This window comes from Streptomyces diastatochromogenes (assembly GCF_002242805.1).
Taxonomy (GTDB): domain Bacteria; phylum Actinomycetota; class Actinomycetes; order Streptomycetales; family Streptomycetaceae; genus Streptomyces; species Streptomyces diastatochromogenes.
In genome coordinates this window covers 170,038-283,110 of the sequence record NZ_MCGQ01000020.1, presented here as the reverse complement: position 1 = coordinate 283,110, position 113,073 = coordinate 170,038, and the positions used below count along the sequence as shown (strand labels likewise).

99 protein-coding genes, 4 tRNA genes and 4 pseudogenes (2 of these 107 cut by a window edge) are annotated in these 113,073 nt (G+C 70.4%); 49 read left to right on the top strand and 58 right to left on the bottom strand.

The genetic code is table 11. The features are described from left to right. Together BEK98_RS24305 and BEK98_RS24300 are read left to right on the top strand one after the other, a co-directional pair. Positions 1 to 591: the 3' portion of an RNA polymerase sigma factor SigF gene (locus BEK98_RS24305; protein ID WP_094218762.1), read on the top strand. Its footprint begins 336 nt before the window's first position; only the last 591 of its 927 coding nucleotides appear in the window; its start codon lies beyond the left edge, outside the window; it ends in the stop codon at positions 589 to 591. Between the two features lie 38 nt (positions 592 to 629). Then, positions 630 to 1,382, top strand: coding sequence for a RodZ family helix-turn-helix domain-containing protein (locus BEK98_RS24300; RefSeq protein WP_094218761.1), 753 nt, complete (start codon positions 630 to 632; stop codon positions 1,380 to 1,382). Between the two features lie 9 nt (positions 1,383 to 1,391). On the opposite strand, the gene BEK98_RS24295 is transcribed toward BEK98_RS24300, so the two are convergent. Further along, on the bottom strand, positions 1,392 to 1,595 hold the full coding sequence (locus tag BEK98_RS24295; RefSeq protein ID WP_167444247.1) for a hypothetical protein: 204 nt from the start codon (positions 1,593 to 1,595) through the stop codon (positions 1,392 to 1,394). A gap of 204 nt (positions 1,596 to 1,799) precedes the next feature. On the opposite strand from BEK98_RS24295, the gene BEK98_RS24290 reads away from it, so the two are divergent. The 4 genes from BEK98_RS24290 (at position 1,800) to BEK98_RS24275 (ending at position 6,323) form a co-directional block, all read left to right on the top strand. Then, positions 1,800 to 2,294: a MarR family winged helix-turn-helix transcriptional regulator gene (locus BEK98_RS24290; RefSeq protein ID WP_094218759.1), complete on the top strand. Its 495-nt coding sequence runs from the start codon at positions 1,800 to 1,802 to the stop codon at positions 2,292 to 2,294. Between the two features lie 88 nt (positions 2,295 to 2,382). After that, a complete protein-coding gene (locus BEK98_RS24285) occupies positions 2,383 to 4,860 on the top strand; it encodes an MFS transporter (RefSeq protein WP_167444258.1) in 2,478 nt (825 codons plus the stop codon). 105 nt (positions 4,861 to 4,965) lie between these two features. Next, positions 4,966 to 5,787 (top strand): YceI family protein, encoded by an 822-nt coding sequence (locus BEK98_RS24280; protein WP_094218757.1) that lies wholly within the window; start codon positions 4,966 to 4,968, stop codon positions 5,785 to 5,787. A gap of 68 nt (positions 5,788 to 5,855) precedes the next feature. Next, the gene (locus BEK98_RS24275) at positions 5,856 to 6,323 is read left to right on the top strand and encodes a PPOX class F420-dependent oxidoreductase (RefSeq protein WP_094218756.1); all 468 of its coding nucleotides are present in this window, start codon (positions 5,856 to 5,858) and stop codon (positions 6,321 to 6,323) included. Here the strand turns inward: BEK98_RS24275 and BEK98_RS24270 are convergent, their stop codons facing one another. From BEK98_RS24270 to BEK98_RS24230, 9 genes are all read right to left on the bottom strand, one after another. Further along, on the bottom strand, positions 6,324 to 7,079 hold the full coding sequence (locus BEK98_RS24270; protein ID WP_208643209.1) for a TetR/AcrR family transcriptional regulator: 756 nt from the start codon (positions 7,077 to 7,079) through the stop codon (positions 6,324 to 6,326). 153 nt (positions 7,080 to 7,232) lie between these two features. Next, the gene (locus BEK98_RS24265) at positions 7,233 to 8,651 is read right to left on the bottom strand and encodes an MFS transporter (RefSeq protein ID WP_208643208.1); all 1,419 of its coding nucleotides are present in this window, start codon (positions 8,649 to 8,651) and stop codon (positions 7,233 to 7,235) included. 71 nt (positions 8,652 to 8,722) lie between these two features. Further along, on the bottom strand, positions 8,723 to 10,975 hold the full coding sequence (locus tag BEK98_RS24260) for an ArnT family glycosyltransferase (RefSeq protein ID WP_094218754.1): 2,253 nt from the start codon (positions 10,973 to 10,975) through the stop codon (positions 8,723 to 8,725). Continuing rightward, complete coding sequence (locus BEK98_RS24255) at positions 10,972 to 12,438, bottom strand: bifunctional glycosyltransferase family 2/GtrA family protein (protein WP_094218753.1); 1,467 nt, start codon at positions 12,436 to 12,438, stop codon at positions 10,972 to 10,974. Before BEK98_RS24255 ends, BEK98_RS24260 begins: the two co-directional genes overlap by 4 nt. A 14-nt stretch (positions 12,439 to 12,452) precedes the next feature. Next, the gene (locus BEK98_RS24250) at positions 12,453 to 14,090 is read right to left on the bottom strand and encodes a sensor histidine kinase (RefSeq protein ID WP_094218752.1); all 1,638 of its coding nucleotides are present in this window, start codon (positions 14,088 to 14,090) and stop codon (positions 12,453 to 12,455) included. Then, positions 14,087 to 14,827 carry a response regulator transcription factor gene (locus tag BEK98_RS24245; protein ID WP_165955629.1) on the bottom strand — a complete coding sequence of 247 codons (741 nt, stop codon included), beginning with the start codon at positions 14,825 to 14,827 and terminating at the stop codon, positions 14,087 to 14,089. The genes BEK98_RS24250 and BEK98_RS24245 overlap by 4 nt, the downstream gene beginning before the upstream one ends. 100 nt (positions 14,828 to 14,927) lie before the next feature. Next, positions 14,928 to 15,284 (bottom strand): antibiotic biosynthesis monooxygenase family protein, encoded by a 357-nt coding sequence (locus BEK98_RS24240; protein WP_094218904.1) that lies wholly within the window; start codon positions 15,282 to 15,284, stop codon positions 14,928 to 14,930. Between the two features lie 88 nt (positions 15,285 to 15,372). Next, complete coding sequence (locus BEK98_RS24235) at positions 15,373 to 16,245, bottom strand: DUF2797 domain-containing protein (protein WP_094218750.1); 873 nt, start codon at positions 16,243 to 16,245, stop codon at positions 15,373 to 15,375. A gap of 66 nt (positions 16,246 to 16,311) precedes the next feature. Continuing rightward, positions 16,312 to 16,680, bottom strand: coding sequence for an HGxxPAAW family protein (locus tag BEK98_RS24230; protein ID WP_094218749.1), 369 nt, complete (start codon positions 16,678 to 16,680; stop codon positions 16,312 to 16,314). Positions 16,681 to 16,763: 83 nt separating this feature from the next. Between BEK98_RS24230 and BEK98_RS24225 the strand changes: the two genes are divergently transcribed. Together BEK98_RS24225 and BEK98_RS24220 are read left to right on the top strand one after the other, a co-directional pair. Next, on the top strand, positions 16,764 to 17,255 hold the full coding sequence (locus BEK98_RS24225) for a MarR family winged helix-turn-helix transcriptional regulator (RefSeq protein WP_094218748.1): 492 nt from the start codon (positions 16,764 to 16,766) through the stop codon (positions 17,253 to 17,255). A gap of 100 nt (positions 17,256 to 17,355) precedes the next feature. Next, positions 17,356 to 17,937 (top strand): hypothetical protein, encoded by a 582-nt coding sequence (locus BEK98_RS24220; RefSeq protein WP_208643207.1) that lies wholly within the window; start codon positions 17,356 to 17,358, stop codon positions 17,935 to 17,937. Between the two features lie 39 nt (positions 17,938 to 17,976). Here the strand turns inward: BEK98_RS24220 and BEK98_RS24215 are convergent, their stop codons facing one another. The 3 genes from BEK98_RS24215 to BEK98_RS24205 form a co-directional block, all read right to left on the bottom strand. Next, positions 17,977 to 18,303 (bottom strand): peptidoglycan-binding domain-containing protein, encoded by a 327-nt coding sequence (locus tag BEK98_RS24215; RefSeq protein ID WP_094218747.1) that lies wholly within the window; start codon positions 18,301 to 18,303, stop codon positions 17,977 to 17,979. 70 nt (positions 18,304 to 18,373) lie between these two features. After that, positions 18,374 to 18,446, bottom strand: a tRNA-Arg gene (locus tag BEK98_RS24210). A 209-nt stretch (positions 18,447 to 18,655) separates the two neighbouring features. Next, positions 18,656 to 18,746, bottom strand: a tRNA-Ser gene (locus BEK98_RS24205). 195 nt (positions 18,747 to 18,941) lie between these two features. Between BEK98_RS24205 and BEK98_RS24200 the strand changes: the two genes are divergently transcribed. Both BEK98_RS24200 and BEK98_RS24195 read left to right on the top strand, forming a co-directional pair. Continuing rightward, positions 18,942 to 19,496, top strand: a complete 555-nt coding sequence (locus BEK98_RS24200) for an SSI family serine proteinase inhibitor (RefSeq protein ID WP_094218746.1) — start codon at positions 18,942 to 18,944, stop codon at positions 19,494 to 19,496. A 264-nt stretch (positions 19,497 to 19,760) separates the two neighbouring features. Further along, a complete protein-coding gene (locus tag BEK98_RS24195) occupies positions 19,761 to 24,152 on the top strand; it encodes a hybrid sensor histidine kinase/response regulator (RefSeq protein ID WP_094218745.1) in 4,392 nt (1,463 codons plus the stop codon). Here the strand turns inward: BEK98_RS24195 and BEK98_RS24190 are convergent. Continuing rightward, complete coding sequence (locus tag BEK98_RS24190) at positions 24,149 to 24,742, bottom strand: TetR/AcrR family transcriptional regulator (RefSeq protein ID WP_094218744.1); 594 nt, start codon at positions 24,740 to 24,742, stop codon at positions 24,149 to 24,151. The genes BEK98_RS24195 and BEK98_RS24190 overlap by 4 nt on opposite strands. Positions 24,743 to 24,868: 126 nt before the next feature. Between BEK98_RS24190 and BEK98_RS24185 the strand changes: the two genes are divergently transcribed. Next, a complete protein-coding gene (locus BEK98_RS24185) occupies positions 24,869 to 26,083 on the top strand; it encodes an MFS transporter (RefSeq protein ID WP_094218743.1) in 1,215 nt (404 codons plus the stop codon). 84 nt (positions 26,084 to 26,167) lie between these two features. Here the strand turns inward: BEK98_RS24185 and BEK98_RS24180 are convergent, their stop codons facing one another. The 8 genes from BEK98_RS24180 to BEK98_RS24145 all read right to left on the bottom strand — a co-directional run bounded on the left by BEK98_RS24180 (position 26,168) and on the right by BEK98_RS24145 (position 33,872). Further along, positions 26,168 to 27,823 carry a long-chain fatty acid--CoA ligase gene (locus BEK98_RS24180; RefSeq protein ID WP_094218902.1) on the bottom strand — a complete coding sequence of 552 codons (1,656 nt, stop codon included), beginning with the start codon at positions 27,821 to 27,823 and terminating at the stop codon, positions 26,168 to 26,170. A 99-nt stretch (positions 27,824 to 27,922) separates the two neighbouring features. Then, on the bottom strand, positions 27,923 to 28,480 hold the full coding sequence (locus BEK98_RS24175; protein WP_094218742.1) for a SigE family RNA polymerase sigma factor: 558 nt from the start codon (positions 28,478 to 28,480) through the stop codon (positions 27,923 to 27,925). Between the two features lie 147 nt (positions 28,481 to 28,627). Next, the gene (locus BEK98_RS24170) at positions 28,628 to 29,794 is read right to left on the bottom strand and encodes a lipid-transfer protein (protein WP_094218741.1); all 1,167 of its coding nucleotides are present in this window, start codon (positions 29,792 to 29,794) and stop codon (positions 28,628 to 28,630) included. Then, positions 29,791 to 30,234, bottom strand: a complete 444-nt coding sequence (locus BEK98_RS24165; RefSeq protein ID WP_094218740.1) for a MaoC family dehydratase — start codon at positions 30,232 to 30,234, stop codon at positions 29,791 to 29,793. Before BEK98_RS24165 ends, BEK98_RS24170 begins: the two co-directional genes overlap by 4 nt. Then, on the bottom strand, positions 30,224 to 31,273 hold the full coding sequence (locus tag BEK98_RS24160; RefSeq protein WP_094218739.1) for an acyl-CoA dehydrogenase family protein: 1,050 nt from the start codon (positions 31,271 to 31,273) through the stop codon (positions 30,224 to 30,226). Before BEK98_RS24160 ends, BEK98_RS24165 begins: the two co-directional genes overlap by 11 nt. A gap of 1 nt (position 31,274) precedes the next feature. Beyond that, on the bottom strand, positions 31,275 to 32,210 hold the full coding sequence (locus BEK98_RS24155) for a bifunctional MaoC family dehydratase N-terminal/OB-fold nucleic acid binding domain-containing protein (protein ID WP_244201951.1): 936 nt from the start codon (positions 32,208 to 32,210) through the stop codon (positions 31,275 to 31,277). Then, positions 32,207 to 33,358 (bottom strand): acyl-CoA dehydrogenase family protein, encoded by a 1,152-nt coding sequence (locus BEK98_RS24150; RefSeq protein WP_094218738.1) that lies wholly within the window; start codon positions 33,356 to 33,358, stop codon positions 32,207 to 32,209. Before BEK98_RS24150 ends, BEK98_RS24155 begins: the two co-directional genes overlap by 4 nt. 202 nt (positions 33,359 to 33,560) lie before the next feature. Beyond that, positions 33,561 to 33,872 (bottom strand): hypothetical protein, encoded by a 312-nt coding sequence (locus tag BEK98_RS24145; RefSeq protein ID WP_094218737.1) that lies wholly within the window; start codon positions 33,870 to 33,872, stop codon positions 33,561 to 33,563. A gap of 368 nt (positions 33,873 to 34,240) precedes the next feature. On the opposite strand from BEK98_RS24145, the gene BEK98_RS24140 reads away from it, so the two are divergent. After that, entirely contained in the window at positions 34,241 to 35,143 is a 903-nt protein-coding gene (locus tag BEK98_RS24140; RefSeq protein ID WP_094218736.1) for a bifunctional DNA primase/polymerase, read from the top strand. Here the strand turns inward: BEK98_RS24140 and BEK98_RS49095 are convergent. Continuing rightward, positions 35,131 to 35,802: a hypothetical protein gene (locus tag BEK98_RS49095; protein ID WP_094218735.1), complete on the bottom strand. Its 672-nt coding sequence runs from the start codon at positions 35,800 to 35,802 to the stop codon at positions 35,131 to 35,133. The genes BEK98_RS24140 and BEK98_RS49095 overlap by 13 nt on opposite strands. A 1,476-nt stretch (positions 35,803 to 37,278) precedes the next feature. On the opposite strand from BEK98_RS49095, the gene BEK98_RS24130 reads away from it, so the two are divergent. After that, positions 37,279 to 37,977: a pentapeptide repeat-containing protein gene (locus BEK98_RS24130; protein WP_208643206.1), complete on the top strand. Its 699-nt coding sequence runs from the start codon at positions 37,279 to 37,281 to the stop codon at positions 37,975 to 37,977. A gap of 118 nt (positions 37,978 to 38,095) precedes the next feature. On the opposite strand, the pseudogene BEK98_RS24125 reads toward BEK98_RS24130, so the two are convergent. Both BEK98_RS24125 and BEK98_RS24120 read right to left on the bottom strand, forming a co-directional pair. Next, positions 38,096 to 38,681 (bottom strand): annotated as a pseudogene (locus BEK98_RS24125) (YdcF family protein). 71 nt (positions 38,682 to 38,752) lie between these two features. Continuing rightward, positions 38,753 to 39,445 (bottom strand): annotated as a pseudogene (locus BEK98_RS24120) (GntR family transcriptional regulator); the annotation flags it as partial. Here BEK98_RS24120 and BEK98_RS24115 point away from each other — a divergent pair. Next, a pseudogene (locus BEK98_RS24115) lies at positions 39,422 to 39,622 on the top strand (site-specific integrase); the annotation flags it as partial. The pseudogenes BEK98_RS24120 and BEK98_RS24115 overlap by 24 nt on opposite strands. A 145-nt stretch (positions 39,623 to 39,767) precedes the next feature. Here BEK98_RS24115 and BEK98_RS24110 read toward each other — a convergent pair. Further along, positions 39,768 to 39,852: transfer RNA gene (locus BEK98_RS24110), tRNA-Ser, on the bottom strand. A gap of 72 nt (positions 39,853 to 39,924) precedes the next feature. Further along, the gene (locus BEK98_RS24105; protein WP_094218732.1) at positions 39,925 to 41,433 is read right to left on the bottom strand and encodes a S1C family serine protease; all 1,509 of its coding nucleotides are present in this window, start codon (positions 41,431 to 41,433) and stop codon (positions 39,925 to 39,927) included. Between the two features lie 295 nt (positions 41,434 to 41,728). Here BEK98_RS24105 and BEK98_RS24095 point away from each other — a divergent pair, with 295 nt between their 5' ends. The 3 genes from BEK98_RS24095 (at position 41,729) to BEK98_RS24085 (ending at position 44,542) form a co-directional block, all read left to right on the top strand. After that, complete coding sequence (locus BEK98_RS24095; protein WP_094218731.1) at positions 41,729 to 42,556, top strand: glycerophosphodiester phosphodiesterase; 828 nt, start codon at positions 41,729 to 41,731, stop codon at positions 42,554 to 42,556. A gap of 173 nt (positions 42,557 to 42,729) precedes the next feature. After that, a complete protein-coding gene (locus BEK98_RS24090) occupies positions 42,730 to 43,368 on the top strand; it encodes an ATP-binding protein (RefSeq protein ID WP_094218900.1) in 639 nt (212 codons plus the stop codon). Between the two features lie 211 nt (positions 43,369 to 43,579). Beyond that, entirely contained in the window at positions 43,580 to 44,542 is a 963-nt protein-coding gene (locus BEK98_RS24085) for a DUF5926 family protein (protein ID WP_094218730.1), read from the top strand. A gap of 242 nt (positions 44,543 to 44,784) precedes the next feature. On the opposite strand, the gene BEK98_RS24080 is transcribed toward BEK98_RS24085, so the two are convergent. Next, positions 44,785 to 45,411: a hypothetical protein gene (locus BEK98_RS24080; protein ID WP_244201949.1), complete on the bottom strand. Its 627-nt coding sequence runs from the start codon at positions 45,409 to 45,411 to the stop codon at positions 44,785 to 44,787. Between the two features lie 56 nt (positions 45,412 to 45,467). Next, a complete protein-coding gene (locus BEK98_RS24075) occupies positions 45,468 to 46,133 on the bottom strand; it encodes a bifunctional DNA primase/polymerase (protein ID WP_094218729.1) in 666 nt (221 codons plus the stop codon). Positions 46,134 to 46,739: 606 nt separating this feature from the next. Between BEK98_RS24075 and BEK98_RS24070 the strand changes: the two genes are divergently transcribed. From BEK98_RS24070 to pdxR, 3 genes are all read left to right on the top strand, one after another. Continuing rightward, a complete protein-coding gene (locus BEK98_RS24070; protein ID WP_094218728.1) occupies positions 46,740 to 48,176 on the top strand; it encodes a PP2C family protein-serine/threonine phosphatase in 1,437 nt (478 codons plus the stop codon). A gap of 159 nt (positions 48,177 to 48,335) precedes the next feature. Then, the gene (locus BEK98_RS24065) at positions 48,336 to 49,796 is read left to right on the top strand and encodes an aminopeptidase P family protein (protein ID WP_094218727.1); all 1,461 of its coding nucleotides are present in this window, start codon (positions 48,336 to 48,338) and stop codon (positions 49,794 to 49,796) included. A 93-nt stretch (positions 49,797 to 49,889) separates the two neighbouring features. After that, a complete protein-coding gene (gene pdxR, locus BEK98_RS24060) occupies positions 49,890 to 51,254 on the top strand; it encodes a MocR-like pyridoxine biosynthesis transcription factor PdxR (protein ID WP_094218726.1) in 1,365 nt (454 codons plus the stop codon). Between the two features lie 22 nt (positions 51,255 to 51,276). On the opposite strand, the gene BEK98_RS24055 is transcribed toward pdxR, so the two are convergent. The 4 genes from BEK98_RS24055 to BEK98_RS24040 form a co-directional block, all read right to left on the bottom strand. Beyond that, positions 51,277 to 52,152, bottom strand: coding sequence for a triphosphoribosyl-dephospho-CoA synthase (locus BEK98_RS24055; protein ID WP_094218725.1), 876 nt, complete (start codon positions 52,150 to 52,152; stop codon positions 51,277 to 51,279). Positions 52,153 to 52,161: 9 nt separating this feature from the next. After that, complete coding sequence (locus BEK98_RS24050) at positions 52,162 to 53,091, bottom strand: intradiol ring-cleavage dioxygenase (RefSeq protein ID WP_094218724.1); 930 nt, start codon at positions 53,089 to 53,091, stop codon at positions 52,162 to 52,164. A gap of 118 nt (positions 53,092 to 53,209) precedes the next feature. Further along, the gene (locus tag BEK98_RS24045; RefSeq protein WP_094218723.1) at positions 53,210 to 53,773 is read right to left on the bottom strand and encodes a GNAT family N-acetyltransferase; all 564 of its coding nucleotides are present in this window, start codon (positions 53,771 to 53,773) and stop codon (positions 53,210 to 53,212) included. 53 nt (positions 53,774 to 53,826) lie between these two features. After that, the gene (locus tag BEK98_RS24040) at positions 53,827 to 54,273 is read right to left on the bottom strand and encodes an ATP-binding protein (protein ID WP_094218722.1); all 447 of its coding nucleotides are present in this window, start codon (positions 54,271 to 54,273) and stop codon (positions 53,827 to 53,829) included. 253 nt (positions 54,274 to 54,526) lie between these two features. Between BEK98_RS24040 and BEK98_RS24035 the strand changes: the two genes are divergently transcribed. The 9 genes from BEK98_RS24035 to BEK98_RS23995 all read left to right on the top strand — a co-directional run bounded on the left by BEK98_RS24035 (position 54,527) and on the right by BEK98_RS23995 (position 64,325). Continuing rightward, on the top strand, positions 54,527 to 55,354 hold the full coding sequence (locus tag BEK98_RS24035; protein ID WP_167444245.1) for a hypothetical protein: 828 nt from the start codon (positions 54,527 to 54,529) through the stop codon (positions 55,352 to 55,354). Positions 55,355 to 55,530: 176 nt separating this feature from the next. After that, positions 55,531 to 56,265, top strand: coding sequence for a YcnI family copper-binding membrane protein (locus BEK98_RS24030; protein WP_094218721.1), 735 nt, complete (start codon positions 55,531 to 55,533; stop codon positions 56,263 to 56,265). A 90-nt stretch (positions 56,266 to 56,355) separates the two neighbouring features. Continuing rightward, a complete protein-coding gene (locus tag BEK98_RS24025) occupies positions 56,356 to 57,009 on the top strand; it encodes an SCO family protein (protein WP_094218720.1) in 654 nt (217 codons plus the stop codon). Continuing rightward, a complete protein-coding gene (locus tag BEK98_RS24020; RefSeq protein WP_094218719.1) occupies positions 57,006 to 57,461 on the top strand; it encodes a copper chaperone PCu(A)C in 456 nt (151 codons plus the stop codon). Before BEK98_RS24025 ends, BEK98_RS24020 begins: the two co-directional genes overlap by 4 nt. Positions 57,462 to 57,474: 13 nt before the next feature. Beyond that, the gene (locus BEK98_RS24015; protein ID WP_094218718.1) at positions 57,475 to 59,388 is read left to right on the top strand and encodes a copper resistance CopC/CopD family protein; all 1,914 of its coding nucleotides are present in this window, start codon (positions 57,475 to 57,477) and stop codon (positions 59,386 to 59,388) included. 8 nt (positions 59,389 to 59,396) lie between these two features. Further along, entirely contained in the window at positions 59,397 to 60,680 is a 1,284-nt protein-coding gene (gene efeB / locus BEK98_RS24010) for an iron uptake transporter deferrochelatase/peroxidase subunit (RefSeq protein WP_094218717.1), read from the top strand. An 81-nt stretch (positions 60,681 to 60,761) separates the two neighbouring features. Next, complete coding sequence (gene pheA, locus BEK98_RS24005; RefSeq protein WP_094218716.1) at positions 60,762 to 61,694, top strand: prephenate dehydratase; 933 nt, start codon at positions 60,762 to 60,764, stop codon at positions 61,692 to 61,694. A gap of 553 nt (positions 61,695 to 62,247) precedes the next feature. Further along, complete coding sequence (serS, locus tag BEK98_RS24000) at positions 62,248 to 63,525, top strand: serine--tRNA ligase (RefSeq protein WP_094218715.1); 1,278 nt, start codon at positions 62,248 to 62,250, stop codon at positions 63,523 to 63,525. Continuing rightward, positions 63,522 to 64,325: an HAD family hydrolase gene (locus BEK98_RS23995; RefSeq protein WP_094218714.1), complete on the top strand. Its 804-nt coding sequence runs from the start codon at positions 63,522 to 63,524 to the stop codon at positions 64,323 to 64,325. The genes serS and BEK98_RS23995 overlap by 4 nt, the downstream gene beginning before the upstream one ends. A gap of 40 nt (positions 64,326 to 64,365) precedes the next feature. Here the strand turns inward: BEK98_RS23995 and BEK98_RS23990 are convergent. The 6 genes from BEK98_RS23990 to BEK98_RS23965 all read right to left on the bottom strand — a co-directional run bounded on the left by BEK98_RS23990 (position 64,366) and on the right by BEK98_RS23965 (position 68,520). Next, positions 64,366 to 64,450, bottom strand: a tRNA-Ser gene (locus BEK98_RS23990). Between the two features lie 241 nt (positions 64,451 to 64,691). Beyond that, positions 64,692 to 64,934, bottom strand: a complete 243-nt coding sequence (locus BEK98_RS23985) for an SGM_3592 family protein (protein WP_094218713.1) — start codon at positions 64,932 to 64,934, stop codon at positions 64,692 to 64,694. 78 nt (positions 64,935 to 65,012) lie between these two features. Next, positions 65,013 to 65,732 carry an ABC transporter permease subunit gene (locus BEK98_RS23980; RefSeq protein ID WP_094218712.1) on the bottom strand — a complete coding sequence of 240 codons (720 nt, stop codon included), beginning with the start codon at positions 65,730 to 65,732 and terminating at the stop codon, positions 65,013 to 65,015. A 10-nt stretch (positions 65,733 to 65,742) separates the two neighbouring features. Further along, on the bottom strand, positions 65,743 to 66,654 hold the full coding sequence (locus BEK98_RS23975) for an ABC transporter ATP-binding protein (RefSeq protein ID WP_094218711.1): 912 nt from the start codon (positions 66,652 to 66,654) through the stop codon (positions 65,743 to 65,745). Next, positions 66,651 to 67,568 (bottom strand): hypothetical protein, encoded by a 918-nt coding sequence (locus BEK98_RS23970; RefSeq protein ID WP_094218710.1) that lies wholly within the window; start codon positions 67,566 to 67,568, stop codon positions 66,651 to 66,653. Before BEK98_RS23970 ends, BEK98_RS23975 begins: the two co-directional genes overlap by 4 nt. Then, positions 67,558 to 68,520, bottom strand: a complete 963-nt coding sequence (locus BEK98_RS23965; RefSeq protein WP_094218897.1) for an ABC transporter ATP-binding protein — start codon at positions 68,518 to 68,520, stop codon at positions 67,558 to 67,560. Before BEK98_RS23965 ends, BEK98_RS23970 begins: the two co-directional genes overlap by 11 nt. A gap of 249 nt (positions 68,521 to 68,769) precedes the next feature. Here BEK98_RS23965 and BEK98_RS23960 point away from each other — a divergent pair, with 249 nt between their 5' ends. The 6 genes from BEK98_RS23960 (at position 68,770) to BEK98_RS23930 (ending at position 75,059) form a co-directional block, all read left to right on the top strand. After that, on the top strand, positions 68,770 to 69,612 hold the full coding sequence (locus BEK98_RS23960) for a M24 family metallopeptidase (protein WP_094218709.1): 843 nt from the start codon (positions 68,770 to 68,772) through the stop codon (positions 69,610 to 69,612). Between the two features lie 11 nt (positions 69,613 to 69,623). Further along, on the top strand, positions 69,624 to 71,375 hold the full coding sequence (locus BEK98_RS23955; protein ID WP_094218708.1) for an SDR family oxidoreductase: 1,752 nt from the start codon (positions 69,624 to 69,626) through the stop codon (positions 71,373 to 71,375). Between the two features lie 157 nt (positions 71,376 to 71,532). Next, the gene (locus BEK98_RS23945; protein WP_094218707.1) at positions 71,533 to 72,480 is read left to right on the top strand and encodes a MerR family transcriptional regulator; all 948 of its coding nucleotides are present in this window, start codon (positions 71,533 to 71,535) and stop codon (positions 72,478 to 72,480) included. 121 nt (positions 72,481 to 72,601) lie between these two features. Then, positions 72,602 to 73,141, top strand: a complete 540-nt coding sequence (locus BEK98_RS23940) for an RNA 2'-phosphotransferase (protein WP_094218706.1) — start codon at positions 72,602 to 72,604, stop codon at positions 73,139 to 73,141. A 43-nt stretch (positions 73,142 to 73,184) separates the two neighbouring features. Further along, positions 73,185 to 74,087 (top strand): LLM class flavin-dependent oxidoreductase, encoded by a 903-nt coding sequence (locus tag BEK98_RS23935; RefSeq protein WP_094218705.1) that lies wholly within the window; start codon positions 73,185 to 73,187, stop codon positions 74,085 to 74,087. A gap of 84 nt (positions 74,088 to 74,171) precedes the next feature. Further along, positions 74,172 to 75,059, top strand: coding sequence for an HAD hydrolase family protein (locus BEK98_RS23930; RefSeq protein WP_208643205.1), 888 nt, complete (start codon positions 74,172 to 74,174; stop codon positions 75,057 to 75,059). An 81-nt stretch (positions 75,060 to 75,140) separates the two neighbouring features. On the opposite strand, the gene cydD is transcribed toward BEK98_RS23930, so the two are convergent. The 3 genes from cydD to BEK98_RS23915 are packed head-to-tail and all read right to left on the bottom strand — an operon-like array spanning position 75,141 to position 81,238. After that, the gene (gene cydD, locus BEK98_RS23925) at positions 75,141 to 78,644 is read right to left on the bottom strand and encodes a thiol reductant ABC exporter subunit CydD (protein WP_094218896.1); all 3,504 of its coding nucleotides are present in this window, start codon (positions 78,642 to 78,644) and stop codon (positions 75,141 to 75,143) included. Between the two features lie 59 nt (positions 78,645 to 78,703). Then, entirely contained in the window at positions 78,704 to 79,714 is a 1,011-nt protein-coding gene (gene cydB / locus BEK98_RS23920; RefSeq protein ID WP_094218703.1) for a cytochrome d ubiquinol oxidase subunit II, read from the bottom strand. A gap of 15 nt (positions 79,715 to 79,729) precedes the next feature. Then, a complete protein-coding gene (locus BEK98_RS23915; RefSeq protein ID WP_094218702.1) occupies positions 79,730 to 81,238 on the bottom strand; it encodes a cytochrome ubiquinol oxidase subunit I in 1,509 nt (502 codons plus the stop codon). Between the two features lie 206 nt (positions 81,239 to 81,444). Between BEK98_RS23915 and BEK98_RS23910 the strand changes: the two genes are divergently transcribed. Further along, complete coding sequence (locus tag BEK98_RS23910) at positions 81,445 to 81,837, top strand: cyclophilin-like fold protein (protein WP_094218701.1); 393 nt, start codon at positions 81,445 to 81,447, stop codon at positions 81,835 to 81,837. A gap of 56 nt (positions 81,838 to 81,893) precedes the next feature. On the opposite strand, the gene hisC is transcribed toward BEK98_RS23910, so the two are convergent. Then, positions 81,894 to 82,973, bottom strand: coding sequence for a histidinol-phosphate transaminase (gene hisC / locus BEK98_RS23905; protein WP_094218700.1), 1,080 nt, complete (start codon positions 82,971 to 82,973; stop codon positions 81,894 to 81,896). A 429-nt stretch (positions 82,974 to 83,402) separates the two neighbouring features. On the opposite strand from hisC, the gene BEK98_RS23900 reads away from it, so the two are divergent. The 3 genes from BEK98_RS23900 (at position 83,403) to BEK98_RS23890 (ending at position 86,994) form a co-directional block, all read left to right on the top strand. Beyond that, positions 83,403 to 84,515, top strand: coding sequence for a LacI family DNA-binding transcriptional regulator (locus BEK98_RS23900; protein WP_094218699.1), 1,113 nt, complete (start codon positions 83,403 to 83,405; stop codon positions 84,513 to 84,515). A 356-nt stretch (positions 84,516 to 84,871) separates the two neighbouring features. Then, on the top strand, positions 84,872 to 85,948 hold the full coding sequence (locus tag BEK98_RS23895; protein WP_094218698.1) for a metallophosphoesterase: 1,077 nt from the start codon (positions 84,872 to 84,874) through the stop codon (positions 85,946 to 85,948). Positions 85,949 to 86,130: 182 nt separating this feature from the next. Further along, positions 86,131 to 86,994: a hypothetical protein gene (locus tag BEK98_RS23890; protein WP_094218697.1), complete on the top strand. Its 864-nt coding sequence runs from the start codon at positions 86,131 to 86,133 to the stop codon at positions 86,992 to 86,994. A gap of 89 nt (positions 86,995 to 87,083) precedes the next feature. On the opposite strand, the gene thiC is transcribed toward BEK98_RS23890, so the two are convergent. Next, positions 87,084 to 88,868, bottom strand: a complete 1,785-nt coding sequence (gene thiC, locus BEK98_RS23885; RefSeq protein ID WP_094218696.1) for a phosphomethylpyrimidine synthase ThiC — start codon at positions 88,866 to 88,868, stop codon at positions 87,084 to 87,086. 246 nt (positions 88,869 to 89,114) lie between these two features. Here thiC and BEK98_RS23880 point away from each other — a divergent pair, with 246 nt between their 5' ends. After that, positions 89,115 to 90,536, top strand: a complete 1,422-nt coding sequence (locus BEK98_RS23880) for a YibE/F family protein (protein ID WP_094218895.1) — start codon at positions 89,115 to 89,117, stop codon at positions 90,534 to 90,536. A gap of 97 nt (positions 90,537 to 90,633) precedes the next feature. Here BEK98_RS23880 and BEK98_RS23875 read toward each other — a convergent pair whose 3' ends face one another. The 4 genes from BEK98_RS23875 to BEK98_RS23860 all read right to left on the bottom strand — a co-directional run bounded on the left by BEK98_RS23875 (position 90,634) and on the right by BEK98_RS23860 (position 92,983). Then, positions 90,634 to 91,071 (bottom strand): SsgA family sporulation/cell division regulator, encoded by a 438-nt coding sequence (locus tag BEK98_RS23875; RefSeq protein WP_094218695.1) that lies wholly within the window; start codon positions 91,069 to 91,071, stop codon positions 90,634 to 90,636. 99 nt (positions 91,072 to 91,170) lie between these two features. After that, positions 91,171 to 92,085 carry an IclR family transcriptional regulator gene (locus BEK98_RS23870; RefSeq protein WP_244201948.1) on the bottom strand — a complete coding sequence of 305 codons (915 nt, stop codon included), beginning with the start codon at positions 92,083 to 92,085 and terminating at the stop codon, positions 91,171 to 91,173. 201 nt (positions 92,086 to 92,286) lie between these two features. Continuing rightward, positions 92,287 to 92,499, bottom strand: coding sequence for a DUF5326 family protein (locus tag BEK98_RS23865; RefSeq protein ID WP_094218693.1), 213 nt, complete (start codon positions 92,497 to 92,499; stop codon positions 92,287 to 92,289). Between the two features lie 166 nt (positions 92,500 to 92,665). Next, on the bottom strand, positions 92,666 to 92,983 hold the full coding sequence (locus BEK98_RS23860) for a cupin domain-containing protein (protein ID WP_094218692.1): 318 nt from the start codon (positions 92,981 to 92,983) through the stop codon (positions 92,666 to 92,668). Positions 92,984 to 93,043: 60 nt separating this feature from the next. On the opposite strand from BEK98_RS23860, the gene BEK98_RS23855 reads away from it, so the two are divergent. The 5 genes from BEK98_RS23855 to BEK98_RS23835 all read left to right on the top strand — a co-directional run bounded on the left by BEK98_RS23855 (position 93,044) and on the right by BEK98_RS23835 (position 96,758). Beyond that, positions 93,044 to 93,421 (top strand): phage holin family protein, encoded by a 378-nt coding sequence (locus BEK98_RS23855; RefSeq protein WP_094218691.1) that lies wholly within the window; start codon positions 93,044 to 93,046, stop codon positions 93,419 to 93,421. A gap of 7 nt (positions 93,422 to 93,428) precedes the next feature. Then, positions 93,429 to 93,920, top strand: coding sequence for a low molecular weight protein-tyrosine-phosphatase (locus tag BEK98_RS23850; protein ID WP_094218690.1), 492 nt, complete (start codon positions 93,429 to 93,431; stop codon positions 93,918 to 93,920). Next, positions 93,917 to 95,065, top strand: a complete 1,149-nt coding sequence (locus BEK98_RS23845; protein ID WP_094218689.1) for a cystathionine gamma-lyase — start codon at positions 93,917 to 93,919, stop codon at positions 95,063 to 95,065. The genes BEK98_RS23850 and BEK98_RS23845 overlap by 4 nt, the downstream gene beginning before the upstream one ends. 217 nt (positions 95,066 to 95,282) lie before the next feature. Continuing rightward, positions 95,283 to 96,188, top strand: coding sequence for a LysR family transcriptional regulator (locus tag BEK98_RS23840; protein ID WP_094218688.1), 906 nt, complete (start codon positions 95,283 to 95,285; stop codon positions 96,186 to 96,188). Between the two features lie 87 nt (positions 96,189 to 96,275). Continuing rightward, the gene (locus BEK98_RS23835; protein ID WP_094218687.1) at positions 96,276 to 96,758 is read left to right on the top strand and encodes an NUDIX domain-containing protein; all 483 of its coding nucleotides are present in this window, start codon (positions 96,276 to 96,278) and stop codon (positions 96,756 to 96,758) included. Positions 96,759 to 96,770: 12 nt separating this feature from the next. Here BEK98_RS23835 and BEK98_RS23830 read toward each other — a convergent pair whose 3' ends face one another. Further along, positions 96,771 to 98,261 (bottom strand): globin domain-containing protein, encoded by a 1,491-nt coding sequence (locus BEK98_RS23830; protein ID WP_094218686.1) that lies wholly within the window; start codon positions 98,259 to 98,261, stop codon positions 96,771 to 96,773. A 319-nt stretch (positions 98,262 to 98,580) separates the two neighbouring features. After that, positions 98,581 to 98,724 (bottom strand): annotated as a pseudogene (locus BEK98_RS50105) (hydrolase); the annotation flags it as partial. Between the two features lie 145 nt (positions 98,725 to 98,869). Here BEK98_RS50105 and BEK98_RS23820 point away from each other — a divergent pair. Continuing rightward, a complete protein-coding gene (locus tag BEK98_RS23820; protein WP_094218685.1) occupies positions 98,870 to 99,736 on the top strand; it encodes a GNAT family N-acetyltransferase in 867 nt (288 codons plus the stop codon). 78 nt (positions 99,737 to 99,814) lie between these two features. On the opposite strand, the gene BEK98_RS23815 is transcribed toward BEK98_RS23820, so the two are convergent. Next, positions 99,815 to 100,234 (bottom strand): GlcG/HbpS family heme-binding protein, encoded by a 420-nt coding sequence (locus BEK98_RS23815; RefSeq protein ID WP_094218684.1) that lies wholly within the window; start codon positions 100,232 to 100,234, stop codon positions 99,815 to 99,817. 125 nt (positions 100,235 to 100,359) lie between these two features. Then, on the bottom strand, positions 100,360 to 101,568 hold the full coding sequence (locus BEK98_RS23810; RefSeq protein WP_094218683.1) for an MFS transporter: 1,209 nt from the start codon (positions 101,566 to 101,568) through the stop codon (positions 100,360 to 100,362). A 143-nt stretch (positions 101,569 to 101,711) separates the two neighbouring features. Here BEK98_RS23810 and BEK98_RS23805 point away from each other — a divergent pair, with 143 nt between their 5' ends. Both BEK98_RS23805 and BEK98_RS23800 read left to right on the top strand, forming a co-directional pair. Continuing rightward, positions 101,712 to 102,170, top strand: coding sequence for a MarR family winged helix-turn-helix transcriptional regulator (locus tag BEK98_RS23805; RefSeq protein WP_094218682.1), 459 nt, complete (start codon positions 101,712 to 101,714; stop codon positions 102,168 to 102,170). 9 nt (positions 102,171 to 102,179) lie between these two features. Further along, entirely contained in the window at positions 102,180 to 102,632 is a 453-nt protein-coding gene (locus tag BEK98_RS23800) for a GNAT family N-acetyltransferase (protein WP_094218681.1), read from the top strand. A 55-nt stretch (positions 102,633 to 102,687) separates the two neighbouring features. Here BEK98_RS23800 and BEK98_RS23795 read toward each other — a convergent pair whose 3' ends face one another. After that, positions 102,688 to 104,076, bottom strand: a complete 1,389-nt coding sequence (locus tag BEK98_RS23795; protein WP_094218680.1) for a serine hydrolase domain-containing protein — start codon at positions 104,074 to 104,076, stop codon at positions 102,688 to 102,690. A gap of 633 nt (positions 104,077 to 104,709) precedes the next feature. On the opposite strand from BEK98_RS23795, the gene BEK98_RS48625 reads away from it, so the two are divergent. Then, positions 104,710 to 105,351, top strand: coding sequence for a hypothetical protein (locus tag BEK98_RS48625; RefSeq protein WP_167444243.1), 642 nt, complete (start codon positions 104,710 to 104,712; stop codon positions 105,349 to 105,351). Positions 105,352 to 105,553: 202 nt separating this feature from the next. On the opposite strand, the gene BEK98_RS23785 is transcribed toward BEK98_RS48625, so the two are convergent. The 5 genes from BEK98_RS23785 to dnaB form a co-directional block, all read right to left on the bottom strand. Beyond that, positions 105,554 to 108,217, bottom strand: coding sequence for a TniQ family protein (locus tag BEK98_RS23785; RefSeq protein WP_244201969.1), 2,664 nt, complete (start codon positions 108,215 to 108,217; stop codon positions 105,554 to 105,556). 2 nt (positions 108,218 to 108,219) lie between these two features. Further along, positions 108,220 to 109,347 carry an ATP-binding protein gene (locus BEK98_RS23780; protein ID WP_094218677.1) on the bottom strand — a complete coding sequence of 376 codons (1,128 nt, stop codon included), beginning with the start codon at positions 109,345 to 109,347 and terminating at the stop codon, positions 108,220 to 108,222. Then, positions 109,340 to 111,484 (bottom strand): helix-turn-helix domain-containing protein, encoded by a 2,145-nt coding sequence (locus BEK98_RS23775; protein ID WP_094218676.1) that lies wholly within the window; start codon positions 111,482 to 111,484, stop codon positions 109,340 to 109,342. Before BEK98_RS23775 ends, BEK98_RS23780 begins: the two co-directional genes overlap by 8 nt. Beyond that, positions 111,481 to 112,209 (bottom strand): TnsA-like heteromeric transposase endonuclease subunit, encoded by a 729-nt coding sequence (locus BEK98_RS23770; protein WP_244201947.1) that lies wholly within the window; start codon positions 112,207 to 112,209, stop codon positions 111,481 to 111,483. Before BEK98_RS23770 ends, BEK98_RS23775 begins: the two co-directional genes overlap by 4 nt. A 224-nt stretch (positions 112,210 to 112,433) precedes the next feature. Continuing rightward, positions 112,434 to 113,073, bottom strand: partial view of a replicative DNA helicase gene (gene dnaB / locus BEK98_RS23765; protein WP_094218675.1) — the final stretch only. It continues 839 nt past the right edge of the window; the window shows 640 of its 1,479 coding nt (coding positions 840-1,479); its start codon lies off the right edge, out of view; its stop codon occupies positions 112,434 to 112,436.

Here is a 113,073-nt window from a genome sequence, read left to right as displayed (position 1 = left end):
GTCCAGGTCGGCACCATCGGCCTGATCAAGGCGATCGACCGCTTCGACTGCGAACGGGGCGTGGAGTTCCCGACGTTCGCGATGCCGACGGTCGTGGGCGAGATCAAGCGCTTCTTCCGCGACACCTCGTGGTCGGTGCGCGTGCCACGCCGGCTCCAGGAGCTGCGGCTGGCCCTCACCAAGGCCAGCGACGAGCTGTCCCAGAAGCTGGACCGCTCCCCGACGGTGACCGAACTGGCCGCGGTGCTCGGCGTCTCCGAGGAGGACGTGGTCGACGGCCTCGCGGTCGGCAACGCCTACACCGCCTCCTCGCTCGACTCCCCGGCCCCCGAGGACGACGGCGGCGAGGGCTCCCTGGCCGACCGGCTCGGCTACGAGGACACGGCCCTGGAGGGCGTGGAGTACCGCGAGTCCCTCAAGCCGCTGCTGGCCAAACTGCCGCCCCGGGAGCGCCGGATCATCATGCTGCGCTTCTTCGCCAACATGACCCAGTCCCAGATCGGCGAGGAGGTCGGCATCTCCCAGATGCACGTCTCCCGCCTGCTGACCCGGACCCTGGCCCAGCTGCGCGAGGGGCTCATCTCCGACTGAGGCTTCCCATCTGACGGAGCGTCAGCCACCATGGCCGGATGCTTCGTACCCGGACGCTTCGTACCCGGACATCTCGTACGACGACACGGACACAGGGCCGCCGAGGCGCCGTCACGGCAGCGTCGGCGGCCGTCGTGTGTCTGGGCGTGACCCTGGCCGGGTGCGGGAGCGGCGGCCGGGACGGGTACGCGGCGGTGGGCGGCGTGCCGAGCCCGGAGGGTTCGGCGGGGGCGCCGACAGGAGCGGTACGGATGGTCCCGCTGGACGGGCCGGCTTCCGACTCCAACTCACCGTCGGGCAGGACGCCTTCGGACACGCCTTCCGAAACGCCCCCGTCAGGGACCCCGTCGGCCGGCGCGAGCACCACACCCGGCAGCGCCGCACCCGACCCTGCGGACACCTCACCGAGCCCCACCGGCGCGGGCACGACCGCCCCGGAGCAGCCGTCGCCCACCCCGACTCCCAGCCGCACCAAGCCCCCCGCCCCCGCCGACCTCAGCTGGGGCGATCCGGCGCGCCAGGGCACGGACAAGCGCTGGTGCGAGAAGGTGACCGTCGGCTTTCACAACTCCGGCGGTACGACGGTGCGTTCGGGCACGGTGACGTTCGGGACGCACATCATCGGCGCGCTCGGCATCGACTGGGGAACGGTCGAGTCGACCGCGGACCTCCCGGTGCCGATCGGTCCCGGCGCGCGCACGGACCACACCTGGACGGTGTGCGTGGACGCCTGGCGCGTCCCGCTGGGCATGCACATCGAGACGCGGGACGTGTCCGTCCGGTGGAAGTAGCCGTACGCCTTACTTGAGCGCCAGCCAGGCCACCGCCGCGACGACGGCCACGGCGACGACGACGCCGATGATCAGGCCGATGCGCGGACCCGAGGAGGAGGCGGCGGCCGCCTGCTGCCGGCCCCCCTGGGGAGCCTCGTCGACGAACGCGCGGAACATCTGGGTGCTGCCGGCGGGGTCGTAGTTGCCCTGGGGGCCCTGGGTGTTAGCCATGGCCCGAGACACTAGCGAATCCAGGTGGCCGACCCAAGTGCGGGGCCACCGGGACAGAGGGGGGCAGGCCACCCGCCCCCACCTGCGTGTTTACGGTCGCAATACTTGCCTTTGCCAAGTTTTTGCGCCAGCCGCCCCCAATTTGTTTGCCTGCAGCAACCAACAGATCTATGGTTGCCCCAAGCAACGAATACGGGAGGTGTGATGGCCGGGCAGGCGCAGTACGAAGAGCTGGCGCGTCAGCTCAGTGCCGTCGGAGCCGTGAAACGGGACATGGGGCGGATCCTGCCGCCCGAGTGCCCGGCCGGCTCGGCCGCCGTGCTGACCCTGCTCGGTCGCCACGGCGACATGCGCATGAGCAAGCTCGCCGAGCTGCTCGCCGTGGACATGTCGGTCACCAGCCGGCATGTCGCGCACGTCGCCGCACGCGGCTGGATCGAGCGGTCACCGGACCCCGCGGACAAGCGCTCGCGCATCCTGCGCCTGACGCCCGCGGGCCTGGAGCAGCTCGACGAGCTGTCCCGGCGGACCACCCATCTGCTCGCCGACCGGCTGAGCGACTGGACCGACGACGAGGTCGGCCAGCTCATCCGGCTGATGACGCGCCTGCGCGACAGTTTCGGCGACTGCCGGTCCGCCCCGCCACGGCCGCCCGCACCCGTACTCGAAGAGACCACCCGTACACCCGCAAGCACGTAAGCAAAGGAAGCCCATGGCAACGACCACACCAGCCGGTGTGCGGGCTCACGCCAAGCACGGGGGAGGTTCCTCGGCGGACCACGCCCCGATGACGCACCGGCAGATCATGGAGGCCCTGTCCGGGCTGCTGCTCGGCATGTTCGTGGCGATCCTGTCGTCCACGATCGTCTCCAACGCCCTGCCGCACATCATCGGTGACCTCGGCGGCGGTCAGTCCGCCTACACCTGGGTGGTCACCGCCGCCCTGCTGTCGATGACCGCGGCCACCCCCCTGTGGGGCAAGCTCTCCGACCTGTACAGCAAGAAGGCGCTCGTCCAGATAGCGCTGATCATCTATGTCGTCGCCTCGATGGCGGCCGGCCTGTCGCAGAACCCCGGCATGCTCATCACCTTCCGGGTGTTCCAGGGCATCGGTGTCGGCGGTCTGTCCGCGCTGGCGCAGATCGTCATGGCCGCGATGATCTCCCCGCGTGAACGCGGCCGGTACTCCGGCTACCTGGGCGCCACCTTCGCCGTCGCCACCGTCGGCGGCCCGCTGCTCGGCGGTGTCATCACCGACACCTCCTGGCTGGGCTGGCGCTGGTGCTTCTACGTCGGCGTCCCCTTCGCGATCATCGCGCTGATCGTGCTGCAGAAGACTCTGCACCTGCCCGTGGTCAAGCGGGAGGTCAAGGTCGACTGGGGCGGCGCGTTCGTCATCTCCGCCGCCGTGTCGCTGCTGCTGATCTGGGTCACCTTCGCCGGTGACAAGTACGACTGGATCTCGTGGCAGACGTACGCGATGGTCGGCGGCTCGATCGTCCTCGGCGCGCTGTTCGTGCTGGTGGAGTCCAAGGCGAGCGAGCCGATCATCCCGCTGCGCCTGTTCCGCAACCGCACGATCACGCTGGCCTCGCTCGCCTCGCTGTTCGTCGGTGTCGCGATGTTCACCGGCACGGTGTTCTTCAGCCAGTACTTCCAGCTGGCCCGCGACAAGTCCCCGACGATGTCCGGCGTCATGACGATCCCGATGATCGGCGGTCTGTTCATCTCCTCGACCGTCTCGGGTCAGTTCATCACCCGCACCGGCCGCTGGAAGGCCTGGCTGGTCAGCGGCGGCGTGCTGGTGACGGCCGGCCTGCTGATGCTCGGCAGCATCCGCTACGACACCGAGTACTGGAAGATGGCCATCTGGATGGCCCTGCTGGGCCTCGGCATCGGCATGATGATGCAGAACCTGGTCCTCGCCACGCAGAACCAGGTGGCGCCCTCCGACCTCGGCTCGGCCAGCTCCACGGTCACCTTCTTCCGTTCCCTCGGCGGTGCGGTCGGCGTGTCCGCGCTCGGCGCGGTGATGTCCCACCGGATCACCGACTACGTCAAGGACGGCATCGCCGCCCTCTCCCCGAAGTACCAGGCCGCACTCGCCGGTTCGAGCTCCACCGACAGCATCCCGGACATGGACAAGCTGCCGGCCCCGCTGCGCACGCTCATGGAGAGTGCCTACGGCCACGGCATCGCCGACGTCTTCTTCATCGCCGGCTGCCTCGCCGCCGTCGCCTTCCTGATCACGCTGTTCATCAAGGAGGTCCCGCTGAAGACGCAGGGCGCGCTCGCCCAGGCCGCCGACGCCAAGGCCCCGGCCGCCGCCCCCGTCGAGAACACCGTGGAGCAGCCCGTGCAGGAACCCGCCCAGGAGAACGTGCCCAGCTGGGCCCAGCCGGTCGTCCCGGCGGACCGCTTCCCCGAGGCGCCGGCCACCGCCACCGCCGTCGAGCAGCTCACCGCCGTCGCCACGGTGGCCGGGCCCGGCACCGGCGGCCACGGCGGCACCCCGGTCCACGGCTTCGTCCGCGGCGCCGAGAGCGCCCCGGTCCCGCAGGCCGCGGTCACCCTGATCTCCCTCGGCGGCCGCCAGCTGGGCCGCTCGGTCGCCCAGGCCGACGGCTCCTACGGGCTGGCCGCGCCGGGCACGGGCTCGTACGTGCTGATCGCCTCCGCCGACGGCTACCAGCCGCAGGCCTCCACGATCGTGGTGGGCGAGGAACCGCTGTCGTACGACATCCTGCTCAGCGGCACCAGCGGGCTGAGCGGTGTGGTCCGGGCGGCCGGGAGCGCGCTGCCGGTCAAGGACGCGATGGTGATCGTCACCGATGTGCGCGGGGACCTGCTGGCCACCGCGGCCAGTGGGGAGCAGGGCGAGTTCGCCTTCACCGAGCTGGTGCCGGGCGTGGTGACCGTCGCGGTGAACGCGGCCGGGTACCGTCCGCGCGCCCTGCCGGTCGAGATCGGCGCCACCGGCGTCACCCGGATCGAGGTCGCCCTCGACGCCGGCGCCCAGCTGCTGGGTGTCGTACGGGCCCCGCACGGCCCGCTGGCCGACGCCCGCGTGACCCTCGTGGACGCGGCGGGCAACGTGGTCGGCACGGCCACCACCGGGACGGACGGGGCGTACGCCTTCGCCGACCTGGACAACGGCGAGTACACCGTCATCGCGACGGGCTACCCGCCGGCGGCCACCGCCCTGACCCTCTCCGGCACCGGAGTCGACGGCCACGACATCGAACTCGCCCACCCCGGCGAGTAGTTCACACCCCGGCCCGTGGTGCGCGCACCGCCATGCGCGCGCCACGGGCCGGTCTCATACGACCAATTTGTAAGCCTTTGTAATTCCTTGCAGGGAGAAAACGGGATGGGACTGACCGCGAGGATCCGTACCCGGGACGGATGGGCCGTGTCGCACGCGGTCGTCACGGTGACGGACATGACCGGTACGCAGGTGCTGCGGGCCGAGGCGGACGCCGAGGGTGCCGTACGGGACACCACCGGGCTGGCGCCGGGGGCGTACACGGTGATCGTGACCGCCGTCGGGTACGCGCCCGCCGCCTCCAGCGCGCTCGTCACCGCGAGCGGGCGGGCCGAGGTCGGCACGGTGACACTCGCCCGGCAGGGCGGCACCGAACTGCCGCCGCCCGGCCCCTGGACCGTCGACCCGGTGCACTCCTCCGTCGCCGCCGTCGCCCAGCACCTGGGCATCTCCAGCGTGCACGGCCGGTTCACGGAGTTCGGCGGGTCGATCGAGATCGCCCCGGACGACATCACCAAGTCCCGCGTGGAGGCGGTGATCCGGGCCGCCTCCGTCGACACCGGCAACGGGATGCGCGACACGCACCTGCGCTCCGCCGACTTCCTCGACGTCGAGCGGCACCCCGAGATCACCTTCCGCTCGACCGGCCTGACCCAGGCCGGCCCGGACCGCTGGACGGTCCACGGCGAGCTGGCGATGCACGGCGTCGTACGGCCCGTCGACCTGGACCTGGCCTACCTCGGCACCGGCGCCGACCCGTGGGGCGGCACCCGCGCCGCCTTCCGCGCCACCACCGAACTGCACCGCGAGGACTTCGCGATGAACTACAACCAGGTCCTCCAGGCGGGCATCGCCGCCATCGGTACGACCCTCAGGGTCGAGCTGGACATCCAGGCGGTCCAGGGCGACACACTGCCCACCGCCTGACGTGCACCGGTGAGCCTGTGCCCGGCAGGGTCAGGCTGACCGGTCCACCGGGGCTCTAGGCTGCGCCCATGGCACCCAACATCGCGACGAACACCCGCGTCTCGCTGGACGACCTGCTGGACTTCGTACGACCCCGCCACCGCGCGATCCTGCTCACCCGCCGCGCCGACGGCAGCCCCCAGGGCTCCCCGCTGACCTGCGGGGTCGACGACTCGGGCCGGATCGTGGTCTCCACCTACCCCGAGCGCGCCAAGACCCGCAACGCCAAGCGCGACCCGCGGGTCAGCCTGCTCGTCCTGAGTGACGAGTGGAACGGCCCCTGGGTCCAGATCGACGGCACCGCCGAGGTCGTCGACGCCCCCGACTCCGTGGAGCCCCTGGTCGAGTACTACCGCAACATCGCCGGCGAGCACCCCGACTGGGACGAGTACCGGGCGGCCATGATCAAGCAGGGCAAGTCGATCATCCGGGTCACTCCGGAGCGGTGGGGGCCGGTGGCGACCGGCGGCTTCCCGGCCCGGCTGGTCTCGGAGTAGTCAGCCGCGCTCGACCATCGCCTCGATGCCGGCCACCAGCAGGTCCAGGGCGAAGGTGAAGTCCCGGTCCAGCATCTCGGCGACCGTGTCGCCGCCGCGGGCGTCCATGATCTCCTTGCTCTCCTGGAGATAGTCCGCGGCCTCGGGGTCCTGCCGGGCCGACGTCATGGCCTGCTGGAAGTAGTCGTCCGGGGGCAGGCCGGAGTCCGCGATCCGGGACAGGAACTGACCCTCCAGCGTGCCGTAGCCGTACACGAACTGGAACACGGCCGAGATGGCGCTCGTCACCCGGTGCGCGGGCAGCCCGGCGCGGCGGATGACCCGCTGCACCGTGCGCGAGAAGGCGAGCGACTCGGGGCCGATGTTGAGGTACCGGCCGGCCAGCGGCGACATCCAGGGATGGCGCACCAGCAGCGCCCGGTACTCGGCGGCCAGCGCCCGCAGCTGCTCCCGCCAGTCGCCCTCGTCCTCGACGGCGGGCAGCCGCAGCTCGCCGTAGGCCGCGTCCAGGGCGAGTTCGAGCAGGTCGTCCTTGGTGTCGACGTACCAGTACAGGGACATCGCGGTGACGTTCAGCTCACCGGCGAGCCGCCGCATGGAGAACTTCGCCAGCCCTTCCGCATCCAGCAGCCGCACACTCACGGCGGTGATCCGCTCCCGGTCGAGCCCCGAAGGCTGCGCGCTACGCCCACCACGCCGCGCCGCCCCCTCCAACCACACACTGGCCCGCACCGACCGCGCATCACCCTTCGCCATCGAGGCACCTTTCTGGACTCCGGCCACTTCTCAAGATGCTAGGACTGCAGCCAACCTAAGGGGCGCGGGGCCGTGTCCATCTGCGGCTCCGCCGCGTGGGCGCGATCAACCACATACGACCCGCAGCCGCACGAATACCCATCCCCCGAGCTCTTAGGCGACATTCCTCTCCGCCCGCCGCAACAACCCGGCTGCCACCAGTCCCCCCACCAGCACAGCAACAGCCCCCACCAACTGCCCGGCCCCGAGCCCAGAAGACAACGACTCCCCTGAGGCAACCGAAGAGCTGAGCACAGCCCCCAACACGGCGACCCCAAGCCCATTGCCGAACTCAGCCAACGTGCCGTTGATCCCGGCCCCCACCCCCGCCTTCTCCGAAGGAATCGCACTCATGATCGCGTGCGCCATCGCCGGGTTGGCGACAGCACACCCCACACCGATCAGCAGCAACCCCACCAACGTCCCCGCATACCCCCCGGAGTCCAGCTCCGCGATGGACACCAGCCCCAACGACATCAGCACCATCCCCACCGCGATCGACACCGGAGTCCCCAGCCGGTGACTCCACTTCGCCGACACCCCCGAGAAGTTGAGCACCACCACGGCCAAGGCCAGCGGAGCCGTCCGCAACCCCGCCTCCAACGGCCCGTACCCGAGCACGAACTGAAGGTGCTGGGTCAGCAGAAACAGCGCTCCGCCCATCCCGAAGGTGATGAGCACCGCCCCCGCGACCGCCCCGGTGAACCTGCGGTCCCGGAAGAAGTGCAGGTCGAGCATCGGTTCGTCGACCCGGCTCTCCCAGTACGCGAACCCGGCGAGCACCACGACCGCGAGGGCGGCCGTACCGAGCACCCGCGGTGAGGTCCAGCCGTGCTCGGGACCGGAGATGATCGCGAAGACGAGCGAGGCCATGCCGATCGTCGACAGCAGCGCACCGAGCAGGTCCGGGCGGTCGCCACGACCCGGGGGTCCCGGGGGTGTCCCCCGGGAAAACGCAGCCTTCGACTCGGGTACGAGGGCCACGGCCGCGGCCAGGCCCAGCGCCGCGACCGGGATGTTGATCAGGAAGATCGCGCCCCACCAGAAGTGGTTCAGCAGGAAGCCCCCGATGAGCGGGCCGGCCGCGAAGCCCAGCGCGTTGACCGCGCTCCAGATGCCGATCGCCTTCGGCTGCTCCTCGGGGGCGAAGATCTGCATCGCCACGGCGAGCGTGGTGGTGATCAGCAGCGCCCCGCCGACGCCCATGCCGGCCCGGGCGGCTATCAACTGGCCGGTGGAGTGGGCGAGTCCGGCCGCAAGGGAGCCGATGCCGAACAGGGCGAGCCCCGCGATCAGCATCTTCTTGCGGCCGTAGCGGTCGGCGGCGCTGCCCGCGGTGAGCAGCAGCCCGGACTGCACCAGGGAGTAGGCGTTGATCATCCACTGGATGTCGGACGTGGTCGCGTGCAGCTCGCGGGTGAGCGAGGGGATGGCCACGTTCAGCACGGTGTTGTCGAGCAGCACGGTGAGCTGGGCGAGACAGATGACACCGAGGATCAGCCAGCGCCGGGGATGACCTTGGGAAACGGACATGCTGTACACCGTATAGCTGCTGCTATACGGTGTACAGCACGTTTCTGTCGGCTACTCTCCCGGCCGCTCTGTCAGCCACTCGCCTTCTGCGTGAGGTCGTAGAAGGTGGCCGAACCGACCGTCACCTTCTTGAAGTTGCTCTCGACCCACGAGGTGATCTGGGACGACGTACCGCTGCTGCTGCCTCCCATGCCACCGCCCATGCCGCCGGCGATGAAGTAGTGGATCTTTCCGTCCGCCACGTACTTCTTGAACTGGGCCAGCGTCGGGGACGGGTCGGTGCCGTTGAAGCCGCCGATCGCCATCACCGGGTCACCGGTGGCCAGCTGGTAGCTCGCGGCGTTCTGGGAGCCGATGGAGGCGGCGACCCAGGTGTAGTTCCCCGCGTCCTTCTCCAGCAGCTTCTTGGCCGCGGAGGAGACGTTCGCGCCGTTCAGCAGGCCGCCGGCGCCACCGCCGCCGCCCATGCGGCCGCCTTCGCCCAGCTGACCACCGCCCGGGATGCCGTTGCCGTTCTGCTGATTCTGGCCCTGGCTGTTGCCGTTCTGGCCCGGCATGCCGCCACCGGGGAAGCCCTGGCCCTGGCCGCCCGGCAGGGTCCCGTTGCCGTTCTGCTGGCCCTGCTGGCCTTGCTGGTTCTGCTGGCTCTGGCCCGGCGTTCCGCCGCCACCGAAGCCGCCGCGCATGCCGCCGCCGGTGCCGCCCGGGCGGCCGCCGCCGAAGCCCATCATGCTCGCGCCCGCCGGGCCGGCCGTCGGGATGGAGCCGGTGTGCGCGGAGTTCACCGTGCTGAGGGTGTACGCGGTCGGACCGGCCAGCGCGGCCAGCAGGCCCACCGCCGCCGCGCCGAGGGCGAGCTGACGCGAGATACGGCCCGCGAAGACCAGGCCGAACGCGGCCGCGAGCCCGCCGATCAGGACCAGCCACTTCAGCCAGGGCAGATAGCTGGAGGTGCGGTTGAGCAGGACGTAGCCCCAGACGGCCGCGGCCACCACGGCGGCGGCGAGGGTGAGCGACGCCCAGGTCTCCTTCCGCTTCTCCCACAGCAGCCCGGCGCCCATGCCGGTGACGGCCGCGATGTAGGGGGCGAGGGCCACCGTGTAGTACTGGTGGAAGATGCCCGCCATGTAGCTGAAGACCACCATGGTGATCAGCAGCGAGCCGCCCCACACCAGGAACGAGGCGCGCGTGACGGACGTACGCCGGGCCATGGGGGTCCCCCCGCTCGAGCGAAGCCGAGAGTGGGGGAGGGTCGCCCACAGGCCCGCGACCAGCAGGATCAGCGCGGCCGGGAGCAGCCAGGAGATCTGGCTGCCGATCTCGGAGTTGAACATCCGGTCCCAGCCGGTCGAGCCCCAGCGGCCCGAGCCGGTGCCGCCGCCACCGCCGCCGACGCTGCCGGTCTCGTCGCCGTTGATCCGGCCGAGGCCGTTGTAGCCGATGGTCAGCTCCAGGAAGCTGTTGTTCTGCGAACCGCCGATGTAGGGGCGCGAGGAGGCCGGCCACAGCTCGACGATCGCGACCCACCAGCCGCCGGCCACGACGAGCGCGACGGTCGCCAGGCCCAGCTGCACCAGCCGCTTGCGCAGCCGCACCGGGCCGCAGACGGCGTAGACGATCGCGAGCGGCGGCAGGATCAGGAAGGCCTGCAGGGTCTTGGCGAGGAACGCGAAACCGATCGCGGCCCCCGCCCACACCAGCCACTTCGTCCGCCCGTCCTCCACGGCCCGTACGACGAAGTAGCAGGCCAGCGCCATCAGCAGGGCCAGCAGCGCGTCCGGGTTGTTGAACCGGAACATGAGCGCCGCGACGGGGGTCAGCGCGAGCACCGCGCCCGCGATCAGACCGGCCGCGGGGCTGAACCGGCGCCGTACACCCGCGTACACGACCGCGACCGTGCCGACGGCCATGAGGACCTCGGGGGTGAGGATCGCCCACGAGTTCAGGCCGAAGATCCGGACCGACAGCTCCATCGGCCACATGAAGGCCGAGGGCTTGTCGACGGTGATGGCGTTGCCCGCGTCCAGCGAGCCGAAGAAGAACGCCTTCCAGGACTTGCTGCCCGCCTGGACGGCCGCCGAGTAGAAGGAGTTGGCGTAGCCGGAGGCGCTCAGGTTGTACAGGTAGGTGACGAGGGTGAGGGCCAGCAGGCCGAGGAAGGCCGGGCGCGCCCAGCGCGGGTCCTCGGGGCGGCCGCGCCACAGTCTGCGGACGAAGGGCTGGTCCGGTGTGTGCGGGGGAGCCGTGGGCGGGGGAGCCGTGGACGGCGGGTCCCAGGCGGTGGCGCCGGTCTGCTGGGCAGGCTGGTCGTAGTGGGTGGTCATCGGGGGTCCCCCGGGTCGGTGTCGTGAGGGCGCACCGGCTGCAGCCGCATGGTGGCGTCCCTCCAGCTGCCGTCCGCGGCTTCACCGGCGCGGACCTGGGTGGTCTGGTACGGCTGCTGGTACGGCACCGGGCGCTGCGGGAGCGGTGCGTACGGAGCCGTCGTGCTGTAGGTGGGCGAGGACGGGTGGTGCGTTGCCACCACCGTCGACTCCCGGCCGGACTCCTCGCGGTCCGGGAACACCCAGGCGCGGAAGAGCAGGAACCGCAGGACGGTCGCCGCGAGGTTGGCGGCGATGAGCACCGCCAGCTCGGTGGAGTGCGCCGGGTCGCCGGTGGCCGCGTTCAGGGCGGCCAAAGAGCCACTGGTCAGGGCGAGTCCGATGCCGAAGACGACCAGGCCCTGCGCCTGGTGCCGGACGGCGCCGCCCCGGCCGCGCACCCCGAAGGTCAGCCGGCGGTTGGCGGCCGTGTTGGCGATCGCCGAGACCAGCAGGGCGAGCGCGTTGGCGATCTGCGAGCCGGAGAACTGCCGGAAGACGCTGTAGAGCACCAGATAGAAGAGGGTCGACAGGCCGCCGACCACGCAGAACCCGACGAGCTGGCGGGCCAGCCCCTTGGGCACGTCCTGGATCTCGCGGTCGCGCGGGTCGTCGCCGAAGGGCCGGGTGAGCCGGTCCAGCGGCAGCGAACCGGTGGCCAGCGCCTTGCCGATGCGCCACACGCCCTTGAGGTCGTCGGTGGCCGTCTTGACGATGTGCACGGTCGAGTCGGGGTCGTCGACCCAGTCGACCGGCACCTCGTGGATCCTGAGCCCCGCCCGCTCGGCGAGCACCAGCATCTCCGTGTCGAAGAACCAGCCGGTGTCCTCCACCAGGGGCAGCAGCACCTGGGCGACATCGCGTCGGATGGCCTTGAAGCCGCACTGCGCGTCCGAGAAGCGGGCCTGCAGCGAGCCGCGCAGGATCATGTTGTAGGCCCGGCTGATGAACTCACGCTTGGGGCCGCGCACGACCCGGGAGCTGCGGGCGAGCCGGGAGCCGATCGCGAGGTCCGAGTGGCCCGAGATCAGCGGCGCCACCAGCGGCAGCAGGGCGTTGAGGTCGGTGGACAGGTCGACGTCCATGTACGCGAGGATCGGCGCGTCGGAGGCGGACCACACGGTCCTGAGGGCGCGTCCGCGGCCCTTCTGCTCCAGCCGGAAGTTGGCGACCTCCGGGATCTCCGCCTCAAGCCGCGCCGCCACCAACGGGGTGCTGTCCGTGGACGCGTTGTCCGCGATCGTGATGCGGAAGGCGTACGGGAAGGTGCGCGCGAGGTGCTCGTGCAGTCTGAGCACACACGGCTGGAGGTCCTTCTCCTCGTTGTAGACGGGGATCACTACGTCCAGGACAGGCGTACCGGCGTTTCCGGCCGGGAGGTGCTCCCGCGCCGGCAGGGTGCCGGGAGAAGAGTCGGTTCGCATGGAACCGACTCTCGTCAGGCGCCCTGTTGCACCCATGTGGTGGCACTGTGCTGTGCCTGTGAGTGCTGTTGCCAGCTCATTTCCGGCTGCGGCTGCGGGGCGAGCGCCGGCAGATGCACCGTGAACACGGTCCGTCCGGGCACGCTGTCCACGGTCACGGCACCGCCGTGCGCGGCCGCGACGGCCTGCACGATGGCGAGCCCCAGACCGGTGGAGCCGGTGGTGCGGGAGCGCGCGGAGTCGCCGCGCGCGAACCGCTCGAAGACATGCGGCAGCAGGTCCGACGGGATGCCCTGCCCGTTGTCCTCGACGTCGATGCACATCCAGGGCCCGCGTCGCTGCACGCGCGCGGTGACGGTCGTACCCGGCGGGGTGTGGTTGCGGGCGTTGCCCAGCAGATTGACCAGCACCTGCTGGAGACGGGCCGCGTCCGCCGACACCAGGGCGGGTTCGTCGGGCAGGTCGAGCCGCCAGTTGTGGTCCATACCGGCCGCACGGGCGTCGCTGATGGTGTCCACGACGAGCGGGATGAGGTCGGTCTGCTCGAACTGCAGCGGCCGGCCGGCGTCCAGCCGGGCCAGCAGCAGCAGGTCCTCCACGAGGAGGGTCATCCGCCCGGCCTCGGACTCGATCCGCCCCAGCGCATGCCGGGTGTCGGGCCCGACCTGCTCCCGCCCGCGCCGGGTCAGCTCGGCGTAGCCACGGATAGAGGCGAGCGGAGTCCTCAGCTCATGACTGGCGTCGGCGACGAACTGCCGTACCCGCATCTCGCTCTGCTGACGGGCGTGCAGGGCGCCGTGCACATGGTCGAGCATCCGGTTGAGCGCGGCGCCGACCTGGCCGACCTCGGTGTGCGGGTCGGTCTCCGACTCCGGGACCCGCTCGCTGAGGTTGACCTCGCCGGTGTGCAGGCGGAGTTCGGAGACCCGGGTGGCGGTGGCGGCGACCTTGCGCAGGGGGCGGGTGGCCACGCCGACGATGACGAAGCCGGCGAGGGAGGCGGCGAGCAGGCCCGCCACGGTGACACAGACCTCGACGACGATGAGGGTGTCGATGTTGTCGTCGACGTCCTTGGTGGGCAGGGCGACGTAGTAGGCGTCGCCGCTGCCGTCGGGGCTCACCTTGTACCGGACGCGGTAGTCGCCGAGCCCGGGCAGCTCCACCGTGTGCGGCTCGCCGTCCTTGGACACCGTGGCGAGCGCCCGCTGCTGTGCGGCGGTGAGGCCGACGCGGTCCATCTTGCGGAACCGGTTGTAGCTGTCGTTCAGCTGCACGGCCTTGCCGGCACTGGCGATCGAGCCGTTCTGCACGAACGCCGCGACGGTGTTGGGCTGCGTCGGGCCGTTGGTGAGGAGGCGCTCGATCCGTTCGCTCGGCGTGGAGCTGTCCTTGGACTCGGAGTCGGGCACCGGCAGGGCGCCGGGTCCCGAACCGCCCGGCAGCCGGCCGCCCGCCGCGCGCATGGCGATGTCGCCGACCTTTTGGTCCAGCTGGTCGTACAGATGGGTGCGCAGCGCGAGCGTGGTCACGGTGCCGATCACCGCGCAGACCACGGCGATCAGCACCACGGACGCGACGACGAGCCGGGTCCGCAGGGTGCGCGGCTGTCCTGCTCGTCGCTTCTGCGGACGCGGCCGTCGTCGTCCGCTCATGACGCGGCGGGCTTGATCAGGTAACCGGCCCCACGCCGGGTGTGGATCATGGGCTCACGCCCGGCGTCGATCTTCCGCCGCAGATACGAGATGTACAGCTCGACCACGTTGGCCTGCCCGCCGAAGTCGTACGACCACACGCGGTCCAGGATCTGCGCCTTGCTGAGCACGCGCCGCGGGTTGCGCATGAGGAAGCGCAGCAGCTCGAACTCGGTGGCGGTGAGGTGGATGGAGTCCCCGGCCCGCGAGACCTCGTGGCTGTCCTCGTCCAGGGTCAGGTCCCCCACGACGAGCACGGAGTCGGACCGCCGGTCGGCGGCTCCGGACCGGCGGATGAGCCCGCGCAGCCGCGCCACGACCTCTTCGAGGCTGAACGGCTTGGTGACGTAGTCGTCGCCGCCGGCGGTGAGTCCGGCGATACGGTCCTCGACGGCGTCCTTGGCCGTGAGGAAGAGGACGGGCACGTCGGGCAGCTCGCGGCGCAGCCGGCCGAGGACGGTCAGCCCGTCCATGTCCGGCAGCATCATGTCGAGGACGACGGCGTCGGGCCGGAACTCACGGGCCGTCTGTATGGCGCCCTGGCCGTCCCCCGCACTCCTGATCTGCCAGCCCTCGTAACGAAGAGCCATGCTCAGCAGTTCGGTGATCGACAGCTCGTCGTCCACCACAAGCACTCGGACGGGGCTCCCGTCCGGCCTCAGCAGTTCGGTGCGCCCCTGGGGCGAGGTCGTGGTCATGGTGGACACCATGTCGGGGTCCTCTGAGAACACGCTTTCACGAATCTGTGATTTCCCTAAGAAACGCACAGGCGCCTCTCAGGGAACGCCTGGGAAGCACTCACACACGCGTGAACCCGTGACTGTGCTCGACCCGGGCGATGTGGATCACGTACCGCTCGTACCACCGCTCCCGCCCGCGCCGCTTGGCGTCCAGGTGCTCGGGGTGCCGGCGCCACTCCTCGATCCCGGCGAGGTCCCGGAAGTAGGCGACGGAGATCGCGAGCCCGCCGGGGGTGTGGGCGAAGTCCTCGCCGAGGAAGCCGGGGATGTGCCGAACGAGGTCGGAGAGGTGGCCCGCGGTGCCGGTGTAGCCGTCGGGGTCGAGGTCGGTGCGGGTGGAGGTGAACACGACCGCGTAATACGGGGGTTCGGGAGCGGGAGTGGGAACGACAGGGGCATCGGTGTAATCGCTCATGTCGGCCACGATGACCGCGGGCGGTGCTGCGGGTCCATGGACCTTGCCCAAAGGGATCCGTACGGGATCCGACTCTTTACCTCCACCGTCAGAACAGCCCCTCCTGTTCCCTTCTGAACTCCCTTGTCGGAACGGTGAAAGCGCCGGCCTCCGTCGGCAGCGGCATCAGCTCCCACCCGGTCATGAGCCGTGTGTCGAGGACGACGACCCCGCGCCCGTCGACCACCAGATGCAGATCGGGCCCGGCGGCGGCGACCAGCTCACCGCTCACGACCCCGCCCGGGACCAGCTCTACGACGTCACCGACGGCGGCCGGTGCACCGGCGAGCCCGAAGCTCCCGACGTGGTCGACCGGTTGACAAGGCTCCCGGGTCAACGACTCGGGCCACGCTTCCAGTACGACGGCCCTGGCGTGCAACTCCCGTACCTCGGCGGCCCGCTCGGCCTCCGTCTCCGGCAGCGCCGCCCGCACCGCCCGCTTCTCGGCGTACGGAATCCGGTCCGGGACCTGGAGGGCGGCGCGCAGCAGCTCCTCGGTACGCCGGGCGGCCATCAGCGGACCGGTGCCCAGCCAGCTGAAGCAGACGGCACCCTGCTCCAGCAGCCGCGCCGAACCGCGCTCGACGGCGGTGATGCCGACCTTGACCAGGCCGGGCCCGAACCACGCCAGATAGACCCGGTACGGCCGCGGGTCGTCGGCGATGGTGTCGGCGGCCACGGAGTGCGCCCGGTCCAGCCGCGCACACTCCTCGCACCGGGCCCCCGTGCTCCGCCCCGGCACCACGGCCCGCAACGGACACGCGTGCCCCCGCGCCCCCACACACTGCCGCGCCGAGCCCTCCGCGACGGCGAACGCGACCCGCTTCCCCCACGGCAGCGCACTGCGCCGCCCGCCGTCCCACACCAGCGAGGGGCCGTCCGGCGTCCAGCGCAGTCCGGAGCATTTCCATACGTGTGCCATCACTCATGAGCGTAGAAGGGGGCACTGACAACGCCCTGCGGGCGTACGTTCAGTCGGCAGATGACATCAGTCGGCAGAAGACAGAGGTGCCGCCTCGGCGCGTACCTCGCCCGACACCACCGGCACCGCGCTCGCCGCGGTCCGCCCCCGCCCCGCCAGCCGGCACCCCACGCACCCGGCGTGCCCCTCCCGGGCCCGGGTGTCCCGGACCCGCATCCCCCACTGCTCCCGCGGCCGCACCCCCGGCGGCTTGCCCCAGCCGGACAGGTGCAGCACCCAGGTGACCAGGACGCTCACTCCCACGATCGCCAGCCCGCCCACGACGGCCGGCACGGAGACCGTGCACACGCCGAACCCCACGACACCGCTTCCTAAGGCAGCGATGCCGAAACCGGTCCAGCCGGCGACCGTGTGACCCTCGTCGTACAGACTCATGGAACCGCCTCCAGGGACAAGATCCCTCACGAGCTAAGACATTTACTCGCCCGAATATCTCACGAGCTAAGGGATTAAGAAAGATGGACGGCACACCCCGACCGCCCGCCAGCCCGGCCCAGGCGCTGTCGGCGATGGACCACCTCATCGCCGCCCACCTGATCGGACAGCAGGAACTGGCCCGGCGGCTGGGACTGAACGTCACCGATCTGACCTGCTTCGCCTTCGTCCTGGAGGCCGGCGAGGAGCTGCTCACGGCCGGTGATCTCGCGGCCCGCGCCCATGTGACCACGGGCGCGGTGACCGGCATCCTCAACCGCCTCGAACGCGCCGGCTACGTCACCCGCCGCCCCGACCCCGTGGACCGCCGCCGGGTGCGCGTGGCCGCCGTACCGGACGCCGTGACCCGAGTCGAGGCCGTGTACGCGGGCCACTACCAGCGCCTGACGACCCTGTTCGCCGACTACTCCCCCGAGGAACTTGCGGTCATCACGGACTGGTTCACCCGGGCGACGGCACTGGCCCACGAGTACCTGGAGAAGCTGAACCGGAACGACCCGGAAGACGAGTGCTGAGACCCACTCCCTCCTTCCAGCCCGCATTCCAGCCTTGACTCAAAATCATCTTTAGGTGAGCCTTACCTAAGTCAAGCTGTGCATGCCCTAGGAGTCGTCTGTGTCCGCGCTGCCCTCGGAGCCGTCCGTGTCCCCTCAGGCGGCGCCCCTCCGGCGACTGGGTCTGTACGACACCTGGTGGACGGTCACCGCCGCCGCGCTCGCCGCCTGCCTCGGCCTCTCGGCCTGCGCATGGATATCCACGCACCTGCGGGTGGACGCCGCCCTGCACACCGTGGCGCTCTTCGCCCACCTGGCCTCGCTCGTACTCGGCTTCGGAGCCGTCCTGGTCGCCGACTACTGGGCGCTCCTGTGGCTGACGGGCCGGAGCACCCTGCACGACACCCTCACCGGCACGGCCCGCCTCCACGTCCCGATCTGGGCCGGCCTGGCCGGTCTCGTGGCCAGCGGCGCGATGCTCCAGCCCGACCTCGGCTCCGCCCCCACCCGTATCAAACTGGGGCTGGTGCTCACCCTCACCCTCAACGGCCTGCAGGCCGGACTCCTCAACCGACGCACGGCCCAGCGCAGCACCACCGCACTCACCCCACGCCTCCTCGCCTGGGGAGCGGCAACAGCCCTGGTGTCCCAGGCCTGCTGGTGGGGCGCCGTGATCATCGGCTTCCGCAACAGCCAGCACTGACCCCGGCCCGGCAGGACGGGAACGCGGTCTGCAACGCCTTCACGGTGGCGGGGCGCCAGATCCCGTCCACTGCCGGCACTTCACCGAGCGCACCGACGTCCCACCGCCGCCCGAACCCCCGCCCGTGTAGGCCTTGTACGCCGTCTCGGTGGCCGGACCCCACAGCCCGTCCGCGCCCGCGCCGACTTTGCCCTGCAGCCGGCGCACACCCGCGTCCGTCTTCGACCCCCACGGGCCATCGACGACCAACGCCGGGGTGCAACCGAGACCGTTGACCGCCCGCTGCTGGTCCTCGCGGCCGGCCTGGTCACCGTGGCCGTGCGGAGCGGCGCGCAGGCCACCTCCCGCTCGGGCGGCGGCGCACACTCCACCACCAGCGTCCTCGGATGCCGGAAACGCCGAAGGCCCCGGATCTCTCCGGGGCCTTCGCTCTGTGTGCACTCGGCAGGATTCGAACCTGCAACCTTCTGATCCGTAGTCAGATGCTCTATCCGTTAAGCTACGAGTGCTTGTTTTTTGTTTTCGCTCCCGGCCCTTTCGGCCCGCTCGCGGCGACAGGAAGAACATTACATGACTGCCGCCGCCATGTGAAATCCGATTCGCATACCCCTTGTGACCTGCGAAAACGTTGATCGGGCGGGGAGAGGGAAGATCCTCGGGGGGGGGGTCCGGGAACGCCGAAGCCCCGGTCCTGGGGACCGGGGCTTCGGGATCGGTGCGGAGGCGGAGGGATTTGAACCCTCGATGGGCTTGAAGGCCCAAACCGCATTAGCAGTGCGGCGCCATAGACCGGACTAGGCGACGCCTCCAGCACAACCACTCACGCGAGCGCGCGACTGGTGCGTGCAGATGATGACACAGTCGAGCGTGCTGTCACCAATCGGCTCCCACGGTACTAGGCGCGAGGGCCGCAGGGCAAAGGGCTTCGCCCGGCGGGGCGGCAGGTCCGGGGTCCGTCGCAACGTCCGGGGGCCGCGAGCGTTGGGCAGGGCATGGTCTCTGTCATGTCGGTCGTCCCGCGCATGGTCCTGTCGGTCGCCCCGCGGGGCGTCCTGGTGGCGTCCCTCGCCGCCGCCTCGGTCTCGTCACTGGCCGTCCTCGCCGCCGTACCGGCCGCCGCGGCCGCGCCCGCCCTGCCCCCGCCCGTACGGCCCGAGGACCGGGCCGGTGATCACCTCACCGTCGTCGTGGAGCACGCCGGCGCGGGACGGGACGGGACGTTCGACGTGTCCTGTCATCCCGGGGCCGGGGATCACCCGGACGTGGCGGGGGCCTGCCGGACGCTCGACTCGCACACGCGCTGGGGGCGGGACACCTTCGCCCCGGTGGCCCCCGGCAGCGACTGCACCATGCTCTACGGCGGCCCGGCCACCGCCCACGTCACCGGCACCTGGGCCGGACACCCGGTCGACGCCCGGTACGACCGCAGCAACGGGTGCGAGATCGGGCGGTGGGACCGGCTGGTGCCCCTGCTGCCGAGCCTCGGTTCACCCGCGGGTTCGCCCGCGGATTCGCCTTCGGATTCGTCCTCGGGTGAGTCTCCGGGTTCGTCCTCGTAGGTGCTTCGGTGGCTCTCAGCCGTTTCCTGGTGGAATCACCGACCTCGTAAAGGTCCCGCGAAGGTCCTGCGGAGCCGGGGCCGGGGCCGGGGCGCCGAGCGGGCATACGGTCACATGTTCGCCGTCACTTCCTCGTGCGACCTCCCTCTCATCCGGCGTCGCGAGCGCAACTCGTGCCTTTAGACTCCCTCGCGTGACACGCTGCGGGCCGGTTGGCAAGATGGCCCGAGCGGTCGGAAAGCGGTAACAGGGAGGAAGCGTCTCGTGAGCAGCAGGCCATCCCGAGGCGCTGCTCGCCTCGCAGCCATACTCGACGCGCTGCCCGACGCGTTGGTGCTGGTCAACGCGAACGGAACCGTCGTCAACGCCAACACCATCGCCCTGGAGGCCTTCGAGGCGCCGGGCACCGCGCTCGTCGGGCGGGGGCTGCTCGATCTGCTGCCGCAGTTCGACTCCCGGCTCATCCCCGGCTCCATGCGGCGCCCCGACCACATGGACCCGCAGGGGCGGACCAAGCCCACGCGGATGATCGCGCGGCGGACCGACGGGACCGAGTTCCCGGTCGAGGTCACGAGCGCGAACCTGGAGAACGGGCAGCAGGCGTACGACGGTTACGGCTACACCGGCGACGAGCTGCTCATGATCGTCGTACGGGACCTGTCCGGGACCGTGGACACCGAGGCCGAGCTGGCCCGCTCGCAGCGGCAGACCGAGATGATCCTGCGGGCCGCGGCCGAGGGTGTCGTCGGCACCGACACCGACGGGCGGATCGTGCTGGTCAATCCGGCCGCCGCTCAGATACTGGGTTACCGGGCCGGTGAGCTGGGCGGCAAGGAGCTGCACGACCTCGTGCTGCACTCCCGTCCCGACGGCTCCCCCTTCCCGTACGAGGAGTCGCCGCTCGCCGACACCCTGCGCTCCGGACGCAAGCACCGGGTGCGCGGGCAGGTGCTGTGGTCCAAGGGCGACAAGAAGGTCGCGGTCGACCTGACCACCGCGCCCGTGCGCGACGGCGACCAGCTCGTCGGCGCCGTCATGACCTTCACCGACCGGCGGCCGTACGACGCCCTCGCCGAGGAGAAGGAAGCGCTGGAGAAGGCGCACGCCGAGGAGCTGGAGCAGCTCTCCGAGAAGCACGCCTCCGACCTGACCGCGCTGCGCCAGCAGCACGTCACCGAACTCGACGACCTGCGCGAGGAGCACGAGGAGGAGCTGGCGGCCGGCGAGGAACGGTACGCCGCGCTCGCCGAGCGGGAGAAGGACCGGTACGAGGCCCTCTCCGGGCGGCACGAGCAGCTGCTCACGCTGCTCGCACGGTCCCTGCGCGGGCCGCTGGACGAGCTGCGGCGCGAGCTGGCCGCCCTGGCCGCGGACGACGCCGGGCAGCTGTGGCCCGAGGCCAACCAGGTGCTGCACCACCTCTCAGCCGGCTACTCGCGCATCACCACCCTCATCGACAACGTCCTCGGCTACCAGCGGCTGGACGCGGGCACGGAGGACATCACCCGTACGAAGGTGATGCTCGACGCCGTCGTCGCCGCCGGCGTGGAGGGGGCGGTGGAGCTGATCGGCCCCGGCCGCGTCCAGTTCGCCGTGCACGCGCCGCCCATCGAGGCCGAGGTCGACCCGCAGCGGCTCGCCACCGCGCTCGCGCATCTCGTCGCGGACGTGGCGGGCGTCGACGCCACCGGCAACGCGCCCGTGTCCGCGGGCGGTTACATGGACAACACCGTCGTGGTCGCGGCCGCGCAGCGCGGTGAGGTCGCACGGATCGAGGTGCGCGGGCCGTACACCGGGGGAGACCCGGTGCACGAGCCGATGGTGCGCGGGATCGTACGGGCGCACGGCGGTGTGCTGCAGACGCACGAGGTGCCGGGCATGAGCGGCAGCGCGTACGTCCTCGAAGTGCCGCTCGGCGGTGGGGCCGGCGCGGTCGCCGCACCGGCCGCGGACGCCGAGGACACCGCCGCCGAGACGGCCGGGGATGCCGAGCAGGGCACCGGTGGCGGTCGGCGGCGGGCCCGACGGGCCTCCACGGACGCCTTCCTGGAGAGCGACGTTCCCGGTGAGTCCGCTGACGGCGAGGCGGTCGCGCCGACCGGGCGCCGTAGGCGTGCGGTGGCTGCCGTCGAGGCGGCGGATCCGGTCGCCGGCGAGGGCGCGGAGGGCGCGACCGGCGCGACCGGACGGCGGCGCGGACGGCCCGCCGACATCGGCGCCGGTACGGAAAGCGCCGGTACGGAACGGGAGGGCGTGGCCGAGGGTGCCGTGGTGACCGCGGCCGAGCATGCCGCGGGCACCGCCGCCACGGGCAACGGACTCGGCGCCGCGGTGCCGCCGCAGGGCGTGCCCGTGCCCACGGGCCGCCGGGCCCGGCGCGACTCCGGCGCACCGCAGGCCGCCCTGCCGCCGGCGCTGCCCGCGGCCGGTACCGGGACCGCGCAGCCCGTTCCGGCCGAGGCCTCCGGCGAGGAGCAGCCGACCGGGCGGCGCCGGCGTGCGCTGGCCGCCGCCGCGGAGCGGGCCGCCGCGCAGGAGGCGGGGGCCCGTACGGTCTTCGCGCTGCCCCCGGCCGAGGCCGACCGCTCGCCCGACTCCGCCGATGCGGCGACCGGTGAGGGGGTGGCTCCGGGCGCGGGTGCCCAGTCCCAGGTCCCCGGTCAGGTGCGGGTGTCCGCGCCGGGAGTTCCCGACGACGGCCGGCATGACGCCGTACCGCTCGACCAGGCCGAGGACCACACCCCGCCCCAGCCGCACCCCACGAACGCACCGACCGGCCGTCGCCGGCGGGCCGTGGCCCATCCGGGCGAGGCCGTAGAGGCGGTGGCCGCTGCTCCCGGGGCGCCTGGCCAGGCCGTTCCTGCGCTTCCGGCTCAGGCGACACCCGCTCAGGCGCTCCCGGCTCAGGCGACTCCGGTACCGGGCGCGCCGACGGGGGCCGCGGGTCAGCCGGGTGTCGTGGCTCCGGCTGGTGTCGTGGCGCAGGCTGCTGTCGTAGCTCAGGCTCAGGCCGCCCCCGGGCAGCCGGCGGCCCTGCCCAACGCCGCCGTACCCGCGCAGGGCACCGCCGGTCAGGTCGTACCGGTTGCGCCGGGCCAGCCGATTCCCGCGCAGGCCGCCCCCGGGCAGCCCGTACCGGCACAGCTGGCACCCGCCCAGCCGGTCCCTGCGCAAATGGCACCCGCCCTGCCGGTGCCCGCTCAGCCCGTACCGGCGCAGGCCCCTCAAGGCCAGCAGCCGCCGGCCGCGCCCGCCCCGGCGGCACAGGCCACCCCCGCCGCCGGTACCCCGGCCGTGCCCCAGTCCGCCCAGCCGCTCCCGGCGGAGGCGGCGGCCGGGCAGGTCGCGGTGGGCCAGAGCACGCCGGCCGCAGGCACCCCCGCGGCCGCCGTCCCCCAGCAGTGGCCCGGTGCCGACGGCACCTCCGGCGCGGGCGTCCCGGCACCGCAGCCCCGCACGCCGCTCCCGCCGGCGGCGGCTCAGCCTCTGCCCGCCGAGGCCGCGGGGCCCGCGGTCGACCCGAACTCCACCCAGGGCCGGGCGATCAGCGTCCGCACGCTGGGGCAGGGCGTGCCGTTCGCGCGGCAGGCCGCGCAGGTGCAGCAGCCGACGGCGACCCCACCCCCGCACGCGCCGGGCGGTTCCGGCCGCCGGCGGAAGCTCGGCACGCCGCCCGACCCGGCCGGGCGCCAGGAGCAGCAGCCGGAGCAGGCGGCCCGTCCGCATCCGCCGGCCGAACCGCTGCCCGCGCAGCCCTCGCTCGCGGGGCAGTCCCTGCTCGCCCCGGTCACCGAGGGCGCCGGACGCTCGTACGCCATAGGCGCCCCGGACGCGAACGCGGCCGAGGGGCCCGAACCGCTGGACGGTCCCGGCGGGGCCATCGAGGTCGCGGACACCCCGCGTCCGCAGCCGCTGGACGACGAGCTGCCCCCGGAGCCGCTGGACAACCCGCGCCGGCTGCTGGTGTGGCCCGCGCCGGACGTGACGACCCAGCAGGCGCTGAGCGACCGCGGCTACCGGCCCGTCATCGTGCACTCCCGCGAGGAGGTCGACGCACAGATCGCGGCGTTCCCGGCCGCGCTGTTCGTGGACCCGCTGACCGGGCCGATCACCCGTACCGCGCTGCAGTCGCTGCGCCAGGCCGCGGTCGCGGCCGAGGTGCCGGTGCTGGTCACGGCCGGGCTCGGGCAGGCGACGCGCGAGGCGGCGTACGGCGCCGATCCCGCCGTACTCCTGAAGGCGCTGGCGCCGCGCGACAGCGAGCAGCATCCGCCGCGGGTGCTGCTCATCGAGGAGCACGCGGAGATCGCGCTGGCGCTGACCTCGACGCTGGAGCGGCGTGGGATGCAGGTGGCGCGGGCCGCGAGCGACAACGACGCGGTGACGCTGGCGGGGCAGCTCAGGCCGAACCTCGTGGTGATGGACCTGATGCAGGTGCACCGGCGGCAGGCCGGGTACACCGGGATCATCGACTGGCTGCGCGCCAACGGGCAGCTCAACCGCACCCCGCTGGTCGTCTACACCGCCGCCGTCGACCCGGCCGACCTGCCGCGGCTGGCCTCGGGCGAGACGGTGCTGTTCCTCGCGGAGCGGTCCACCAGCAACGAGGTGCAGAGCCGGATCGTGGACCTGCTCGCGCGGATCGGCACCAACTAGGGGGTGTCCTGGCCGGCCACCAGCCTGCGGGCCGCCTCCTTGATCGAGGCCCGCAGGCGGTCGCGGTCGGTGTCCTCGACGCCGGTGAGGATGCGCCGCATCTGGGGGACGACGGTGGCCCAGTTGGCCAGCGACACCAGCAGGATCAGCAGGTCGCCGGGCGGGATCGCGTCGCTGATGACGCCCCTGGCCTGGCCGTCCGCGATCGCCGCGACCTTGTGTGCGTAGTGCTCCTGGCGCTCGGCCTCGTCCGGCAGCTCGCCGGTGCCGTACTCGATGCCCTCCCAGTACAGGAGGCGCAGCAGCTCGGGGTGGGCGGCGTGGTAGTCGAGGAGGCGGTCGATCCAGCCCTCGATGTCGTCCGCGTCGACAGGCACGGCCGCGGCCAGGTCCACCATGCACCTGCCCAGGACCCGCGTGAACAGCTCCGCCTTGTTGCCGAAGTAGGCGTAGATGAGCTGCTTGTTGGCCTTGGCCTCGCCGGCGATGCGGTCGATGCGGGCGCCCGCGATGCCGTACCGGGAGAACTCGGCGACCGCCGCGTCGAAGATGCGGGCCCTGGTGGCCTCGGGGTCCCTGACTGCTGCCATGCGGCCAGCGTAGCGCTCTTGTAACCAACCGTTTGGTTGACGGGGAATCACGGGGAGGCACACCCTGTTGACGCATCCAACCAACCAGTTAGTTGTGAGAGTCGGCTCGAAGGAGTATGTCCGCTCATGCCGTCACCGACCAGCACCACCAGCCACCGGGCAGCCGAGATCCGGATCCCCGCCCGGGAACGGCCCGCCGCCTCCAGCCGGCTCTTCCTGCTGCTCATCGCCGTCTGCACCGCCGTCACGGCCGCCAACATCTACCTCGCGGCCCCGCTGTTCCCGCTGATCGCCCACGATTTCGGCACGGTCCCCTCGGCCGTCGCCTGGATCGCCTCGGTCGCCCAGTTCGGCTACGCGGCCGGCCTGCTCTTCTTCGCCCCGCTCGGCGACCGCGTCAACCGGCGCCCGCTGGTCGCCCTGCTCTCGCTGGCCACGGCGGCCGCGCTGGGGCTCGGCGCGGCCGCGCCCGGCACCGCCGCCCTCGCGGCCGCCGTGTTCGTCGCCGCCGCGGCGACCGTCATCCCCCAACTGCTCGTCCCGCTGGTCGCCGAGCGTGCCCCCGCCCACCACCGCGCCCGCCATGTCGCGGCCGTCATCGCCGGTCTGTTCACCGGCATCGTCGGGGCCCGGGTCGTCGGCTCCCTCGCCGGGCAGGCCTTCGGCTGGCGGTGGGTGTTCGCCGGGTCCGGCGCGCTGACCCTCGTCCTGGGTCTGGCCACCGCGCTGGCCCTGCCGTCGGAGCGGCGCGCTCGCGAGGGAGCGCTGTTCTCGGGCATCGCCGAGCTGCCCGGACTCGTCCGCCGCTCGCCCGACCTGTGGCGGGCGTGCGTGCGCCAGGCCGGGATGTTCGGCGCCTGGAGCGCCCTGTGGACCTCGCTCGCCCTGCTGCTGACCGGCCCGGCGTACGGCCTGTCCACCGCGACCGCCGGTCTGTTCGGCCTCTTCGGCCTCACGGCCACCGCGGTGGCCCCGCTCGCGGGCGGCCTGGTCGACCGCTTCGGCGCCGCGAAGGTCGTACGGTCCGCGTATGTGCTCGCGGCCGTGTCCGTGCCGCTGTTCTGGCTGGGCGGGCAGGTGCCGGCCGCGCTGTTCGTGGCCGCCGTCGCCATCCACGCAGCCCTGGTCGCCTCCCATGTCGCCAACCAGACCCTGGCCCTGACGACCACCTCCGCCCCGGCCACCGCCAACACCGCGTACGTCGTCGCCGGCTTCACCGGCGGCGCCCTCGCCTCGACCCTGGCGGGCCTGGCCTTCACCCACTGGGGCTGGGGCGGGGTCAGCGCGGTGGCGGGGGTATGGCTGGTGCTGGGGTGGGCGACGACTGCGGTACGGCGCTAGGTCCTGTCGTGGGCGACCACTGCGGTACGGCGTCAGGTCCTGTCGTAGGGCGGCCGCTTGCCGTACGGCCGCCCCCTCGTCCGGTCAGAGGCTGGTGACGTCCAGCTCCCCCTCGGCGTACCGCCGGCGCAGCACCTTCTTGTCGAACTTGCCCACGCTCGTCTTCGGGACCGCCTCGACGATCGTCCAGCGCTCCGGGAGCTGCCACCTGGCGATCTTCCCCTCCTCGGCGAGGAAGGTGCGCAGGGTCTCGAAGTCGACGGTGGAGCCCTCCTTGAGGACGACCGTGGCCAGCGGCCGCTCGCCCCACTTCTCGTCGGGCACGGCGACCACGGCGGCCTCGGCGACATCCGGGTGCGCCATCAGCGCGTTCTCCAGATCGACCGAGGAGATCCACTCGCCGCCGGACTTGATGACGTCCTTGGCCCGGTCGGTGAGCGTCAGGAAGCCGTCGGGGGAGATGGTGCCGACGTCGCCGGTCTTCAGCCAGCCGTCCTCGCTGAACTTGTCGGCGGGACGCAGCGGTTCGGCGTCGGGGCCGTTGTAGTAGGCGCCCGCGATCCAGGGGCCGCGCACCTCCAGCTCGCCCGCCGACGCGCCGTCCCAGGGCAGGCGCTCGCCACCGGGGCCGGTCAGGCGGCCCTCGACACTGGCCGGGAAGCGGCCCTGGGTGACGCGGTAGGCGAACTCCTCCTCGGTGCCGATCGCGTGGGCCGGCGGGCGGGACACCGTGCCGAGCGGGGAGGTCTCCGTCATGCCCCAGGCGTGGCAGACCCGCATGCCGAGCTTGTCGAAGGCCGCCATCAGGGCCGGCGGACAGGCGGCGCCGCCGATGGTGACCTGGCCGAGGGAGGAGACGTCCCGGGGGCGGGCGGTGAGTTCGGCGAGCAGACCCTGCCAGATGGTGGGGACGGCGGCCGCGTGCGTCGGCTTCTCCCGCTCGATCATCTCGGCGAGCGGGGCGGGCTGCAGGAAGCGGTCCGGCATCAGCAGGTTGACGCCGGTCATGAAGGTGGCGTGCGGCAGGCCCCAGGCGTTGACATGGAACTGGGGGACCACGACCAGCGAGGTGTCCTGGTCGGTCAGGCCCATCGACTGGGTCATGTTGACCTGCATGGAGTGCAGGTAGATCGAACGGTGGCTGTACACCACGCCCTTGGGGTCGCCGGTCGTGCCGGAGGTGTAGCACATCGCGGCGGCCTGGCGTTCGTCCAGCTCGGGCCAGTCGTAGCTCGTGGGCCGGCCGGCGATCAGCTCCTCGTACTCGTGCACCCGCGCGGTGGCCCCGTCGAGCGGGGCACGGTCACCGGGGCCCGTCACGACGACGTGCTCCACCGTCGGCAGCTTGGACAGCAGCGGCGCGATCAGCGGTATCAGCGAGCCGTTGACGATGATCACGCGGTCGGCGGCGTGGTTGACGATCCACGCCAGCTGCTCGGCCGGGAGGCGGAGGTTGAGGGTGTGCAGGACCGCGCCCATGGAGGGGATGGCGAAGTAGGCCTCGACGTGCTCGGCGTTGTTCCACATCAGCGTCGCGACCCGGGCGTCGCCCATGACGCCGAGTTCGTCCCGCAGGGCGTGCGCCAGCTGGGCCGCGCGGGCGCCGGTCTCGGCGAAGGTACGGCGCTGCGGCTCGCCCTCGCCGGTCCAGGTGGTCACCCGCGACGACCCGTGGACCGTCGACCCGTGGGTCAGGATCCTCGAGATCAACAGCGGTACGTCCTGCATGGTGCTCAGCACGGCGTCCTCCATGGCGACATTGCCTACGCGGGAGTAGAGGTTGCGCTGATTCTGCGCACATACCGCGCGGTATGTCACTAGGGGGAGCGAAACTGAGGTCTAGCGCACCAGGCCCAGCTCGGGGTCCTCGCGCAGCTTGCCCAGGGCCCGGGACACCGCCGACTTCACCGTGCCCACCGAGACACCGAGCACCTCGGCCGTCTGGGCCTCGCTGAGGTCCTCGTAGTACCTGAGGACGACCATCGCCCGCTGCCGCGCGGGCAGTTTGGTGATCGCCCGCCACATGGCGTCGTGCAGCGCCTGCCGCTCGGCCGGGTCCTCCTCACCGGGTACGGGCTCGGGCTCGGGCAGCTCGTCGCAGGAGTACTCGTCCACTCTGCGCTTGCGCCACTGCGAGGTCCGCGTGTTCAGCAGGGCCCGGCGCACATAGCCGTCGAGCGCCCGGTGGTCCTCGATCCGCTCCCAGGCCACATAGGTCTTGGTGAGCGCGGTCTGCAGCAGGTCCTCGGCATCGCTCGGGTTCGCGGTCAGCGAGCGCGCGGTACGCAGCAGGATCGGCTGGCGGGCCCTGACGTACGAGGAGAACGACGGGTATGCGTGGGTCTGCCGCGCGGGTGCGGCGGCGGCCGAGGCGCTGGTGCAGACGGGTGTGGTCATGGCTCCACGCTAGGAGCGGACCGCACCGCGGCGGATCGGCCCCAGGTCCCGAAGCGGGGTCCCCCTCAGGTTGTAGGGGTGGGGTTGCCTACACCTCCTGAAGGTGGACTACGGGGTGACCTCGGCTGCGGGTTCACCCCTGAGGGCTCACCCGTCGGCCGCCAGGACCAGCCCCGACGTCGGCACCCCCGTGCCGGCCGTCACCAGGGTCCGGGCCGCCCCCGGTATCTGGTTCACCGCCGTGCCCCGCAGCTGGCGCACCGCTTCCGCGACCCCGTTCATCCCGTGCAGGTAGGCCTCCCCGAGCTGTCCCCCGTGTGTGTTGATCGGCAGCCGCTCCTCGGCCACCAGGTCCGCCGCCTCCCCCTTCCCGCAGAACCCGAACTCCTCCAGCTGCATCAGCACGAACGGTGTGAAGTGGTCGTACAGGATCCCCACGTCGATGTCGGCCGGGCCCAGTCCCGACGTCCGCCACAGCTGGCGGGCCACCACACCCATCTCCGGCAGGCCGGTCAGGTCGTCCCGGTAGAAGCTGGTCATCTGCTCCTGGGCCCGGCCGGCGCCCTGGGCGGCCGCCGCGATCACGGCGGGCGGATGCGGCAGGTCCCGGGCCCGCTCCAGGGACGTCACCACCAGGGCCTGGCCGCCGTCGGTCTCCTGGCAGCAGTCCAGCAGCCGGAGCGGCTCCACGATCCAGCGGGAGGCGGTGTGGTCGGCGAGGGTGATGGGGCGGCCGTGGAAGTAGGCCGCCGGGTTCGTCGCCGCGTACTTCCGGTCCACCACGGCCACCTGCCCGAACGCCTCGGGGGTCAGCCCGTGGGCGTGCAGATACCGCTGGGCCGCCATCGCCACCCAGGAGGCCGGGGTGAGCAGCCCGAACGGCAGCGCCCAGCCGAGCGCCACGCCCTCCGCCGACGGCTCCCGGTGCTGCACGCCCGCGCCGAATCTGCGGCCCGACCGCTCGTTGAAGGCCCGGTAGCAGACCACCACCTCGGCCACGCCCGTCGCCACCGCGAGCGCCGCCTGCTGGACGGTCGCGCAGGCCGCCCCGCCGCCGTAGTGGACGCGGGAGAAGAAGGACAGCTCACCCATCCCGCAGGCCTGGGCCACGGTGATCTCCGGGCTGGTGTCCATCGTGAACGTCACCAAGCCGTCCACGTCGGCGGGGGTGAGCCCCGCGTCGTCCAGCGCGGCCCCCACCGCCTCCACCGCCAGCCGCAGCTCACTGCGGCCGGAGTCCTTGGAGAACTCGGTGGCCCCGATACCGACGATCGCCGCCCGGCCACCGAGGGAGTCCCGGGTGCGCACACTCATGACGCGGCCTCCCCGTCCGATACGGCGGACGGTGCCGGGACGCTGACCGTCACCGTGCCGGTCACATGCCGGCCGATGGCGTTGGCCCCGACCACGCGCACCGTCGCCGTGTCGCCGTCGACCTCCTCGACCCGGCCCGTCAGCACCATCGTGTCCCCCGGATAGTTGGGCGCCCCCAGCCTGATGGCGACCTTGCGGAGCACCGCGGACGGGCCGAAGTGGTCCGTGATGTACCTGCCGACCAGCCCGTTGGTCGTCAGGATGTTCATGAAGACGTCGGGGGAGCCCTTCTGCCGGGCCAGCTCCGCGTCGTGGTGCACGTCCTGGTAGTCCCGGGAGGCGATCGCCCCGGCCACGATCAGCGTGCGGGTGATCGGGATCTCCAGCGGCGGCAGCTCGGCGCCCGCCACCGGCCGGTGTGCCCGCGTCTCACTCCCCATGTGCGATCAACTCCCCCAGTTCCTGCAGTACTTCGGCCCCGCTTCCCAGGTAGGCGTCCAGCTGCCGCCCCCACAGGAAGTGCCGGTGCACCGGATGGTCGAGGTCGGCTCCGGCCCCGCCGTGCAGATGCTGACCGGTGTGGACGACCCGCTGTCCCGCCTCGGCGGCCCACCAGGCGGCGGTCAGCGCGTGCGTGGCGTACGGCAGCCCCGCGTCCCGCCGCCAGGCGGCCTCGTACGCCGTCACCCGTATCGCCTCGGTGTCCATGTGGGCGTCGGCGGCCCGGAGTTGGACGGCCTGCCGGGTGGCGAGCGGGCGCCCGAACTGCTCCCTGGTGTTGGTGTGCGCCACCGCCCGCGCCAGCGACCCGGCGCACACCCCGGCCTGGAGCCCGGCGAAGGCGGTGCGGGCGGTGGCGAGGACGTCGGCGTAGGCGCCGGTGCCCGGGCCGCCGAGGGGTTCCGCCGGGGCACGGTCGAGGGTGAGACGGGCCGCGGACCAGGGCGCCGTCAGCTCCACCGGGGTGGTCCCGGTGCCCTCGCCGAGCGCGGCCAGCCACAGGCGCCGGTCGGTGTCGGCGACCAGGACGTGGGTGGCGTCCCGGAGCCAGGGGACGACGGGGACGGAGCCGGTCAGCTCGCCCTGCCCGGAGCCCCTGTCCTGCCCGGAGGCCCGGACACCCCCCTGTGCCGGAAGCGCCCCGCCGACCACCACCGAGCCGTCCTCGACACCCGGCAGCAGCCGCTCCCGCTGCTCGGGGGTGCCGTGTGAGGCGACCGCCAGAAGGCCGTACACGCACGTCGCCGCATAGGGCACCTGGGCCGTCGTACGCCCCTGCTCCTCCAGGAGCAGCACGAGCCCGAGCAGGCCCAGCTCCGTCACGGCGCCGACCAGGCCCGCCGTGCACAGGGCCTTGAACAGCTCGGGGTCGCTGCCGGTGCCGGCGGCCTTCAGCCGCTCGTGGGTGGCGAGGTCGCCGAAGATCCGCGCGGCCAGGTCGCGGGCCTCGGCCTGGGCCTCGGTGGGCGTGAAGTCCATGTCACCCCTCCCCTTCGACGACCCGGAAGACCGGCAGGACGAGTGCGCCCTCCTCGTCCTCGTAGCCGCGGAACTCCACCCGGACCGGCAGACCGATGCGCACCTTGTCGTACGGCACCCCCACCACGTTGCTCACCATCCGCACGCCCTCAGCGAGTTCGATCAGGCCGACCGCGTATGGAGGCTCGAAGGCCGGGAAGGGCGGGTGGTGCATCACCACGTACGAGTAGACCGTGCCCTCGCCGCTCGCCTCGACCGTGTCCCAGTCCAGGCAGCCGCAGGCATTGCAGCCCGGCAGCCAGGGGTGGCGCAGGGTGCCGCAGCCCGTGCAGCGCTGGATGAGAAGCCGGTGTTGGGCCACTCCCTCCCAGAAGCCGGCGGTGTCCCGGTTGACCACCGGGCGGGGGCGCCGGGGGCGCTCGGCCTGGGATTTACGGCGGGCCGGGGCGTACTTGAGGATGCGGAAGCGGTGGGTGCCCGCGAGTTCGCCGCCGACCCGTACGTCCATGCGGGTCGTGACGAAGTACCCCGTGCCCAGCTTCGTCGTCTTGCGGTCGGAGACCGACTCGATCACCGCGTCGAAGGTGACCTCGTCGCCCGGGCGCAGGGGCCGGGGATACTCCTGCTCGCAGTCGGTGGCCACCACGGACGTACAGCCCGACTCGTCCAGCAGGCCGAGGAGTTCGTCGTAGGCGTCGGTGCGGCCCTCGTGGCCGGACAGGCCGCCCATCGTCCACACCTGGAGCATGGTGGGCGGGGCGATGGCACCGGGTCCCCGGTACGCCTTACTGGTGTCGCCCATCGCCTCGCACCAGTGCCGGATCATCGGCGCGTTCACCGGGTCCTTGCCCACCCCCGCGACGGCGGCCGCCCGCCCCTCGTACGCCTTGAGCCGCGCACCCAGCTCGTCCACCCCCTCGCTCACCTCCGCGCTCACCTCCGCCCCCTCGTCATCCCGAGCCGCATCGTCGCGACGATCTCCCGCTGCACCTCGCTCACCCCGCCCCCGAACGTGTTGATCTGCGCCGCCCTGTTCAGCCGCTCCAGCTCGCCGTCCTCGAACGCCCCCGGCGACCCGGAGCGGACGAGTCCCGCATCGCCGACGATCTCCTGACACATGCGATACGTCGCGACAGCCGATTCCGTTCCCGCGACCTTCACCGCACTGGCGTCGCCGGGGGCCAGCCGGCCCGCCCCCACGTCCCCCACCAAACGCCAGTTGAGCAGGCGCGATGCCGCCAGCCGGGCATGCACCTCGGCCAGTCGAAAACGCACCCACGGCTCGTCAATGCGGCGCCCGCCGGTCACCTGATCGGGGGTGCGGGCGGCGGCGAGCGCGGCCGCGTAGAACTCCTCGGCCTGCATGCCGATGGCGGCGAGGGCGACCCGTTCGTGGTTGAGCTGGCTGGTGATCAGCGACCAGCCCTCGTTCTCGGCGCCGACCAGGTTCCGGGCGGGGACGCGGACACCGTCGTAGTACGTGGCCGTCGTCGTCTGCCCGCCCACGGTCTCGATCGGCGTCCAGGAGAAGCCCGGGGCGTCCGTGGGGACGAGGAGGAGGGAGATGCCGCGGTGCTTGGGCGCGTCCGGGTCGGTGCGGCAGGCGAGCCAGATCCAGTCGGCGTGCTGGGCGCCCGAGGTGAAGATCTTCTGCCCGTCGATCCGCCAGCCGTCGCCCTCCCGTACGGCCCGGGTCCGCAGCGAGGCGAGGTCGGTGCCGGCGGAGGGCTCGGTGTAGCCGATCGCGAAGACCAGGTCACCGGAGAGGATCCGGGGCAGGAAGTGGGCCTTCTGGTGCTCACTGCCGTACTTCATCAGCGTGGGGCCGACCGTGTTGAGCGTGACCATGGAGACGGGGGCGCCGGCCCGGTACGCCTCGTCGAAGAACACGAACTGCTCGTCCGCGCCCCGCCCCTGGCCGCCGTACTCGACCGGCCAGCCGAGTCCCAGCCAGCCGTCGGCGCCGATGCGGCGCAACAGAGCGCGCGCGTCGGCGGGTTCGCCCGCCTCGGGCAGCATGGTCCGGAAGTAGGCGCGGAGTTCGGCGCGCAGTCGCTGCTGCCGCTCGGTGGGGGCGAGGTGCACGGCGGGCCCTCCCGGCCTCGCTTGCCTGACAGGACGGTTTCTGACTGTCCGTCAGATACCGATCCGTGTCAAGGTCGGCCGCTCCGGAACCGCGCACCGGAGAACGCCTGCGCGGCGGCACCGAAGCACCGCCGCGCAGACGCGTTACGACCCCGAAGCACACCCCGCGAGGGCCCTCAGCGAGAGGGACCTCGACCCCGGCTCACCACAGGTGGGTGAAGTGGACGGCGACGTTCTCGTTGCCCTGCTGGAGGGCCGTCCAGGCCGAGCCGTTGACCTGTGCGGTGTTGCTCTGGTTCGAGGCGCCGGAGCCGACCGCGTTCTGCTGGGTGGTGGACGAGTTTCCGTTGTTGTCGTGGCCGACACCGCTGCCGATGATGCTCGACACGCCGGCGTTCGATCCGTTGTCCGCGAAGGCGCCGTTGTCCGCGGCAGCGACACCGGAGAAGAGGGCGGCTGCGAGCGGGAGAGCGGAGACGGCGGCGAGAACGCGGGCGGTACGGATGCTTGCCATGTTGTTCCTCCAGAACGGAACACTCTCGACACTGAGGCCGAAGGTGCGTCAAGTACGGCTTGTATCAAGGCAGTTGGCCGACCGCCTCGGTTGTCGTGAACGACGTCGCGCATCCAGACTTGCCCACCGAATCCCCGGCGAACCACCCCGGAAGACCCGATTCGCACGCAAGCGTGATGACAAGTCGATAAACCCCCATCGCCACCTTTGGTCATCTCACGTCACAACACGACACAGGCCAGACCTTCACCCATCAAGCACCACAAGAGATGAATCGTTCCGGCATATTTCCGGCCAATCTCCCCGCCCCGGGCGCGTCGCCGCCGACCCCTCTTCCCTTTTTCGAACACGAGTACGAACATGGAGGCATGGCCACCACCGACCGGCAGGCCACGACGCTGGCCCTCGCACACGCCCTGTCAGCCGCCGAACGCGGGCTGGCGGTCATCCCCCTGTCCCGGACGAAACTCCCGGCCCTGCGCTCCCCGCACCGCGACGCCCCGGAACCGGCGGGGCCGCCCTGCCACGGCGAGTGCGGCCGCTTCGGCCACGGTGTGTACGACGCCTCGACCGACCCTGTCCGCATCCGCGAACTGTTCGCCGCCGCGCCCTGGGCCACCGGCTACGGCATCGCCTGCGGGCTGCCCCCGCACCACCTCATCGGCGTCGACCTGGACACCAAGTCCGGCACCGACTCCTCGGCCGCGCTGCGCGAACTGGCCCTGCGGCATCTGTTCACGATCCCCGAGACGGTCGTCGTCCTCACCCCGAGCGGCGGCCGTCACCTGTGGCTGACCGGCCCGCCGGACGTCGTCGTCCCCAACTCGGCGAGCCGGCTCGCCCCCGGCATCGACATCCGGGGCGCCGGCGGCTACCTCGTGGGCCCCGGCTCCCGCACCGCCCACGGCGTGTACGCCACCGCGCCCGGCACCGCGCACCTCGCCCCCGCCCTCTGCCCACCGGCCCTGCTACGGCTGCTCCTGCCCCCGCCCCGACCCGCGCACCCTGCGGCGCCGCCGACCGGCGACCACGGCCGCGGCCTGGTCCAGTTCGTCCTGACCGCGCACGAGGGCCAGCGCAACACCCGCCTGTTCTGGGCGGCCTGCCGCGCCTACGAGAACGGCCTCGGGCCCGCCCTGCTCGACCCCCTGGTCGAGGCGGCCGTCCACACCGGCCTGTCCGAACACGAGGCCCGCGCGACGATCGCGTCGGCGGCCCGGATGACGGGGCAGGGGAACCAGGGCGGGGCGTGGGGTGACTACGGCGTGTAGACCTGCTCCAGCCGGTCGATGGAACCGTCGGCGCCCACCTCGTACTTGAACACCAGGCCGGAGTCGGGGTGCGCCTTGACCCAGTCCATCAGCTCCCCCACGCCGATGCGCTGGTTCGTACTGCTGCCGGTGATGGGGTTGGTGGCGGTGACGTACGCGGCCTGGTCCATGGCCCAGCGGCTGTCCTCACCGCTGACGACGAACGGCTTGCCGTCACTGTCCTTGCCGGAGCATCCCCAGGCTCCGTGCTGGATGACGAGGTTCACCTTGCCGGTGCTGCCGGGGAGTTCCTCGACGCGGTAGAGGGCGAACTCGTCGGGGTCGTAGTGGTCCGGGTCCGGCGCCTTGGTGACACAGCCGGCGGCCGGCGTCGCGGTCTTGGCCGGTCCGGTGCCCTTGCCGGCGGGCGTCGCGGCCGCGGTGGCACCCTTGCCGGAGCCGGAGCCGGAGCCGGAGCCGGTGCCCTCGCCACTTCCCTTGCCGGTGCCCTTGCTGGTGCCGCCTGCCGTGCCCGGCGTCGCCGAACCGGCCGTGGCCCCGGCCTTCGGCGCGCCGGAGGCCCCCGCGGCGGAGTCGTCCCCCTGGCATCCCGTCAGTACGGCGGCCAGCGCGACGGCCGAGAGCGCGACGACGACGGGTCTGAGGCGATGGGCATTCATGTGGGACGTCCCCCCTGGTCACGGGCGGCCCGACCGGCCGCACCCGGATCCGGACCGTAACGCCCTCCCCGCGCGCACCGCACCACCACAGCAGCCTGTGTCACGGACTCGGGACAGTGCCGTCACCGCGCCCGGATCATGTGACGCGCACAGGCCGGAACCGGAAATGCCCCTCCCCTGGGCCAACAGCAACGGCCCCGGACCGGTTCGCCCGGTCCGGGGCCGCTCAACTACACTGTGGGTGTGGGATTTGAACCCACGGTGACTCGCGCCACGACGGTTTTCAAGAGCGTTGCGGTATCGGACTGACCCTGCCTCCTGAACTGCGCCGATGCCACAAAATTCCCACGGGATCGGTACGTTGGCCCACAGATGGCCCACCGCGGCGCCGCCCACCAGTGAGAACGGCGCATTGTGCCCGATGCAGGCTGTGAGGTCCGGCCTCATCCTTATCAGGTCGATCGCAGCGTCCTGGAGACATCAACCGACTCGCCGTGAGCCTCGGACGATCGCCCGCTGAGGTTCGGAGTCGAACATCGCTGTTCGCATGTGTCGGTGTCAGACACAGGGGCACCCTTGACAACCTCGACTCATCAACCTTCCGCTCCGCTCGGCGCCTCCCTGGCAGTGGACTCGTCCATCCGTGTTGGCAGAGTGGCGACTTTCTTGATCTTGACGCACGATCGGATTGTTGCGCAATCTCCTTGCAATAGATCGATTGGGAGGGAACGCTGAGCGCAGATTTCGAAGTCGAGAGCCCGATTATATTGGCGGAATATTTGACACTACACACAGAGGTCGAGCGGCGAACAAATATACAATGGAGCATTTTTGCCCTGCAGATCATATCCGCAGGTGCGATATCCCGGCCTAGCGATCTCCAGGGTCTCGAATCTAGCCTTGATCCTAATCATTCCGCTGTCGTCCTACATGTTCGCCAGTCGCTACATGCTCCACGAGTTTTACATAAAGCTAATTCATCGATACTTCCGCGACTCCCTTTCGGGCCGATTGCGCGGAGCGCTGAAATGGGACCACTGGAGAAACGAAGTCTCGTCCGAGTTTTCAGGTCGCAGCAACCGCTCGTACCAGGCCGGGATGCTCCACTCAACGCGACTGGATTTCGAAGGAGTAGCGATACTGAGCCTCGCCGCCGCAGTGCTACTCGCAGTGTACAACTGGCGGAAATACGGCCACGATTGGCCTTTGGTTCTTGGTTTCGCTCCAATATGGATGATTGGGGCGTCGGCTGCCTACGATATGCACGAATCATTCGTGACAGCACCCCGCGATGCATAATGCCACTTCGCTACTGCCTGGGCGCCCCCCTGTGCTAGTAGTTCCTTGAGCCGATGAAATGACTCACGGAACCCGTTTGAGTGATTATTGAAAGACATCGCCCGGAGATGCAGCCTTTCGGTATCGGCGCAGAGAATAATGATCGGCATGCTAACGTCGGTTAATCTCGGACAGTGGATGCTTGTCGGAGTAATGATTGCCATGGGGATCTCCTTTTCGCTTCTCGCGTGGAGACTTGCACTTGGGGCACATCAATTGTCAGCCGAGAGCAGCGTCCTTGCCGGCATGGGGGGTGGCCTGATCACCGGTTTCGCCGTCAGCCTTTCCATGCTTTTTCTGCAAGAAGCCCTGAAAAGCTCCCAAGAGGAGGCGGCGTGGCGCGCAAATGTCACCATCGCCTCTTCCATCCACGGATTCAATCCCGAAGGACATTCAATCGAAGGGCTAAACTTCAACGGGAAGGATCTCTCTGACGCCAATTTCCGGGGACGGGATCTCACTGGCTACCAATTTCGTGACGCGTCACTTCGAGGCGCAGATTTCAATAATGCCATTTTGAAGGACGCCAACTTCACCGGAGCGGACCTATCGACCGCCACTTTCAGCAAGGCTGATCTAACTGATGCTTACCTATTGACTGCAGACCTCGGCTTGGCCGACATGCGCGAAGTGTCTTCGCTGCGGGGTGCCCAGGTGAATGCCTTGACATGTTGGCCTCCCAAAAGATTGCAGAGCTCCCATATGGGAGACGTTCGCCCGATAAAAAAAATTGACGCCAAGGGTCGTACTGTCATTAGCAGAGGACGACAGGGGCCGTGCCCAAATAATGCGGCAACGTGGCCCGACAGGCTTCAAGCGGTCGCGCCCGCTCCGTGAGGCAACAACTCAGGCCCGCCATCGTCCCGGCGCGGCTGACCGACGAAATCGGCATCAGCCGGACCGCGCTCCGACAAGCCCTCACTCGTGGCTGAGGGACGCTGAGCGCAGAACGGGATCACGTCCTCGTTCCAGGGGCACTCCAGACGTCCTCGGAAACAAGCCTGCTCGCAAATCCGCACGGCGCAAGTCGCTCATATGCTCGGATCACCTCGTCGGATACTTCCTGCGCGATCATAAAACCCTGAGCCGGATAGATCAGCAAGCGTTGCAACGACCCGACTAGCATGTCAATGACCAGGCGAGGGTCCCGGATCGACTTAACGTATTCAGGAACTGTAATGGGCGCGGACGCGCTGACGAATTCCATCTCAGGCCAGAGCTTGCGGGCGGTGGCGTAGGCCCGCCGTTCCTCTTACAGCTTGCTCACCAGGAGCACAGACGTTACGCCGATCCCGCTCTCTTCCAGCAATGCACGAGAAAGCGTCATGTTCTGTCCCGTGTTTCGGGCGTGGGGTTCGATGAGGATGACGTCCGCTGGCACCGCGTGGCATGCGGTCCTTCGTGGTGCGGCTGGTCGCACCCGTGAAGACGATCAGCGGCATCATGCCGCGCTGGTACAGGTCGATAGTCCTATCGGCCGCCCCCAGGTCGTGGCTGCCCAGACCGATGCCGACCGAACAGGGGCGCGGGTTGTGGTGCATCTGCTGGTAGTCCCACAGAAGCTGAGTGTCTTCCCAGTCCTGTTCGGAGATCGCTGCGAAGCTTCCTTGTCCTCGTCACGGGCCGAATCGGGCACCTTGAACTCGTACTCCCACGCGAACCGGGAAGCCGAGTGGATGCCGACTGCAAACTCAACCACCGCGCCATCGGCCGTGTACGTAGTTCAGTGAAGCTCCACCACGGGTTCACCTGGTGGGAGCTGCAGGAGCTTCACCTCGTCGGCGGTGGGGACGCGGGCGTACAGTGCCTCTTTCATGTGGTCGATCTCGTACCCGGCGTCGTACAGCACGCGATACCCGCCACCATGGGCGGCGGGGCCCGGCGTCGGGTCGACGATGCGCGTTCCCGCGACGTGTTCGGGCCGGTAGTAGCTGGTCAGGGTGTGGGTCGGCTGGGCGCCTTCCATCACCAGGCGGGCCCGTGCGTACACCTCGGAGCCGACCGGAACACCGAGTCCCTCGGCAACGAGATGACTCGCCTCGACACGGCTCACAGTCTGTGTCTGCTCGTTCCGCTTGTACGCGTGCCCCGAAGCCACACGGTCCGCGATGAACGCGACCTCGTCGCCGTCCCGCCACTTCACCTTGTCGTACCGACCGATGCCCAGCCGCTTGAGGGGTGCGCTCGGACGCACGACCGTGCCATGCCCGCGTGACGACGTCACCAGCCCCTCAGCCTCAAGCGCTTTGTACGCCTGATGAACCATCGACTTGGAGCCCTCACCAGCCTCGACAAGGTGCCGTACTCCCTTCGGCACGCCGGCGTATCCCTATGGATCAAGTCGGGCGTGGACCCCGTGGAGGTGGCCCGACGGGCCGGCCACAGCATCGCCGTCCTCTTCCGCTTCTACGCCAAGATCCTTCAGGGCGGACAGGCGCGCTCCAATCAGCTCATCGCGGCCGAGCTGAACAAGGGCGGCTGACGGCCCACGTTGGCCCACAGATGGCCCATACGCACTGGTCAACACCGGGATACGGGCGAGTCAGGGTGAGACAAGGTGCGTGCAGAAGGGGTGCCCCTCCGGAGAGTGGCACCCCTTCTGACCTGCAAGCTTCTGACCTGCTAAGCGGTGGGTGTGGGATTTGAACCCACGGTGACTCGCGCCACGACGGTTTTCAAGACCGTTCCCTTAGGCCGCTCGGGCAACCCACCTCGGCTTCGCCCGCCCGGGGGCGGAGCGGGGTACAGCGTACCGGGAGCGGGGCGGGCCGTGGGGCGGGCGGGTCAGTTGTCGCCCGCGCGGGAGCCGAGGGTGAGGTCCACGGTGTGCTCCTGGCCGCCGCGCGTGTAGGTGATCGTGACCTTGTCGCCGGGCTTGTGGGTCCAGATCTCGCCGATCAGGGTCGGGCCGCTGTCGATCACGTTGTTGTCGAGCTTGGTGATGACGTCCCCGGGCTTGAGGCCCGCCTTGTCGGCCGGGCCGCCCGACTCGACCGCGGCGGCGCCGCCCGCGCCCTGGTCGGTGATCTTCGCGCCGCCGGTGGAGTCCTCCAGGGAGACGGACGCGCCGATCTTGGCGTACACCGGCTTGCCGGTCTTGATCAGCTGCTGGGCGACGTACTTGGCCTGGTTGATCGGGATCGCGAAGCCGAGGCCGATCGAGCCGGACTGGCCCGAGCCGAAGCCGCCGCTGCCGCTGGACTGGATGGCCGAGTTGATGCCGATGACCGCGCCGGAGGCGTCCAGCAGCGGTCCGCCCGAGTTGCCGGGGTTGATGGACGCGTCGGTCTGCAGGGCGCTCATGTAGGACGCCTTGCTGGACGAGCTGCCGTCGCTGGAGGCCACCGGGCGGTTCTTGGCGCTGATGATGCCCGTGGTCACCGTGTTGGACAGGCCGAAGGGGGCGCCGATGGCGATGGTCTCGTCGCCGACGGCCACCTTGTCCGAGTCGCCGAGGGCGAGGGGCTTGAGGTCGGAGGGGGCGTCCTTGAGCTTGATGACGGCGACGTCGTACCCCTGGGCGTGGCCGACGATCTCGGCGTCGTACTTCTTGCCGTCGGGGAACGTCGCGGTCAGCTTGCCGCCGTCGACGGCGTCCGCCACCACGTGGTTGTTGGTGACGATGTGGCCCTGGGTGTCGAAGACGAACCCGGTGCCCGTGCCGCCCTCGCCGCTGGTGCTCTCCGCCTCGATGGTGACCGTGCTGGGCAGTGCCCTGGCGGCCACGCCGGCGATCGTGCCCGGGGCGCGCTTGACCTGGGAGGCGCTGTTGTCGGAGGCGGAGACGGTGGTGGAGCCGTTGTTGTCGTTGTCCTTGGCCAGGGTGTAGCCGAGGCCGCCGCCCAGACCGCCCGCGACCAGCGCGGCCACCAGGACCGCGGCGACCAGCCCACCGCGCCCGCTGCGGGGCTTGGGGGCGGGCTGCTGGTACGACGCGCCCCAGACGGTGCCGGAGCCACCCGGGCCACCGGGGCCGCCGTCGCCGTAGGCGGGCGTGGCCGGAGCCGGAGCCGGCCAGGAGCCGTCGGGGGCGGGGCCGGGGTAGCCGGCCGAGGCGGGGTCGGGGTAACCGGCCGGGGGCTGATATCCGTCGGACGGGCCCTCCTGGGCCTGTGCGGCCGGCGCCGGGCCCTGCTCGGGCGCGCCCGGGGTGCCGGGGGGCACCGGCGGCAGCTGAGCCGTCGGCGTCGCGTCCGGCGCGGGGTCCTGCGGGGAAGCAGCGGGAGATGCCACCGGCACGGGAGGTGCGGACGGCGCCGGGGGTACCGCGTTGCCCTCGTTCTCGGTGCTCACAGCTCTTCTCCTCGATCCACGGCTGTTGTCCTAGGTCGCACTCGGTCACGCTCGTTCACGCTGTCGTCGGTCCGTTGCGAACAGCTGTGCACGGTCCTGTGTCGTGCTTGTATGCAGTCAGCTTTTCCCACGGGCCGTCAGAGCACCATAAGCGGTGGCTGTGGGTCCAGGGTCATCCTTTACATGACACCTTTCTCGCAAAAGTTACATAAAAGGGCATGGTGGGTGCCTCCGTTCGCCCGACGGACGCGGCCGCGCCGCCCCACGTACCCCGCGCGGGTGGCACCATGACGCGGTGACCCACGCACCACAGCACCCCATCCAGGTCGTCGCCCATCGGGGGGCCTCCGAGGACGCGCCCGAGCACACCCTGGCCGCCTACAAGAAGGCGATCGAGGACGGCGCGGACGCCCTGGAGTGCGACGTACGACTGACCGCCGACGGCCATCTGGTCTGCGTCCACGACCGGCGGGTGAACCGCACCTCCAACGGCCGCGGGGCCGTCTCCGCCCTGGAGCTGGCCGATCTCGCCGCCCTGGACTTCGGCTCCTGGAAGACGCGCGAGGCCTGGCGCGGACGCGACGAGGAGCCCGACTGGGTGCACCGGCCGGAGGACGCGGCGGACACCTCCGTACTCACCCTGGAGCGACTGCTGGAGCTGGTCGCGGACGCCGGGCGGCGGGTGGAACTGGCCATCGAGACCAAGCACCCCACACGCTGGGCCGGGCAGGTGGAGGAGCGGCTGCTGCTCCTGCTGAAGCGATTCGGCCTGGACGCACCGGCCTCGGCCGCCGAGTCGCAGGTACGGGTCATGAGCTTCTCGGCGCGCTCGCTGCACCGCGTGCGGGCCGCGGCGCCCACGCTGCCGACGGTCTACCTGGTCCAGTTCCTCTCGCCCCGGCTGCGCGACGGACGGCTGCCGGCGGGCGTGGGGATCGCGGGCCCCTCGATCCGTATCGTGCGCAACCACCCGGCGTACGTGGAGCGGCTGAAGCGCGCCGGCCACCGGGTCCACGTCTGGACCGTGAACGAGCCCGAGGACGTCGACCTCTGTGTCGATCTGGGCATCGACGCCATCATCACCAACCGCCCGCGCGCGGTGCTGCAGCGACTGGGGCGTTGAGCACGGGGAAGCTGAGCCCAAGAGCCCGGTAAGGACCCGTCCGCGCCCCTTGACCCGGACCCCCGGCTCGACCATTCTCCGTTCTCGGCCACACCAACGAAATCCAGCCACACGACGACAGGCCCGTCACAGGGAGTGCTCCGGCGCATTCGCTCCGTATGCGGTCGTTGCGAATGCGTCACCGGAAGAGGATTGGCCGGTTTCCGGTACAGGCCAATGGGGCATCCACACCGTGGCGTGGGGCAAAGGAGGTCTCGGGGGTGGCGTTGGTGGTGGCACAGGAGGTGCCCACGTCGTCGAGCATGGCCGTACCCCATGGCCCTGCGGGCGTGGGGAAGGCGAGGCACCGTATGCGTGCGCAGTTGCGCAGCGGTGGCGTATCGGAATCGGTCATCGACGATGCCGTACTGATCCTTTCGGAGCTTTTGAGCAACGCCTGCAAACACGGGCGCCCGTTGGGGGACGCTCCGCCCGGGGACGGCGACGTACGCGCCGCCTGGCGGGTGGACGTGCGCGGGCGGCTCACCGTGGAGGTGACGGACGGCGGCGGCCCGACCCGCCCGGCTCCGGCCACCCCGTCGGTCACCGCGCACGGCGGCCGCGGGCTGAACATCATCACGGCCCTCGCCGACGACTGGGGCGTCCGGGACGACATCCGGGGCGAGGTGACGGTCTGGGTCGTGGTCAACGAGGACGTTCATGATCCGGATGCCGGGTGCCGTCACGGTGGTTTCGCTACGCGCGTCACCTCCTCCACGGTTCCGGCCATGGCCGAACTGGACTTCGCGGACGCGTTCGACGACCTGGACTGAACACGACGGGGACATGAGGACCCGGACTGTCTGAACCGGGCGGGGACACGAGGACCGGACTGCCTGAGCGGGGCGGCGACAAGGGAGTTGTCCACAGGTTCACCCCGTCGGCGTCGCCCACGTGTCCGTTGTCCACAGGTTCCCGTCGGTCGTGGCGCGAACGGCTAGGCTCCCGCCCGTACGAGACGAGCCCTAACCGGGAGACCCCACGATGGCCAAGAAGCGACCCCAGACGAAGGCCAAGCCGCAGATCACGGACGGAGAGATCCCGGTTGTCGGCGCCCGCGAACCCTGCCCCTGCGGCAGCGGCCGGCGCTACAAGGCGTGCCACGGCCGGGCCGCCGCCCACGCCGCGACCGAGCTGGTGCAGCGCCCGTTCGAAGGGCTGCCGGGCGAGTGCGACTGGGTGGCGCTGCGCGAGCTGGTGCCGGCCGCCACGGTGGAGCTGACCCTGACGGCCGGCCTGCCCGAGGGCGTCCCGTCGGTCACGCTCGCCACGGTGCTGCCGATGGCCTGGCCCGCGCTGCGCCGAGACGACGGCTCGGTCCTGCTCGGCCTGCAGAACGACACGCCCTCCGGCGACATCAGCCGCGACCTCGCCGACACGCTCCGGCGTGCGCTGGAGGCCGCGCCCGGCACGCCGGTGGAGGGCCGCCGCGCCCCCGCGGGGGGTCCGCGGCTGCAGGAGCTGCTCGACCCTGAAGGCGCGTTCGAGCCAGTTGTGCACAGCGGCTTCGAGTTCTGGGTGCCGGACGCGGAGAACGCCACCCCGGACGTGGCCGCCTCCCTGGAGCGGGCCAACGCCGCCGCCATCCCGACCGTGAAGCTGTCCGGCGTGGATGCCGCCTACTGGTGCGAGACCCCGGAGAAGAACCACCTGCGCTGGGTCATGCCGCATCCGGAGGAGCAGCTTCTGGACGCTCTCGCCCGGCTGCACGCGGCGGGCCGCTCCAGCCTCGGCGAGGGCACCCGGCTGGTGGGCTCCTTCCGTGCTCACGGCCTCACGGTGCCGGTCTGGGACCTGCCGAGCGGGGTCACGGCCGAGGACGTGGAGAAGCCGGCCGCCGAGTTCGCCGAGCGGCTCGCCACCGCCCTCGCGGCCACCGAGCCGCTCACGGCCGACGAGCGCCGCGCGCGCGGCGGGCTGACCAACCGGCAGGTCACGCTCAGCTGACGCTTCCGGGCACGCGTCACGGCTGAACGGTCGGTCAGCCGTGACGACGGCGCCCGAATCAGGTGACTCCTGTCACAACTCCCCGTCGCGACAGGGAAATCGGTGTCCGAATAGCCGAGATCGAATTTGCGAACCGCCGATCTCTTGTTACCGTTCCAGTAGCCCGGTTGCTGGTGCATCCCCCGTCGCCAGCAACCGGGCCTTTCCATGTCCGCGCACGGCGTACAGCACCGCGCGGAGCGTCAACTCCCGTTCGTCGCCTCGGAGTTGCTGCCCGAGCGCAGCAGCAGCGGCCCATCGGCACCGTGCGCGGCGAACTCGGCGACGGCCGTGTAGCCGTCCAGCGAACCCCGGGTGCGTTCACGGGGTGTCTCGCAAGTGGCGGGCTCGTCGGCGGCGTCCGTGGCGCAGTGCGTCTGCACAGTGCGGCCGGCCGGCTCCATCAGGCTCAGCACGGAGTCCACGGCCTCGCCGCTGGTGTTGCGGTAGTAGGTGCGCGCCCAGGTGTCCTCGCCCTGTGTCAGTACACAGGTCTGCGCCTCGACGCCCTCGGGTGAGGAGAGTTCGGGTCCGCAGCGGGCCGCGGTGGCCACGCCCAGGCCGAGCAGCAGGGGGGAACGCGTGGGAGCGACGGAGGGCATCTTCGCGTCACCGAGCAAAGACGAGGACGACGGCGCGTGTACGCCGGCCCCGCCGCCCGCCCCCGGAGATCCCGCGGCGTCGCCCACCTGCCCCGCGGACGCCACGGCCAGCGGCAGAGCGACGACGCCCACCACGACGCCCAGGAGAGCGAGCAGACGAAGCCTTCGGGGGTCCGGCCCGCCGCGGTGCGACGACCGATTGCCGTGACCCCCAGGAATGCGCAGCATGTAGCGGAAGATAACGACCACGGGCGGACATCCGGCCGCACCCGCGCCCGACACCCCTACAACTCGGGCGCGCTCACACCCGTACGAGTGAGGGCGTCGACCACGGCGTCCACCACGGCCTCCACATCGGGCACCCAGGGCGAGGCCGAGCCCGGCAGCGGGGCGCGCTCCCAGCGGACGGCGCCCTGGCCGGTCTCGGAGGGCGGCAGGGCGAGGTAGCCGCCCTCGCCGTGGAAGCGCAGCGAGCCGGGCACGAAGTCCTTGGCGTAGAGCAGCTCGCCGAGCTGCTCCATGGAGTACGGCTTGACGAGCACCGACCAGCGGGTCGGCGCGGCGATCACCGGGCCGAGGCGCATGCCCCGCCGGTCGAGCAGGTCGAGGGCCTGGGCCGCCGCGGGCGCCGGCAGGCTGACCGCGCAGGGCGCGTTGCCGCCGGTGGCGAGGATGATCGGCGCGCTCGGCCGGTTGCCCCACCACCAGCGCACCATGCGCCCGTCGGTGGTGGCGGCGAGCAGGCCGGGGTCGAAGGGGTGCGCACCGGGCACCGTGCACTCCGGGTCGGGGCAGGCGCAGCGGGCCCGTCCCTGCGGGTCCGGGGCCACGCCCGGGAGCACGGGCCACTGCCATTCCGTCGCGAAGGTCAGGGCCGCGCTGATCAGCTCAGGCCTCCCGTCTTTCCGCCTGGACAGGAGCCTGCGTCGCCTTCCGAGGATCTCGCGCATGAGCGCTCGTTCCTTTCCGTTGCACCGCTGGCAACACCGTGGACCACATCACACCATGTGTCGATCACTTCACTGTGCGTACCTGTTGGCGCATCACACCCCTGCGCATGGCAAGGGGAACCCCAAGGGGTCGAGCGTTGGCCGCGTCCGTAGTGCGTCTATCAAAAGCACGGGTGCGGCATGGGGGTGGCGAAGTCTGGCGTTTTGCCGTCGCGCGTATTTCTCTCCGCCTCCACCACGGGAGGATGGGGCTCGGCCGTCGGTGGCTATGACGCCCGGGTCCGTCGCCAGGTTCCGGGTGGCCCCCAACCACCCCTGGCCTTCACCGAGTACGTACCCATCACGACCGCAGTGACGCTCAGTGGAGCAAGGCCAGTCGACCGCAATGGACCGATACCTAAGGCAGTTTTAAGCCAACTTGGCAGTAAGGCAAGGGTTTCGAAGGAAACCCACATCAGACGCATGGACACCAGGAATCCCTGCAGGACAATGCTGGACATCCCCTCACGAGTGCGTGTACATGTGGAGACACTGCTAGCGGCGCAGAATGACATGGGGGTTTGCGATGCTTTTGAGCAATACGCACAGGTCTGAAGGCCGGACGCCATGAACGCCCCGCACCCTCCGAAAGTGGCTGGAATCGATCCAGCGGTTCCCCCACCCGCACACACTGTCGCGCCCACACCCGCCGCCCCGGGCGCCGGCCCCTCCCCGGACAGCGCACTTCCGGCCAGGAACACCCCCACCCCCACCGGACCCGCCCCCGGCACCCTGCTCCAGGACCGGCTGGCCGGCTGGGTCTCGGACCTCACGACCCTCCACGAACTCACCGAACGCCTGTCCCGCACGGACGCCCTCGAGCCCGCACTCGAGGAGCTGCTGCGCGCCGGATCCGCCCTCGTCGGCGCCCGCCGCGGTCTGGTCGTCCTGGAACCCGCCGACGGACTCGCCCCCCGCACCACCATCGGCTTCGGCCTCGGCCGCGCCGACCTCGGCCACATGGAGACCGTGCCGCGCGGCTCCCTGCCCCACGGCGCCCTCCTGGACGCCGGCGCGGGCACCGGCGCGAACGCCGAGATCGTGCACGCCGACCTGTTCGCCGAGCACGGCCTCGACCCCCGCCACCGCGAGGTGGCCGCCCGCCTCGGCTACGCCGCCAGCTACGCCGTCCCCCTGACCACCGAGTCCGCCGGCCGCCTCGGCGCCGCCGTGTGGCTGTACGACGAGCCCGCCGAGCCGGACGAGCACCACCGCCACCTGATCGGCCTGTACGTCCGCCACGCCGCCGAGCACCTCGCCCTGCTGGTGGAAGTCGAACGCGCGCGCACGTGCGTGGCGACCATCGCCGGGGAACTGCTGCCCTCCCGGCTGCCGAGGGTGGCCGGCGTCCAGCTCGCCGCCCGGCACCGCACCGGCCCGCGCGGCGGCGGCGACTGGTACGACGCGCTGCCGCTGCCCGACGCCGCCCTCGGCCTCTCCGTCGGCTCGGTCACCGGCTCCGGACCCAGCGCGGTGGCCGCCATGGGCCGGCTGCGCGCCTCCCTCAGGGCCTACGCCGTGATGGAGGGCGAGGACCCGGTCGCCGTCCTGTCCGACCTGGAGCTGCTGCTGCGCCTGACCGAGCCCGCCCGCTCGGCCACCGCCCTGTTCGCCTACTGCGAGCCGGCCCTGCGCAGGATCACCCTGGCCGGCGCCGGGCACAGCCCGCCCCTGCTGATCGGCGAGCGGCGCACCGAGTTCGCCGAGACCTCCGTCTCCGCGCCGCTCGGCATGCTCGCCTGCTGGGAGGCGCCGAGCGTGGAGATCCAGGCCGAGGCCGGGGAGACCGTGCTGCTCTACACCGACGGGCTGCTGCACCGTACCGGCGACCCCATGGACCGCGCCTTCGCCCGGCTGCACGCGGCCGCCGCGAGCATCCCGCGCACCCTGCGCCGCGACCCGGGGGCGGTCGCCGACCACGTGCTGCGCACGGTCCTGCCCGACGGCCTGGACACGGCCGACAGCGAGGAGGACGTGGTCCTGCTCGCGGCCCGCTTCGACTGAGAGCGCTCCCGCACCGCCTGGCATGGGTGGGCATAACAGGTCTTCCGGCCCAGGGTCGCTTTCTGTACGACCGTACGATGATGGAGGTCCCCTGCTCGGGCACGATCGCGAGCATCACGGGCCCGGGGGGAGATCACATGCCGTACCGAGGAGGATCACGTGTCCGACGCGCTCAACCCGGAGACCCCGGAAGCTGAGTCCGAGGAGCCCGTCAAGCAGCGGAAGAACGGCCTGTACCCAGGCGTCTCCGACGAGCTGGCCGAGAACATGAAGTCCGGGTGGGCCGACACGGAGCTGCACGACCTGGAGCAGATCCCGCAGGCCGCCGAGACCGCCCGGCGCCGCGCCGCGCTCTCCGCGCGCTTCCCGGGCGAGCGCCTCGTCATCCCCGCGGGCAATCTGAAGACCCGCTCGAACGACACCGAGTACTCCTTCCGCGCCTCGGTCGAGTACGCCTACCTCACCGGCAACCAGTCCGAGGACGGCGTCCTCGTCCTGGAGCCCACCGCCGAGGGCCACAAGGAGACGATCTACCTCCTGCCCCGCTCCGACCGCGAGAACGGCGAGTTCTGGCTCTCCGGCCAGGGCGAGCTGTGGGTCGGCCGCCGCCACTCCCTGACCGAGTCCGAGGCGCTGTACGGCATCCCGGCCGCCGACGTGCGCGAGCTGGCCGACAAGCTGCGCGAGGCCACCGGCCCGGTGCGGGTCGTCCGCGGCTACGACGCCGGCATCGAGGCCGCCCTGACCGACAAGGTCACCGCCGAGCGCGACGAGGAGCTGCGGGTCTTCCTGTCCGAGGCCCGGCTGGTCAAGGACGCCTTCGAGATCGGCGAGCTGCAGAAGGCCGTCGACTCCACCGTGCGCGGCTTCGAGGACGTCGTGAAGGTCCTCGACAAGGCCGAGGCGACGAGCGAGCGCTACATCGAGGGCACGTTCTTCCTCCGCGCGCGTGTGGAGGGCAACGACGTCGGCTACGGCTCCATCTGCGCGGCCGGCGCGCACGCCTGCACGCTGCACTGGGTGCGCAACGACGGCCCGGTGCGCTCCGGTGACCTGCTCCTGCTGGACGCGGGCGTGGAGACGCACACGCTGTACACCGCCGACGTCACGCGCACGCTGCCGGTCAACGGCACGTACAGCGAGATCCAGAAGAAGGTCTACGACGCCGTGTACGAGGCCCAGGAGGCCGGTATCGCGGCCGTGAAGCCGGGCGCCAAGTACCGCGACTTCCACGACGCCGCCCAGCGCGTCCTCGCCGAGCGGCTCGTCGAGTGGGGCCTGGTCGAGGGCCCGGTCGAGCGCGTCCTGGAGCTGGGCCTGCAGCGCCGCTGGACCCTGCACGGCACCGGCCACATGCTCGGCCTGGACGTCCACGACTGCGCGGCCGCGCGGGTCGAGACGTACGTCGACGGCACGCTGGAGCCGGGCATGGTGCTCACCGTGGAGCCGGGCCTGTACTTCCAGGCCGACGACCTGACGGTCCCCGAGGAGTACCGGGGCATCGGCGTCCGCATCGAGGACGACATCCTCGTCACCGAGGACGGCAACCGGAACCTCTCGGACGGCCTGCCGCGCCGCTCCGACGAGGTCGAGGCCTGGATGGCGTCCCTGAAGGGCTGATAGGACTACTGATGGCCGGGTACCCGGAGGTGCCCGGCCATCGGTGTGTCCGTACGCGTGTGAAGGCTTCGCGTGCCTAGGGGGAGGGTTTTCGTGGACGACTTCTGGTCCGGTGTGGGTGTGGACCTGCATCTCGAACCGGACGCGGCCGACGGCCGCCGGGTCGGTCTGGAACGGGCGCTCAGGGACGCCGTACGCGACGGGCGCCTCGCACCCGGCACCCGGCTGCCGGCCACCCGTCGGCTCGCGGCGGAACTCGGCATCTCGCGCGGCACCGTGAAGTCGGCGTACGACCAGCTCGTCGCCGAGGGCTATCTGACCGCCCGGCAGGGGTCCGGCACCCGGGTCGCCGAACTGCCGGCCCTGCGGGAGGAGGCGCCGGGAACGGCACCACACGCGCGTGCGCCGCGTTTCGACCTCCGGCCGGGCAGTCCCGACGTGGGCGCGTTCCCGGCCGCGGCCTGGCTGCGCGCGCTGCGCCGCGCCATAGCGACGGCGCCCTCACTGGCGTACGACTACGGCGACCCGCGCGGCCGGATCGAGCTGCGCACCGCGCTCTCCGGCTACCTCGGGCGGGCCCGCGGGGTGCTCGCGCCGCCGGAGCGGATCGTGATCACCTCCGGGTACGTGCAGGGGCTCGCGCTGCTGACGCGTGTGCTGGACGGCGCCTCGATCGCGATGGAGGACCCGGGGCTGCCCTTCCACCGGGAGGTGGTGCGGCGCAACGGCGGGACCGTGCTGCCGGTGCGGGTGGACGAGCGCGGAGTGCGTCCCACGGAACTGGGTGAGGCGGCCGCCGTGGTGGTCACCCCGGCCCACCAGTACCCGACCGGCGTGACCCTGCACCCCGAGCGGCGCCGCGCGCTCACCGACTGGGCACGCGCGCGCGGGGGGCTCATCGTCGAGGACGACTACGACGGCGAGTTCCGCTACGACCGCCAGCCGGTGGGCGCGTTGCAGGGCATGGCCCCGGGCCAGGTCGTCTACCTGGGCACCGCCTCCAAGACCCTCGGCCCCGCACTGCGGCTCGGCTGGATGGTGCTGCCGCCGCAGCTGGTCGACGCGGTCGCCGACGCCAAGCTGCACAGCGACCACCACACCGAGACCATCGGGCAGCTGGCGCTCGCCGAGCTGATCGACAGCCATGCCTACGACCGGCACGTACGCGCGTGCCGCCTGCGCTACCGGCGTCGCCGCGACCAGCTGCTGGACCGGCTGGGCGCGCGGCGGAACGTGCGGGGCATCGCGGCCGGACTGCACGCACTGATCGACGTCCCCGACGAGGCCGAGGCCCTGGCCCGCGCCGAGGCGGAGGGCCTCGCCGTCGGCCATCTGGGCAGCCACTGGCAAACGCCCGCCGAAGGCCGGCCGCAGGGCCTGGTCGTCGGCTACGGCACCCCGCGGGAGCGGGCGTATGCGGAGGCGCTGGAGGTGCTGGCGAAGGTCCTGGACGCCTGAAGCAGCGGTGGCTTGGTTCTGCTCAAGGTGCCAACGCGTCCAGGAACAACGCCCCCGCGAGCAGACCCGCGCTGCCCCGGGGGCTCCACGCGCGCGCGTGCAGGTCGGCGTCGAGCGCGGCCAGGGCCTCGGCGCCGGCCGCCGTCGCCGTACCGCCCGCCTCCAGGACCGCGCGGGCGCCCGCCTGCACCTGGCGCAGGCCGATCGGGCCCGCGGTGTGCAGCAACTCGGTGTCCTGCAGGGTGGACATCACGGTGAGCAGGGCGTCCAGCCGGGCCTGCCCCTCATCGGCACCGCCCGCCCGGGCCGCGCCCAGTGCGTCCAACGCCCGCCGCACATGCGGAAACCCGGCCCGCGCCTCACCCCGGGCACCCGCGGCCCCGTACTTGACGGAGACGGCGGAGCCCCTGGTGGGCCGGGGCGGGGCACCCCGGTCGGGGTGAGCGGCGAGCTGCCGGGCGAGCGCGGTGATGCGGTGGGCGCGGCCGCGGGCGTCCTGGGTGGTAGCGCCGGACCCGCGTACGCGCGTGACCGATGCCGATCCGCCCGTCCCCGACTCCACCGCCACCCCCGCGACCAGCAGGCCCAGCACCCACAGGGCTCCCCGGTGGCCGCCGCCCGCCAGGGTGAGGGTGTGTTCGGTGCAGCGGCCGATCGCGCCGAGTTCCGCGCGGAGCGCCGGTGTGGGTTCGGCGGTGCGGCGGGCGGCGGCGGCCATGGCCGCGAGGCCGGGGGTGAGCGCCTTGGCGGACCAGCGCAGGGCGCGGTGGTCGGCGTGGGTGGTCCGGGCGTTCAGGTCGCGCGGGTCGGGCAGCCCCGGTTTGGGTGCCAGCGCCAGCTGACCGGTGAGCGCGGCCACGGCGGCCCGCGCCAGCGCCTCGTCCTCGCGGCTGTTCATCGCCCTCCCCTAGGAGGAGGCCGACGCCGAAGGGGAGGGGCTGTCACTCGGCGGGGCACCCGTGGGGCCGCCGCTCGGCGGGGTGCCCCCGCCGCCGCTGCCCGCGCCGGTGTTCTCCGCGTCCGGGTCGATGCCCAGCGTCAGGGAGCCCTTGTACCCCTTGGAGGGGTCGCTCTTGTGCACGGGCTTGAGGGTGAGCAGGCCGCTGGAGGCGCCGCCGCCGCCGTAGACCATGTCGTTGGCGAGGGTGGTGTAGCTGCCCGTGTGCCGGGAGTAGGGCTCCAGGGTGAAGATCTCCTCGGCGATGTCGTCGTCGAAGAACAGCTGGCCGGTGAAGTTCACCTTGCCGCCCTCGTAGGTGCCGTCCGCCTTCTCGCCGCCGGTGTGCACCTTGACGTGGATGTGGCAGGTGCGCGGGGTGTACCAGCCGGGGAAGATCGTCTCGAACTTCACGACCCCGTTGGCGTTGGCGATCTGATAGCCGCGCAGATACGTGGCGTCGTCGGCGCTGTCGCCCTCCTCGCTCTCGGCCGGGGCCGAACCGCCGGGGTTGGCGGTGGTGTAGCCGGAGTAGTAGCCCCAGGCGTCGCAGTGCCAGATCTCGACCGCGGCGCCGGAGACCGGGGTGCAGCCGTCGGTGGCGTCCACGACGGTCAGCCGCAGGGTCAGCGGGACGCCGTTCTTGCCCTCGGTGATGTCCTTGCGCACCAAGGCACCGTCGAGGTAGTACGGCCCCTCCGTGACGCTCGACATCAGCTGCATGCAGGTGCCGCTGGTCGAGGTCGCCGAGGCCGTCGCGGTCGCCTCGGCGTCCGTGGCCGTGTCGGCGAATGCCGACTGGTAGCCGACGGCCGCGAGGCCGCCGGCCGCCACCGTGCCGCCGGTGACCGCGAGGGCCCGGCGCCGGGTGATCGAGGTGTTTCTGTGTTTTCCCGTCATGGCCGAGGAAGTTAGGAACACCGCTTGTCAGTCCGATGGGCATGACCTGGGAAAGTGCTGTGAAGGCAGGGAAGCCGGAGAAAAGGCCGAAAACGCGCCCTCAGGCGAAAACACGCCCTTACGGGACCGGAGCGTGGTCGTGCAGCACACGCTGGAAGAGCCGGCAGTCCCGCCATTCCCCGTTGATGTGCAGGTAATCGGGAGCGAGTCCGATCGCTTTGAATCCGCATTTCGCCAGAACCCGCTGCGAACCGGTGTTGTCCGTCAGCGTGGACGCCTCGATCCGGTGCAGCCCGATCGTGTCCCGGGCGATGCGGCAGACCTGCTCCACGGCAGAGCTGGCCAGCCCCTTGTTCTGCTGGTCGGCGGCGACCCAGTACCCGAGATAGGAACTGCAGAAAGGGCCGTGCGAAATACCGGACAGGGTGATCGCCCCTACGATCCGGCCGTCCGGATCCTCGAACACCCACGGCACCACGGCACCCTCGGTGAAGTGCCGCAGCAGCCCGTCGATGCGCTCCGCCTGCCCCTCGGCGGTGAAGAAGGATTCCGGTCTGACCGGCTCCCACGGTTCCAGGTGTTTACGGTTCTCGGTATAAGCGGAGGCGAGCGCGAAAGCATCGGCCGCGGCGAGGGGGCGCAGGATCACTCCGTGCGCTATTTCCTCGTTCTTCAGATCCATGTCTCTGCCATGCATGCGCGCACCCTAGCCGCGCGGACCCAATAGAGGGACCGTCATGCCGTAAGCAGGGAAGGATCTTTCTTCCACTTGAGCATCTTGTCGAAGCTCACCACCGTCCCGCCCCGGCCCGGCTTGGCGCCGATGTGCACGTGATCGGCGAGTTCCCGGATCAGACAGAGCCCGCGGCCGTGCTCGGCGTCCGTGCGGGCCGGTCTGATGTCCTGGGTGCGGGTGAACCCGGGCCCGGAGTCGGCCACCTCGATCCGGCACTTCTCGCCGTCGAGGTAGGCGGTCACCCGGTAGGCCTCCGAGCGGCCGTCACGCGAGCCGTACCCGCCGTGCTCGACCGCGTTCGCGCAGGCCTCGCTGAGGGCGACGGACAGGTCGTAGGAGACATCCGGGTCGACGCCCGCCGTCTCCATCGTGCCGATCAGCAGCCGCCGGGCGAGCGGAACGCTCGCAGCCTCGCGCCGCAGATGGAGTGACCACCAGATGCTCATGCTCCAGCCTCCTGGCCGCGGCTCGACATACCAGTACCTATTGCCGCCCGTGCCCGGCTGTAAGCACTCCGTTGACGTGACTCCGCCCATACGGTCGATGTGTCCCGGGAGGAATCGGTGTATGTGGGCACGGTCTCGGGCGGAGGATGATCTTCCATTCGTTTCGGTGATCTTCCCGCCGGTCTTTCGCCGGGGCGGAATCCCGCGCCCTGCCGTAGGGAGCGGGTAAGGCCAGTGCGATGATGAGGCCGCCATGACTGCCCCCCACCCGCGCACGGCGCGCCCCGGAGCCGGGCTCCGGTTCCTGCGGGCCGCGGTGTTCGCCGCGGTCTGTGTCGCGCTGGCCGCGGCCGGGCACACACTGGCCTCCTGCGCGCGCGTTCCCCTGTGGACGCTCGGCGCGGGGTTCCTGGGCTCCCTGCTGCTCGTGGCACCGCTCGCCGGGCGGCAGCGCTCGCTGCCCGGCATCGCCGCGCTCCTCGCACTCGGCCAGACCGTGCTGCACACGCTGTTCGGGCTGGGGCAGGACGGGGCGACCGGCGCGATGTCGATGGGCTCGGCGGACGGGTCGCTGAGCAGCGGCGCGCTCGTCGAGCGGGCCGCCCGGCTCGTGTGCGGGTCCAGCCCCGCCGCGCTCACCCCCGGGCACGCCTACCGGCTCCTGGTCGACGCGCACCTCATCGACTCCTCCGGCCGGGCCGTGGGCGCCACACCGACCATGCACCACATGGCCGACACCACCGGTTCCTCGGTGTCGTTGCTGCCCTCCCTGCCGATGCTGCTCGGCCACGTCCTCGCGGCCGTCGCCGCCGGCTGGCTGCTGCGCCGCGGCGACCTGGCCGTGCTGCGGCTGATCGAGCTGTCGGCGCACGGAGTCGCGGAGGGGGCGCTCGTACGATCCCTGCGCGGGGCGCTCGCACTGGCGCACGCCCTGTGGGCCGGGCTGCTGCCCGCGGCCGAGCCCGGCCCGCGGGGCCGTCGTACCGCCCGGGACGAGGTGCCCGCCCCGCACACCACCGCGCTCCAGCACACGGTGATCCGGCGCGGCCCGCCCGCCGCCGCGTTCCTCCTCGCCGCCTGACGCGACGCGACCACCACACCACCGGAGCCGGAAACGGAGAGCCGGTCGGGAGCGGCCGCCGTCGCGCGGCACGCGCGCGTGCGCACATCGACCCGTGGCACCCCGAGTGGTACCGCCACACGCACGCGTACTCCCGATCACCACCGGAACTCACTCGGAGTGGAGTGCTCCCTGCCATGAAGGCTTCTCGTATCGCCGCCGCCACCGCCGTCGCGGGCACGGCCGTCCTCGCCGTCTCCGCCCCCGCCTTCGCACACGTCAGCGTGCAGCCCGAGGGCACCGCGGCCAAGGGCGGCTACGCGGTCGTCGACTTCAAGGTCCCCAACGAGCGCGACAAGGCCTCGACCACCAAGGTCGAGGTGAACTTCCCCGCCGACCACCCGCTGGCCTCCGTGATGCCGGAGCCGATCCAGGGCTGGAAGATCGAGGTCACCAAGTCCAAGCTGGCCAAGCCGCTGACCATGCACGGCGAGAAGATCGACGAGGCCGTCACCAAGGTCACCTGGACCGCTGACGGCGACGGCATCCAGCCCGGCTACTTCCAGAAGTTCCCGCTCTCGGTCGGCGCCCTGCCCGAGGACACCGACCAGCTCGTGTTCAAGGCCATCCAGACGTACTCCAACAAGGAGGTCGTGCGCTGGATCGAGGTGCAGAAGGACGGCCAGGAGGAGCCGGAGAACCCGGCCCCGGTGCTGGAGCTGGCCGCCGCCACCGGTGACCACCACGGCACCTCGACCGCCGAGGACGCCTCCGACAAGACCGACGCCAAGAACGAGACGACGGCCGCCGCCGACGAGGACGCGAAGAGCGGCAGCGACACCACCGCGCGCGTGCTCGGCGTGGTCGGCATCGTCATCGGTGTCGCGGGCGTGGCCTACGGCGTCCTCGCCGGCCGCCGCCGGACCGCCTGACCCACCGTTCCACGTGTGCGCCAGGGGTCGTGCGAGGCTGTCGTACGACCCCGGTGCGCGCCGGAGTTCTCACATCTGGGACATTTCTCTATGCGCAAGAAGACGTTCGCCGCGGCCGCGCTGCTCGCCGCCGCCACCCTGACCCTCTCCGCCTGCGGCAGCGGTGACGACGGCAAGTCGCCCGTCTCCGTCGTGTCCGAGGAGACCGACTCGGGCAAGGCCGCGACCATCCTCGACCAGCCGTTCGAGAAGCCGGACCTGGTCCTCACCGACACGCACGGCAAGAAGTACGACCTGCGCGCCGAGACCAAGGGCCACCCGACCCTGGTCTACTTCGGTTACACGCACTGCCCCGACATCTGCCCGACGACGATGAGCAACATCGCCGTCGCCAAGCAGGCGCTGCCCAAGGCCGAGCAGGACAACCTCAGGGTCGTCTTCGTCACCACCGACCCCGACCGTGACACCCCCGCCGAGCTGGGCAAGTGGCTCAAGGGCATCGACCCCCAGTTCATCGGCCTGACCGGCGACTTCTCCACCATCCAGGCCGGCGCCCGCTCCCTCGGCATCTCCATCGAGCCGACGAAGAAGGACAAGAACGGCAAGGTCGTCTCGGTGCACGGCACCCAGGTCATCGCGTTCTCCCCGAAGACCGACGGGGGTTACGTCCTCTACGGCGAGGACGCCACGGTCGACGACTACACCAAGGACCTGCCGAAGCTCGTCAAGGGAGCCAAGCCGTGAGGCGTGCCGTTCTGACCGCCGCCGCGCTGGCGGGCGCCCTCACCCTCGCGGGCTGCGGCACCGGCTCCGGCTCCTCGAAGGCCGACCTGTCCGTGAGCGCGTCCTACATGCCCCAGCCGGTCTCCGCCGACATGGCCGCAGGGTTCCTGACGATCACCAACAAGGGCGGCACGAAGGACGAGCTGACCTCGGTCACCAGCGACGTCGCCGGCCAGATCACCATGCACAGCACCGTCGGCGGGTCCATGGAGGAGAAGACCTCCTTCGCCGTCCCGGCGCATGGTCAACTCGTGTTCAAAAGCGGCGGCAACCATCTGATGTTCGAGAAGCTGAAGCACAAGCCGGAGCAGGGGCAGAAGGTCACCCTGAAGCTCACCTTCGCCAAGTCCGGGCCCCTCACCGTCGAGATGCCGGTGGAGTCCGCCACGTACAACCCGTCGACCGGCCACTGAGGGAGGGACCACCTTGACCCGGACCATCGCCCCCCGCCTGCGGACCCTGGTGCTGCTGCTCCTCGCCGTCACCGGCGCGCTGCTCGCGGGCGCCGGACCGGCCTCCGCGCATGCCGCGCTCACCGGCAGCGACCCCGCGCAGGGGGTGGTGGTCGACAAGGCGCCCACCCAGGTGTCGCTCACCTTCTCCGAGAAGGTGGCCATGAACGACGACTCGCTGCAGGTCCTCGACCCCAAGGGCAAGAAGGTCGAGGTCGGCTCGCCCACCAACCTGAGCGGCACGACCTACGCCGTGCAACTCAAGAGCGGCCTCGCCAAGGGCACCTACACGGTCGCCTACCAGGTCGTCTCGGCGGACAGCCACCCCGTCTCCGGCGCCTACACCTTCTCCATCGGCGCGCCCTCGCAGACCGTCGTCTCCGGCGTCGGGACCGCGGCGGGCGGCGGGGTCGTCGGCTGGCTCTACGGGTTCGGGCGGTACGTCTCGTACGCCGGCTTCATCGTGCTCGCGGGCGGCGCCGCCTTCGTGCTGGCCTGCTGGCAGCGCGGCTCGGGCGTACGGGCCCTGCAGCGGCTCGTGGTCGGCGGCTGGCTCGCGCTCACCGCGGCCACCCTGTGGCTGCTGCTCCTGCGCGGCTCCTACACCTCCTCCGGGAAGTTCGGCGACGTCTTCGATCTCGACCTGCTCGGCCAGGTGCTGCAGACCAAGGCCGGCGCCGCGCTGGTCTCCCGGCTGCTGCTGCTCGCCGCCGCCGCGCTGTTCATCGCCGTCCTCTTCGGCGCCTACAACCGGCGCGAGGAGGCCGAGGAGAAGCGGGACCTGACCTTCGGGCTCGCGATCGGCGGGGTGGTCGTGGCCGCCGGGCTCGCGGCGAGCTGGGCCATGGCCGAGCACGCCTCCACCGGGCTCCAGCCGGGCATCGCCATGCCCGTCGACGTCCTCCACCTGCTGGCCGTCGCCGCCTGGCTGGGCGGCCTGACCGCCCTGCTCGTCGCCCTGTACCGGGCACCCGCGGACACGCCGATCGAGGCCGCCGCCGTCCACCGGTTCTCCCGCCTCGCGTTCGGCTCCGTCCTCACCCTGGTCGCGACCGGCACCTACCAGTCCTGGCGTCAGCTCGGCTCCTGGTCGGCGTTCACCGAGACCCGGTACGGACAGCTGCTGCTGGTCAAGATCGGGCTGGTGGCGCTGCTGGTGGGCATCGCGTGGATCTCGCGGCGCTGGACGGGACGGCTCACCGACATCACGGACACGGTCGCCGCCAAGAAGGCCAAGCAGCGCGAGAAGGAGCACGTCTCCGCGTCCAAGACCGCCGGCAAGGGTGCCGCCTCCGGTGACGGCAAGCGCGCCGCCCAGCTCGCCCGGCAGCGGGCCGTGGCGGACGCCGCCCGGCAGAAGCGGCTGCGGGACGCCGACGCCAACCGCTTCGGTCTGCGCCGCTCGGTGCTCGCCGAGGCGGGCGTCGCGGTCGTACTGCTCGCCGTCACCACCTGGCTGACCCAGACCGAGCCGGGCCGCACCGAGCAGGAGGCCAAGGCGGCCACCTCGTCGTCCTCCAGCTCCTCCTCGTCGTCGTCCTCGTCCGGCGCGCTGACCCTGGACATGCCCTTCGACACCGGGGGCACCGACGGCAAGGGCCTCGTGCGGCTCGACCTCGACCCCGCGCGCGTGGGCGGCAACGAGATGCACGTCTACGTCCAGCGGCCCAACGGACGCGCCTTCGACATCCCCGAGGTGAAGGTCGCCTTCACCCTCACGGAGAAGAAGATCGGGCCGCTTCCGGTGACCCCCGACCACATCACCACCGGCCACTGGACGGCGAGCAGCGTGCAGATCCCCATGGCGGGCGACTGGAAGATCGCCGTGACCGTGCGGACCTCCGACATCGACCAGGTGACCGTCTCCAAGAACGCGCAGATCGGCTGAACCCCACCATGCCCGACCAGTCCCTTCCCCAGGCCCGCACGCCCGAGTCCGCCGTGCGGAAGCCCGCTGCCGACGGCGGCCACGGCATCTCCCGGCGCGCGCTGATCGGCACCGCCGGGGCCACCGGGCTCGTGCTCGGCGCGGCCGGCGGAGCCGCGGGATACGCGGCCGCGCCCGCCCCGGCCACTCCGCTGACCTCGGTGGGCTCCGAACGGGCGATGTTTCACGGGAAACATCAGCCCGGCATCACCGAGGGACTGCAGGCCCGCGGCCATCTCGTCGCCTTCGACCTGGCGGCGGGCGCGGGCCGCAAGGAGGCGGCGGCCCTGCTGCGCCGCTGGTCGGCGACGGCCGAGCGGCTCATGGCGGGTGAGGCGGCGCCGCACGACGACACCGATGTGGCCCGGGACGCGGGCCCGTCCGCGCTGACGATCACCTTCGGCTTCGGCCACAGCTTCTTCGGGCGGACCGGTCTGGAGAAGCAGCGCCCCGGCGCCCTCGACCCGCTGCCCGACTTCTCCTCCGACCAGCTCGACAAGGCACGCAGCGACGGCGACCTGTGGGTGCAGATCGGCGCCGACGACGCTCTGGTCGCCTTTCACGCGCTGCGCGCGATCCAGAAGGACGCCGGCAGCGCGGCCCGGGTCCGCTGGCAGATGAACGGCTTCAACCGCACCCCTGGCGCCACCGCCCGCCCCATGACGGCCCGCAACCTCATGGGCCAGATCGACGGCACCCGCAACCCCAAGCCGGCCGACGCCGACTTCGACCAGCGGATCTTCGTGCCCGCCTCGGGTGAACCCGCGTGGATGGCGAACGGCTCCTACGCCGTCGTACGCCGTATCCGGATGCTCCTCGACGACTGGGAGAAGCTGTCGCTCACGGCCCAGGAGGCGGTCATCGGGCGGCGGAAGGCCGACGGGGCGCCGCTGTCCGGGGGCACCGAGACGACCCCGATGGACCTGGACAAGGCCGACGCCAAGGGCGAGTACGTCGTCCCGATCAACGCCCATGCCCGGATCACCCGGCCCGACCGCAACGGCGGCGCGGCCATGCTGCGGCGCCCGTTCTCCTTCCACGACGGCATCGACGCGGACGGGACGCCGGACGCCGGGCTGCTGTTCGTGTGCTGGCAGGCGGACCCGCTGCGCGGCTTCGTACCGGTGCAGCGCAAGCTCGACCGCGGGGACGCGCTGTCGAAGTACATCCGGCACGAGTCGAGCGGTCTGTTCGCGGTGCCCGGGGGCGCGGCCGACGGAGAGTACGTGGGGCAGCGGCTGCTGGAGGGGTGATTCCGGGTTCCAAACCACCCGGTCGGGTGGCTTCCATGAGACACGGGGGACGCGTTCGTCAGCGCCCATTAGGGTGAGGACATGCCAGCGAGCTATGCGTATCTCGGTCCCGAAGGCACCTTCACCGAAGTCGCCCTGCGCACGCTTCCGGAGGCGGCCACCCGCGAGCTGATCCCGTACGTCTCGGTGCAGTCCGCGCTGGACGCGGTGCGGGCCGGCGAGGCCGAGGCCGCGTTCGTGCCGATCGAGAACTCGGTTGAGGGCGGCATCACCACCACCCTGGACGAGCTGGTCGCGGGCGAGCCGCTGATGATCTACCGCGAGGTGCTGCTGTCGATCACCTTCGCGCTGCTGGTCCGGCCGGGCACCGAGCTGTCCGACATCAAGACGGTCTCCGCGCATCCGGCCGCCCAGCCGCAGGTCCGCAACTGGCTCAAGAAGAACCTCCCGGACGTCCACTGGGAGTCGGCCGCCTCCAACGCGGACGCCGCGCGGCTGGTCCAGGAGGGCCAGTACGACGCCGCGTTCGCGGGCGAGTTCGCGGCCGCGCGGTACGGCCTCACGGCCCTGGAGACCGGGATCCACGACGCGGAGAACGCGCAGACCCGGTTCGTGCTGGTCGGCCGTCCGGCCCGGCCCGCCGCACCGAGCGGTGCCGACAAGACCTCGGTGGTGCTGTGGCAGCGGGACGACCACCCCGGTGCCCTGCGCGACCTGCTCGGCGAGTTCGCCACCCGCGGCATCAACCTGATGCTGCTGCAGTCCCGGCCGACCGGCGCCGGTATCGGCAACTACTGCTTCTGCATCGACGCCGAGGGCCATATCTCCGACCGGCGGGTGGCCGAGGCGCTGATGGGGCTGAAGCGGATCTGCCTGCAGGTTCGTTTCCTCGGCTCCTACCCGCGCGCGGACATCAAGCCGGGCGAGGCCCGGGCCACCCTGCCGGGGACCTCGGACGAGGAGTTCGTGGGGGCCGCCGACTGGGTGGCCCGCTGCCAGGACGGCCGGTTCTAGAACCGCTCGCAGGCTGCTTCCGGCCAGTCATACCTGCATATCTTCGTTATCCACAGAAGTTATCCACAGGTCCGCTTCTCGACCTGGGGACAAGTCGACAAGGCAGTGCCATCTGGTCGACAAATCGCCCTGGACGTCCCAGATGCGGCCACCGTCCGGCAGGTCACCCTTCGTCCACTCGTTTCCTTTGGTTCATCTTTTGGAGCGACCCCTTTCCACCCGAAAGTGGGTGTCACCCCTGTTTGAACCGGGAATTCTTCAGTCCGGCCGGAACTTCCGGAGTGATCAATTCCGAAGTCCACAGACTTTCCGCACAGCCTGTGGATAACTCTCCCCGGCGTGTGGATTCCTGTGGACAACGTCCCCGCCAAGTGCCGCTCTCCACAAGGGAATCCAGTCAACCAGGGATCGGCCGGCTGCCCCGTCCCAGGGAATGAGACGGCTTTTATTGACGCCGCTCGACACTCTGCGCAATTGCCCCATAACGGCACGTAAGGCGCGAGTCGCAATAGTGAGTCGTGACGCGGGAGCCGACACCGGTAGCCTTGGCCTCGTGATTGACCTTCGCCTGCTTCGTGAGGACCCCGACCGTGTGCGCGCGTCCCAGCGCGCCCGTGGAGAGGACGTCGCGCTCGTCGACTCCCTCCTGTCTGCCGACGAGCGGCGCAGGTCCTCCGGCGTCCGCTTCGACGAGCTGCGCGCCGAGCAGAAGCAGCTCGGCAAGCTGATCCCCAAGGCCGGCGCCGAGGAGAAGGCCGAGCTGCTGGCGCGTGCCGAGCAGCTGAAGGCCGACGTCAAGGCGGCCGACGCCGAGCGCGACGCGGCCGACGCCGAGACCCAGCAGCTGCTGCTCCGGCTCGGCAACCTCGTCCACCCCGACGTGCCCGTCGGCGGCGAGGAGGACTTCGTCACGCTGGAGACGCACGGCACGATCCGCGACTTCGGTGCCGAGGGCTTCGATCCCAAGGACCACCTGGAGCTGGGCCAGATCCTCGGCGCGATCGACGTCGAGCGCGGCGCCAAGGTCTCCGGCTCCCGCTTCTACTTCCTCACCGGTGTCGGCGCCCTGCTGGAGCTGGCCCTGGTGAACGCGGCGATCGCGCAGGCCACCGAGGCCGGCTTCACGCCGATGCTCACCCCGGCGCTGGTGCGCCCGCAGTCCATGGCCGGCACCGGCTTCCTCGGTCAGGCGGCCCAGGACGTCTACCACCTCGACAAGGACGACCTGTACCTGGTCGGCACCTCCGAGGTCCCGCTCGCGGCGTACCACATGGACGAGATCATCGACGCCGACCGGCTGCCGCTGCGCTACGCGGGCTTCTCCCCGTGCTTCCGCCGCGAGGCCGGCTCGCACGGCAAGGACACGCGAGGCATCTTCCGCGTGCACCAGTTCGACAAGGTCGAGATGTTCTCGTACGTCGCTCCCGAGGACTCGCAGCAGGAGCACAAGCGCCTGCTGGAGTGGGAGAAGCAGTGGCTGACCTCGCTGGAGCTGCCGTTCCGGGTGATCGACGTCGCCTCCGCCGACCTCGGCTCCTCGGCCTCGCGTAAGTACGACTGCGAGGCGTGGATCCCGACCCAGGGCAAGTACCGCGAGCTGACCTCGACCTCGGACTGCACCGAGTTCCAGTCCCGCCGGCTGCAGATCCGCGTCCGTGACGGCAAGCAGGTCAAGCCGCTGGCCACGCTCAACGGCACGCTGTGCGCCGTCCCGCGCACGATCGTGGCGATCCTGGAGAACCACCAGCAGGCCGACGGCTCGGTGTACGTCCCCAAGGTGCTGCGTCCGTACCTCGGCGGCCGGGAGGTCCTGGAGCCGGTCGCCAAGTGAGCGCCGGATTCCCGTTCCGACTCATCGCCACCGACCTCGACGGAACGCTCCTGCGTTCCGACGAGTCGATCTCGCAGCGCACCCGTGAGGCGCTCGCCGCGGCCACCGCGGCGGGCGCGGCGCACATCGTCGTCACCGGCCGCGCGGCCCCTTGGACCCGGCACATCCTCGACGACCTCGGCTACGACGGCCTCGCCGTCTGCGCCCAGGGCGCGCAGGTGTACGACGCCGGGGCGCACCGCCTGCTGACGTCCGTGACCCTGGACCGGCAGCTGGCGGGCGTGGCCCTGGCGAAGATCGAGGCCGAGGTCGGTCCGCTGTACCTGGCGGCGAGCCGGGACGGGCTGGACGGCGAGGTGCTGGTGGGGCCGGGGTACACGGTCACGGGCGCCCTCCCCGCCACCCCCTTCACGGACGCGTCCGACCTCTGGGCCGCCCCGCTGAACAAGATCTACATCCAGCACCCGACGCTGAGCGCCGACGAGCTGACGGAGGCGGCCCGCCGGGCGGCCGGCGGATTCGTCACGGTCGCCATGGCCGGCGAGCACATCGTGGAGCTGCTCCCCCTCGGCCTGTCCAAGGCCACGGGCCTGTCCCTGGCGGCCCGCCGCCTGGGCATGAAGGCCGCGGACACCATCGCCTTCGGCGACATGCCCAACGACATCCCGATGTTCGCCTGGGCGTCCCGAGGCGTGGCCATGGCCAACGCCCACGACGAACTGCGAGCAGTGGCGGACGAGATCACGACCTCCAACGAGGAGGACGGGATCGCGGTGGTGCTGGAGCGGTTGCTGGGCTGAGCGTTTGGTCTCTTCTGCGCTGAGCTTTCAGCTTCTTCTGCGGAGGATGCACGGATCGAACGTGCGCGGGGTTTCCCCCGACCACGGCTTAGCAAGCCGGTGCCTTACCACTCGGCCAATCCTCCGGGTGGGCGGCCCACGCGAGAGACACATCGCGTGCTCGAAGCGGCCGCCCCGGGCAGCTCCCTCGGCTCCACGGAGGGGTAGCGATTACTCCGGAGCCTGCCTCGGGCTGCCCTGTCGGGAGCTGGACGTACTGCCGTGCATGGACATCGCCCTGCTCCTCTCCCAGAACGTGGCGCCGGGGCTTCCCGGCGGTGCGGACACCAACCACTGTGCCCGCACCCCGAGTTGACCGCCACTGAATTACCGGCGGCGCCACCTGCGCCGACGCGCCTTGCTGAAGAACCAGCCCGCCGGCGGGTCGTCGGACCGCCACGGCTGCGGCTCCGGTCCCTCGGCGCGCCAGCGGGCGGCGAGCATACGGGCCCGGGCGGACGGCTCGGAGGTCTCGGCGGCCGCGACGAACGCCTCGTCCAGGACCAGCTCGTCCCAGACGTCACCGCCGGGCCGCCCTCGTCCCTCGTGCTGCGGGATCTCCTCTGCCATCTGCGGCCTCCTAGCCGTACATCCGCTTTGCCCAGTGTGCCCGGACCGAGGTGAAGCCCCCGTCAAGATCGGGACCGGTCACTCCTCGCCGGCGAGCGTCAGCGTCCGCAGCTTCTGGCCGGCGTACCACGTGGCGAGCACGGTGACCACGACCAGCAGCACCGTCGCCGTGGGCAGTCCGACGTCCGAGGTCACCAGGTCCCCGCCGGCCACCTTGTGGGCGACGGCGAGCGACCACTGCTGGACGCTCAGCGTGCGTGCGCCGGACACCAGGGAGCCGAACAGGGCCTCCCAGACGAGGGCGTAGACGAGACCGAACACCACCGCGTGCCGGGACACCGTGCCGAGCAGCAGGAACATCGCCGCGTAGGCGATCGACGCGACCAGTGCGGCCACCGTGTAGGCGACGGCGATCTGCTGGCCGTTGCCATTGAGGATGAAGCCCGCGATGAGCGTCGGCAGGGCCGAGAACACCATCGTCACGGCGATCGCCACGATCAGCTTGGTGAAGATGATCGTCGGGCGCTTCACCGGCTTGGCCAGCAGGTAGACGACGGAGCCGTCGTCGATCTCCGGGCCGATCGCACCCGTGCCCGCGATGACGCCGATGATCGGCACCATCGTGGCGAGTGCCAGCCCGCCCAGCAGGTCAGAGGCTGTCTGGTCGTCGGCGCCCGCGAGGCCGCGGACGACGACGGAGATCGCGATCAGCAGAAGTGGCAGGGCGCCCAGGATGAGAGCCCGGCGACGGCCGAGCAGGGCCCGGTAGGTGAGCCGGGCGACTGTGGGGTCGTACATATTCGGCCTCCTACGCCGCGACCAGGTACGAGAACACGGACTCGAGGGACTCGTCGGACGGCGAGACCGTGAGCAGCCGGATGCCGTGGTCGCGGGCGACCTTCGGCAGCAGGGCGGTGAAGCGGCCGAAGTCGACGGCCTGGATGCGCAGGGCGCCCTCGGTGTGGTCGACCTCGATGCCGGACGTCGACGGGTCGGCGATCAGCGCGGCCGCGAGGGCGCGGTCGTCGCTGGAGCGCACCAGGTAGCGGTGCGGGCGGTCGGTCATCAGGCGGCGGATCTTGCGGAAGTCGCCGCTGGCCGCGTGCCGCCCGGCGACGACGACCTCGATGTGCCGGGCGAGCTGCTCGACCTCTTCGAGGATGTGGGACGAGAACAGCACCGTGCGGCCCTCGTCGCCCATGCGCCGCAGCAGCTCCATGAGCTGCATCCGCTGGCGCGGGTCCATGCCGTTGAAGGGCTCGTCCAGCAGGAGCAGCGACGGGTCGTGCACCAGGGCGCTCGCCATCTTCACGCGCTGGCGCATGCCCTTGGAGTACGTCGAGATCTTGCGGTCCTGCGCGTACTCCATCTCAACCGTGGCCAGGGCCCGCTGGGCGGCCTTCGCGCCCAGTCCGTGCAGCTCGGCGTTGGCGACGACGAACTCACGTCCGGTGAGGAAGTCGTACATCGCCTCGCGCTCGGGGACGATGCCGATGTGCTTGTAGATGGCCTCGTTGCGCCACACCGGCTGCCCGTCGAGGGTGACGGTGCCGGTGGAGGGGGCCAGGAAGCCGCCCATCATGTTGATGAGGGTGGACTTTCCGGCGCCGTTCGGGCCGAGCAGGCCGGTGACGCCGGGGCCGATGGTCATCGTGATGTCGTTGACGGCGACCACGTTGCCGAACCAGCGGGAGACGTGGTCGATGGAGAGCGTGGTCACAGTCCCACCTTCCGGTAGCGGCGCAGCAGGAGGCCGTAGCTGGCGGCGATGAGGCCCAGGACGACGAGAACGTAGACCACGCCCTCCCCGTTCGTGGGTCCGACCGCTCCGGGGAACGCCGAGGTCGCGCCCAGGAACGCGGACTGCACTCCGTCGATGAGGGTGACGGGCGAGAAGAGGCCGATCCAGGGGATGGCGCCGGTGCTGTTCTGCGCCTCGGCGATGGCCTGGAGCGTGGAGACGGCGCCGTAGGAGATCGTCATGACGGCGATGACGGCCGCGATGCCGAAGCCGCGCCGCGGGGTCACCGAGGCGATGACCAGGCCGATACCGGCGAAGAGCAACGAGAGCAGTGTCACGGAGACGAGTCCCTGTGCGAATCCCTTGGTCTGGTCGGCGAAGTCGAGCTTGGCCAGCAGCGCGCCGATGTAGAGCACGAGCAGCGGGGCCGCGGTGAGGACGAACAGCGCGGAGGCCAGCGCCGCGTACTTCGCCCGCACGTAGTCGGCGGTCTCGATCGGCCGCGAGAAGTACAGCGGCACGGTCTTGAAGCGCAGGTCGCGCGAGACGGACTGGGGCGCCTGCGAGGCGACGTACAGGCTGATGACGGCCTGCATGAGGATCGCGTAGCGCGTGTAGTCGACGGGCAGGTCCTTCGCCTTGGTGGCGACGGCGACCGCGACCATGATGGCCGCGGGCACGCACATCACCACGAACAGCAGCATCGGCAGCACCTTGGACTTGACCGACCGGCCGAGGCCGTACGCGCCGCGCAGGGACTGCGAGTAGAGCGAGCGGGTGGCGTAGGTGCGGCCGAGTCGGGGGCCGTCGTAGGTGCGGTAGCCGATGTTGTGGATGCGGGTCTGGTCACCCGACGGTGCGACGGGGGTCCGCACGGGCTGCTCAACTGCCATGGACGGCCGCCTCCTTCCGCTCTTCTGCCTCGCTCGTGAAGACCTCCGAGATGTGGTGCCGGCGCTGCTCCATGCGCACCAGGCCGAGGCCCAGGTCGGCGACGATGTCGCGCACCAGGTCGTACGTCTCCTCGCCCTGCGCGGTGAGCAGCAGGATGTGCCCGGCGCCCGGGAGGCCGCTGCTGTCGTGGGTGTCCACTCCGCGCGCGTGGAGCGCCTCGCGGACCGCGCGGGTGCCGTCGGGGTGTTCGTCGCTGTCGGTGACCTCGATCGCGAGGGTCGTCGTGGTCTGTGTGAAGTCGGTGGTGGAGCTGGAGCGCAGCAGCTTGCCGCCGTCGACCACGACGACGTGGTCGCAGGTGCGCTCGAGTTCGCCCAGCAGGTGGGAGGTGACCAGGACCGAGATGCCGAAGTCGGTGTGGATGCGGCGGATCAGGCCGAGCATCTCGTCGCGGCCGACCGGGTCGAGGCCGTTGGTCGGCTCGTCCAGGAAGACCAGCTGCGGGTCGTGCACCAGGGCCTGGGCAAGCTTCACGCGCTGCTTCATGCCGGTGGAGTAGCCGCCGATGGGGCGGTAGCGCTCCTCGTACAGGCCGACATGGCGCAGGGTGTCCGCGGTGCGCTCGCGCGCGGCGGTGGGCGGCAGGCCGGACATGCGTGCCATGTGGACGACGAACTCGGTGGCCGAGACGTCGGGCGGCAGGCAGTCGTGCTCCGGCATGTAGCCCACGCGCTCACGGATGGCGGCGCCTTTGGTGGCCACGTCGAGGCCGAGCACCTCGGCGCGGCCCTCCGTGGCGGGGGACAGACCCAGCAGGATCTTGATCAGGGTGGACTTGCCGGCGCCGTTGGCTCCGACGAGTCCGGTCACACCGGGTCCGATCTCCACGGACAGCCGGTCGAGCGCGGTCACCCGGGGGAACCGCTTGCTCAGGCTTTCGGTCGCGATCACAGTCACGTCTTCGACCGTAGTGATCCAGGCCACGCCAGTCGTCAGACCTCAGAGCCGTCTTGGCGTCAGACTCGAGTATTACGGGGCCCTAAGGGATCCCCCTGCCCGAGAGTTATCCACAGCCGCTCACGGAGCGTTGTCCACAGGCCTTGATCCCGCCTATTGACGCCACCTCTAACAACTGTCACATTCACCAGTGTCAAGTTACGGACGCGTACCGCAGTCGACGGCACGACGGGACGGGGCGGCATGACGACGGCAGTGAGCAGCGAACTCCCCGTGGAGTTGCAGGGGTTCAGGCGGGTGCAGCGCCTCGCCTACGAGTGCGCGGAGGCGGTCGCGGCACGCCTCGAACCAGGGGTGACCGAGCGTGAGGCGGCCCGGATGCAGCGCGAGTGGCTGCGCGAGCGGGGGGTGCGCGACTGGTTCCACCTGCCCTTCGCCTGGTTCGGTGACCGCACCGCGTTCGTGAACTTCCGCATCCCGCTGCAGTTCTTCCCGACCGACCGCGCTCTGGCGCCCGGGATGCCGTTCATCCTGGACATGGCCCCGGTCTACGAGGGATACACGGCCGACATCGGCTACTCGGGCTCACTGGGCGTCAACCCCGTGCAGGACCGGCTGATGGCCGACCTGGAGGCGCACCGCGAGCTGATCCTGCGCGAGGTGCGCGAGCGGCGGCCGCTGCGCGAGATATACGAGGACGTGGACCGCCTGATGGTCCGCCAGGGCTACGCCAACCGGCACCGGGCGTACCCGTTCGGCGTGATCGCCCACAAGGTGGACCGGGTGAAGCAGCGCCGCTGGTCGCCCCATCTGTTCGGGTTCGGCACCCAGTCCCTGAAGGGTCTGGCCGCCGACGCCCTGCACGGCCACCGCGAGGGCTGGTCGCCCCTGTGGTCGCCGTACCGCTTCTCCGACCACCCGCCGCAGCCGGGCCTGTGGGCGGTCGAACCCCACCTCGGCTTCCGGGGTACGGGCGCGAAGTTCGAGGAGATCCTGGTGGTCACCGACTCCCGGGACCCCGAGCAGAGCGCGTTCTGGCTGGACGACGATCTGCCGCACGTGCGGCGCTGGGCGGAGGCGAAGTGACGACACCTTCGATGCCGAAGGGTGCGCGTGAGCGCCGGGTGCACACCGGCGGGGTCGAGCTGTGCGTGGCCGAGCTGGGTGACCCGCAGCAGCCGACGGTGGTGCTGGTGCACGGCTACCCGGACAGCAAGGAGGTCTGGTCGGAGGTCGCCGTCCGCCTCGCCGACCGCTTCCACGTCGTCCTGTACGACGTGCGGGGCCACGGCCGCTCCACGGCACCGCAGCCGCTGCGCGGCGGCTTCACCCTGACCAAGCTCACGGACGACTTCCTGGCGGTCGTGGACGCGGTGAGCCCGGACCGCCCGGTGCACCTGGTCGGCCACGACTGGGGCTCGGTGCAGTCCTGGGAGTTCGTCACGGTGGGCCGCACGGAGGGCCGTATCGCCTCCTTCACGTCGATGTCCGGCCCCTCTCTGGACCACTTCGGGCACTGGATCAACGCGCGCGTGAAGCGTCCCACGCCCCGCCGGGTGGGCCAGCTTCTCGGGCAGGGCGCCAAATCCTGGTACGTCTACCTGCTGCACACCCCCGCCCTGCCGGAACTGGCCTGGCGCGGCCCGCTCGGCAAACGCTGGCCGAAGATCCTCCAGCGGACCGAGAAGGTCCCCGGCGGCGACTACCCGACCCCGTCCCTCCCCTCCGACGCGGCGCACGGCGCCTGGCTGTACCGGGACAACGTCCGCGCCCGGCTGCTCAGGCCCCGCCCGGACGCGTACGCGCACGCGCCCGTGCAGCTCATCACGCCCCTGGGGGACGCGTTCCTGTCGGAGCGCCTGTACGACGACCTGGAGCAGTGGGTGCCGCAACTGACCCGGCGCACGCTCCCCGCCAAGCACTGGATCCCGCGCACGCGTCCCGACCAGGTGGCCGCCTGGATCGAGGAGTTCGTGACGAGCGTCGAGGGAGGCCGGCCGCAGCCCAAGGCCACCGGCCGCCACGCGGACCGGTTCGGCGGGCAGTTGGTGCTGGTCACCGGAGCGGGCAGCGGCATCGGCCGGGCCACGGCGTTCGCCTTCGCGGAGGCGGGCGCGCGCGTGGTGGCCGTCGACCGCGACGCCGAGGCCGCCGCCCGCACCGCCGAGCTGTCCCGGCTGGTCGGCGCCCCCGAGGCGTGGGCGGAGACGGCGGACGTCTCCGACGAGCAGGCCATGGAGAAGCTCGCCGAGAAGGTGCACCGCGCGTACGGCGTCCTGGACGTGCTGGTCAACAACGCGGGGATCGGCCTGTCCGGCTCCTTCTTCACCACCACGACCGACGACTGGCGCAGGGTCCTGGACGTCAACCTCTGGGGTGTGATCCACGGCTGCCGCCTCTTCGGCGCCCGCATGGCCGAGCGCGGCCAGGGCGGCCACATCGTCAACATCGCCTCGGCGGCCGCCTTCCAGCCCTCCCGGGCGCTGCCCGCCTACAGCACCTCCAAGGCGGCGGTCCTGATGCTCTCCGAGTGCCTGCGCGCCGAACTCGCCGCGCAGGACATCGGCGTCACGGCGATCTGCCCTGGCATCGTCAACACCAACATCACCTCCACGGCCCGCTTCACCGGCGTCGACGAGGCCGAGGAACGCCGCCGCCAGAAACACTCGGCCCGCCTGTACGGCCTCCGCAACTACCCACCGGAGAAGGTCGCCAAGGCGGTCCTGGACGCGGTGACCCACAACAGGGCGGTGGTACCGGTGACACCCGAGGCACGGGGCGCGCATCTCCTGTCGCGGTTCATGCCGGGGGTGTTGCGGGGGATTGCCCGGGTGGAGCCGAAGCTGTGAGCGGGAGTAGTCAGCTGCGGGCACCCGCACCGCCGTAGCTGCGGGCAATCGTGCCGCTGGGGCGGCACGGGTGGGCGCAGCGGCACCCCGCCGGCGCGGGCAAGCGAAGCCCACCCCCGCCCAGCCCCCACTCCGGCCACCAGCCGAGGAACCCCACATGACCGAACCCCCGGCCCCAAAGACCTACCGCATCGAAGACCTGGCCCACCACACCCACACCACCGTAAGAACCATCCGCGCCTACCAGGACAAAGGCCTCCTCCCCCGCCCCGAGCGCCAGGGCCGCGCCAACCTCTACTCCGACGCCCACCTCACCCGCCTCCACCAGATCACCCACCTTCTCGCCCGCGGCTACACCCTCGCCTCGATCAGGGAACTCCTGGACGCCTGGGACACCGGCCGCGGCCTGGGCGGTGTCCTGGGCCTGGTCACCGAGGTGGAGGGCCCATGGACCGACGAGGAACCGACCCGCATCACCCGCACCGAGCTGAACGCCCGCTTCGGCGGCACCCCCGACGAGGACGCCGTAACCGAGGCCGTCGAACTAGGCGTACTGGAACCGCTGGCCGACGACCCCGACACCTTCCTCGTGCCGAGCCCCCAAGAGCTGTCCGTCGCAGCCGAGTTGCATGCCGCCGGGGTTCCGCTCTCCGCGATCTCGGGCCACCTCAGGGAGTTGAGGGGCCAGATGGAGCACATAGCCGCCCGTTTCCTGGAGTTCACCACCGAGTACGTCTTCGCCCGCTACCTCGACGACCCCACCCACCGCACGGACGCCCACGCGGCAGAAGCGGCCTCACTGGTGCGCCGCCTCCGCCCGCTGGCCCAGCAGACGGTGGACGCCGAACTGGCACGGGCCATGCGCGCGTTCGCGGTCCAGCACCTGCGCACACGCCTCGGCGCCGAGGATTCACCGGAGCCACCCGCTCGGACCCGTTCCGTCGACCTCCCCGCAGAGACGATCAACGCTGTGGAACGCCTCGTTGGCCGCGCACACACGTCAACATTCATCGCGCTGGCTGCCGAACGAGAGGTCAGGGCAAGAACTTTGGACGACCTGGCCTCACGGACACGATCACCCAGCGAAGTTGGCGAATCCACCTAAAACGCCCGCCACTTGTCCACAGCCTCTCCAATTCGCCTGTGGATAACTGCACTTGCTTGTGGATCAAACCCGGGAGCGAAAACAACCTGCGTGATCCGCGTCTCTCCAGCACCCTGGAGGCATGGAAGAAAGACGCACCGTGAAGGTGTCGAAGTACCTCTCGAAACACCTCCGCCACCAGCCCGAGCGCATCGGCCTCACGCTCGACCCGGGCGGCTGGGTCGAGATCGACACCCTGATCGCCGCGGCCGCCGCACACGGGTTCCGCCTCACACGCGAGGAGCTGGACCACGTGGTGGCCGCCAACGACAAGCAGCGCTTCGCGATCGAGGGCACGAGGATCCGTGCCAGCCAGGGCCACACCATCGAGGTCGACCTCGGCCTGCCCCCGGCCACCCCGCCGCCGTACCTCTACCACGGCACCGTGGCGCGCAACCTGGACGCGATCCGCGCCGAGGGCCTCCGGCCCATGAGCAGGCACGACGTCCATCTCTCGGCCGACCGCGAGACCGCGACCCGGGTCGGCGCCCGCCGCGGCCGCCCCGTCGTGATCGCCGTGGACGCCGGCGCCATGCACCGCGACGGCCACGTCTTCCACGTCAGCGCGAACGGAGTGTGGCTCACCCAGGCGGTACCACCCCGCTACCTGCGGTTCTCTTGATCGATTTCGGCCATTGTCGGTGGCCCCCCGTACCCTCGGACGCATGAGTCTGCGTCTGAGCACCGTGATCCTGCCGTACCGCCGCTGGAACGAGGGCGGCCGTTCGGCCTGGGTGCGGGCCGAGCAGCTCGGCTTCCACACCGCGTACACCTACGACCACCTGTCCTGGCGCAGCTTCCGCGACGGCCCGTGGTTCGGCGCCGTACCGACGCTGACCGCCGCCGCGGCCGCCACCGACCGGCTCCGCCTCGGCACGCTGGTCACCTCGCCGAACTTCCGGCACCCGGTGACCCTCGCCAAGGAGCTGATCTCCCTGGACGACATCTCCGGCGGCCGCATCACCCTGGGCGTCGGCGCCGGCGGCACCGGCTTCGACGCGACGGCCCTCGGCCAGGAGCCGTGGACGCCGCGCGAGCGCGCCGACCGGTTCGCCGAGTTCGTGCCGCTGCTCGACCGGCTGCTCACCGAGGACGCGGTGACGTACGAGGGCCGGTTCTACTCGGCGCACGAGGCGCGCAACATCCCCGGCTGTGTGCAGCGGCCCCGGCTGCCCTTCGCGGTGGCGGCCACCGGCCCGCGCGGACTCAAGCTCGCCGCGCGGTACGGACAGGCGTGGGTGACCACGGGCGACCCGAAGCTGTACGAGAGCGGCACGCCGGACCAGTCGGTCGAGGCGCTGCGCGGACAGCTGGAGAAGCTGTCCGAGACCTGCGCGTCGATCGGACGGGACGTGACCGGGCTGGAGAAGGTCCTGCTCACCGGCTTCACCCCGGACCGCGGCCGGCCGCTCGAATCCCTGGACGCCTTCGTGGACTTCGCCGGGCGCCACCAGGAGCTGGGCTTCACCGAGATCGTGATCCACTGGCCCATCCCGGACTCGGACTTCGCCGCGGACGAGAAGGTCTTCGAGCGGATCGCCATGGAGGCGCCCGCCCAGCTCGCCTGACCGGGTGACAGACGTCGTCCGTCGGCCATGTGCGATGTGTCAGTGGACTCATCTGTGCGGACTTCCGCACGGGCGTGCTGGCATATGCGTGAGAATGGCCCGGTGACCTCAGCGACCAGACAGCCCGGGACCCCGGCCGCCGCTCTACCGCCGCGGCTGATCGCCACCGACCTCGACGGCACTCTCCTGCGCGACGACAAGTCGGTCTCCCCGAGGACGGTCGCGGCGCTGGCCGCCGCCGAGGCCGCGGGCATCGAGGTCTTCTTCGTCACCGGCCGCCCGGCCCGCTGGATGGACGTCGTCAGCGAGCACGTCCACGGTCACGGCCTGGCGATCTGCGGCAACGGCGCCGCCGTGGTCGACCTGCACGGCGGCCCCGGCGCCCACCGCTTCGTGAAGGTGCGCGAACTGGCCCGGGAGAACGCGCTGGACGCCGTACGGCTGCTGCGCTCCGCCGCACCCGGCACGGTGTTCGCGGTCGAGCAGACGTACGGCTTCCACCAGGAACCGGCCTATCCCAAGCTGCACATGGAGATACCGGACAACCTCCTGCCCGCCGAGGCTCTCCTCGCGGCCGACGGCCCGGACGCCGACCAGCCCGTGCTCAAGATCCTGGCCTACCACCCCGACCTCGACCCGGACGCCTTCCTCACCCTCGCCCGGCTCGCGGTCGGCGACCGCGCCAACGTCACCCGCTCCAGCCCCAGCGCCCTGCTGGAACTCAGTGGCCCGAGCGTCTCCAAGGCCAGCACGCTCGCCCTGTGCTGCGCCGAGCGCGGCATCACGCCCGAGGAGGTCGTCGCCTTCGGGGACATGCCCAACGACGTCGAGATGCTGACCTGGGCCGGCCAGTCGTACGCGATGGGCAACGCCCACCCGGACGTCATCGCCGCCGCCTCAGGCCGTACGGTCGCCAACAACGAGGACGGCGTGGCGGTCGTGATCGAACGGATGATCGCCGAACGCGTCTGACCCCGCCCCGCCGGCAGAGGGCCGCCGGCAGGGCGCCTCACGTTCTGTCGCGGACACTCGGGCGAGGCACCCGTACGCCCGTCACCGCGCTCCCGCCAGCTCCTCCGCCGCCGCCTCCCGCAGCACCAGGTCCCGCAGCGGCCCGTCCACGGCGGCCAGCTCCGCGTACCGCCCCCGCTGCACCACCCGGCCCGCGTCGAGCACGACCACCTCGTCGACCGCGTCGAGCCCGGCCAGCCGGTGGGTGATCAGCAGGGTCGTACGGCCCTCTGTGGCGGCCAGCAGATCCGCGGTGAGCGCGTCCGCCGTCGGCAGGTCCAGGTGCTCGGCGGGCTCGTCCAGGACGAGGACCGGGAAGTCGGCGAGGAGCGCGCGGGCCAGCGCGAGGCGCTGCCGCTGCCCGCCGGACAGCCGCGCCCCGTGCTCGCCGACGAACGTGTCCAGCCCGTCGGGCAGCCCGTCCACCCAGTCCAGCAGCCGGGCCCGGGCCAGCGCGTCGCGCAGGTCGGCCTCGGTGGCGTCCTTCTTCGCGAGCAGCAGGTTCTCGCGCACGCTGCTGTCGAAGAGGTGCGCGTCCTGCGCGCACAGCCCGACCAGCCGCCGTACGTCGTCACCGGCCAGCGCGTACGCGTCCACACCGGCGAGCGTGTACGAGCCCTCCTGCGGGTCGAGGAACCGCAGAAGCACCTGGGCGAGGGTCGTCTTACCGGAGCCGGAAGGACCGACCACGGCGATCCGGCGGCCCTGCTCCAGCGTGAGGTCGAGTCCGGCGAGCGCGTCCTGGTGCTGCCCCGCGTGCCGGGCGCCCAGGCCCCTGACCACGACCGGGAAGGGTGAGGCGGGCGCCTGCCGGGGCTGCTCCGGCTCGCGTACGGGCTCCGGGGCGTCCAGTACCTCGTACACGCGCTCCGCGCTCCGGCGCACCCGCTGCCGGTAGCGCACGGCGAGCGGCAGCCCCAGTACGGCCTCGAAGGCGGCCAGCGGGGTGAGGACCACCACGGCCATCGCCACGCCACCGAGCCGGCCGGCGGCCACCGCCTGGGCGCCGAGCAGGGCGGAGGCGGTGACGGTCAGGCCGGAGATCAGCGCGGTGAGGCCGTCACCGAGTGCGGTGACGGCGGCGGCGCGCGAGGCGATCCGGGTGAGCGTGCCGTCGGCCTGCCGGGCAGCGGTGGTACGGGCCGGCAGCGCGCCGGCGACGGTCAGCTCGGCGGTGCCGGTGAGCAGGTCGGTCACCCGGGTCGCGAGCACTCCGCGGGCGGGCGCCAGCCGCCGCTCGGTCCGCCGGGCCGCGGCCGCGGTGACCAGGGGGACACCGACACCGGCCGCGAGGAGCCCCGCCGCGAGGGCGGCTCCGGCCTCGGGCAGCAGCCAGGCCGTGAAGGCGACCGAGGCGGTGGAGACGGCGACCGCGACGCCGGCGGGCAGCAGCCAGCGCAGCCAGTAGTCCTGGAGCGCGTCGACGTCGGCGACCAGCCGGGAGAGCAGATCGCCGCGGCGGGCCGTACGCAGCCCCGCGGGCGCCAGCCGCTCCAGCCGCCGGTAGACGGCGACCCGGGTGTCGGCCAGCATCCGCAGCACGGCGTCGTGCGACACCAGCCGCTCGGCGTACCGGAAGACGGCCCGCCCGATCCCGAAGGCCCGCGTCGCCGTCACCGCCACCATCAGATACAGCACCGGCGGCTGCTGCGAGGCCCGCGAGATCAGCCATCCGGAGGTGGCCATCAGCCCGACGGCACTACCGAGCGCCAGGCTCCCGAGCAGCAGAGCGAGCAGAAGCCGTCCACGCCGGGGACCGGCCAGGCCCCGGACCCGGGCAAGCGCACTCCGATATCGCGTCGGGGGCTGCTCTGTCGGGCCACCTACCAGGTGACCGAGTCCGGTGGCGGGTGGGCTGAGGCGGGCGTCCGTGAGCGCCCTGGGAGGCCGGCTGCCGCTCCGGGCCGCCATCGGTTCCGCCCCCTCCAGCCGCACCACCCGGTCGGCCACCGCAAGAAGCGCCGGCCGATGCACAACGAGCAGCACCGTGCGCCCCACCGCAAGCCGCCGCACCGCCGCCACAACATCCGCCTCGGTAGCCCCGTCCAGCGCCGCGGTCGGCTCGTCCAGCAACAGCACGGGCCGGTCGGCGAGGAAGGCCCGGGCCAGCGCGAGCCGCTGCCGCTGCCCCGCGGACAGCCCGGCCCCGTCCTCGCCGAGCACCGTGTCGGCCCCCTCGGGCAGCGCGTCCACGAACTCCAGCGCGCCCGCGTCCCGCAGCGCCCGGCGTACCGCGGTGTCGTCCGCGTCGGGCCGGGCCAGGCGGACGTTCTCGGTGATGGTCCCGACGTACAGGTGCGGCCGCTGCGGTACCCACGCGATGCGCGACCGCCACTCCTCGAGGTCGACGTCCGCGAGATCGGCTCCCCCGACCCGCACCCGGCCCTCGGCGGGCCGTACGAACCCCATCAGCACATTCAGCAGCGTCGACTTGCCCGCGCCGCTCGGTCCGACCAGCGCCAGCGTCTCGCCGGGCTCGACGGTGAACGACACGTCGGTCACGGCATCCGCCGACCGCCCCGGATAGCGGACCGTCACCCCGTCGAAGGCCACCGGACCCTCGGGCACCACCGCGGTGCCGGACGCCGGTACCGGCGTCTCCAGCACGGCGAAGATCTCCTCCGCGGCGGCCAGTCCCTCCGCCGCCGCGTGGTACTGCGCTCCCACCTGGCGCAGCGGAAGATACGCCTCGGGCGCCAGCACCAGGATGACCAGGCCGATGTACAGGTCCATGTCGCCGTGCACCAGACGCATGCCGATCGTCACGGCGACCAGCGCGACCGACAGCGTGGCCAGCAGCTCCAGCGCGAACGAGGAGAGGAACGCGATCCGCAGGGTCCGCAGGGTGGCCTGGCGGTACTCGCCGGTGATCCGGCGGATGGACTCGGCCTGCGCCTTCGCCCGGCCGAACACCTTCAGCGTGGGCAACCCGGCGACCACGTCCAGGAAGTGGCCCGACAGCCGGGACAGCAGGCTCCACTGACGGTCCATCCGGGACTGGGTGGCCCAGCCGATCAGCATCATGAACAGGGGGATCAGCGGCAGGGTGCCGACGATGATCGCCGCCGATACCCAGTCCTCGGTGACGATCCGCGCCAGCACGGCCACCGGGACGACCACCGCGAGTCCCAGCTGGGGGAGATAGCGCGAGAAGTAGTCGTCGAGGGCGTCGACCCCACGGGTGGCCAGGGTGACCAGCGAGCCGGTCCGCTGCCCGCTCAGCCACCCGGGGCCCAGCAGAGCGGCGCGCTCCAGCAGCCGCCCCCGCAGCTCCGACTTCACGGCCGCGTTCGCCCGGTGTGCCGCGAGTTCGGTGAGCCACGCGACAACCGATCGTCCCACGGCCACGGCCGCCAACAGCAGCAGGGGAGTGCGCAGTTCAGCGACCGACTGCCCGTGCTGGAAAGCACCGACCACCACTTCGGCGATGAGCATCGCCTGGGCGATGACGAGTCCGGCCCCGAGGGCGCCGAGGGCGACGACCGCCACCAGGAAGAGACGGGTGGCGCGGGCGTAGTGCAGAAGGCGTGGATCGATTGGTTTCACGTGAAACATGCCCTTCGGCCCAGAGGGCGTGTTTCACGTGAAACACACCCTCGGTGGACTCAGTGTGCGGCAGCGTCAGGAGCGATGTGCTGCGTGCCGATCCGCTTGCGGAACACCCAGTAGGTCCAGCTCTGGTAGAGCAGAACGATCGGCGTGGCGATGGCCGCGCACCACGTCATGATCTTCAGGGTGTACGGGCTCGACGAGGCGTTGGTGACCGTCAGGCTCCAGTCCCCGTTGAGCGTGGACGGCATGACGTTCGGGAAGAGCGACAGGAAGAGCATCGCCACGGACGCCACGATGGTCACGCCGGACAGTGCGAACGACCATCCCTCGCGCCCCGCCTGATTGGCCACCAGAGCGGCCACCAGGGCGGCGACCGCCACGATCAGGGCCACCAGGCTCTTGCCGTCACCGTTGTCGGCCTGCGTCCACAGCAGGAAGACGAGCGCCAGGACGGCCGTGACGAGACCGACCCACAGCGCCAGCTTCCGTGCCCGCAGCCGGATGTCCCCGACGGTCTTCAGCGCCGTGAAGACCGCCCCGTGGAAGGTGAAGAGCGTCAGCGTCACCAGACCGCCGAGCAGGGCGTAGGGGTTGAACAGGTCCCCGAGGGTGCCGACGTACTCGAAGTGCTGGTCGATCTTCACGCCCCGCACGATGTTCCCGAAGGCCACGCCCCACAAGAACGCCGGGATGAGCGAGGTCCAGAAGATCGCATGCTCCCAGTTGCGCTGCCAGTTCTCCTCGGGCCGCTTCGCCCGGTACTCGAAGGCCACACCCCGGACGATCAGGCAGACCAGGATGACCAGCAGCGGCAGATAGAAGCCGGAGAAGAGGGTGGCGTACCAGTCCGGGAAGGCGGCGAAGGTCGCACCGCCCGCCGTGAGCAGCCACACCTCGTTGCCGTCCCAGACGGGCCCGATGGTGTTGATCAGCACCCGGCGCTCGGGCCGGTTCCGGGCGAGCAGCTTGGTGAGGATGCCGACCCCGAAGTCGAAGCCCTCCAGGAAGAAGTAGCCGGTCCACAGGACGGCGATGAGGACGAACCAGACATCGTGAAGTTCCATGACTGTCCCCTCGGCCTAGTACGAGAAGGCCATCGGCTTGTCGGCGTCACGGGTGTCGCCGCCGATCTTCGTGGGCGGGTTGAGGTCGGCCTCGGTCAGTTCGGGCGGGCCGGCCTTGACGTACTTCGCGAGCAGCTTGACCTCGACGACGGCGAGGATCGCGTACAGCGTGGTGAAGACGATCATCGAGGTGAGGACCTCGCCCTGGGAGACACCGGGGGAGACCGCGTCCCGGGTCTGCAGGACGCCGTAGACGACCCACGGCTGACGGCCCATCTCGGTGAAGATCCAGCCCCAGGAGTTGGCGATCAGCGGGAAGGCCAGGGTCCAGATCGCGATGCGCCAGTACCAGATGGTCAGCTGCGGGCCGAGCGCCTGGTTCCTGAACAGCACCAGGTGCGGCACCTCGTCGTCGCCGACCCTCAGGTGCTGCGGCAGCATGAACTTCTTCCGGGTCAGCCACAGTCCGGCGAGGCCGATGGCGAAGGAGGCCATGCCGAAGCCGATCATCCAGCGGAAGCCCCAGAAGGCCACCGGGATGTTGGGCCGGTAGTCACCAGGCCCGAACTTCTGCTGCTCGGCCTTGTTGACGTCGTTGATGCCGGGGACGTACGAGGTGAAGTCGTCGTTGGCGAGGAAGGACAGCAGGCCCGGGATCTCTATCGCGACGGTGTTGTGGCCCTTCTCGACGTCGCCGTAGGCGAAGATCGAGAACGGTGCCGGCTTCTGGCCGTCCCACAGCGCCTCGGCGGCGGCCATCTTCATCGGCTGCTGCTTGAACATGACCTTGCCGAGCACGTCACCGCTGACCGCGGTGAGCATGCCGGCGATGACCACGGTGATCAGGCCGAGCCGCAGCGAGGTCTTCATCTCGCGGATGTGCTTCTTGCGGGACAGGTGGTAGGCCGAGATGCCGACCATGAAGGCGCCGCCGGTCAGGAAGGCCGCGGAGAGGGTGTGGAAGGCCTGGCTGAGCGCGGTGTTCTGGGTCAGGACATGCCAGAAGTCGGTGAGCTCCGCCCGGCCCTTCGCCTTGTTGATCCGGTAGCCGACGGGGTGCTGCATCCAGGAGTTGGCCGCCAGGATGAAGTACGCCGACAGGATCGTGCCGATCGAGACCATCCAGATGCAGGCCAGGTGGATCTTCTTCGGCAGCTTGTCCCAGCCGAAGATCCACAGCCCGATGAAGGTGGACTCGAAGAAGAACGCGATCAGAGCCTCGAAGGCGAGCGGGGCGCCGAAGATGTCACCGACGAAGCGCGAGTAGTCGGACCAGTTCATGCCGAACTGGAACTCCTGGACGATGCCGGTGACCACGCCCATCGCGATGTTGATCAGGAAGAGCTTGCCCCAGAACTTCGTCGCCCTGAGGTACTTCTCCTTCTCCGTGCGCACCCAGGCCGTCTGAAGCCCCGCGGTGAGGGCGGCCAGGGAGATCGTCAGCGGGACGAACAGGAAGTGGTAGACGGTGGTGATGCCGAACTGCCAGCGCGCCAGTGTCTCCGGCGCCAAAGCCAATTCCACGTCGTCAGCTCCTTACTCCGCCGCGATAGCGGCAGCTTGCCCCATTTGTCACGCACATCACGGGAGCAACCGGACAAGCTTGTGAACGCGTTCACATTCACAAGCCATTATGACGCACTGATTTTCGGCGAAGGAAGGGGGGTCCCCCCTCTGCCGCCGCGTCAAGGTCTTGGCAGCGACTTCAACATCTTGTTGAATTGCGCGCCATGCAGATACGTATTTCCTGGCCCGCGGGCAACACCACCGCGACCCTCGACGACACACCGACCACCCAGGCCCTGGGCAAGGCCCTGCCGCTCGCCTCCACCGCCCACACCTGGGGCAAGGAGGTCTATTTCGACACAGGTGTCTCTGTTTCACGTGAAACGGACGCCCGGCAGGTCGTGGAGCCGGGCACGGTGGCCTTCTGGACGGACGGCGACGCCCTCGCCCTCCCCTATGGGCCCACGCCCATCTCGCGAGGCGACGAGTGCCGGCTCGCGAGTCCGTGCAATGTCCTGGGTCGCCTGGACGGGGACGCCGCGGTCCTGGCGACCGTGCGGGACGGCGACCCCGTACGCGTGGAACTGATCAACGAGGAGGTACGGAACGACGAGTAGGCCCCGCGCACGCGAGGCCCACCCGGAACCGCTTCGGTGCTCCCGACGGAGCCCGCTCAGATCTCCTTGTGGAACGCTTCCGCCACCTTCAGGAAGATGTCGTTCGCCTCGGTCTCCCCGACCGTCACCCGCACACCCTCGCCCGGGAACGGCCGGACCACCACACCGTGCTCCTCGCAGGCCGCCGCGAACGCGACCGTGCGCTCCCCCAGCCGCAGCCACACGAAGTTGGCCTGGGTCTCCGGCACCGTCCAGCCCTGGGCGCGCAGCCCGTCGACCACGCGCGTGCGCTCACACACCAGCGAGCCGACCCGGCCCAGCAACTCGTCCTCGGCCCGCAGCGAGGCGATCGCCGCCTCCTGGGCGAGCTGGCTGACACCGAAGGGCACCGCCGTCTTGCGCAGCGCCGCCGCCACCGGTTCGTGCGCGATCGCAAAACCGACGCGCAGCCCGGCGAGGCCGTAGGCCTTGGAGAACGTACGCAGGACGCAGACGTTGGGGCGCTTCCGGTACAGCTCGACACCGTCGGGCACCTCGGGGTCGCGGATGAACTCCCGGTAGGCCTCGTCCAGCACCACCAGCACATCACTGGGCACCCGGTCGAGGAACCGCTCCAGCTCGGCCCGCCGCACCACCGTGCCGGTCGGGTTGTTGGGGTTGCAGACGAAGATCAGACGGGTCCGGTCGGTGATCGCCTCCGCCATCGCGTCCAGGTCATGCACATCGCCGGGCGTGAGCGGCACCGGTACCGACCGGGCGCCGCTGATCTGCGTGATGATCGGGTACGCCTCGAAGGACCGCCAGGCGTAGATCACCTCGTCGCCGGGACCACTGGTGGCCTGGATCAGCTGCTGGGCGACACCCACCGAGCCGGTGCCGGTGGCCAGGTGGGAGAGCGGGACACCGAAGCGCTCCGACAGCTCGTTCATCAGCCCGGTACAGGCCATGTCCGGGTAGCGGTTGAAGTTGGAGGCGGCCGCGGTCACGCTCTCCATCACACCGGGCAGCGGCGGATACGGGTTCTCGTTGGAGGACAGCTTGTAGGCGACCGGCCCGCCGGCCGCGGCAGGCTTGCCCGGCTTGTAGGTGGGGATACCCTCCAGCTCGGCGCGCAGCTTGGGGCTCGTCTCGCTCACCGCAGTCCTCCTCGTGACCACCGGCGGACCGTCGACGCCGCCGGCTTCCAATACTCCACACCTTATGAGGATTCGGCGCCCCTGCGAACAGGTGCGGGACAGCAAGAGGCAAACCTCACCGATCCCACAGGCATCAGGGGCATCACCAGACGAAGGCGTACGTATCGGGGGGCGCGCCTCACATATATCTATGCGCCGGTGGCTCGCGCCGTAGCGCGCATCACCCGTGAAGGTGAGTTGAGACCTCTTCGAGACATCGAGCACTTGGCAGGCCCATGCGCGTCGACAAGTCACGTCTTACCATGAGAGCGCTCAACTTCCTTGCTTTCTAAGGCAGTTGGGATGCAATGACCATGCAGAAACGTGCCTGTCAACGCGTGCATATGCGTCCGCACTACCCCACCGCATGAGCCCTACTATCGGCTCGCCATGACAGCAGCAGGGAAGCACCAGGTGAGCCGCGCGGAAACCTCACGTCGAGGCAGTCGGCCGGGCCGGGCGGGCATCAGAGACGTGGCCGCCGCCGCCGGAGTCTCCATCACTACCGTCTCCGATGCCCTCAACGGCAAGGGCCGGCTCCCGGATGCCACCCGACGCCATGTCCGGGAGGTCGCCGACCGGCTGGGGTACCGCCCCTCGGCCGCCGCCCGCACTCTCCGTACCGGCAAGTCGGGACTGATCGGCCTGACCGTGACGACGTACGGGGATGAACCTTTCACCTTCACAGAGTTCGCCTACTTCGCCGAAATGGCCCGGGCCGCCACCTCGGCCGCGCTCGCCCGCGGCTACGCCCTGGTCATCCTGCCCGCGACCTCCCGCCACGACGTGTGGTCCAACGTGGCCCTGGACGGCACGGTCGTCATCGACCCCTCCGACCAGGACCCGGTGGTCAGCGAACTCGTCCGACAGGGGCTGCCGGTCGTCTCCGACGGCCGCCCGGCCGGCTCGCTCCCGGTCACCGCCTGGGTCGACAACGACCACGAGGCCGCCGTCCTCGGCATCCTCGACCACCTCGCCGACGCGGGCGCCCGCCGGATCGGCCTGCTCACGGGGACGTCAACGGACACCTACACCCATCTGTCGACCACGGCCTACCTGCGCTGGTGCGAGCGCGTCGGCCAGGACCCGGTCTACGAGGCCTACCCGGCGCACGACCCGTGCGCGGGCGCCGTCGCCGCCGACCGGCTGCTCGCCCGTCCCGACCGCCCGGACGCCGTCTACGGTCTCTTCGACCCCAACGGCACCGACCTGCTCGCCGCCGCCCGCCGCTACGGCCTGCGCGTCCCGGACGACCTGCTGCTCGTGTGCTGCAGCGAGTCCACGGTGTACGCCAACACCGAGCCGCCCGTCACCACGCTCTCCCTGAAACCGCGGCGGATCGGCACCGCGGTGGTCCAGCTCCTCATCGACGCCATCGAGGGCGTCGAGTCGGACCAGCCCGTCGAGCAGGTGATACCGACCGAGCTGATCGTGCGCACCTCGTCCCAGCGGCGTCCCCCGCGCACGACCGTCAGCCCGCCGCGGACCCCGGAAGAGGGATAGCGGGGGTATCGCGGGCGGCATGCCTGGCGGACGGGTCGGATCACCCGCTGCGGCCTGAGGGCCGGGGTCCGAATCCGGGCCGCCAGGGCTCCGCCGTCTCGCTGCACGCGGCTCCGCAGGCCGCCAAACGGGCCGGTCGACCGTCCAGCCGTGCGGCCGACGCCTGATGGGCAGCGGTCGAACCCCTGCCCAAACGGGGCGAAAGCCGCGGTGAACTGGAGTCTTGCTCCGATTCACCACCCCTGGGTCATCACACGGCGCGACGCGCATTCCTATGATGGGCCCACGACACCGCTGGCCGCTGCGACCAGGCAGTCCGAAGCGGTGCAGCTGCGGCGCGATGGTGGAGGGGTCTGATGACTCAGGGGGCCGGTCAGGGACCCGAGGTGGAGCGGACGGCGACGTTGCGCGACTTCCGGGTACCCGCTTACGTCCACGAGACCGGTCCGTACGTCCAGACCCACCCCGGTGACAGCCTCCCGCCCGTGGACGAGGCGTACCCCGAGGGCTACACGCCCACCCAGCGCGACCTGCCCGTCATCAACCGCGGCGACACGCTCCAGGTCCCCGTCGAACCGGTCCCCGCCGCTCCCGCCGAACAGCCCACGGCCGGCCCCGGTCCGCTGTACGTCGTCGGCGACGTCCACGGCTACCTGGACGAACTGGTGGCCGCCCTGCAGGAGAAGGGGCTGATCGACGCCTCCGGCCAGTGGTGCGCGGGCACCGCCCGGCTGTGGTTCCTCGGCGACTTCACCGACCGCGGCCCGGACGGCATCGGCGTCATCGACCTGGTGATGCGGCTGTCCGCCGAGGCGGCCGCGGCCGGCGGCTACTGCAAGGCCCTCATGGGCAACCACGAGCTGTTGCTGCTCGGCGCCAAGCGGTTCGGCGACACCCCCGTCAACTCCGGCGCGGGCACTGCCACCTTCCAGGCGGGCTGGCTGCTCAACGGCGGCCAGAAGACCGACATGGACCGCCTCCAGGACCACCACCTGCAGTGGATGGCCCGCCTCGACGCCGTCGAGGCGGTCGACGGCTACCTGCTCGTGCACTCCGACACCACCGCATACCTCGACTACGGCGACTCGATCGAGGCCGTCAACGACACCGTCCGCGAGACCCTCACACGCAACGACGCGGACGAATGCTGGGACCTGTTCCGGAAGTTCACCAAGCGCTTCTCCTTCCGCGACGAGGGCGGCGCCGACGCCGTACGCTCCCTGCTCGATACGTACGGCGGCACCCGCATCGTTCACGGCCACAGCCCCATCCCGTACCTGCTCGGCGAAGTCGGCTCCGAGGACGGCGAGGAGGGCGGCGGGCCCGTCGTCGAGGGACCGCACGTCTACGCCGAGGGACTCGCCATCGCCATGGACGGCGGAGTGACCATGGCCGGAAAACTGCTGGTCCAGCAACTTCCCCTGGATATCTGAGCGTTCCCGGGGCAGGCGCACCTCATACCGCATGAACGCAGGTCGGCACGCAAATTCCGGCAACCCCCTGTCACCGTGTGCCGTCACGGCTCTACCATCGGCTTATCCGTAGCAGGCTCCCCTCCGTTTCTGCCCGACGGCTCGCCGGCGTGCGAGCCCCAAGCCCTACGGAGCATCGGGGGATGCACATGAACAGCGTTCCGCAGCACCTGCTGAGCGAGGACCGCCAGGAATTCGAGCGGATCCTCGATGAGGCGCTGCGCTCCGCACCACACCGACCGGAACTGGCCGCTGTCGGACAGCGGCTGAACCCCGAACAACTGCGCACCATGGCCCTCAATGCCACCGCGCTCATCACGGCCGCCGCGGCGACCGAGTACCAGCACTATGTGAAGGCCCGCGAGGAACTGCGTCACCCGGCGCCGTCCGCCCCCGTGGCCGCCCGCGATTCCGGTTCCGTCGAACCGGGTGCGGACGCGATAGGGCTCGCCGCCGGTATCGGCGAGGCCGCCGAGACGACCGGTGCGGGCGCCATCGCCGTGATCGCGGTGCTGGCTCCCGTCCTCGCCGGAACCGCCGCGGCGATCTTCCTGCTCGTCGGCTACATCCTGAGAATGCTGGCCCCCGGCCAGGCCTTCGCCCAGACCATGCTCACCGCGGGCTGGGTGTTCGGCGCCGTGGCCGCGGCCGCGATCCTCGTCGCCGCGGTCGGGCTGCTGCTCACGGCCCTGCGTAACAGCGCCGCGGCGGAAGCCGGAACCCACGACGCAGCGAGCGAGGAGGTGGCCAGGGCCAGAGAGGCCTGGCGGGAGGCCCTGCTGGAGCGCGGCATCCTGCCGTTCCTGCGGGACGCACTCGCCCAGCCCGGCACGGCCGCCCTGCACCGCACGGCCCCGCCGGCCCCGACCGGCCGCATGCCCCGTCTGGGCTACGACCGGCCCGGCTTCAGCAGCCCCGACGACGGCTCCGCCTCCGGCCGTCCCAGCTTCACCAGCCCGGACTACACGAGCCCCGACTTCGGCGGCCCGGAACACCAGCCGGAATAGCCCGGCTTGCGCCCCGGCCAGGGGCGCGGCCGGGCACCCGGCCCGGAGACGCTCACACGTCTCCGGGACCGACCGTCACCGCGGCTGGATCAGTCGGCGAGCGGCAGGTACACCCGGTTGCCCGCGGCTGCGAACTCCTTCGACTTCTGAGCCATGCCCTCCTCGATCTCGGCCCGGCTGCCGCCGTGTTCGCGGCGGATGTCCTGCGAGATCTTCATGCTGCAGAACTTCGGCCCGCACATGGAGCAGAAGTGGGCCGTCTTGGCGGGCTCGGCCGGCAGCGTCTCGTCGTGGAACTCCCGTGCCGTGTCCGGGTCCAGGGCGAGGTTGAACTGGTCCTCCCACCGGAACTCGAAGCGGGCGTCGGACAGCGCGTCGTCCCACTCCTGCGCTCCGGGGTGCCCCTTGGCGAGGTCGGCCGCGTGCGCCGCGATCTTGTAGGTGATGACGCCGGTCTTGACGTCGTCACGGTTGGGCAGGCCCAGGTGCTCCTTGGGCGTGACGTAGCAGAGCATCGCCGTGCCCCACCAGGCGATCATCGCGGCACCGATGCCGGAGGTGATGTGGTCGTACGCCGGAGCGACGTCCGTCGTCAGCGGGCCGAGCGTATAGAACGGAGCTTCATCGCAGATCTCCTGCTGAAGGTCGATGTTCTCCTTGATCTTGTGCATCGGGACGTGTCCCGGGCCCTCGATCATGGTCTGTACGTTGAAACGCTTGGCGATCCGGTTGAGTTCCCCGAGCGTGCGCAACTCCGCGAACTGCGCCTCGTCGTTGGCGTCCGCGATGGAACCGGGGCGCAGGCCGTCGCCCAGCGAGTACGTGACGTCGTAGGCGGCGAGGATCTCGCACAGCTCCTCGAAGTTCTCGTACAGGAACGACTCCTTGTGGTGCGCGAGGCACCACGCGGCCATGATCGAGCCGCCGCGCGAGACGATGCCGGTCTTGCGGTTGGCGGTGAGCGGCACGTACGGCAGGCGTACGCCCGCGTGGACGGTCATGTAGTCCACGCCCTGCTCGGCCTGCTCGATGACCGTGTCCTTGTAGATCTCCCAGGTCAGTTCCTCGGCCCTGCCGTCGACCTTCTCCAGCGCCTGGTAGAGCGGCACCGTGCCGATGGGGACGGGGGAGTTGCGCAGCACCCACTCACGGGTGGTGTGGATGTTGCGGCCGGTGGAGAGGTCCATGACCGTGTCGGCGCCCCAGCGAGTCGCCCAGGTCATCTTCTCGACCTCCTCCTCGATGGAGGACGTGACCGCGGAGTTGCCGATGTTGGCGTTGACCTTCACCAGGAAGCGCTTGCCGATGATCATCGGCTCGATCTCCGGGTGGTTGACGTTGGCCGGCAGCACCGCGCGGCCCGCCGCGATCTCCTCGCGGACCACCTCGGGAGAGACGTTCTCGCGGAGGGCCACGAACTCCATCTCGGGCGTGATCTCGTCGCGGCGGGCGTACGCGAGCTGTGTGACGGCCTTGCCGTCACGGCCCCGGCGCGGCTGACGCGGGCGCCCGGGGAAGACCGCGTCCAGGTTGCGCAGCCCGCCGCGCGGTGAGGTGTGCTTGATCCCGTCGTCCTCGGGACGGACGGGACGGCCGGCGTACTCCTCGGTGTCGCCGCGGGCGATGATCCAGTTATCCCGCAGCGGCGGCAGGCCCCTGCGCACATCTGTGTCGACGAGTGGATCGGTGTACGGGCCCGATGTGTCGTACAGCGTGACCGACTGCCCGTTGGTGAGGTGCACCTGGCGGACCGGCACGCGCAGGTCGGGGCGGGTGCCCTCGACATACGCCTTGTGCCAGCCGATGGACTTCCCGGCCTCCTGGGACTTGTCGTCCTGGACGGAGGCAGGCGTGCGTGCGTCCTTGTTGGTCATGAGACCTACTCCCTACGCCGGCATTACCCGGTAACAGGTTCGGCGGTCGACGCAGCGGTTTCCGTCTGCCGATGTTTCCCGTGAAACCACGTTCCACGTGAAACATCGCAAATACGGAGGTCAGCGCCCTCTCAGCCCGGTGCTCCGAGCTCCCGCGTGTGCAAAGGTGCCTCCACGCTAGCGTCAATTCGGGCGCGGTGACCAGAGGGCCCCTGGCGTTCTTGCGATGATCTGGCGGTGACCACCATGGAGCAGTCCCCGTACCCGCCTTCCGAACCGCCGCGCGGAGGCGGTTCCGGACAGGGCGACGGACACGGCCATGACGGCGACCGACACGGGCACCAGCACGGCCCGGGCCACGGCCACTCGCACGGTCACAGCCACAGCCACGGACCCGCCGCGCCGGTCTCGAAGCATCTGCGCAAGGTCATCGCGGCGATCCTGATCCCGTTCGCGGCCGCCGTCGTGGTCGGCCTGGTGGTGCTCTGGCCCGGGGGAGCCCCACCGCACGAGCGCACGGGCGTCGGCTTCGACCGCCAGACACAGCAGGCCACGGTCACCAAGGTGGTCGAGGTGAGCTGCAAGTCGGTGAACGCCTCGGGGGAGACCCCGACCGGAGACACCTCCACCGCCGAGGGCAACTCCGCGCAGCAGGAGGCGAAAGGTACCTGCAAGAAGGCGACGGTCCGGGTCGACACCGGCAACGACCCGGGCCGTACGTTCACCGAGATCGTGCAGCCCGACCAGTCACGGCAGTTGCACCAGGGCGAGAAGGTCGTGGTCGCCTACGAGCCCTCGGCGCCGAAGGACCTGCAGTACTCCGTCACCGATGTGAACCGCAAGTTCCCGATGGCGCTGCTCGCGGGGATCTTCGCGCTCGCCGTCGTGGTGGTGGGACGGATGCGCGGTGTGATGGCGCTGGTCGCGCTGGCGGTGAGCTTCATGGTGCTGACGCTCTTCATCCTGCCCGCGATCCTGCAGGGCTCGAATCCGCTGCTGGTGGCCGTCGTCGGGGCGAGCGCGATCATGCTCATCGCGCTCTACATGTGCCATGGACTGTCGGCCCGTACGTCGGTGGCGGTTCTCGGCACGCTGGCCTCCCTCCTGCTGATCGGCGTCCTCGGCTCGGAGTTCATCGACTGGGCCGCGCTCACCGGCAACACGGACGACAACACCGGTCTGATCCACGGCCTGTATCCGTCGATCGACATGAGCGGTCTGCTTCTGGCCGGCGTCATCATCGGTTCGCTGGGTGTCCTGGACGATGTGACGGTGACGCAGACCTCGGCGGTCTGGGAGCTGCACGAGGCCAATCCGGCGATGGGCTGGCGCGGGCTGTACCGGGCGGGCATCCGCATCGGCCGCGACCACATCGCCTCGGTGGTCAACACCCTCGTCCTCGCCTACGCCGGCGCCGCGCTGCCGCTGCTGCTGCTGTTCTCGATCGCACAGAGCAGCGTGGGCACAGTGGCCAACAGCGAACTGGTGGCCGAGGAGGTCGTACGCACGCTGGTGGGCTCCATCGGCCTGGTCGCCTCCGTCCCGGTCACCACCGCGCTCGCCGCCCTGGTGGTGTCGGCCGACCGGCCGGGACCGGACGCGGCGACCCCCGCCGGGGCACAGCCCGCTCCGGCGCGCGGCGGCAGGGGCCGACGCCGGAAGCGGTGAGCGGGGGCCAACGGGGACCGGAAGTCCGCTGAAGAAGCGTTCCTGCACAGTCACACGCGGCAGGGCGGAGCGCCTGGCGCCCCGTCGCCGCACCACCTCAGCCGGCGCTCTGCTCCTCGGCCAGGATGCGGTCCAGGGCCTCGTCGAGGTGGGCGTCGAAGTCGGCCAGCGCGCCCTCCTGACCGAGCGGCACGAGCTTGTCCGTGCGGTCCAGGAAGGCCACGAGCGGCGGCGCCGAGGAGCGGAACATGGCCTGGTCGCCGCCGACCTGAAGCCGGATCAGCACCTCGCCCAGCACCTCGGAGTCGACGGGGGCGATGTGCACGTCCCCCTCGCCGCACGGCCGCCCGACCCCGTCGATCAGCAGCTCGCGGCCGAAGGCCCAGGTCACCGGGGCATCTCCGGGCAAATGGAAGGTCAGCCGCACGGCATAGGGATCACAGGTCTCATAACGCAGCTCCACCGGAATACGGAAGGAGAGTTCCTCCGACACGAGAAAGCTCATCATGACCTCTGCCTGTACGGATTCGCGCATCGCCTACCCCGTCAAATGACATGGACTGGCCGGGATTGATCCCTCGACCGTGGGTCAAATCTTGCTGAACGTACACGACAGATCACAAGGAGTGAGTTTTCAGATACTGATAGAGAGCATCAGCGCCCCCAGATGACGCCCCATCTCGGTCTGCAGCCGTTGGGCGGCGGGCAGCAGCCGGTCGGCCTGGTGGGCGGGGAGCGAGATGGCCATCGTGGCCGCCGTGGTGCCGACCGTGATCGGAATCGCCGCGCAGACCGTCCCGAGCGCGTACTCCTGACGCTCCACCACCGGCTCCATCCGCGGCATCCGGTCCAGCCGGCGCAGCAGGGCGTGGTTGTCGCGCACGGTGTACGGGGTGATGGACTGCACCGGATAGCGGGTCAGGTGGTCCCGGCGGGCGTCCTCGTCCAGCTGGGAGAGCAGACACTTCCCGATCGCGTGCGCGTGCCCCGTCTCGCGGAAGTCGGCCCACTCCTCGACCGCGGGAGTCTCCCGCGAGTCGGAGACGCACACGACCTCGATCTCGCCATTCCGGTACATCGCGTAGTAGACCGGAGCACCGATGGAATCGCGCCAGTGTGCCAGGGTGTCGGCCACGGTGCTGCGACGTTTCTGCTGCGCTCCGCTGCTGCTCAGCCGCTCGGCTGCGTCGCCCAGGAAGAACAGCCCTTTCTCACGGCGCAGATAGCCCTCGTGCACAAGGGTGCGCAGCAGGTGGTAGGTCGTGGGCAGGGCGAGGCCGGTCTCGCGGGCGAGTTGCTTGGCGGGGGCGCCGTACTCGTGTGCCGCGACGGTCTCCAGCAGGCGCATCGCGCGCTGCACGGATCCGATGAGGGTCGCGGCGGACGGTTGACCCGGAACGTCCGCGGAGTGCGAGGGTCCGGGGAGGGACGCGGCGCGTGGCTGTCCCGGTACGGTCGCGGCGGGTGGCCGCTGCAGCGGGGGTGTGCAGGAGTGCGGCTGGGCGGGGGGTGCGTGGGGTTCTGCCGGTGCGGTGTCAGCCGTGGCCAAGGGTCACTCCCGTAGCGCGAGGGTGGGGGCAGCCCGTGCGGTGGAGGCACGGGTGGGGGTGTACGCCGCCAGCGGGGCCGGCCCCGCGTGGGGTTCCGGACTCTAACCGCCCGCCACCGCGTGCAGACGGCCTGCCGGGGAAACTTCCCTCCCCCGAGGGAACCGGCGATTCGCGTTACCGCTCACCGGCTCCCGCGTCCCTCACCAGTCGCTGCGCGACGAGGAGTTCGACATGAACTTGCGCACGATGTAGATCAGTCCGCCGACCAGCGCGACGAAGACCAGCGCCTTGAAGAGCAGGCCGATCACGAAGCCGACCACGGTCGCTATCAGGCTGCCGAAGACGACCAGGGCGATGACCGGCACCGCGACCCACTTCACCCACCACGGCAGCCCCGCGAAGATCTCTCGCATTGCCCTCGTCCTTTGCGTTCCGGTGCGTTCACGGCGTAGTGCGCGCTGTCGTGGACGCAGTTCTCGATGTCTGCACTCGATGCTAGGGCCGCCAGAGGGTCCCGCAGGGGCCTCGCACCCCTTGTCCTCCCCTGAGCCTTCCCCTAGGGAACCCCGAGGGCCGGGCTCAGGCCTCAGGGGGAGAGAAGACGACGAGAACCCGCAGATCCTCGCTGATGTGGTGGAACTTGTGGGCGACACCGGCCGGCACGTACACCACGCTGCCCCGCGCCACCTGGGTGGTCTCCTCACCGACCGTGATCGACGCGCGACCGCTGACGACGAAGTACACCTCGTCCTGGTTGTGCGGCCGCTGTGGATCGTGCTCGCCCGCGTTGAGGGCGTACAGGCCGACCGACATATGCCGCTCCCGCAGAAACTGCAGGTAGGCCCCTTCGTTGGCGGCGCGCTCCGCCTCCAGTTCGTCCAGCCGGAATGCCTTCATCGCCGTTTGCCGCCCTCGCCCCACTGCTCGCCGTCGATCTGGTCTGCCACGATCAGACACATGAAGAATTTCGTAGTCAAGACGATCGCCAACGCGGGCGCACTGGCGGTCGCCGTGTGGCTGCTCGACAAGATCACCCTCACAGGTGACAGCACGGCCAAGAAGGCCGGCACGCTGATCGTGGTCGCGCTGATCTTCGGCCTGGTGAACTTCCTGGTCAAGCCGATCGTGAAGGTGCTCACCTTCCCGCTGTTCATCCTCACCCTCGGACTGATCACCCTGATCGTCAACGCGCTGATGCTGCTGCTGACCTCCTGGGTGTGCGGCAAGCTCGACCTGAGCTTCCATGTGGACGGGTTCTGGACGGCCGTACTCGGCGGTCTGATCATCTCCGTCGTCTCGTGGGCGCTGAACCTCGTCCTGCCCGACGAGGACTGAGCCCGCCATGACCTACCGCGTCTGTTTCGTGTGCACCGGCAACATCTGCCGCTCCCCGATGGCCGAGTCCGTCTTCCGCGCGCGCGTCGAAGAGGCCGGTCTCGCAGACCTGGTGGAGACCGACAGCGCCGGCACCGGCGGCTGGCACGAGGGGGATGCCACCGACCCGCGCACCGTCTCGGTCCTAGACGAGCACGGCTACGGCACCGAGCACGTCGCACGGCAGTTCCAGCCCTCCTGGTTCGCCCGCCGCGACCTGGTGATCGCCCTCGACACCGGTCATCTCAAGGCCCTGCGCCGCCTCGCGCCCACCGAGGAGGACGCCCGCAAGGTGCGCCTGCTGCGCGCGTACGACCCCGCGGCCGGCGACGACCTCGACGTGCCGGACCCGTACTACGGCGGCCGGGACGGCTTCGAGGAGTGCCTTGAGATGGTGGAGGCGGCGACCACCGGTCTGCTCGCCGCGGTACGGGAACAACTGGAGGGACAGGCCGCATGAGCGACACCGGCAAGGGCGCGGACCGCATCGGCGACGGCACGCGCGCGGTACGGGCCGGACTCCCCGAACCCGTCAAGAACGAGCCGACCCTGCCCGGACCGGTGTTCGCCGCGCACTTCCACCTGCCGGGCGAGGTGACCGGCCCGTACTCCTACGGCCGTGACGACAACCCCACCTGGACGCTGCTGGAGCGTGCCATCGGCGAGCTGGAGGCGCCGGGGCAGGACGACGTCGAGACGCTGGTGTTCGCCTCCGGCATGGCCGCGATCTCCTCGGTGCTGTTCTCCCAGCTGCGCGCCGGAGACGCGGTCGTCCTGCCCTCCGACGGCTACCAGGTGCTGCCGCTGGTCCGCGCCCAACTGGAGGCCTACGGCATCGAGGTGCGCACCGCGCCCACCGGCGGCGACGCCCAGCTGGAGGTCCTCGACGGCGCGCGGCTGCTGTGGATCGAGTCGCCGTCGAACCCGGGGCTCGACGTGTGCGACATCCGGCGGCTGGCCGAGGCGGCACATGCGCGGGGCGCCCTGGTCGCCGTCGACAACACCCTCGCCACCCCGCTCGGGCAGCGCCCGCTGGAGCTGGGCGCCGACTTCTCCGTGGCCAGCGGCACCAAGCAGCTGACCGGGCACGGTGACGTCCTGCTGGGCTACGTCACCGGTCGCGACGCCGAGGCGATGGCCGCCGTACGCCGCTGGCGCAAGATCGTCGGCGCCATCTCCGGGCCCATGGAGGCCTGGCTCGCGCACCGCTCCGTCGCCACGCTGCAACTGCGCGTCGACCGGCAGAACGCGACGGCCCTCGCGGTCGCCGAGGCCCTGCGGCAGCGGCCCGAGGTCTCCGGGCTGCGCTATCCCGGGCTCCCTGACGACCCCGCGCACAAGGTCGCCGCCCAGCAGATGCGCCGCTACGGCTGCGTGGTCTCCTTCACGCTGCCCACGCGCGCGCGTGCCGAGCGTTTCCTGGAGGCGCTGCACCTGGTCGAGGACGCGACGAGCTTCGGCGGTGTGCGCTCCACGGCCGAACGCCGCCGCCGCTGGGGCGGAGATCCGGTCCCGGAGGGATTCATCCGGATGTCTGTCGGCGCCGAGGACCCCGAGGACCTGGTGGCGGATGTGCTGCGGGCCCTTGACGAGTCCGCCGAGTGACCGGATCACGGGCCCCCTGACCCGCTCTGCGGCGGTCCGAGCCTCCCCCCTCGTGGCTCGGACCGCCTTCGGTTCCGCGCGCGAAGAACCGCGCGAACAAGGCTAGTTGACTCTCTGTCAGTGTCCAATCACGGTAGCGACAGAGACCTATCGACTTATTTATAGTTGGTGCCTGCCTCGGGGGCCGGAGGAGGGCAGGGAGAGGGAAGGGCGTGCCATGGATCTGGCCTTGCTGCGCACGTTCGTCACCGTGCACCGGGCCGGTTCCTTCACCCGCGCCGCCGCTCTGCTGGGGCTCTCCCAGCCGGCCGTCACCTCCCAGATCCGCACCCTGGAGCGACAGTTGGGCCGCCCCCTGTTCCTGCGGCAGGCCCGCGGGGTGACGCCCACGACCATCGGCGACGAACTCGCCCACAAGGCCGCTCCGCACCTCGACGCCCTGGTGGAGATAGCGGAGAGCGGCCTGGACGACGAGTCTTCGTTACGGACGCTGCATCTGGCCGGCCCGCCCGAGTTCACCGCCGAACGCGCGCTTCCCGCCCTGACGGAGCTGACCGGCGACGACGGCCAGGGCTTCGCGCTGCGCGCCTCCTTCGGCACCGCGGAGGAAGCACTGGAGGGGCTGGCCGCCGGACACCACGACCTGGCCATCAGCACGGTCCGGCCGCGTGGCGCCCTCCTGACCGCCACCGCACTCTGCGACGAGGAGCACATGCTGGTGGCCGCCCCGCGCTGGGCCGAGCGGATCGGCCCTGGCGCGCTGCGCCTCAAGGGAGCCCCCGCCCTGGAGAACCTGCCGGTCGTCGAGGTCCACGAGTCGCTGCCCTTCGTCTCGCGCTACTGGGCCTCCGTCTTCGATTCACGCCCGGCCGCCTCCGGCACGGTCATCGTCCCCGACCTGCGCGCGGTGCTCGCCTGTGCGACAGCGGGCGCCGGACTTGCGGTGCTTCCCCGCTATCTGTGCACTCCCGGCCTGGAGCGCGGGGAGATCATGACGCTGCACGACCCCGCGGTGCCGCCGCTGCGGACGTACTTCCTCGCGGTGCGCACCGGAACGCTCGCCATGCCGCATGTCGCGCGGGCGCACGAGTGGCTCCTGCGGGCGGCCGCGAGCTGGTCCTGAGCCTCCACTCCGGGGTTTTACGCGGTGCGCTCGGGTGGTGGCGCCATGCGATGTTTCACGTGGAACCAGCCGGGCCACATTTCTCCCATGACCGTCCGACCCGTGGTCAAGCGCACCGCCCGTGCCGTTCTCCTGGACGGTGACGACCTGATCCTGATCAAGCGCACCAAGCCCGGTGTCGATCCCTACTGGGTCACTCCCGGTGGCGGGGTCGAGGCCGCGGACCCGACCGTCGTCGACGCTCTGCACCGTGAGGTGTACGAGGAACTCGGCGCCAAGATCACCGACGTCGTGCCCTGCTTCGTGGACACCGTGGAGCACATCGGCGAGGACGGCGGCGCGACCGGAGTGAAGGTGCAGCACTTCTTCGTCTGCCGCCTGGAGTCCATGGACCCGTCGCTGCGCCACGGCCCCGAAGTGGAGGAGCCGGCGGGCGAGTACGAGATCGTCCGTATCCCGTTCACCCGGGTCGGCATCGCCTCCGTCCACCTCGTGCCGCTGTCGCTGCGGCACTATCTGGACGGCAACATCGAGGGCGTCCGCGCCATGCACGCCCCCGACCTCGGGTAATCGGTCGGCCGGTCAGTTCCCGACGACGACCAGTTCCTCGACCGAGTCGTGCCGTATGCGGTCCGAGGGAATGCCGATGTCCCGCAGGGCGTGGACCCCGCTGCGGATCATTCCGGGCGGGCCCGAGATGTAGGCGTCGTACTCGTTCCAGGGGCCGTACTCCCGTATGGCGTCGGGAAGCTGGAGATGGGCCAGCTGGTCGATGATCGCCCGTACGGAGAGCCACGGGTGGCTCTGCTGGAGCCTGAGCATGGTGTCGATGTCGTACAGGTCGTGGTCGGTACGGGCGCCGTAGAACACCTCGACCTGACGGCGTCGGCCGTGCTCGGCCACGTCCTCGACGAGGGCCTTGATGGGCGCTATGCCGGTGCCGCCGCCCAGGCAGAGCAGCCCGTTGTCGGTGGTGTGGTCGACGGTCATCGAGCCGGCCGGCGGGCCGAGGCGTATGACGTCTCCGGGCCGGGCGCGGTGCACCAGTGCGTTGGAGACCCAACCGGCCGGGACGGCCTTCACATGGAACGTCAGCAGGCCGTCCGAGCGGGGCGCCGAGGCGAAGGAGTAGTGCCGCCAGACCCGTGGCCACCAGGGCGTCTCCACGCTGGTGTACTGCCCGGCGAGGAAGGGGTAGGGCTGGTCCGGGCGGACGGTGACGACCGCCACATCGGGGGTCCTGAGGTCGTGCGTGACGACCTCGGCGTGCCACCAGGCCGGGGCGCGCAGTTCGTCCGCCGCCGCGGCGTCGATCATCACCTGGGAGATCGTGGTGTAGGCCCGCACCCAGGCCGCCTCGGTCTCCGGGTTCCAGATGGCGGAGGCGTACTTGCTGAGGGCGCCGATGAGGCATTCGCCCACGGCCGGATAGTGCTCGGCGCGCGTGCCGTACTTCCGGTGTCCGCGGCCCAGGTTCTGCAGGTAGTCGACGAGTACCGGCTTGTTGTCGATGTGCTCGGCCGCGGTGAGCAATGCTTTCAGCAGCCGGTCCCGCTGGGCGTCCATCGCCGGCGGGAACATCGGGCGCAGTTCGGGGTGGCGGACGAAGAGGAGTGCGTAGAAGTAGGAGGTGACCTTGTCGGCGACCGGGGCGATCTCGGCCATCGTGCCCCGGATGACGAGGGCGTCCGGGGACGCCTCCTCGACGACGGGCGGCGCGGACCGCTGGACGGGCACGCGCTGCGGCTCGGTTGCCGCGACGACCGGGTGTGAAGGCTCGTAGGCCACTGCCGGCTGGGGGCTCGGAGGGCTGGGCGGGGCTGGTGCCGGCGGCTCCGCGGGCTGCTCGGTGGGGGCGGCAGAAGCGTGGTGGGCCACGGGAGCGTCGGACCCGGGGCGGGCGGCGCCCTCCCGGTTCGGCCGACCCACCGGGCGCACCACGGCCGGCCTGCGTCCCTCGGCCGTCTCCTGATCACCGTCCGGCGGCGGGGTCGGAGGCGCCTTGCGCGGCGTGAACCAGCCGCCTCCGCCCGCTATGCCGTTCTCCCCCGACGTGGTGGTCGGAGCGTCCATGGTGCCCTCGCCTCGAACATCTCTCGGTCGGTCTGCGCACCTCCTCCTCGGAAGGTGCATGCTTTCCCCCGGCGGGCGGCCAGCCGTAGCACTGCCGCAGCATCCCATCCTGACCGGATGCTGCGGCCGTATACCCGGAAACGCGGTTTTCGATCTCTTCGTCCCGTTAGGCTGCCTGCCCTGCTCTCGGCCCGCACGGGATGCGTGCACTCCATCCCGGACGTGAACCGGAGTCGACCCTACCGGCCGTCGCCATGCACACAAGTCCCCCCTTGCTTCCCCATGAAGCGGGCAAGGGGCGAACCATGACGTCTCTCAACTACCGGACGTGTGTCACCAATTCATAGGCATCCCACAGATCACGGCCGGTGTAGGAGTATGTGGCGAGTCCGGCCAGATGCCCGTCCGCCTTGACCGCGACGGAAACCGGTACAACAGCAAACAGTTCCCTGTCCGACGACGAAGCGGGCCACCCTCCGTCTCTGTTTCACGTGAAACACGCTCGCCTGTCGACGGTCTGTGCGAGTGGCCACGACATGGCCAAAAGCACCTGCGTATGCATTGAAACGGGTGGACGTCAGGGGTGCCGGTCGGACAGCCTGACCTGCGTGCCGACTCCTTCCCTCGCTGCCCTGCCCGTCCGCCGGCTGACGCTCCGCGATCTCACTGCCTGCGCCGACTTGTCCGAAGATCGGGGGTGGCCACGCGAGGAACACAAGTGGGGCTTCCTCCTCACAGCCGGCAAGGGCTACGGCATCGACGACCCCGACGGAGGGCTCATCGCCGCCTGCGTCGTCACGGAGTACGGGTCTTGGGAGCGGTCGGAGCTCAGCGCCATCGGCATGGTCCTGGTGGCCGAGCGCCACGCCCGCCGTGGCGTCGGACGCCGCCTGATGCGGCATGTCGTAGCGGCCATGGGCACCACACCTCTGACCTTGCATGCCACGCCCTACGGGCGCCCGCTCTACGAGGAACTGGGCTTCAAGGTCACGGGCCGGGCGGAGATGGTGGTGGGGAACTTCATCCCCGGCGGGCCGGAATACGCGGTGGCGACCCGTGCTGCCACCGCGGAGGACCTGCCTTCGATCCTCCGTCTCGACGAGGAGGTGTTCGGCGTCGACCGCACTCCCCTCATCACCCGTCTGCCCGCCTTCGCCGACCAGCTGCGCGTGGCCGAGGACTGCGGCCGGATCATCGGCTACACGGCCGCGTGGCCCAACATGGACACGCATGTCGTCGGCCCGCTGATCGCCCGGGACACCGAGACGGCCAAGGCCCTCATCGCCTCGCTCGCGGCCCGTACAGACCGTCCGCTGCGCACCGACATCGACGTACGCCACGAGGAGCTGCTGGCCTGGGCCAAGGCACGGGGGTTGGCGTCCGTGGCTTTCAACGCCGTCATGACCTACGGCATCACGGACCTGCCGGGGGACTGGACGCGCCGGTTCGCACCGCTGACGGTGGCCGCCGGCTGACCGGTCGCACGGCACACGCCGGCCCTCACCGCACCAAGGCGGCAGGGGGCCGGCGTTGTCATGTCTCGGAGCGTGCGGTCAGACGAGCGCCTGGACAGCCGCGGTGGCGAAGCCGTGGTCCTGGTCCGGGGCACCGCCGCCGACGCCGATCGCGCCGATCAGTCGGCCGTCCCGGTGGACGGGAACACCGCCCGCGATGAAGAGCAGGGGCCGGTCGAGGGCCGTGGGCAGCGTGTGGAAGAGGCCGCCGGGCTGGACGGCGTCGACGAGCTCGGCGGTGGCCGCGTTCAGCTGGAGCGCGGTGTAGGCCTTACGGGTGCTGGTCTCGCCGGAGATCAGCACGGCACGGTCGTCCCGACGGAAGGCGAGCAGGTGGCCACCGGCGTCCAGGACGGTGACGCTGACGGTGACTCCGGCCTCCTCGGCCGCGCGACGGGCCGAGGCGACGAGCAGTTCGGCGTCCTCGATGGTGAGCGGGGCGACGGCGGTGGTGCTCATGGAGCGTTCTCCTTGGTGCGGTACGTGCGTGAGGTGAGGGGTGTCGCGCGGACCGGGGGCGGCCTACGCCCCCGGTCCGCGTGACGTTCAAGTACGGGTGGAGATGCCCTGCGGTCGGGGCGGGCTCAGTGGTGGACGGCGGTCCGCTGCCCAGCGGGGCTTCCGGAGGCCACCACGGCGCTCCGGCCGCTGTCGCGGCGCTCCAGGGCGGCCGAGAGGACGGCGAGGACCAGGGCGGACGCGGCGAGGGCGGCGCCGACCCAGTTGGGGGCCGTGTAGCCGAAGCCGGCCGCGATCACGATGCCGCCGAGCCAGGCGGAGAGGGCGTTGCCCAGGTTGAAGGCGCCGATGTTCACGGCCGAGGCGAGCGTCGGGGCGCCGTGGGCCTGGTCGAGGACGCGCTTCTGCAGCGGCGGGACGGTCGCGAAGCCGAGAGCGCCGATCAGGGCGATGGTCACAGCGGCCGCGATCTTGTTATGCGCGGTGAGTGTGAACAGCGCGAGGACGACGGCCAGGGCGCCCAGGGAGACGTACAGCATCGGCATCAGCGCGCGGTCGGCGAACTTGCCGCCGATGAGGTTGCCGCCGACCATGCCGAGCCCGAACAGGACCAGCAGCCAGGTGACGGACCCGTCGGCGAAGCCGGCGATGTGGGTCATCATCGGCGCGATGTAGGTGATGGCCGCGAAGACACCACCGAAGCCGAGCACGGTCATCGCCATGGCGAGCAGGACCTGGGCGTTCTTGAAGGCGGCCAGTTCATGGCGCAGGTGCACCCCTTCGGGCCTCGGCACCTCGGGCACCAGCCTGGCGATGCCGGCCAGGCCGACGACACCGAGGGCGGCGACCATGCCGAAGGTGACGCGCCAGCCGACGTTCTGCCCGATGAGCGTGCCCAGCGGGACACCGACGACATTGGCGACGGTCAGGCCCGTGAACATCATCGCGATGGCGCCGGCCTTCTTGTCGGGAGCCACCAGCTCGGCCGCGACGACCGAGCCGATGCCGAAGAAGGCACCGTGGGCGAGGGAGGCGATCACCCGCCCGGTCAGCATGATCGCGAAGGTGGGGGCCACGGCGGAGAGCAGGTTTCCGGCGATGAACAGGCCCATCAGCAGCATCAGCATCCGCTTGCGCGAGATCTTGGTGCCGAGCACGGTCATCAGCGGGGCACCGATCACCACGCCGAGGGCGTATCCGGTCACGAGCAGGCCCGCGGTAGGGATGGAGACCCCGAAGTCACCGGCGACCTCGGGCAGCAGACCCATGATCACGAACTCGGTCGTTCCGATTCCGAAGGCCCCGATCGCGAGGGCCAGAAGCGCGAGAGGCATGTGGGGGTACACCTTCCCAGACGATTGCAGGAGCGCTTAGCGTGCGTCCACAATAGTTGCAGACGCGGGCTAAGTGCAAGCGCTGACTATTGCGGGAGTGCTCTACTCTTGATTCAGCCGCTCCGGGACGGAGGAAAACGCCAATGACAGCGACGGACCCCGCGCTCACCGCCCTCGCCCAGGGCTGGTCCGCCCTCGCTCTCCTGCACGGGAGGATCGAGGCACACATCGAGCGCGCCCTGCAGACCAAGCACGACCTCAGCGTGCGGGAGTACTCCCTGCTCGATGTGCTCAGCCGGCAGCACGAGGGCCAGGGCGGTCATCTGCAGATGAAGCAGGTCGCCGACGCGGTCGTGCTCAGCCAGAGCGCCACCACGCGGCTGGTGACCCGCCTGGAGGACCGTGGTCTGCTGGAGCGCTACCTGTGCCCCACCGACCGTCGCGGCATCTACACCAACGTCACCGAGGCGGGCCTGCGGCTACTCGAAGAGGCGCGGCCCACCAATGACGGCGCCCTGCGCGAGGCCCTGGACGAGGCGGCCAGGAACCCCGAGCTGGCCCCGCTGGTACGCGTCGTGGAGTCCCTGAACGTGCCCGCATAGGGTGCGGCCATGGGAGATCTTGAAATACGCCGTGCGACCGCGGACGACCTGCCCGCGATCGTCGCCATGCTCGCCGACGACCCCCTGGGCGCCCAGCGCGAGTCACCCGACGACCTGACGCCTTACCTGGCGGCCCTGGAGCGGCTGAACGCGGACCCGAACCAGCAGCTCGTCGCGGCGGTGCGGGAGGGCCGTGTCATCGGCACCCTCCAGCTGACGCTCATCCCCGGGCTCTCCCGCAAGGGAGCGACCCGCTCGATCATCGAGGCCGTCCGCATCCACGCCGACGAGCGCGGGAGCGGCCTGGGCACCCAGCTCATCGAGTGGGCTGTCGAGGAATCCCGGCGCCAGAACTGCCAGTTGGTGCAGCTGACCTCCGACAGCAGCCGCACGGACGCCCACCGTTTCTACGAACGCCTCGGCTTCACCGCCTCGCACATGGGCTTCAAGCTCCAGCTCTGAAAAGCGGTCGGGGGTGGGTGTTTCACGTGAAACACCCACTCGGCCAGCGAGCCGTCTACTCCGCGATCCCCCGCCAGCCCTTCGGATCCACTCCGCCGGGCACCTCAGCCCCCTCCTCGTACGGCTGCCGCGTGAACACGAACGACCCCAGGTCCAGATGGATCACGGACCCGTCCGGACGGCGTACGGGCCGGAGCAGCTCTCCGGCGTAGTAACCCTCCAGGCCCGTCCATGTGCCGTCGCCGTTCGATCGGAAGCGGGCCCGGCGGCCGCCACCGGTCAGCGGTCCCAGCGCGAGGAGCCCGTCGGCCAGCACCCGCAGAGCGAAGGCGTGCGTCCCCCAGAACCACTGCCCGGCCAAATCCAGGACGTCCCGGTCGACTTCACGCAGCGGACGCCACGGCTCGGGAATGCGTGGCTCTGCCTCGGCGACGATACGGACGAGGTCCGCACCCACCGCTCCCAGCAGCGGGCCACTGGTGCAGTTGGCCAGCACCACCGCCGCCACGTCGTCCTCCACGCTGACGGTGAGGTTCGCGAGAAAGCCCGGGAGCGAGCCGGAGTGTCCGACGAGGAGCCTGCCGTCCCGCTGCTGGATCTGCATGCCGAGGCCGTAGGTGGCCCCGTCCACCACATCCGCGGCTTCGGCAGGCGCCGCGGGCGTCCGCATCTCCCGCACCGACTCCGCACTCAGCACCCGGTCGTCTCCCCCGGCCAGGAAGGCGGCGAACCGAGCGAGATCTCCGGTGGTGGACCACAGTTGGCCGGCGGGGGCCATCCGGCCGAGATCCTCCACCGGTTCGGGCAGCAGCGCGTCGGCCCAGGGATGCACCGCCCAGCCGCCCGCATGCGGCGCCTGGGGCTGTGCGCTGGTGCGGTGGAGCCCGAGGGGTTCGAGCACTTCGTCGCGCAGCACCTCCTCCCAAGAAGCGCCCCGAAGCTCCTCCACCAGTGCGCCGAGCAGGGTGTAGCCGGGATTGGAGTAGTGGTGGCGCCGGCCGACGGGGTGCAGGAGGGGCTGCTCGCCGAGGACATCGCTCAGCTCGGGACGCAGCGAGCCGGGGGTCCGCTCCCACCAGGGCGCGGGTGACTCGGCCGCCAACCCGGAGGTGTGTGCGAGCAGTTCGGCGATCGTCGCCTCGCCGGCTCCGGTGCCCGGCAGATGCTTCTCCAGGGGATCACCGAGATCGAGCACGCCCTCGTCGCGCAGCCGCAGCACCAGTACGGCGGTGAACGTCTTGGTGATCGACCCGATCCTGTACTGCACGTTCTCGTCCGGGCCGTGCCCGTCCACTGAACTCCGCGATCCGTGCCAGACGGCCCGCCCGTCCCGCACGACCGCGGCGACCAGCGAGGGCGCCCGCCCTTCGGCCTGTGCGACCGCGATCCGGTGCAGCAACGCCCGCCGGGTGCCCGGGAGCAGTTCTTCCTGAGATGTCGTCATGGGCCCAGTCCATCCTCTGGGGCGCCATGCGTCGAGTTCATTTCCCCCGCGGTCCGGTGTAGGTTCTCGGCTTCCGTGTCCTCTGGCATGGCTGTGACCTGCAGCTTCTTGCGGCGTCTCACGTTGCGTCCTCCGATCCAGTCTCAGGACCGTGTCCAAATCCTCACGCAGCCTGGAAGGAGGGCCGTCGCAGACAGCGGGTCGGTGTTGTGTCGCGCGCCTCTGCGGGCCTCGGCGACAGACTGCACCAGCGCGTAGGACTGGGGCCGGGCGGTTTCGCCTCTGCCCAAATGACGCTGCGACCCCTTCACGGTTGAGCTCGCACTCTGGCCTAGCGAGCCAGTATTTCGACGGAATCACTATGCCGACTGCTGGCGGTTGCGGTCCGTGTCCGACGGGCGGAAAATAACTAGCAGGCCTTCCGCAAGCGACGAGCAGGGTGTCATGAAATCCGTCGAAGAATGCCCTCACTGCGCATTCCCGCTTAAATCTGGCTACTGCCAAAGATGCCGCACCCGGCCTCGAATGCCACTCCCTGCAATTGGATACCAAGAGGATTCCCGAGTTGGGATCGCGCGTGGGCTGTCAGAAATCCAGCGCGACGAGGGGGTGCTGTCCAGGCATGTAAAGACCGTGAAACGGTACGAGTTCGAGGATCACTGGAAGTCCGTGACCTTAAGTGATCAAGATGTCATAGGCATGCTCTTTGCTGAGATATCCCCCGAGTCGGCTGGAGAGTTGGGTGCAGATTCTTGCCGTAAAATAGCCTATGAACTCATTGGTGGGCTTATGGCGGCTTCCGATATACCTAAGGTGGAGGTCGAGCCCACTCAATGGGAGCAGGCTGAGGCCAGACGTCCTGTATCTGAGATCCGGATCCGCGAGGGAGTCCACTTCGGCGCCATTGAAGCAGTTACTAGCATTGTTCGACTTACGGGGATCTTTCTGGCAGTCGTGGCTGGCCACAAACTGGCAGCCCTAAAGATCCTGACAGAAATAAGGCGACTCACTAATATAATCCCCAGGATGTCGGACTCCGAAGTAATGGTGTATGAAGCTGTCTACAAGCGCTTCAAGCAGATCTCAATTGTGAACTACGATGTGAAACGCCTCAGCGATCCTGGCGCAGTCGGCCACCTCGGCGCATACTCCAGCGAGATCGTCCAGGACCTCCAAGGTCAGCTGTCTGAAGCAGGAATTTATGAGGCGCTACGCACCCTGCATAGCCGGAAGATTCTTCGCGAGGAACAACAGCGTTGGCGCATCGCCCTATGAACCTCCGGGTGGTATCCGCTCCAGATCCTCCGCCGACGTGGTTCTCGGAGCCCACGCAGGACGGCGGCGGTTCAATTGAGGTTCCACGACGTCGAAGTCATCACTGGTTTGCCGTTCTAGCTTCCACGCGGTGTGGACCTCTCGCTGGGGTGCCGTTCCAGCACGGGTCGGTGCCGAAATTCCGTGACGCGTGTCATTTTCCTCAGCGTGCGGATCCAGGGCAGGCGTCCGCAGTGCCTGGTTCTGTGGCCGCGTGAATCGCTGCGACTACGGCTTCCCCGATCGGGGTCAGTTTCATTGGTGACGCCGTGGTTGCACGGATGAGGAGTAGGTGTCCGATCTCGCGACGCAGTCTTCCAACTCTCGTGATCAGGGCCGTGTAATGGGTTCCAAGCGCTTCTGCGGCTTCCTTGAGTGTCCGATAGCGTGACGCTGCGGCGAACTCGCGAAGGCGGTCCCATGCGCCGGGTCCCGTGAAGGCAGGACGGAGGATTTCCGGTGCTTCTCTGGCCTGAGCTGCCAGCTGCGCGAGTTCAGGGCGGGTGTGCCCGTTCATCTTGGTCACGGGGATTCCGTGCAGCTTGGCCCATCGGGTCATGGTCGTGGGGCTGAGGCCCTTCTCGCGGCCGAGTTCTGCCAGGGTCCGGCCGTGGACCAAGTACTGCTCGCGGAGCCATGTTCCGTCGACGTAGCCCTTGCGCGGGCCCGTTGCGTTGGGTTCACGGACCTCAATGTCGTACTGCTCGGCGAGACGCCTCGTAACGTTGCGGCTGACGCCAGCGAGGTCCGCGATCTGGCGCAGGCCAAAACGTTCTGCGTAGTAGAGCCGCCGGAACTCATCCGGCGGGAAGGCCTGCTTCGCGATCCGCATGGCCTCGCCGTCGTTCCGCCGACGACTGCGTGGCCTCGGCTGGGCCGGTGCGGGAGACCGGTGCAGCAGAACTCGGACAGCTTCATGTGACGTGCCAAGTTCGCGGGCGGCCTGCTCCGTCGTCATGGACGGCGAACGGATCATTTGATGAAGAATGCTGATGTCGATCTTCTCCAGGTCAGGACCTGCCGTTTCCAGGCCGTCGGCAATCACCGTCGGCGGTTCCCAGACCAAGGGCTCACCCTCAACGCCGTTCTGTGCGAGAAAGTCGGCTCCAGCGCGGTGCAGGCCATCTCTGACTTCAGGTGTCAGGAACGCGGCGAAGTAGTTCACGTGTGGGCGGTCCATCGGCCGAGTGATCGCGAAGTGGCCGGGAGCAAGATGTGCCGGGAGTCCGCTCAGCTGCTCGAAGAGTGTGCTTCGCGCGACGGTGAGACGACGTCCCTGGCCGGGTTGGACGCCGGCGTCCTCGCAGATCTGGCGCCATCGAGTCTCGGGGAGTAGATCGGTGTAGTCCAACATGCGGCGGCGCTGGTAGTCGATGGGCACTTCGTGTGCGTCGAGGTAGTCCGCCAGCCGCACCAGTGCCGTGCTGACCACCGCCCAGAGTCTCTGTGCATGCAGGAGTTGCAGGACTTTCGAGGTCATCTGCCGGGTGGTCACGCTGCCGAGACGACGTGTGATCACTCTGAGGTCGTCGCGCGTGCCCACCAAAGCCAGGGAAGCGGACAGGCAAGGACGGAACGTCCGGCTGTATGCGCCTTGCGGCGGCGACAGCAGGACAGACCAACCAGGCCAGAAGCACGAGGGAACCTTGTGAACGCGCAGGTCCGCCAGGCCCCCGCGAGGGGATGGCCTGGAGGGGAGGAAAGCCGGAAGCCGGTAGCGAAGCTGATCACTCGGTCGCAGCATCGATTCCTGAGCCGTCAGCTGGATGGCGCTCAGCAGCGGAGTGATGCCGTGCAGCCTGTGGAAGCCTGTCAGGCGCTTGAGCGTCTCTGAGGGGTCTGCAGCGGCGACGAGGTGCCGAAGCTCGCGGCCAGCTGCATGGTAATCGGACTGCCCGAGGACCTGGAGGGCGGCGGCGATCCCGATGGCCTGGACGGGTGCAGTCAGGCTGCGCCTGGCAGGAACGGCGCCCGCGACCTCGGGAAGGGCCCCCTTCACTCCCTCATAGATCTCGCGCGTGTCGTGCGGCAGGACGATCGCCAGACCGCTGTCCGCGGCGTCGGCCAGGAGCCGGGAGGAAAGGGCACGAAGATCAGCCAGCGCTTCCAATGCGGAGAAGCTCTGTGGAGCGATCGCGTAGATGCCGAACTCTGCTGAATCGTTCTCCGCGATCTCCGTCAGCAGCTTCTGTGCCGTCAGCAGCGTGTGCCCGGACCCAAGCTCGATGCTTGCGACCTCGGACAGTCGGTAGCCGCAGCGTTGGTGCCTTCTGCCAGGTTCTTCGCGCTGGCCCGGGAAGGCGCATTTTCCCGGCTGCGGGACATAGCGCTGCTGGTGCAGCCGTTTCCAAGGCATTTGACCGCACTGGGGGCACGCGTCGGCGAGCAAGCGGTTGTGATCGAGGCAGGCGAACATCCAGCCCAGCCGCCAGCTCAGCTTCCACCGGCCGTTCGTCTCGGCCAGGCAGTCCGGGCAGAAGCGTGATCCGGCCTGGCGTCCCCAGTGGTGCCATCGGCTGACCTGCCTCGTTTCGCGTTTGATATTGAGTGCTCGGCCGTCGAAGTGCGCGAGCGTCATCGCGTGCAGAACCTGGGGGTTCACGCCGGTGGCGTGACAGATGCCGGCGGCTTCGTTGTCACGGAGCAGGATCGCCCAGCGGGCTGGGATGTCACGGTGGCAGTCGCCAGCTTCGACCCGTCGGGCCAGGCCAAGAGCTGGCAGCAGGTCACTCAAGGGTGTCCGCAAGCGGTGTGCGATCACCTCGAACCACGAGTCCAGCGCCTCACCGGGCAACGGCGGAACCGTGATCGGCAGAGATCGGAGCATGCTCACGCTGCCTTCTTCTTGGGCTTGCTGACCAGCCGCCCTGCGGCAAAGGCCTGTCGAAGTTCTTCGCGTCCTTTCTCGGAGGCGGCATCGTTCTTGACCTTCGACAGCAGCTCGAGGTCGATCCGCTCGGCCCCGGTGCGTACGGCTCTCTGACAGGCACGGTTGACCAGTGTCATGAGGGAGCCGATGTGTCCAGTGCTGCGGGCGAAGAGCTCGTCGGACAGATCGTCCGCGATCATGCCGGGGTACTTGTTCGCCAGGACGACCCGTTCCTCGATAGCGAGGAGGGTGTTGCGCCAGTCTGTGCGTCCTTCCTCAGTGTCGATGGTGAAGGGCTTCATGCCCAGCCGGGTAGTGCGGCGTCCTGTCTGGGCGAGTACGGCGTCTTCGTAGCTGTCGCCCTCGTCGAACAGGCCTCGCGCCTGCAGGCCGACGCCGATCATGAGCAGGGTGACGGGGAACTCGTTGGCGATGTACTTGAAGTGGTTGCTCACGTCGATGCCGGTCCGGTTCCTCCAGCGCAGGAAGTGCAGGTCATCGACGATCAAGAGCGTGGTCTCGCAGGAAAGGACGCAGTCGAGTGCGCGGAAGCCGAAGTCGGTGGCGGTGCCGCGGAAGCGTCCGGGATGAGCGAAGAACTCCAGGATCGCCCGGTTGAAGTCGCGCATGCTGGTGTTGCTGGTCAGGCCCACTCGACAGACCGGCCACCGCTCATGCCTCTGATCGGTGTACTCGCCCTCCTCCTCGATCACACGCCGGTGGAGCAGTTTGGCGAAGGCGAGGGCGGCCGTGGTCTTGCCCAGGCCGGGGAAGGCGTCAATGGCGATACTGCCTTTGACCTTGTCACCGTCCTGCTCGTTGCTGTCGATGATGTCCCACAGGTCCTCGTGCAGGGCTTCCATCTGCGGGGTGCGCAGGGGCCCGAGGTTCGCGTGCCATTTGCGGCGGCGCCGGTCGTAGTCAGCGCGGGCCTTTTCCCCCAGAAGAGACAACTGACGGTGGGTGAGGTGCTCGGGGCGGGGCCGCGAGGGAGCGTCCACCAGGCGCCGGAAGCCTTCTTTGCGGGTCAGCGTGAGGTGATCGAGTTTGGCGTGGAGATCATCCTCGGAACGCTTCCGGTCAGTCATCGATGTCCCTCAAGGCGGTTGCGTAGAAGTCGATTTCCTCGTCCAACTCTTCGAGGCTGTCCCCGTCGTCATCGCCCTCTTCCACCACTGGGGCGGCTTCGACTGCCGGAGGCTCGGCCTGTGCAGGCAGGGACAGCACGCGGGCGACCGACGGCAGCGAACTGACGGCACCGGCTCGCGGCTCGGGAAGGTCCAAGGCGGCCTGTTCGCGGGAAAGCCGCAGTGCCATCCGCCGTTCGCCCAGGGAAGTGCCCAGGCCAAGATTCCACCGCTTCAGCAGCAGGGCGATGGCGAGCCGGTCGTCGGGGTAGGTGTACTCCTTCGCTGCCAGGCGCCGGGCGAACTGGAGCGCTTCCTCGCTCAGCGGCATGTCCAGGCTGGGCGCGTGCTCCCACTCAAGGGTGTGCCAGACGCGTTCGTGGTCCCGGAAGTGGATCTGGGTGGCGTCGTCGGGATCAGCGAAGAACTCCAGCCGCCGCTTGTCCAAGTCGATGTCGGAACCGGCCATGTCGCGCAGCCCATCGAGACAGGGACCGTTGTAGCGACGCCCGTTGATCTCGACGCCATAGGGCTGGACCGTGCGCATCGTGACGTCGAGGAACTCGAAGGCGAGATGCGGGTCACGGGGCACCTCGATGTAACCCGCCCGCGCGAGACCGTGCTCGAACATCGCCGCCGGAGACAGTTCCACCTTCGGCAGGTGGGGGTCGAGCAGTCCTTCATGCGGCGTGCGGTGATAGTCCACCGCGATCCACTCGCGGATGATCGCCTCAAGCTCGTGGTGGAAGAAGAAGGCATCCTTCTCCGGGTTCAAGCCACGCGAGTGGATGTTGGGTCCCTTGTAGCCGGGCAGCCTCTGCAGCAGGTCTTCCCGCAGGGTCCGAAAGAACCGCTCCACCGGGCCCTTGTCCCGGCCCGTGCGCAGCCTCGCCGGCTGCACCGAAATCCCCATCCGGTGACAGACGCTGGTCAGATGCGCCGACAAGTAGATCTTGCCGTGGTCGACGATCAACGTCTCCGGCGCAATCTTCGGCCCCCAGACCCCAGTGACGGGCCCGTGCACGGCCTCCGCCTCCACCAGCACCCCGCGGGGGATCCCGTGCTCGGGCCAAGCCGCCTCCCTCGGCCAGCTCTCCGGAACCGGCTGGGGACGGTAAGCCTGATAGAGCACGGCCGCCGCATCGATAGCCTTCGTCGACACCGGAGTCACCCGCAGACCGATGATGCAGCGGGTGTACCAGTCCATCGCGACGGTCAGCTCCGCCTGCATCCACCGCAGCGTCACCGGGTCGAGCGCGAACACGTCCAGCCGCGTCGTGTCCATCAGCACGTACTCGCCCGGCCGCGTAGGCCGCAGCTTCCCGTAGACACCCTTCGGGCGGTCGGCGATATCCCGATTGCGCTGGGTACTGAGCCGGAAGGTCGGATAGCGCCGTTCCAGCTCCTTCATCCATCGATAGCCCGTCGCCTGCGATGGCACCGGCACCTTGACCAGCTTGAACTTCGTCTTGACGCGGGCCTCGACCTCCTCCAGCACTACCTTCACCGACGGCCGCGACTCTTCCTCGTACTCCTTCAGCACCTCCACCGCCGCCTCGACCCAACGCGGATCGGCACTGCCAAGTCCGTCGTCTGCCTGCGCAGTCTTCGGAACCAGCCCCGCCTCGCCCAGCTCACGGAACGCACGTGCCCATCGGCGCACCGTCCGCTCGGTCACCCCCAGTTCCGCGGCCTTGGCCTCATACCGGGCCTTCAGAGGCAAGGCAGGCGCGTACTGAGGGCGCGGCTCGTCCGGCCGCGCAAGATCCTCACTGCCGGAGCGGTATCCCGTCACCATCTCCCGGACATGCTCGGCACGTTCCAGAACCTCCTTCTTCTCGTGCTTGGCCAGCCGGTTCAGCACCACGGCCGCGAGGTCTTCGTCATCGGCGGAAGACGGGCCCGATCTGTCGTGGATCAGTTCGGCGCGATCCGAGGTCAGCAGCTCACGCACCGACATCCGGGCCAGCCGGCCGCGCCCGTCCTTGAGGATGACCTCCATGCCCGTGGACAGGATGGCGAAATCCACAACCTCGACCGTCTCACCGTCCAGGCGGAAATGCGTCCCGACCCCCAGCTTCGTCCCCGCACCGCTCATGCAGCCCTCCGTAGCACGTGCCCCGCACTCAGCGGCCGGTCCAGCACGGTCGTCACGTGACCGGACCACAGCAGGTGCAGCACCGCCGACTTCACCAGCGGGCGAGGACAGTCAGGCAGCAGCCGGAAGGCATCACCAAGCAACATCCCGTCCAGATCCGTGGCCCTCAAAGCGCCGACCAGGTCGGGGTCGAACAGCCAGTCGCGGCGGTAGCCAGCGAGAAATCTGATGTTCTCCAGCACGGCTGGGTCGGGCTCGCTCCACACCTCGTACTGCCACCCCCGCGAAGTGACCGCCTCCCGCGTCCAGGAGAACGTGAAGGCGACCTCCGGTTTCTCCAACCGGTGGCGAGGCTTGACGTCCACGACCAGCGGACCGGCATCGGTCAGCAGCAGGTAGTCCGGGATGTGTTTGCGGACCTTTCCATCGATGTCGGCCTTGAGCAGGAACGGCTGGGCGACAATGTGCCGCACCTCCGGGGCGAAGTCGGCGAACAGCAGCCGACCCAGCTCCAGCCGGGACTCGTAGATCACATGGTCGCCCACGGTCGCCGACCAGTACGTGCCTGAGTAATGCTGCTGCCCCTTGTACCAGCGAAACGTCCGCCACGGTCGGGCCTCATGCAGCAGTCCGAGCGGCACCGACTGCCACTCCAGGTCCTCCGCCGTGGATTCGTCACTGCGCCGGACGCTCAGCCGTACTGGCGTGGCCACCGCTGTACTCATCGGACCACCGACCCCGTGTCTTCCGAAGCGGCCCCGCCGGCCGCCGAACGCTGGGGTCCTGCCCGAGTCACGTACGCGGATGACGACCAGGGACAGTCCTGTACACGAAGAGGGGAATCACTCGATCAAGAGGCATGATTCTCACCTCCATGTCCTATTGGACATGCGGTGGACATCACCGGTGAGAAAAGGACACGGGATCTGAGAACCTACATCCGGCCAGGTCAGGTCTGGGCCATGTCCACGAAGCGGGAGTAATGGCCCTGGAAGGCCACCGTGATCGTCGCCGTGGGGCCGTTACGGTGCTTGCCCACGATGATGTCCGCCTCGCCCGCTCGCGGTGACTCCTTCTCGTAGGCGTCCTCGCGGTGCAGCAGGATGACCATGTCGGCGTCCTGCTCGATGGAGCCGGACTCACGCAGGTCGGACACCATCGGCTTCTTGTCCGTGCGCTGCTCGGGGCCACGGTTGAGCTGCGAGAGCGCGATCACCGGGACCTCCAGCTCCTTGGCCAGCAGCTTGAGGTTACGGGACATGTCCGAGACCTCCTGCTGACGGCTCTCGGAGCGCTTGGAACCACCGGACTGCATCAGCTGCAGATAGTCGATGATCACGAGCTTGATGTCGTTGCGCTGCTTCAGCCGACGGCACTTCGCACGGATCTCCATCATCGACAGGTTCGGGGAGTCGTCGATGTAGAGCGGCGCGGACGAGACCTCGGGCATCCGGCGCGCCAGGCGGGTCCAGTCCTCGTCCGTCATGGTGCCCGAGCGCATGTGGTGCAGGGCCACACGTGCCTCGGCCGACAGCAGACGCATCGCGATCTCGTTGCGCCCCATTTCGAGGGAGAAGATGACGCTGGCC

What these genes read in the sequence shown, in the direction of transcription:
- BEK98_RS23845 (WP_094218689.1), top strand. Translation starts at nt 93,917, where the DNA reads ATGAGCGACACCGGCAAGGGCGCGGACCGCATCGGCGACGGCACGCGC.
- BEK98_RS23880 (WP_094218895.1), top strand. Translation starts at nt 89,115, where the DNA reads ATGGAGCAGTCCCCGTACCCGCCTTCCGAACCGCCGCGCGGAGGCGGT.
- BEK98_RS23945 (WP_094218707.1), top strand. Translation starts at nt 71,533, where the DNA reads ATGACCGAACCCCCGGCCCCAAAGACCTACCGCATCGAAGACCTGGCC.
- BEK98_RS23890 (WP_094218697.1), top strand. Translation starts at nt 86,131, where the DNA reads ATGCACATGAACAGCGTTCCGCAGCACCTGCTGAGCGAGGACCGCCAG.
- BEK98_RS24280 (WP_094218757.1), top strand. Translation starts at nt 4,966, where the DNA reads ATGGGACTGACCGCGAGGATCCGTACCCGGGACGGATGGGCCGTGTCG.
- BEK98_RS24130 (WP_208643206.1), top strand. Translation starts at nt 37,279, where the DNA reads ATGCTTGTCGGAGTAATGATTGCCATGGGGATCTCCTTTTCGCTTCTC.
- thiC (WP_094218696.1), bottom strand. Translation starts at nt 88,868, where the DNA reads ATGACCAACAAGGACGCACGCACGCCTGCCTCCGTCCAGGACGACAAG.
- BEK98_RS24140 (WP_094218736.1), top strand. Translation starts at nt 34,241, where the DNA reads ATGGCCACCACCGACCGGCAGGCCACGACGCTGGCCCTCGCACACGCC.
- BEK98_RS23780 (WP_094218677.1), bottom strand. Translation starts at nt 109,347, where the DNA reads ATGACTGACCGGAAGCGTTCCGAGGATGATCTCCACGCCAAACTCGAT.
- BEK98_RS23805 (WP_094218682.1), top strand. Translation starts at nt 101,712, where the DNA reads ATGACAGCGACGGACCCCGCGCTCACCGCCCTCGCCCAGGGCTGGTCC.
- BEK98_RS24275 (WP_094218756.1), top strand. Translation starts at nt 5,856, where the DNA reads ATGGCACCCAACATCGCGACGAACACCCGCGTCTCGCTGGACGACCTG.
- BEK98_RS24260 (WP_094218754.1), bottom strand. Translation starts at nt 10,975, where the DNA reads ATGACCACCCACTACGACCAGCCTGCCCAGCAGACCGGCGCCACCGCC.
- pheA (WP_094218716.1), top strand. Translation starts at nt 60,762, where the DNA reads ATGCCAGCGAGCTATGCGTATCTCGGTCCCGAAGGCACCTTCACCGAA.
- BEK98_RS24050 (WP_094218724.1), bottom strand. Translation starts at nt 53,091, where the DNA reads ATGACGGGAAAACACAGAAACACCTCGATCACCCGGCGCCGGGCCCTC.
- BEK98_RS24075 (WP_094218729.1), bottom strand. Translation starts at nt 46,133, where the DNA reads ATGCGCGAGATCCTCGGAAGGCGACGCAGGCTCCTGTCCAGGCGGAAA.
- BEK98_RS24250 (WP_094218752.1), bottom strand. Translation starts at nt 14,090, where the DNA reads ATGAGCGGACGACGACGGCCGCGTCCGCAGAAGCGACGAGCAGGACAG.
- BEK98_RS24255 (WP_094218753.1), bottom strand. Translation starts at nt 12,438, where the DNA reads ATGCGAACCGACTCTTCTCCCGGCACCCTGCCGGCGCGGGAGCACCTC.
- BEK98_RS23775 (WP_094218676.1), bottom strand. Translation starts at nt 111,484, where the DNA reads ATGAGCGGTGCGGGGACGAAGCTGGGGGTCGGGACGCATTTCCGCCTG.
- BEK98_RS23970 (WP_094218710.1), bottom strand. Translation starts at nt 67,568, where the DNA reads ATGGCAGTTGAGCAGCCCGTGCGGACCCCCGTCGCACCGTCGGGTGAC.
- BEK98_RS24045 (WP_094218723.1), bottom strand. Translation starts at nt 53,773, where the DNA reads ATGGATCTGAAGAACGAGGAAATAGCGCACGGAGTGATCCTGCGCCCC.
- BEK98_RS23795 (WP_094218680.1), bottom strand. Translation starts at nt 104,076, where the DNA reads ATGACGACATCTCAGGAAGAACTGCTCCCGGGCACCCGGCGGGCGTTG.
- BEK98_RS23985 (WP_094218713.1), bottom strand. Translation starts at nt 64,934, where the DNA reads ATGGCAGAGGAGATCCCGCAGCACGAGGGACGAGGGCGGCCCGGCGGT.
- cydB (WP_094218703.1), bottom strand. Translation starts at nt 79,714, where the DNA reads ATGGAACTTCACGATGTCTGGTTCGTCCTCATCGCCGTCCTGTGGACC.
- BEK98_RS24080 (WP_244201949.1), bottom strand. Translation starts at nt 45,411, where the DNA reads ATGCTGCGCATTCCTGGGGGTCACGGCAATCGGTCGTCGCACCGCGGC.
- BEK98_RS23850 (WP_094218690.1), top strand. Translation starts at nt 93,429, where the DNA reads ATGACCTACCGCGTCTGTTTCGTGTGCACCGGCAACATCTGCCGCTCC.
- BEK98_RS23935 (WP_094218705.1), top strand. Translation starts at nt 73,185, where the DNA reads ATGAGTCTGCGTCTGAGCACCGTGATCCTGCCGTACCGCCGCTGGAAC.
- BEK98_RS24265 (WP_208643208.1), bottom strand. Translation starts at nt 8,651, where the DNA reads ATGTCCGTTTCCCAAGGTCATCCCCGGCGCTGGCTGATCCTCGGTGTC.
- BEK98_RS24035 (WP_167444245.1), top strand. Translation starts at nt 54,527, where the DNA reads ATGACTGCCCCCCACCCGCGCACGGCGCGCCCCGGAGCCGGGCTCCGG.
- BEK98_RS49095 (WP_094218735.1), bottom strand. Translation starts at nt 35,802, where the DNA reads ATGAATGCCCATCGCCTCAGACCCGTCGTCGTCGCGCTCTCGGCCGTC.
- BEK98_RS24160 (WP_094218739.1), bottom strand. Translation starts at nt 31,273, where the DNA reads ATGGACTTCACGCCCACCGAGGCCCAGGCCGAGGCCCGCGACCTGGCC.
- BEK98_RS24175 (WP_094218742.1), bottom strand. Translation starts at nt 28,480, where the DNA reads ATGACCACACCCGTCTGCACCAGCGCCTCGGCCGCCGCCGCACCCGCG.
- BEK98_RS23785 (WP_244201969.1), bottom strand. Translation starts at nt 108,217, where the DNA reads ATGCTCCGATCTCTGCCGATCACGGTTCCGCCGTTGCCCGGTGAGGCG.
- BEK98_RS23980 (WP_094218712.1), bottom strand. Translation starts at nt 65,732, where the DNA reads ATGTACGACCCCACAGTCGCCCGGCTCACCTACCGGGCCCTGCTCGGC.
- BEK98_RS23910 (WP_094218701.1), top strand. Translation starts at nt 81,445, where the DNA reads ATGCAGATACGTATTTCCTGGCCCGCGGGCAACACCACCGCGACCCTC.
- BEK98_RS24240 (WP_094218904.1), bottom strand. Translation starts at nt 15,284, where the DNA reads ATGAGCGATTACACCGATGCCCCTGTCGTTCCCACTCCCGCTCCCGAA.
- BEK98_RS23835 (WP_094218687.1), top strand. Translation starts at nt 96,276, where the DNA reads ATGACCGTCCGACCCGTGGTCAAGCGCACCGCCCGTGCCGTTCTCCTG.
- BEK98_RS23875 (WP_094218695.1), bottom strand. Translation starts at nt 91,071, where the DNA reads ATGCGCGAATCCGTACAGGCAGAGGTCATGATGAGCTTTCTCGTGTCG.
- BEK98_RS23830 (WP_094218686.1), bottom strand. Translation starts at nt 98,261, where the DNA reads ATGGACGCTCCGACCACCACGTCGGGGGAGAACGGCATAGCGGGCGGA.
- BEK98_RS24235 (WP_094218750.1), bottom strand. Translation starts at nt 16,245, where the DNA reads ATGGCACACGTATGGAAATGCTCCGGACTGCGCTGGACGCCGGACGGC.
- BEK98_RS24225 (WP_094218748.1), top strand. Translation starts at nt 16,764, where the DNA reads ATGGACGGCACACCCCGACCGCCCGCCAGCCCGGCCCAGGCGCTGTCG.
- BEK98_RS23840 (WP_094218688.1), top strand. Translation starts at nt 95,283, where the DNA reads ATGGATCTGGCCTTGCTGCGCACGTTCGTCACCGTGCACCGGGCCGGT.
- BEK98_RS24300 (WP_094218761.1), top strand. Translation starts at nt 630, where the DNA reads ATGCTTCGTACCCGGACGCTTCGTACCCGGACATCTCGTACGACGACA.
- BEK98_RS23955 (WP_094218708.1), top strand. Translation starts at nt 69,624, where the DNA reads ATGCCGAAGGGTGCGCGTGAGCGCCGGGTGCACACCGGCGGGGTCGAG.
- BEK98_RS24170 (WP_094218741.1), bottom strand. Translation starts at nt 29,794, where the DNA reads ATGAGTGTGCGCACCCGGGACTCCCTCGGTGGCCGGGCGGCGATCGTC.
- BEK98_RS24230 (WP_094218749.1), bottom strand. Translation starts at nt 16,680, where the DNA reads ATGAGTCTGTACGACGAGGGTCACACGGTCGCCGGCTGGACCGGTTTC.
- BEK98_RS23900 (WP_094218699.1), top strand. Translation starts at nt 83,403, where the DNA reads ATGACAGCAGCAGGGAAGCACCAGGTGAGCCGCGCGGAAACCTCACGT.
- BEK98_RS24030 (WP_094218721.1), top strand. Translation starts at nt 55,531, where the DNA reads ATGAAGGCTTCTCGTATCGCCGCCGCCACCGCCGTCGCGGGCACGGCC.
- BEK98_RS24090 (WP_094218900.1), top strand. Translation starts at nt 42,730, where the DNA reads ATGCGTCACCGGAAGAGGATTGGCCGGTTTCCGGTACAGGCCAATGGG.
- BEK98_RS24165 (WP_094218740.1), bottom strand. Translation starts at nt 30,234, where the DNA reads ATGGGGAGTGAGACGCGGGCACACCGGCCGGTGGCGGGCGCCGAGCTG.
- BEK98_RS23800 (WP_094218681.1), top strand. Translation starts at nt 102,180, where the DNA reads ATGGGAGATCTTGAAATACGCCGTGCGACCGCGGACGACCTGCCCGCG.
- BEK98_RS24290 (WP_094218759.1), top strand. Translation starts at nt 1,800, where the DNA reads ATGGCCGGGCAGGCGCAGTACGAAGAGCTGGCGCGTCAGCTCAGTGCC.
- BEK98_RS24285 (WP_167444258.1), top strand. Translation starts at nt 2,383, where the DNA reads ATGACGCACCGGCAGATCATGGAGGCCCTGTCCGGGCTGCTGCTCGGC.
- BEK98_RS23855 (WP_094218691.1), top strand. Translation starts at nt 93,044, where the DNA reads ATGAAGAATTTCGTAGTCAAGACGATCGCCAACGCGGGCGCACTGGCG.
- BEK98_RS23960 (WP_094218709.1), top strand. Translation starts at nt 68,770, where the DNA reads ATGACGACGGCAGTGAGCAGCGAACTCCCCGTGGAGTTGCAGGGGTTC.
- BEK98_RS24270 (WP_208643209.1), bottom strand. Translation starts at nt 7,079, where the DNA reads ATGGCGAAGGGTGATGCGCGGTCGGTGCGGGCCAGTGTGTGGTTGGAG.
- BEK98_RS24025 (WP_094218720.1), top strand. Translation starts at nt 56,356, where the DNA reads ATGCGCAAGAAGACGTTCGCCGCGGCCGCGCTGCTCGCCGCCGCCACC.
- BEK98_RS23770 (WP_244201947.1), bottom strand. Translation starts at nt 112,209, where the DNA reads ATGAGTACAGCGGTGGCCACGCCAGTACGGCTGAGCGTCCGGCGCAGT.
- BEK98_RS24085 (WP_094218730.1), top strand. Translation starts at nt 43,580, where the DNA reads ATGGCCAAGAAGCGACCCCAGACGAAGGCCAAGCCGCAGATCACGGAC.
- BEK98_RS23860 (WP_094218692.1), bottom strand. Translation starts at nt 92,983, where the DNA reads ATGAAGGCATTCCGGCTGGACGAACTGGAGGCGGAGCGCGCCGCCAAC.
- BEK98_RS24070 (WP_094218728.1), top strand. Translation starts at nt 46,740, where the DNA reads ATGAACGCCCCGCACCCTCCGAAAGTGGCTGGAATCGATCCAGCGGTT.
- BEK98_RS23930 (WP_208643205.1), top strand. Translation starts at nt 74,172, where the DNA reads ATGCGTGAGAATGGCCCGGTGACCTCAGCGACCAGACAGCCCGGGACC.
- BEK98_RS24055 (WP_094218725.1), bottom strand. Translation starts at nt 52,152, where the DNA reads ATGAACAGCCGCGAGGACGAGGCGCTGGCGCGGGCCGCCGTGGCCGCG.
- BEK98_RS24295 (WP_167444247.1), bottom strand. Translation starts at nt 1,595, where the DNA reads ATGGCTAACACCCAGGGCCCCCAGGGCAACTACGACCCCGCCGGCAGC.
- BEK98_RS23865 (WP_094218693.1), bottom strand. Translation starts at nt 92,499, where the DNA reads ATGCGAGAGATCTTCGCGGGGCTGCCGTGGTGGGTGAAGTGGGTCGCG.
- BEK98_RS23815 (WP_094218684.1), bottom strand. Translation starts at nt 100,234, where the DNA reads ATGAGCACCACCGCCGTCGCCCCGCTCACCATCGAGGACGCCGAACTG.
- BEK98_RS23895 (WP_094218698.1), top strand. Translation starts at nt 84,872, where the DNA reads ATGACTCAGGGGGCCGGTCAGGGACCCGAGGTGGAGCGGACGGCGACG.
- BEK98_RS24190 (WP_094218744.1), bottom strand. Translation starts at nt 24,742, where the DNA reads ATGGCAGCAGTCAGGGACCCCGAGGCCACCAGGGCCCGCATCTTCGAC.
- BEK98_RS23810 (WP_094218683.1), bottom strand. Translation starts at nt 101,568, where the DNA reads ATGCCTCTCGCGCTTCTGGCCCTCGCGATCGGGGCCTTCGGAATCGGA.
- BEK98_RS23940 (WP_094218706.1), top strand. Translation starts at nt 72,602, where the DNA reads ATGGAAGAAAGACGCACCGTGAAGGTGTCGAAGTACCTCTCGAAACAC.
- BEK98_RS24145 (WP_094218737.1), bottom strand. Translation starts at nt 33,872, where the DNA reads ATGGCAAGCATCCGTACCGCCCGCGTTCTCGCCGCCGTCTCCGCTCTC.
- BEK98_RS24200 (WP_094218746.1), top strand. Translation starts at nt 18,942, where the DNA reads ATGTCGGTCGTCCCGCGCATGGTCCTGTCGGTCGCCCCGCGGGGCGTC.
- BEK98_RS24040 (WP_094218722.1), bottom strand. Translation starts at nt 54,273, where the DNA reads ATGAGCATCTGGTGGTCACTCCATCTGCGGCGCGAGGCTGCGAGCGTT.
- BEK98_RS24245 (WP_165955629.1), bottom strand. Translation starts at nt 14,827, where the DNA reads ATGACCACGACCTCGCCCCAGGGGCGCACCGAACTGCTGAGGCCGGAC.
- efeB (WP_094218717.1), top strand. Translation starts at nt 59,397, where the DNA reads ATGCCCGACCAGTCCCTTCCCCAGGCCCGCACGCCCGAGTCCGCCGTG.
- BEK98_RS24185 (WP_094218743.1), top strand. Translation starts at nt 24,869, where the DNA reads ATGCCGTCACCGACCAGCACCACCAGCCACCGGGCAGCCGAGATCCGG.